At 73.1% G+C, this 104,314-nt stretch carries 102 protein-coding genes and 2 pseudogenes; 70 read left to right on the plus strand and 34 right to left on the minus strand.

Annotation, left to right across the window (positions count from 1 at the left end):
- The 4 genes and pseudogenes from AB0H37_RS29500 to AB0H37_RS29515 form a co-directional block, all read right to left on the minus strand.
- A pseudogene (locus AB0H37_RS29500) lies at window positions 1-314 on the minus strand (deaminase); the annotation flags it as partial.
- Between the two features lie 293 nt (window positions 315-607).
- Window positions 608-769: pseudogene (locus tag AB0H37_RS29505) on the minus strand (ISL3 family transposase); the annotation flags it as partial.
- Between the two features lie 337 nt (window positions 770-1,106).
- Window positions 1,107-1,613, minus strand: coding sequence for a tetratricopeptide repeat protein (locus AB0H37_RS29510; protein WP_360616439.1), 507 nt, complete (start codon window positions 1,611-1,613; stop codon window positions 1,107-1,109).
- Window positions 1,614-1,627: 14 nt separating this feature from the next.
- Window positions 1,628-2,884, minus strand: coding sequence for a cytochrome P450 (locus tag AB0H37_RS29515; protein ID WP_360616440.1), 1,257 nt, complete (start codon window positions 2,882-2,884; stop codon window positions 1,628-1,630).
- A 513-nt stretch (window positions 2,885-3,397) separates the two neighbouring features.
- On the opposite strand from AB0H37_RS29515, the gene AB0H37_RS29520 reads away from it, so the two are divergent.
- The 3 genes from AB0H37_RS29520 (at window position 3,398) to murA (ending at window position 6,489) form a co-directional block, all read left to right on the plus strand.
- The gene (locus AB0H37_RS29520; protein ID WP_360616441.1) at window positions 3,398-4,423 is read left to right on the plus strand and encodes a M4 family metallopeptidase; all 1,026 of its coding nucleotides are present in this window, start codon (window positions 3,398-3,400) and stop codon (window positions 4,421-4,423) included.
- A 55-nt stretch (window positions 4,424-4,478) separates the two neighbouring features.
- On the plus strand, window positions 4,479-5,102 hold the full coding sequence (locus AB0H37_RS29525) for a LysE family translocator (protein ID WP_329091751.1): 624 nt from the start codon (window positions 4,479-4,481) through the stop codon (window positions 5,100-5,102).
- Window positions 5,103-5,187: 85 nt separating this feature from the next.
- Complete coding sequence (gene murA, locus AB0H37_RS29530) at window positions 5,188-6,489, plus strand: UDP-N-acetylglucosamine 1-carboxyvinyltransferase (RefSeq protein ID WP_360616442.1); 1,302 nt, start codon at window positions 5,188-5,190, stop codon at window positions 6,487-6,489.
- Here the strand turns inward: murA and AB0H37_RS29535 are convergent.
- Window positions 6,486-7,028 carry a hypothetical protein gene (locus AB0H37_RS29535; protein ID WP_360616443.1) on the minus strand — a complete coding sequence of 181 codons (543 nt, stop codon included), beginning with the start codon at window positions 7,026-7,028 and terminating at the stop codon, window positions 6,486-6,488. The genes murA and AB0H37_RS29535 overlap by 4 nt on opposite strands.
- Window positions 7,029-7,106: 78 nt before the next feature.
- On the opposite strand from AB0H37_RS29535, the gene AB0H37_RS29540 reads away from it, so the two are divergent.
- The 3 genes from AB0H37_RS29540 (at window position 7,107) to AB0H37_RS29550 (ending at window position 10,853) form a co-directional block, all read left to right on the plus strand.
- Window positions 7,107-8,261: a cytochrome P450 gene (locus tag AB0H37_RS29540; protein WP_360616444.1), complete on the plus strand. Its 1,155-nt coding sequence runs from the start codon at window positions 7,107-7,109 to the stop codon at window positions 8,259-8,261.
- Between the two features lie 49 nt (window positions 8,262-8,310).
- Window positions 8,311-9,174 carry a hypothetical protein gene (locus AB0H37_RS29545; RefSeq protein ID WP_329091746.1) on the plus strand — a complete coding sequence of 288 codons (864 nt, stop codon included), beginning with the start codon at window positions 8,311-8,313 and terminating at the stop codon, window positions 9,172-9,174.
- Between the two features lie 77 nt (window positions 9,175-9,251).
- Window positions 9,252-10,853 (plus strand): long-chain-fatty-acid--CoA ligase, encoded by a 1,602-nt coding sequence (locus tag AB0H37_RS29550; protein WP_360616445.1) that lies wholly within the window; start codon window positions 9,252-9,254, stop codon window positions 10,851-10,853.
- 23 nt (window positions 10,854-10,876) lie between these two features.
- Here AB0H37_RS29550 and AB0H37_RS29555 read toward each other — a convergent pair whose 3' ends face one another.
- Window positions 10,877-11,284 carry a DUF2795 domain-containing protein gene (locus tag AB0H37_RS29555; RefSeq protein ID WP_329091742.1) on the minus strand — a complete coding sequence of 136 codons (408 nt, stop codon included), beginning with the start codon at window positions 11,282-11,284 and terminating at the stop codon, window positions 10,877-10,879.
- A 97-nt stretch (window positions 11,285-11,381) separates the two neighbouring features.
- Between AB0H37_RS29555 and AB0H37_RS29560 the strand changes: the two genes are divergently transcribed.
- A complete protein-coding gene (locus tag AB0H37_RS29560; RefSeq protein ID WP_360616446.1) occupies window positions 11,382-11,741 on the plus strand; it encodes a hypothetical protein in 360 nt (119 codons plus the stop codon).
- A gap of 16 nt (window positions 11,742-11,757) precedes the next feature.
- On the opposite strand, the gene AB0H37_RS29565 is transcribed toward AB0H37_RS29560, so the two are convergent.
- Window positions 11,758-13,158: a cytochrome gene (locus AB0H37_RS29565; RefSeq protein WP_360616447.1), complete on the minus strand. Its 1,401-nt coding sequence runs from the start codon at window positions 13,156-13,158 to the stop codon at window positions 11,758-11,760.
- Window positions 13,159-13,297: 139 nt separating this feature from the next.
- Between AB0H37_RS29565 and AB0H37_RS29570 the strand changes: the two genes are divergently transcribed.
- A complete protein-coding gene (locus AB0H37_RS29570) occupies window positions 13,298-13,486 on the plus strand; it encodes a DUF5302 domain-containing protein (protein ID WP_179834432.1) in 189 nt (62 codons plus the stop codon).
- A gap of 114 nt (window positions 13,487-13,600) precedes the next feature.
- Here AB0H37_RS29570 and AB0H37_RS29575 read toward each other — a convergent pair whose 3' ends face one another.
- The 3 genes from AB0H37_RS29575 to AB0H37_RS29585 form a co-directional block, all read right to left on the minus strand.
- Window positions 13,601-14,239, minus strand: coding sequence for a pyridoxamine 5'-phosphate oxidase family protein (locus AB0H37_RS29575; RefSeq protein WP_179834433.1), 639 nt, complete (start codon window positions 14,237-14,239; stop codon window positions 13,601-13,603).
- A gap of 299 nt (window positions 14,240-14,538) precedes the next feature.
- Entirely contained in the window at window positions 14,539-15,561 is a 1,023-nt protein-coding gene (locus AB0H37_RS29580) for an MBL fold metallo-hydrolase (RefSeq protein WP_329091735.1), read from the minus strand.
- 53 nt (window positions 15,562-15,614) lie between these two features.
- On the minus strand, window positions 15,615-16,553 hold the full coding sequence (locus tag AB0H37_RS29585) for a hypothetical protein (RefSeq protein ID WP_360616448.1): 939 nt from the start codon (window positions 16,551-16,553) through the stop codon (window positions 15,615-15,617).
- Between the two features lie 101 nt (window positions 16,554-16,654).
- Between AB0H37_RS29585 and AB0H37_RS29590 the strand changes: the two genes are divergently transcribed.
- The 3 genes from AB0H37_RS29590 to AB0H37_RS29600 all read left to right on the plus strand — a co-directional run bounded on the left by AB0H37_RS29590 (window position 16,655) and on the right by AB0H37_RS29600 (window position 19,219).
- Window positions 16,655-17,299 carry a PadR family transcriptional regulator gene (locus tag AB0H37_RS29590; protein ID WP_360616449.1) on the plus strand — a complete coding sequence of 215 codons (645 nt, stop codon included), beginning with the start codon at window positions 16,655-16,657 and terminating at the stop codon, window positions 17,297-17,299.
- A 151-nt stretch (window positions 17,300-17,450) separates the two neighbouring features.
- Window positions 17,451-18,446: an ATP-binding cassette domain-containing protein gene (locus tag AB0H37_RS29595; protein WP_360616450.1), complete on the plus strand. Its 996-nt coding sequence runs from the start codon at window positions 17,451-17,453 to the stop codon at window positions 18,444-18,446.
- Entirely contained in the window at window positions 18,443-19,219 is a 777-nt protein-coding gene (locus AB0H37_RS29600) for an ABC transporter permease (protein WP_360616451.1), read from the plus strand. The genes AB0H37_RS29595 and AB0H37_RS29600 overlap by 4 nt, the downstream gene beginning before the upstream one ends.
- A gap of 60 nt (window positions 19,220-19,279) precedes the next feature.
- Here the strand turns inward: AB0H37_RS29600 and AB0H37_RS29605 are convergent, their stop codons facing one another.
- Window positions 19,280-20,638 (minus strand): M20/M25/M40 family metallo-hydrolase, encoded by a 1,359-nt coding sequence (locus tag AB0H37_RS29605; protein WP_360616452.1) that lies wholly within the window; start codon window positions 20,636-20,638, stop codon window positions 19,280-19,282.
- A 243-nt stretch (window positions 20,639-20,881) separates the two neighbouring features.
- On the opposite strand from AB0H37_RS29605, the gene AB0H37_RS29610 reads away from it, so the two are divergent.
- The 8 genes from AB0H37_RS29610 to AB0H37_RS29645 all read left to right on the plus strand — a co-directional run bounded on the left by AB0H37_RS29610 (window position 20,882) and on the right by AB0H37_RS29645 (window position 30,211).
- Window positions 20,882-22,465, plus strand: a complete 1,584-nt coding sequence (locus AB0H37_RS29610) for an ABC transporter substrate-binding protein (protein WP_360616453.1) — start codon at window positions 20,882-20,884, stop codon at window positions 22,463-22,465.
- 6 nt (window positions 22,466-22,471) lie between these two features.
- Window positions 22,472-23,398 carry an ABC transporter permease gene (locus tag AB0H37_RS29615; RefSeq protein ID WP_179834440.1) on the plus strand — a complete coding sequence of 309 codons (927 nt, stop codon included), beginning with the start codon at window positions 22,472-22,474 and terminating at the stop codon, window positions 23,396-23,398.
- A gap of 7 nt (window positions 23,399-23,405) precedes the next feature.
- Window positions 23,406-24,368, plus strand: coding sequence for an ABC transporter permease (locus tag AB0H37_RS29620; RefSeq protein ID WP_329091720.1), 963 nt, complete (start codon window positions 23,406-23,408; stop codon window positions 24,366-24,368).
- 8 nt (window positions 24,369-24,376) lie between these two features.
- Window positions 24,377-25,411 (plus strand): ABC transporter ATP-binding protein, encoded by a 1,035-nt coding sequence (locus tag AB0H37_RS29625; protein ID WP_179834442.1) that lies wholly within the window; start codon window positions 24,377-24,379, stop codon window positions 25,409-25,411.
- Window positions 25,395-26,423 (plus strand): dipeptide ABC transporter ATP-binding protein, encoded by a 1,029-nt coding sequence (locus AB0H37_RS29630; RefSeq protein ID WP_360616454.1) that lies wholly within the window; start codon window positions 25,395-25,397, stop codon window positions 26,421-26,423. The genes AB0H37_RS29625 and AB0H37_RS29630 overlap by 17 nt, the downstream gene beginning before the upstream one ends.
- 43 nt (window positions 26,424-26,466) lie before the next feature.
- Window positions 26,467-27,327 carry a fused MFS/spermidine synthase gene (locus tag AB0H37_RS29635; protein ID WP_179834444.1) on the plus strand — a complete coding sequence of 287 codons (861 nt, stop codon included), beginning with the start codon at window positions 26,467-26,469 and terminating at the stop codon, window positions 27,325-27,327.
- Window positions 27,328-27,376: 49 nt separating this feature from the next.
- Window positions 27,377-28,150: an NAD(P)H-binding protein gene (locus tag AB0H37_RS29640; protein ID WP_360616455.1), complete on the plus strand. Its 774-nt coding sequence runs from the start codon at window positions 27,377-27,379 to the stop codon at window positions 28,148-28,150.
- Between the two features lie 93 nt (window positions 28,151-28,243).
- Window positions 28,244-30,211 carry an ATP-binding SpoIIE family protein phosphatase gene (locus AB0H37_RS29645; RefSeq protein ID WP_329091711.1) on the plus strand — a complete coding sequence of 656 codons (1,968 nt, stop codon included), beginning with the start codon at window positions 28,244-28,246 and terminating at the stop codon, window positions 30,209-30,211.
- A gap of 7 nt (window positions 30,212-30,218) precedes the next feature.
- Here AB0H37_RS29645 and AB0H37_RS29650 read toward each other — a convergent pair whose 3' ends face one another.
- The 5 genes from AB0H37_RS29650 to AB0H37_RS29670 form a co-directional block, all read right to left on the minus strand.
- On the minus strand, window positions 30,219-31,358 hold the full coding sequence (locus AB0H37_RS29650) for a hypothetical protein (RefSeq protein ID WP_360616456.1): 1,140 nt from the start codon (window positions 31,356-31,358) through the stop codon (window positions 30,219-30,221).
- A gap of 28 nt (window positions 31,359-31,386) precedes the next feature.
- Window positions 31,387-32,226 (minus strand): DUF4253 domain-containing protein, encoded by an 840-nt coding sequence (locus tag AB0H37_RS29655; protein WP_360616457.1) that lies wholly within the window; start codon window positions 32,224-32,226, stop codon window positions 31,387-31,389.
- Between the two features lie 110 nt (window positions 32,227-32,336).
- The gene (locus tag AB0H37_RS29660) at window positions 32,337-32,507 is read right to left on the minus strand and encodes a hypothetical protein (protein ID WP_179834449.1); all 171 of its coding nucleotides are present in this window, start codon (window positions 32,505-32,507) and stop codon (window positions 32,337-32,339) included.
- 11 nt (window positions 32,508-32,518) lie between these two features.
- Window positions 32,519-34,945 carry an ABC transporter permease gene (locus AB0H37_RS29665; RefSeq protein WP_360616458.1) on the minus strand — a complete coding sequence of 809 codons (2,427 nt, stop codon included), beginning with the start codon at window positions 34,943-34,945 and terminating at the stop codon, window positions 32,519-32,521.
- The gene (locus tag AB0H37_RS29670; RefSeq protein ID WP_360616459.1) at window positions 34,942-35,673 is read right to left on the minus strand and encodes an ABC transporter ATP-binding protein; all 732 of its coding nucleotides are present in this window, start codon (window positions 35,671-35,673) and stop codon (window positions 34,942-34,944) included. Before AB0H37_RS29670 ends, AB0H37_RS29665 begins: the two co-directional genes overlap by 4 nt.
- 173 nt (window positions 35,674-35,846) lie before the next feature.
- Here AB0H37_RS29670 and AB0H37_RS29675 point away from each other — a divergent pair, with 173 nt between their 5' ends.
- Genes AB0H37_RS29675 through AB0H37_RS29685 form a run of 3 tightly spaced genes read left to right on the plus strand, consistent with a single transcriptional unit; the run spans window position 35,847 to window position 38,133 of the window.
- Window positions 35,847-37,067 carry a sensor domain-containing protein gene (locus AB0H37_RS29675; RefSeq protein ID WP_360616460.1) on the plus strand — a complete coding sequence of 407 codons (1,221 nt, stop codon included), beginning with the start codon at window positions 35,847-35,849 and terminating at the stop codon, window positions 37,065-37,067.
- On the plus strand, window positions 37,055-37,693 hold the full coding sequence (locus AB0H37_RS29680) for a response regulator transcription factor (protein ID WP_360616461.1): 639 nt from the start codon (window positions 37,055-37,057) through the stop codon (window positions 37,691-37,693). Before AB0H37_RS29675 ends, AB0H37_RS29680 begins: the two co-directional genes overlap by 13 nt.
- Complete coding sequence (locus tag AB0H37_RS29685; protein ID WP_329091699.1) at window positions 37,690-38,133, plus strand: NUDIX hydrolase; 444 nt, start codon at window positions 37,690-37,692, stop codon at window positions 38,131-38,133. The genes AB0H37_RS29680 and AB0H37_RS29685 overlap by 4 nt, the downstream gene beginning before the upstream one ends.
- Here the strand turns inward: AB0H37_RS29685 and AB0H37_RS29690 are convergent.
- On the minus strand, window positions 38,130-39,464 hold the full coding sequence (locus AB0H37_RS29690) for an aminotransferase class I/II-fold pyridoxal phosphate-dependent enzyme (RefSeq protein WP_329091697.1): 1,335 nt from the start codon (window positions 39,462-39,464) through the stop codon (window positions 38,130-38,132). The two genes, AB0H37_RS29685 and AB0H37_RS29690, sit on opposite strands and share 4 nt — an antisense overlap.
- Window positions 39,465-39,593: 129 nt before the next feature.
- On the opposite strand from AB0H37_RS29690, the gene AB0H37_RS29695 reads away from it, so the two are divergent.
- From AB0H37_RS29695 to AB0H37_RS29720, 6 genes are all read left to right on the plus strand, one after another.
- Complete coding sequence (locus tag AB0H37_RS29695) at window positions 39,594-40,532, plus strand: hypothetical protein (RefSeq protein ID WP_179834455.1); 939 nt, start codon at window positions 39,594-39,596, stop codon at window positions 40,530-40,532.
- A complete protein-coding gene (locus tag AB0H37_RS29700) occupies window positions 40,529-41,338 on the plus strand; it encodes a deaminated glutathione amidase (RefSeq protein WP_329091696.1) in 810 nt (269 codons plus the stop codon). The genes AB0H37_RS29695 and AB0H37_RS29700 overlap by 4 nt, the downstream gene beginning before the upstream one ends.
- Complete coding sequence (locus AB0H37_RS29705; protein WP_179834457.1) at window positions 41,335-42,276, plus strand: ABC transporter substrate-binding protein; 942 nt, start codon at window positions 41,335-41,337, stop codon at window positions 42,274-42,276. Before AB0H37_RS29700 ends, AB0H37_RS29705 begins: the two co-directional genes overlap by 4 nt.
- Window positions 42,277-42,289: 13 nt before the next feature.
- A complete protein-coding gene (locus tag AB0H37_RS29710; protein ID WP_179838639.1) occupies window positions 42,290-43,222 on the plus strand; it encodes an amino acid ABC transporter permease in 933 nt (310 codons plus the stop codon).
- Between the two features lie 38 nt (window positions 43,223-43,260).
- Complete coding sequence (locus tag AB0H37_RS29715) at window positions 43,261-44,013, plus strand: amino acid ABC transporter ATP-binding protein (protein WP_179838640.1); 753 nt, start codon at window positions 43,261-43,263, stop codon at window positions 44,011-44,013.
- Between the two features lie 135 nt (window positions 44,014-44,148).
- Window positions 44,149-45,018 (plus strand): alpha/beta hydrolase, encoded by an 870-nt coding sequence (locus AB0H37_RS29720; RefSeq protein ID WP_360616462.1) that lies wholly within the window; start codon window positions 44,149-44,151, stop codon window positions 45,016-45,018.
- Here the strand turns inward: AB0H37_RS29720 and AB0H37_RS29725 are convergent, their stop codons facing one another.
- The gene (locus tag AB0H37_RS29725; RefSeq protein ID WP_179834458.1) at window positions 45,019-45,948 is read right to left on the minus strand and encodes a LysR substrate-binding domain-containing protein; all 930 of its coding nucleotides are present in this window, start codon (window positions 45,946-45,948) and stop codon (window positions 45,019-45,021) included.
- Window positions 45,949-45,992: 44 nt separating this feature from the next.
- On the minus strand, window positions 45,993-46,187 hold the full coding sequence (locus AB0H37_RS29730) for a hypothetical protein (RefSeq protein WP_360616463.1): 195 nt from the start codon (window positions 46,185-46,187) through the stop codon (window positions 45,993-45,995).
- Window positions 46,188-46,285: 98 nt separating this feature from the next.
- On the opposite strand from AB0H37_RS29730, the gene AB0H37_RS29735 reads away from it, so the two are divergent.
- From AB0H37_RS29735 to AB0H37_RS29770, 8 genes are all read left to right on the plus strand, one after another.
- Complete coding sequence (locus tag AB0H37_RS29735; protein WP_360616464.1) at window positions 46,286-47,722, plus strand: 2-hydroxymuconic semialdehyde dehydrogenase; 1,437 nt, start codon at window positions 46,286-46,288, stop codon at window positions 47,720-47,722.
- An 11-nt stretch (window positions 47,723-47,733) separates the two neighbouring features.
- A complete protein-coding gene (locus tag AB0H37_RS29740) occupies window positions 47,734-48,519 on the plus strand; it encodes a fumarylacetoacetate hydrolase family protein (RefSeq protein WP_276530294.1) in 786 nt (261 codons plus the stop codon).
- Window positions 48,519-49,262 (plus strand): fumarylacetoacetate hydrolase family protein, encoded by a 744-nt coding sequence (locus tag AB0H37_RS29745; protein WP_179834460.1) that lies wholly within the window; start codon window positions 48,519-48,521, stop codon window positions 49,260-49,262. The genes AB0H37_RS29740 and AB0H37_RS29745 overlap by 1 nt, the downstream gene beginning before the upstream one ends.
- A complete protein-coding gene (locus AB0H37_RS29750; RefSeq protein ID WP_329091686.1) occupies window positions 49,262-49,705 on the plus strand; it encodes a RidA family protein in 444 nt (147 codons plus the stop codon). The genes AB0H37_RS29745 and AB0H37_RS29750 overlap by 1 nt, the downstream gene beginning before the upstream one ends.
- Window positions 49,702-50,274 carry a 3-hydroxyanthranilate 3,4-dioxygenase gene (locus tag AB0H37_RS29755; protein WP_179834462.1) on the plus strand — a complete coding sequence of 191 codons (573 nt, stop codon included), beginning with the start codon at window positions 49,702-49,704 and terminating at the stop codon, window positions 50,272-50,274. Before AB0H37_RS29750 ends, AB0H37_RS29755 begins: the two co-directional genes overlap by 4 nt.
- Window positions 50,267-51,313 (plus strand): amidohydrolase family protein, encoded by a 1,047-nt coding sequence (locus AB0H37_RS29760; protein WP_360616465.1) that lies wholly within the window; start codon window positions 50,267-50,269, stop codon window positions 51,311-51,313. Before AB0H37_RS29755 ends, AB0H37_RS29760 begins: the two co-directional genes overlap by 8 nt.
- Entirely contained in the window at window positions 51,310-52,560 is a 1,251-nt protein-coding gene (gene kynU / locus AB0H37_RS29765) for a kynureninase (protein ID WP_360616466.1), read from the plus strand. The genes AB0H37_RS29760 and kynU overlap by 4 nt, the downstream gene beginning before the upstream one ends.
- Window positions 52,561-52,753: 193 nt before the next feature.
- Window positions 52,754-52,957, plus strand: a complete 204-nt coding sequence (locus AB0H37_RS29770; RefSeq protein ID WP_067639228.1) for a cold-shock protein — start codon at window positions 52,754-52,756, stop codon at window positions 52,955-52,957.
- 85 nt (window positions 52,958-53,042) lie between these two features.
- Here the strand turns inward: AB0H37_RS29770 and AB0H37_RS29775 are convergent, their stop codons facing one another.
- Complete coding sequence (locus AB0H37_RS29775; protein ID WP_360616467.1) at window positions 53,043-54,230, minus strand: MFS transporter; 1,188 nt, start codon at window positions 54,228-54,230, stop codon at window positions 53,043-53,045.
- Between the two features lie 75 nt (window positions 54,231-54,305).
- Between AB0H37_RS29775 and AB0H37_RS29780 the strand changes: the two genes are divergently transcribed.
- Window positions 54,306-55,325: an ROK family transcriptional regulator gene (locus tag AB0H37_RS29780; RefSeq protein WP_360616468.1), complete on the plus strand. Its 1,020-nt coding sequence runs from the start codon at window positions 54,306-54,308 to the stop codon at window positions 55,323-55,325.
- 37 nt (window positions 55,326-55,362) lie between these two features.
- Here the strand turns inward: AB0H37_RS29780 and AB0H37_RS29785 are convergent, their stop codons facing one another.
- Window positions 55,363-56,028, minus strand: a complete 666-nt coding sequence (locus AB0H37_RS29785; protein WP_360616469.1) for a helix-turn-helix domain-containing protein — start codon at window positions 56,026-56,028, stop codon at window positions 55,363-55,365.
- Window positions 56,025-57,248, minus strand: coding sequence for an acyl-CoA dehydrogenase family protein (locus AB0H37_RS29790; protein WP_360616470.1), 1,224 nt, complete (start codon window positions 57,246-57,248; stop codon window positions 56,025-56,027). Before AB0H37_RS29790 ends, AB0H37_RS29785 begins: the two co-directional genes overlap by 4 nt.
- A gap of 45 nt (window positions 57,249-57,293) precedes the next feature.
- Between AB0H37_RS29790 and AB0H37_RS29795 the strand changes: the two genes are divergently transcribed.
- Both AB0H37_RS29795 and AB0H37_RS29800 read left to right on the plus strand, forming a co-directional pair.
- Complete coding sequence (locus AB0H37_RS29795; protein ID WP_360616471.1) at window positions 57,294-58,040, plus strand: SDR family NAD(P)-dependent oxidoreductase; 747 nt, start codon at window positions 57,294-57,296, stop codon at window positions 58,038-58,040.
- A gap of 26 nt (window positions 58,041-58,066) precedes the next feature.
- A complete protein-coding gene (locus AB0H37_RS29800; RefSeq protein ID WP_360616472.1) occupies window positions 58,067-59,023 on the plus strand; it encodes an NADPH:quinone oxidoreductase family protein in 957 nt (318 codons plus the stop codon).
- Between the two features lie 15 nt (window positions 59,024-59,038).
- Here the strand turns inward: AB0H37_RS29800 and AB0H37_RS29805 are convergent, their stop codons facing one another.
- Complete coding sequence (locus AB0H37_RS29805) at window positions 59,039-59,713, minus strand: response regulator transcription factor (RefSeq protein WP_179834470.1); 675 nt, start codon at window positions 59,711-59,713, stop codon at window positions 59,039-59,041.
- A gap of 38 nt (window positions 59,714-59,751) precedes the next feature.
- Window positions 59,752-61,005: a sensor histidine kinase gene (locus tag AB0H37_RS29810; protein ID WP_329091665.1), complete on the minus strand. Its 1,254-nt coding sequence runs from the start codon at window positions 61,003-61,005 to the stop codon at window positions 59,752-59,754.
- A 168-nt stretch (window positions 61,006-61,173) separates the two neighbouring features.
- On the opposite strand from AB0H37_RS29810, the gene AB0H37_RS29815 reads away from it, so the two are divergent.
- From AB0H37_RS29815 to AB0H37_RS29840, 6 genes are all read left to right on the plus strand, one after another.
- Window positions 61,174-61,260: a putative leader peptide gene (locus AB0H37_RS29815; protein ID WP_360616493.1), complete on the plus strand. Its 87-nt coding sequence runs from the start codon at window positions 61,174-61,176 to the stop codon at window positions 61,258-61,260.
- Between the two features lie 42 nt (window positions 61,261-61,302).
- The gene (locus AB0H37_RS29820; protein WP_329091662.1) at window positions 61,303-61,806 is read left to right on the plus strand and encodes a cysteine dioxygenase family protein; all 504 of its coding nucleotides are present in this window, start codon (window positions 61,303-61,305) and stop codon (window positions 61,804-61,806) included.
- Window positions 61,807-61,867: 61 nt separating this feature from the next.
- Window positions 61,868-62,500 (plus strand): class I SAM-dependent methyltransferase, encoded by a 633-nt coding sequence (locus AB0H37_RS29825; RefSeq protein ID WP_179834473.1) that lies wholly within the window; start codon window positions 61,868-61,870, stop codon window positions 62,498-62,500.
- 48 nt (window positions 62,501-62,548) lie between these two features.
- On the plus strand, window positions 62,549-64,012 hold the full coding sequence (locus tag AB0H37_RS29830) for a sugar porter family MFS transporter (protein ID WP_360616473.1): 1,464 nt from the start codon (window positions 62,549-62,551) through the stop codon (window positions 64,010-64,012).
- A 284-nt stretch (window positions 64,013-64,296) separates the two neighbouring features.
- Window positions 64,297-66,276, plus strand: coding sequence for a threonine--tRNA ligase (gene thrS / locus AB0H37_RS29835; RefSeq protein ID WP_179834475.1), 1,980 nt, complete (start codon window positions 64,297-64,299; stop codon window positions 66,274-66,276).
- A 107-nt stretch (window positions 66,277-66,383) separates the two neighbouring features.
- Window positions 66,384-66,983 (plus strand): hypothetical protein, encoded by a 600-nt coding sequence (locus AB0H37_RS29840; protein ID WP_329091654.1) that lies wholly within the window; start codon window positions 66,384-66,386, stop codon window positions 66,981-66,983.
- On the opposite strand, the gene AB0H37_RS29845 is transcribed toward AB0H37_RS29840, so the two are convergent.
- Complete coding sequence (locus tag AB0H37_RS29845) at window positions 66,965-67,606, minus strand: Asp23/Gls24 family envelope stress response protein (RefSeq protein WP_329091652.1); 642 nt, start codon at window positions 67,604-67,606, stop codon at window positions 66,965-66,967. The genes AB0H37_RS29840 and AB0H37_RS29845 overlap by 19 nt on opposite strands.
- A 188-nt stretch (window positions 67,607-67,794) precedes the next feature.
- Here AB0H37_RS29845 and AB0H37_RS29850 point away from each other — a divergent pair, with 188 nt between their 5' ends.
- Window positions 67,795-68,424 carry an HIT domain-containing protein gene (locus AB0H37_RS29850; RefSeq protein ID WP_329091650.1) on the plus strand — a complete coding sequence of 210 codons (630 nt, stop codon included), beginning with the start codon at window positions 67,795-67,797 and terminating at the stop codon, window positions 68,422-68,424.
- A gap of 26 nt (window positions 68,425-68,450) precedes the next feature.
- Here the strand turns inward: AB0H37_RS29850 and AB0H37_RS29855 are convergent, their stop codons facing one another.
- Window positions 68,451-69,308 (minus strand): polysaccharide deacetylase family protein, encoded by an 858-nt coding sequence (locus AB0H37_RS29855; protein WP_329091648.1) that lies wholly within the window; start codon window positions 69,306-69,308, stop codon window positions 68,451-68,453.
- 188 nt (window positions 69,309-69,496) lie between these two features.
- Entirely contained in the window at window positions 69,497-71,662 is a 2,166-nt protein-coding gene (locus AB0H37_RS29860) for an elongation factor G-like protein EF-G2 (RefSeq protein ID WP_179834479.1), read from the minus strand.
- A 354-nt stretch (window positions 71,663-72,016) separates the two neighbouring features.
- Between AB0H37_RS29860 and pgsA the strand changes: the two genes are divergently transcribed.
- From pgsA to AB0H37_RS29950, 18 genes are all read left to right on the plus strand, one after another.
- Entirely contained in the window at window positions 72,017-72,679 is a 663-nt protein-coding gene (gene pgsA, locus AB0H37_RS29865) for a phosphatidylinositol phosphate synthase (protein ID WP_179834480.1), read from the plus strand.
- Complete coding sequence (locus tag AB0H37_RS29870; protein WP_360616474.1) at window positions 72,676-73,605, plus strand: phosphatidylinositol mannoside acyltransferase; 930 nt, start codon at window positions 72,676-72,678, stop codon at window positions 73,603-73,605. The genes pgsA and AB0H37_RS29870 overlap by 4 nt, the downstream gene beginning before the upstream one ends.
- A 10-nt stretch (window positions 73,606-73,615) precedes the next feature.
- Window positions 73,616-74,776 (plus strand): glycosyltransferase family 4 protein, encoded by a 1,161-nt coding sequence (locus tag AB0H37_RS29875; RefSeq protein ID WP_329091642.1) that lies wholly within the window; start codon window positions 73,616-73,618, stop codon window positions 74,774-74,776.
- An 8-nt stretch (window positions 74,777-74,784) separates the two neighbouring features.
- Window positions 74,785-75,327 (plus strand): hypothetical protein, encoded by a 543-nt coding sequence (locus AB0H37_RS29880; protein ID WP_179834483.1) that lies wholly within the window; start codon window positions 74,785-74,787, stop codon window positions 75,325-75,327.
- A gap of 122 nt (window positions 75,328-75,449) precedes the next feature.
- The gene (locus tag AB0H37_RS29885; protein WP_360616475.1) at window positions 75,450-76,487 is read left to right on the plus strand and encodes a DUF3048 domain-containing protein; all 1,038 of its coding nucleotides are present in this window, start codon (window positions 75,450-75,452) and stop codon (window positions 76,485-76,487) included.
- Window positions 76,488-76,620: 133 nt separating this feature from the next.
- Window positions 76,621-77,544 (plus strand): pyridoxal 5'-phosphate synthase lyase subunit PdxS, encoded by a 924-nt coding sequence (gene pdxS, locus AB0H37_RS29890; RefSeq protein ID WP_179834484.1) that lies wholly within the window; start codon window positions 76,621-76,623, stop codon window positions 77,542-77,544.
- A 141-nt stretch (window positions 77,545-77,685) separates the two neighbouring features.
- Entirely contained in the window at window positions 77,686-78,300 is a 615-nt protein-coding gene (locus AB0H37_RS29895) for a hypothetical protein (RefSeq protein WP_360616476.1), read from the plus strand.
- A gap of 228 nt (window positions 78,301-78,528) precedes the next feature.
- Window positions 78,529-79,146 carry a pyridoxal 5'-phosphate synthase glutaminase subunit PdxT gene (gene pdxT / locus AB0H37_RS29900; RefSeq protein ID WP_360616477.1) on the plus strand — a complete coding sequence of 206 codons (618 nt, stop codon included), beginning with the start codon at window positions 78,529-78,531 and terminating at the stop codon, window positions 79,144-79,146.
- Between the two features lie 3 nt (window positions 79,147-79,149).
- On the plus strand, window positions 79,150-79,905 hold the full coding sequence (locus tag AB0H37_RS29905) for a YebC/PmpR family DNA-binding transcriptional regulator (RefSeq protein WP_089316293.1): 756 nt from the start codon (window positions 79,150-79,152) through the stop codon (window positions 79,903-79,905).
- A gap of 80 nt (window positions 79,906-79,985) precedes the next feature.
- A complete protein-coding gene (locus tag AB0H37_RS29910; protein WP_360616478.1) occupies window positions 79,986-81,137 on the plus strand; it encodes a GNAT family N-acetyltransferase in 1,152 nt (383 codons plus the stop codon).
- A 55-nt stretch (window positions 81,138-81,192) separates the two neighbouring features.
- Window positions 81,193-81,768 carry a crossover junction endodeoxyribonuclease RuvC gene (ruvC, locus tag AB0H37_RS29915; RefSeq protein ID WP_179838647.1) on the plus strand — a complete coding sequence of 192 codons (576 nt, stop codon included), beginning with the start codon at window positions 81,193-81,195 and terminating at the stop codon, window positions 81,766-81,768.
- Window positions 81,765-82,373 (plus strand): Holliday junction branch migration protein RuvA, encoded by a 609-nt coding sequence (gene ruvA / locus AB0H37_RS29920; RefSeq protein ID WP_179834487.1) that lies wholly within the window; start codon window positions 81,765-81,767, stop codon window positions 82,371-82,373. Before ruvC ends, ruvA begins: the two co-directional genes overlap by 4 nt.
- Window positions 82,374-82,569: 196 nt before the next feature.
- Window positions 82,570-83,643 (plus strand): Holliday junction branch migration DNA helicase RuvB, encoded by a 1,074-nt coding sequence (ruvB, locus tag AB0H37_RS29925; protein WP_360616479.1) that lies wholly within the window; start codon window positions 82,570-82,572, stop codon window positions 83,641-83,643.
- Between the two features lie 178 nt (window positions 83,644-83,821).
- Window positions 83,822-84,349, plus strand: a complete 528-nt coding sequence (yajC, locus tag AB0H37_RS29930) for a preprotein translocase subunit YajC (RefSeq protein WP_179834488.1) — start codon at window positions 83,822-83,824, stop codon at window positions 84,347-84,349.
- Window positions 84,350-84,390: 41 nt separating this feature from the next.
- On the plus strand, window positions 84,391-86,199 hold the full coding sequence (gene secD, locus AB0H37_RS29935; RefSeq protein ID WP_329091627.1) for a protein translocase subunit SecD: 1,809 nt from the start codon (window positions 84,391-84,393) through the stop codon (window positions 86,197-86,199).
- A 2-nt stretch (window positions 86,200-86,201) separates the two neighbouring features.
- Window positions 86,202-87,371, plus strand: a complete 1,170-nt coding sequence (secF, locus tag AB0H37_RS29940) for a protein translocase subunit SecF (protein ID WP_360616480.1) — start codon at window positions 86,202-86,204, stop codon at window positions 87,369-87,371.
- A gap of 12 nt (window positions 87,372-87,383) precedes the next feature.
- Window positions 87,384-87,908 (plus strand): adenine phosphoribosyltransferase, encoded by a 525-nt coding sequence (locus AB0H37_RS29945; RefSeq protein WP_179834490.1) that lies wholly within the window; start codon window positions 87,384-87,386, stop codon window positions 87,906-87,908.
- A 413-nt stretch (window positions 87,909-88,321) separates the two neighbouring features.
- The gene (locus AB0H37_RS29950) at window positions 88,322-90,496 is read left to right on the plus strand and encodes a bifunctional (p)ppGpp synthetase/guanosine-3',5'-bis(diphosphate) 3'-pyrophosphohydrolase (RefSeq protein ID WP_218935919.1); all 2,175 of its coding nucleotides are present in this window, start codon (window positions 88,322-88,324) and stop codon (window positions 90,494-90,496) included.
- A 53-nt stretch (window positions 90,497-90,549) separates the two neighbouring features.
- On the opposite strand, the gene aspS is transcribed toward AB0H37_RS29950, so the two are convergent.
- Genes aspS through AB0H37_RS29965 form a run of 3 tightly spaced genes read right to left on the minus strand, consistent with a single transcriptional unit; the run spans window position 90,550 to window position 94,294 of the window.
- On the minus strand, window positions 90,550-92,310 hold the full coding sequence (aspS, locus tag AB0H37_RS29955) for an aspartate--tRNA ligase (RefSeq protein ID WP_360616481.1): 1,761 nt from the start codon (window positions 92,308-92,310) through the stop codon (window positions 90,550-90,552).
- Complete coding sequence (gene hisS, locus AB0H37_RS29960; protein WP_360616482.1) at window positions 92,307-93,587, minus strand: histidine--tRNA ligase; 1,281 nt, start codon at window positions 93,585-93,587, stop codon at window positions 92,307-92,309. Before hisS ends, aspS begins: the two co-directional genes overlap by 4 nt.
- A gap of 11 nt (window positions 93,588-93,598) precedes the next feature.
- Window positions 93,599-94,294 (minus strand): MBL fold metallo-hydrolase, encoded by a 696-nt coding sequence (locus AB0H37_RS29965; RefSeq protein ID WP_179834494.1) that lies wholly within the window; start codon window positions 94,292-94,294, stop codon window positions 93,599-93,601.
- 221 nt (window positions 94,295-94,515) lie between these two features.
- Here AB0H37_RS29965 and AB0H37_RS29970 point away from each other — a divergent pair, with 221 nt between their 5' ends.
- Together AB0H37_RS29970 and AB0H37_RS29975 are read left to right on the plus strand one after the other, a co-directional pair.
- Entirely contained in the window at window positions 94,516-95,265 is a 750-nt protein-coding gene (locus AB0H37_RS29970) for a peptidylprolyl isomerase (RefSeq protein ID WP_329091616.1), read from the plus strand.
- A 72-nt stretch (window positions 95,266-95,337) separates the two neighbouring features.
- Window positions 95,338-96,573, plus strand: coding sequence for a DUF349 domain-containing protein (locus AB0H37_RS29975; protein WP_329091613.1), 1,236 nt, complete (start codon window positions 95,338-95,340; stop codon window positions 96,571-96,573).
- 17 nt (window positions 96,574-96,590) lie between these two features.
- Here AB0H37_RS29975 and AB0H37_RS29980 read toward each other — a convergent pair whose 3' ends face one another.
- The 4 genes from AB0H37_RS29980 to AB0H37_RS29995 form a co-directional block, all read right to left on the minus strand.
- A complete protein-coding gene (locus AB0H37_RS29980; RefSeq protein WP_329091611.1) occupies window positions 96,591-97,154 on the minus strand; it encodes a TIGR03086 family metal-binding protein in 564 nt (187 codons plus the stop codon).
- 65 nt (window positions 97,155-97,219) lie between these two features.
- On the minus strand, window positions 97,220-97,846 hold the full coding sequence (locus AB0H37_RS29985) for a DUF305 domain-containing protein (protein ID WP_360616483.1): 627 nt from the start codon (window positions 97,844-97,846) through the stop codon (window positions 97,220-97,222).
- The gene (locus AB0H37_RS29990) at window positions 97,843-98,538 is read right to left on the minus strand and encodes a DUF3105 domain-containing protein (protein WP_360616484.1); all 696 of its coding nucleotides are present in this window, start codon (window positions 98,536-98,538) and stop codon (window positions 97,843-97,845) included. The genes AB0H37_RS29985 and AB0H37_RS29990 overlap by 4 nt, the downstream gene beginning before the upstream one ends.
- Window positions 98,539-98,642: 104 nt before the next feature.
- Entirely contained in the window at window positions 98,643-99,092 is a 450-nt protein-coding gene (locus AB0H37_RS29995) for a hypothetical protein (protein WP_360616485.1), read from the minus strand.
- A 309-nt stretch (window positions 99,093-99,401) separates the two neighbouring features.
- Between AB0H37_RS29995 and AB0H37_RS30000 the strand changes: the two genes are divergently transcribed.
- The 4 genes from AB0H37_RS30000 (at window position 99,402) to alaS (ending at window position 104,174) form a co-directional block, all read left to right on the plus strand.
- Window positions 99,402-100,664, plus strand: a complete 1,263-nt coding sequence (locus AB0H37_RS30000; protein ID WP_218935921.1) for a replication-associated recombination protein A — start codon at window positions 99,402-99,404, stop codon at window positions 100,662-100,664.
- Window positions 100,665-100,769: 105 nt separating this feature from the next.
- Window positions 100,770-101,186 (plus strand): DUF948 domain-containing protein, encoded by a 417-nt coding sequence (locus AB0H37_RS30005; RefSeq protein ID WP_179834501.1) that lies wholly within the window; start codon window positions 100,770-100,772, stop codon window positions 101,184-101,186.
- Window positions 101,183-101,503 (plus strand): hypothetical protein, encoded by a 321-nt coding sequence (locus AB0H37_RS30010; protein ID WP_360616486.1) that lies wholly within the window; start codon window positions 101,183-101,185, stop codon window positions 101,501-101,503. The genes AB0H37_RS30005 and AB0H37_RS30010 overlap by 4 nt, the downstream gene beginning before the upstream one ends.
- Before the next feature lies 1 nt (window position 101,504).
- Window positions 101,505-104,174 carry an alanine--tRNA ligase gene (gene alaS / locus AB0H37_RS30015; protein ID WP_329091598.1) on the plus strand — a complete coding sequence of 890 codons (2,670 nt, stop codon included), beginning with the start codon at window positions 101,505-101,507 and terminating at the stop codon, window positions 104,172-104,174.
- Window positions 104,175-104,314: the final 140 nt, after the last annotated feature.

Below are 104,314 nucleotides of genomic sequence, written 5' to 3' on the forward strand. Positions count from 1 at the left end.
TCGCCGGACTCGATGGTGGTGTCCGGCCAGTCGAGCGGCTCGGTCAGCCGGCTGGACAGCACCGTGACCGGGGACTCGAACATCCGCGTGATCCACCCGTCGAACAGGCCGCGGTCAAAGCCCGGGGCCAGGAACGGCGCGTTGGAGGTGTAGGTATTGGCCCCCAGCACCATGCGCAGCGGGTCGCGGAAGGCGGCGGCGCGGTGCTCGAGGAACTCGGGGCCCTGTTTGCCCCAGTAACCGCCCCAGTCGCCGGAGTGGTTGGCGAAACCGTCCAGCGTGGAGAAGACGTCGAAGGTGTAGGTGGCAGTCACGGTGACTCCTCAGGAGAAAACTGGTCGCGCCGCGCCCTGCGGCGGCCTCACCCCTGCTACGAACACCACCACCCCAACCCGACACACCTCCCGAACTTCATTAGAAAACTTTCCAGGCCCATCCGATTTGAGGGAGCGGTTGTGGTCCGAGCCCGCCTGCCTCAGGTGATCTTGCGATGTCGTTGGCGAGGTTTGCGGAAGCCCGGTGCGGAGCCGCGTAGGTGTTCGAGGCGGCCGTTGATCGCTTCGGTCGGTCCGCAGTAAGCGGCGGACGCGGTGTCGAGACGGTGCGAGTCGCTGATCAGCACGGGGCGACCCTCGGCCGGCACCGCGTCGTTCGCGGTGTCCCACGACACGGCCGGCGCCTCGGCGACTCGGGCGATCGTGAGGTGCCGGCACACGATGGCCTCGAAAGCCCGGCGCAGAGCAGGCCACGGCAGCAGGGCTCGCGGTTCGGTCACCCGGCTCGTGTTCCAGAAGAGCGCCGACCAGGGGATCAGCAGCCCGAGCCTGTCGGCTCGCGGCTCGTCCGCCTCGCTTCGCGGCGCTTCGCTGGATCGGGCGCACGTGACCGCGACGTAATCGGTGGCTGACAGCCGAACGCCCCGACCCATTGGTACCCGGGAGCTTCAGCGGGGTGTTCTGCTAGTCCGGTGACCACGACCGGCCCGGCGCCATCTCGGTCGCACCAGTACCCCGACCGCGCGCGGGGCTACGCACGCGACGTCGACCTGCTGCTCTCGGGGGCCCGGCGGGTTCGCGCGAAGCGCGACGAGGGTTGCGCGGAGACCGCTAGTCGGCGGGGCCGTCCTGCGTCAGGGCTTTCGCGTAGTTGGAGAGCGAGCGGTTGTAGCGGGGGAGATGGCGGGACAGGGCGCCCAGTGCGAGGCCGGTCGCCTCGCGTTCGCGTCCGACGTCGGTGAGCGCGAGCGCGAGGAACGCGGTGACGGCGTCGTCGAGTTCGTCCGAGCCTGCCTCACGTTCCGCGGTCAGGAGGGCGACGCTCTCCTCGGCGCGGCCGAGGTTCCGGAGCGTGCTGGCGTACTGGATCGTGGCCTGCCTGCGCCGCGTTTCGGGGAGTCCCGCGGCGAAGGCCCGCCGGTAGTGGTCGGCGGCCTCGGCCTCGTTGCCGATCGAGTCGTGCGCGGACGCCAGCTCGTACTCGCCGACGGCGTCGCCGGGCGGAAGCTCGGCGGTCAGGGCTTCCACCTTCCTGAGGAAGTCCCCGGGGTCGTGGTCGTCGAAAGCGCCCCAGAGGTCGGCCATTCGCTGTTCCCAGTCGGGCGCGGGGTTGATCATGATCGTCAGCATAGTCACCGGGCCCGTTCCGAGGAGGCGAGGTCGAGCCAGAGCGCGGCCGGGTGCCGGATCGAAGTGACGGTGTTCCAGACGACGTCGTGCGGCGCATGATGCAGCCGCGTGTCCGGGAAGCGACGGGTGAGCTCCCGCAGGACGACGGCCAGCTCCAGCCGGGCCAGCGGGGCGCCCAGGCAGGCATGGGGGCCGCTTCCGAAGGCGAGGTGGGAGTTCCGGGTGCGCTGGAAGTCGACGTGCTCGGGTTCCTCGAACACGTCCGGGTCGCGGTTGGCGCGGTCGATCGCCGGAATCACCAGGTCGCCCTCCCGCAGCCGAACGCCTCCGAGTTCCACCGCACGTACGGCCCGGCGCGGCTGCGCGGATTCGAAGGCGGTGCCGGGAGTGGTGCGCAGCAGCTCCTCGACTGCACGGGGAATGTGGTGGGGATGTGCCACGAGAAGCCGGTAGAGGGTCTCGCCGCCGTCTTTTCTGGTGGTGAGCAGCCGGAACAGGAAGCCCGCGATCGCGGCGGCGGTGGTCTCCCATCCCGCGATGACGAGACTGGCGGCCAGGAGCGCCGTCTCCTCCAGGCTGGTCCGCCGGCGGACGGCGTTCCCGGCGATCACGGAGAGCAGGCCGCCTTCCTCAGGGCGGGGTTCCGCGTCCACCATGAGTCCGCCGAGGCGTCCGGCCATGTAGGCGCTCATCTCCAGCATCGCGCGCTCGTTCTCGGCGGCGCGGTCGGCGCCCGTGGACAGGAACATGTCGCCCCACGTCCTGAACAGCGGCAGGTCGTCGTCCGGTAAGCCCATGGCGCCGCCGATGACGCCTAGGGTGAGGGGCAGGGCGAGTTGCTCGTTGACCTCGACCGGATCGCCCGCCTGGACGAGCGCGTCGAGCAGCCGGGAGGTGAGACGCTCGACCGCCGGCCGGTACCGGTCGATGCGGGCGGGCGCGAAGGCGTTGCCGACCAGGTCGCGGTGGACGCGATGCTCCCGGCCGTCCCGCGCCAGCATCGTCGGGGACGTGCGCGGATAGGGCGGGATCGCGTCGGCCTCCGCGCGTCGGAACGTGTCGTGTTCGCGCAGGACGCGCAGGCATTGCGCGTGCCCGGTGACCAGGAACGCCTCGTGCCCTTCCGGAAGGCGGACACGGGTGACGGGCGCGAGCCCGTCGTAGAGGGCGGACAGCCCCATCGGGTCGGCGGGCCGGTGCCCGTCGGCCGGGACGTCCTGACAAGGGAACGGGTAGCGCGGATGATCGGTCGCCGTCACGTCGGCTCCTCGCGGGCTCTGGACGTTCATCTGTCTGCCTCGAAAGTCGGCGGCACCCCCGCGCGTGTCAACCCGGGACGAGGTTGATGTGGCGCCGGCGACACATGGGGCCGGTGCAACCCGTGTGCAACGTGGGATGCGGCAGGATTGGACCACCCGGCCACGGTCGGGATCGCGGTCGCGCCGGTGCCAACCCACACATCTCGCACCGGCGCGGCCACCGAATCGCAGATCGGACGTCGGGGCCGCCCTCCTGCCGGTGCCGAGTCCGTTTGTCGGAGCGCACGCCCGGCAGTTCGGATCGTCCCCGACGCACGAAGTGCGCAGGTCACCGCGGGGGCTGGAATAGGCCGGGTCTGGATTGCCGGTGGCCGTGCTTCTCCTGCCACCGGCGCGGGCGCCAGCGCAAACGTCGCCAGCGTTCGGCGGTGCGAACGGGCGATGCCAGACAGACTTGGACTAGGCGCGGATTGGACCTGTTCCCTGGTGAGGACCTGGTCATATCGTCCGCCCATGCGTAACACACGACGTTTCGCCCTGGCGGCCGTGGCGGTGTTCCCGTTGATGGCCGCGCTGCCGACGGCGTCCGCCGCGGACTCCGGCGCGACCGCCGCCGGGACCGTCTTCTACCCCAATCCCGTCCAGCAGCTCGGCGACCAGTCCCTCACCGACGCGAAGGACGCCGACTACCCTGCCCTCGCGCCCGCCTACCGGCAGGTGACGCTCACCGACCTCGACGGGTCGGGCTCGCTCACCGGGCGGTACGTGCGGGTGAAGAGCGAGACCGGCAAGGCCGCCCGGATCGATGCCGGCGCGCTGCCCGCCTACCATCGCGACTCCGACCAGTTCGAGCAGGTGATGGGCTACTACTGGGTGACGACCGCGCAGCGGTACCTGCAGCACCTCGGGTTCGGGTCCGGTCTGCGCCCGGTGAACCAGCGGCAGATCGAGGTGCGGATCAACCAGTACGGCGGCGACAACTCCTTCTTCCGAGGAGACAAGGCGAACATCACGCTCGGCAAGGGCGGGGTGGACGACGCCGAGGACGCCGAGGTGATCGTCCACGAGTACGGCCACTCCGTGCAGGACGGCCAGGTCGCCGGGTTCGGGACGAACCTGGAGTCGGGCGCGATCGGGGAGGCGTTCGGCGACTACCTGGCGGTGGCGGTCACCGGTTGGGCGACCGGCACGCCGTCCAGGACCCCGGAGCCGTGCGTCGCCGACTGGGACTCGGTGTCCTACACGTCCGGGCCCACGCACTGCCTGCGGAGACTGGACGGGACGAAGCACTACCCCGAGGACATGGCCGGTGAGGTCCACGCCGACGGCGAGATCTGGTCGCGGGCCCTGGGGGACATCCGGCAGGCGCTCGGCGACGCCCGGGCGAGCACGCTGATCGTCGAGGCGCAGTTCGCGTTCGCGCCGGACACCTCGTTCAAGGCCGCAGCCGAGGCGACCGTCGCCGCGGCGCAGCGCCTCTACGGCGCGACGGCCGCGCGGGCCGCACGGGAGGCGTTCGCCGCACGGGGCATCCTGTGACCGCGTGATCGTCGGGGTCGTGGTGCGGTCGTAAGGGGTGTCGTAGCATTCGCTCATGATCACGGCCGCACTCGCCTTCGCCCTCGCGGCGATGATCGTCAACGTGGCGCCGGGGCTCGACACGTTTCTGGTGCTGCGGACCTCGGTCACACAGGGACGCCGCTGCGGGCTGGCCGCGGCGCTCGGCGTCATGGCCGGATGCGCGGTGTGGGGGCTCGCCACGGCGGCCGGCCTGACCGCTCTGCTGACCGCCTCGCACGTCGCGTACACCGCGGTGCGCGTCTGCGGTGCCGCCTACCTGGTGTGGCTCGGGGCGACGGCGCTCTGGCGCGTCAGGAGGAAGGCCGAGGCCGGACCTCCGGAGCCCGTCGTGGCCGCAGGGCGGCGTGCGGCCTTCCGCGCCGGGATCGGGACCAACCTGCTGAACCCCAAGGCGGGCGTCTTCTACATGAGCCTCGTCCCGCAGTTCCTGCCGCAAGGGGCGCCGGTGTTCGGCACGACGGTCCTGTTCACCGCGATCGACGTGGCCGAGCTGGCTCTCTGGTTCTGGGTCGTGTCGGGCGCGGCCGCCGCCATGGGGGAGCGGCTGCGGCGCCCGTCCTTCCGGCGGCGGATGGAGCAGCTCAGCGGGGTGGCCTTCCTCGGCTTCGCCGCGAACCTGCTGGCCGACCGGCCCTGACCGGGTGATCGTCGTCACCGGGCCGGGGCGCCGGGGTTGGGGCGAAATCGGCGGGCCGCCGTCCCGGACGCCGTAGGCTGCTCAGGTGACTGAGAAGCTGTGGCACATCGAGCCGTCGGGGCCGCTTCGCGGAGACGTCACCGTGCGCGGGGCGAAGAACGCGGTCAGCAAGCACATGGTCGCGGCGATGCTCGGGGACGGGCCGAGCACGATCGGCAACGCGCCGGACGTCGGTGAGGTCGGCATCACGGCGGGGATGCTGGAGCACGTCGGGATGACCGTGGAGCGGTCCGGCGGCGAGGTGACGGTCGTGCCGGGACCGGTGTCGGACCCGAGCGTCGGCAAGGCGTTCACCGGCCTGAACCGCATCCCGATCCTGATGCTGGGCCCGCTGCTGCACCTGGCCGGTGAGGCGTTCGTGCCGCTGGTCGGGGGCGACCCGATCGGGCGGCGGCCGGTCGACTTCCATGTGGAGGCGCTGCGGGCGTTCGGGGCCGAGGTGTCGCACGCCTCCGACGGGATCCACGCGCACGCCACGCGCCTGGTCGGGACGCGCATCGAACTGCCGTACCCGAGCGTCGGCGCCACCGAGACGGTGCTGCTGGCGGCGGTGCGGGCCGAGGGGAAGACCGTCATCCGCAACGCGGCGACCGAGCCGGAGATCACCGAGTTGGCGCTGTTCCTGCAGCGGATGGGCGCGCGGATCTCCTTCGCCCCCGACCGGCGCATCGTCGTGGAAGGCGTCGAGCGGCTGAGCGGAGCGCAGACGCGGCTGGGCGGCGACCGGATCGAGGCGTTCTCCTACCTGGTCGCGGGCCTGGTGACGGGGGGCGAGGTGCGGGTGCACGGGATCCAGCAGGACCGGCTCGTCACCGCCATCACGACGCTGACCAGGATGGGCGCCGAGTTCGAGATCACCGATGACTGGATCATGGCTTCCGCGCCCGGCGGCCTGCGACCCTCGGCGGTGCAGACCGACACCCACCCCGGGTTCGCGACCGACTGGCAGACGCCGCTGATGGTGCTGTTCACCCAGGCGGACGGCATGTCGGTGCTGCACGAGACCGTGTACGAGAACCGGCTCGCCTACGTCCCGGCGCTGCAGAGCATGGGCGCGGAGATCGAGGTCTACGACACGTGCCTGGGCGGTCCCGCCTGCCGGTACCACGACACGGCTGCGCTGCACTCGGCGGTGGTGCGCGGGGTGTCCAAGCTCCGGGGCGGCGACGTGACCATGCCCGACATCCGGGCCGGGTTCTCGGCGGTCCTGGCCGCGGCGGTCGCGGAGGGGCCGTCCACGCTGCGGGGCGTGCACCACATCGAGCGCGGCTACCACCGTCCGGTCGAGCAGTTCCGGACGCTGGGCCTGTCCCTGCGGGCGGGCTAGGACGGACGGCCTGGGGCCGGGGTCGTCCGGGGCCAGGTGAAGGTGAGCGACCCGCCGACGGGCAGGTCGTGCCAGAGCGGAGCCATGTCGTCCAGCCGGGCCAGGACGCGGTCCACCGCGGGCCCTTCCTCGGGCGGGATCGGCCGGGGCTCGGCCCACGCGGGGGTCTGCGCCCCGGCGCGGCGGCGCCAGGCGAGATCGCACAGGCCCGCCAGGTGCTCCGACCTTCCCATGTCGCCGGGATCGGACCGGTTGAGGAAGGCCTCCCGCCTCTTCAACCGACGCTGCTCCCTGGCCCGCCGCCGCGGGTCGCCGGGCTCCTCAACCGTCTCGTTGAAGCCGCCGCCGCCCCCTGCCGCGGCACGTCCGAACACGCCGGACGTGAGGCCCAGCTCCGCCTCGACCAGGTAGTGGACGAGATCATGCGGGATGTGGTCGTCGTAACCGGGGGCCGGATCCATCCGGCGCGGGTGCCGGCCCGGGAGGCTGACGACGGTGGCGTACCGGCGTTCACCCGTCCGCTCGAAACTCACGTCCATCCGGCCAGGCTAGGCCGATGCCCTCCCGCGCCGCATTCCCTTTTCCTACGGTGGTGATCAGACCTTCGAGGGGGCGCCGTGGAGTTCGATCGCACCGATCCGTATCCGTTCTACGCCCGGGCGCGCGAGGCCGCGGGGCTGACCTTCGTCCCCGAGCTGGACGCGTGGCTCGTCGCCCGGCACGCCGACGCGCGGGCGGTGCTGCGCGACCCGGAGACGTTCTCCTCGGCGAACGCGCTGCGGCCGGACGTGATGCCGGGGCCCGAGGCCGTCGCCGTGCTGCGGTCGCTGCCGCAGGGCCGCCCCGTCGTGCTCACGGCGGACGGCGACGACCACCGGCGGGTGCGCGAGCCGCTGACGCGGGGGCTGTCGCCGAAGCGGGTCGCCGCGGCCCTCCCGTTCATCACCCGCCGGGCCCGGGAACTGGTCGCGTCCTTCGCCGGCGACCACCGCGTCGAGCTGATGGAACGGTACGCGCGGATCCTGCCGGGCGAGGTGATCGGGCACATGCTCGGCATCGACCCGGCCGAGGTGCCCGCGCTCATCGAGGGCGGCTACCGGGCGGAGGACCTCGTCTTCCGGCCGATGGACACGGACGAGCAGGTCGCCGCCGCCGAGCAGGTCGCGGGCATGAAGCGGGTGCTGGACGCCCACGTGAGGAACCGGGAGCCGGGGCGGGACCTGTGCGGCGAGATGGCGCGCGCGATCGAGCCGCACGGCACGCTCATCTCCAACCTGCAGAACATCCTGCTGGCCGGGCACCTGACGACGACGGCGCTCATCGGGACGGCGGTGCTGCACCTGCTGCGGAACCGGGAGCAGTGGGAGCTGCTGTGCGCCCGGCCCGAGCTGATCCCGGCGGCCGTCGAGGAGGCCGCGCGCTTCGACACGGCCATCCAGGGGTTCCGCCGGGTCACGACCAGGCCGGTGCGGGTGGCGGGCACCGACCTGCCCGCGGGCGCCGAGGTCTTCGTCGCCTTCGCGGCCGCCGGGCGCGACCCGGCGGCCCATGACCGTCCCGACGAGTTCGACATCACCCGCGAGCCGGCGCGGCACCTGGCGTTCGGGCACGGCGTCCATGCGTGCCCGGGCTCGCAGCTGGCCCGCGAGCAGGTCCGCGTCACGCTGGAGGAGCTGACCGCGCGGCTGCCGGGCCTGCGCGTCGAGGAGCCGGTGGACATGCTGCCGAGCCTGATCCACCGCTCGCCCCGGGAGCTGATCCTTACCTGGTGATGGCCGAAACCTACAAGACGGGCGCGCCCGCGGCGGCCACGCTGGAGGCATGGACCTGACCAAGGCATCCGATTTCATGGCCACGCACGCGCGTCCCCTGGACCGCCGCCGCTTCGAACTGCTGACCGGGGAAGGCGACCGGGCCGCGATGCTCGCCGCGCTCAACGCCTACCGGAACCCTGACGGCGGGTACGGCCACGGCCTTGAGCCCGACCTGCGGTCGCGGACGAGCCAGCCGGGCCCCGCGCTGCACGCGTTCGAGGTCTTCGAGGAGCTCGCGCCGGTGACCGCTCCGGAGGCGGTCGCGCTCTGCGACTGGCTGGACTCGGTGACGCTGCCCGACGGCGGCCTGCCGTTCGCCCTGCACGTCCCCGATCCCGCCGGCTGCGCGCCGTTCTGGGCGGGGGCCGACCCCGGGACGTCCTCGCTGCAGATCACCGCCGTGGTCGCGGCCACGGCGCGGCGCGTCGCCGTCCACGACTCGGCGGTCGCGGGCCATCCCTGGCTCGACCGCGCCACCCGCTACTGCCTCGACGCCCTCCGCGCCAAGGACACGATGCACGCCCTGGAGGTGGAGTTCGCCATGTGGCTGGCCGACGCCGTCGACGACACCGAGGCCGTCGCCCTGCTCGGTGAGCACATCCCGGATGACGGCCTCCTCCGCGTGGAGGGCGGCCTGGAGGACGAGATGCTGCGCCCGCTCGACTTCGCGCCCTTCCCGGACCGCCCGGCCCGGTCCCTCTTCAAGCAGGACGTCGTGGCGGCCGAGCTTCGACGGCTCGACGGCATGCAGGAGGACGACGGCGGATGGCGCGTGGACTTCGCGTCCTACTCGCCCGCCGCCGAACTGGAGTGGCGCGGGTACGCCACCGTCAGGGCAGTCTCCATCCTGACCCGCAACGCCGACGGCTAGCGGCCGTCCGGGGCGGGGCGGGTGCGCGTGGGATCCTGGGGGCGCAGGCCACATCCGACCGGCACCGGAGGCTCCCGATGGACAACGGCCCGGGTCACACGGCGCTTACCCCGCTGGTGTTCCTCGAACGGTCGGCGCAGGTGTTCCCCGGCAAGACCGCCTACGCCTACGGGGACCGGCGCGCCGCCTACGCCGAGTTCGCCGCCGAGACGACCCGGCTGGCGAACGCACTGCGCGCCCTGGGGGTCGAGCCCGGAGACCGGGTCGCCTACCTGGCGCCCAACATCCCCGAGCTCCTCGTCGCGCACTTCGCCGTGCCGCTCGCCGGGGCCGTGCTCGTCGCGATCAACACGCGGCTGGCGCCGGACGAGATCCGCTACATCCTCGACCATTCGGGCGCGAAGGCGCTGGTCGTGGAGGCCGGGCTGCATCCGTCCGTGGCGCCGCTCGCGGACGGCCTGCCCCTGACGGTCACCATTCCCGCGTCCGGCGCCGAGCCCGACCCGGCGGTCGGCGGAATCGGCTACGAGGAGCTGATGGCGCGCGGCTCGGACGACCCGCTGCCCTGGGCCGTCCGGGACGAGAACGCCGCCATCTCGATCAACTACACGTCCGGTACCACGGGACGCCCGAAGGGCGTCGTCTACACGCACCGGGGCGCCTACCTCAACGCGCTCGGCGAGGTCGTGCACTCGCGGCACACGCCCGAGAGCGTCTACCTGTGGACGCTGCCGATGTTCCACTGCAACGGCTGGTGCACGCCGTGGGCGCTCACCGCGATCGGCGCGACGCAGGTGTGCCTGCGCGCCGTCGTCGCCGCGGAGATCTGGCGGCTCATCGACACCGAGGGCGTCACCCACCTCAACGGCGCCCCGACCGTCCTCGTGACGATCGTGAACGCGGCGGAGGCGCACCCGCTGGAGCGGCCGCTGACCGTCACGACGGCGGGCGCGCCGCCGAGCCCGACGATCATCGGGCAGACGGAGGGGCTCGGGGCGGACATCGTGCACGTGTACGGGCTGACGGAGACCTACGGCCCGTACTCGGTGTGCGAGCCGCAGCCCGGCTGGGCGGCGCTGCCCACCGGGGACCGGGCCCGGCTGCTGGCCAGGCAGGGCGTCGGCATGATCCAGACCGACGGGCTGCGGGTCGTCGACGGCGACATGAACGACGTCCCGGCCGACGGGACGACGCTCGGCGAGATCGTCATGCGCGGCAACAACGTCATGAAGGGCTACCACCGGGACGAGGAGGCCACCGCGCACGCGTTCCGCGGCGGCTGGTTCCACTCCGGCGACCTCGGCGTCCGGCACCCCGACGGCTACGTCGAGCTGCGCGACCGGTCCAAGGACATCATCGTCTCCGGCGGGGAGAACATCTCCACGGTCGAGGTCGAGCGGGCGATCGACTCGCACCCGGCCGTGCTGGAGGTCGCGGTCGTCGCGGTGCCGGACGACAGGTGGGGCGAACGCCCCAAGGCGTTCGTGGTCCTGCGCGACGGGCGCACCGCCACCGAGGCCGAGCTGGTCGAGCACGTCCGGGCGAGCCTCGCCCGGTACAAGGCGCCCGACGCGGTGGAGTTCGTCGCCGAGCTGCCCAAGACCTCCACCGGGAAGATCCAGAAGTTCCAGCTCCGCGAGCGGGAGTGGGCGGGCCACGACCGCCGCGTCCAGGGCTGAGGACGCCGCCGGCGCGGCGCCGATCAGTAGCGCCGCTCCTCGCGCCCGTAGCCGAGCTGTTCGGCCACGTCGGCGACGTTCTCGTACTCGCGCTTCGGCAGCGTCCGCAGCTGGTCGAGCGCCCCGTCCGGGGCGCCGCCCTCGGCCGCGTGCCGGACCAGCTCGTTCGGGCGGGCCGGGTAGCGGACACCGCTGAGCATCCGGGCCAGGGCGCTGCGGCCCTCCACGTCCTGCGCGCTCATCCCGGGCGGGGAGCCCTCCCGGTCACCGGCGACGGCCGCCGCCGGGTCGGCGGGGTAGTCGTTGGAGAACGGCTCGGTCTCCTTGAACTCCTCGGCGTGCGTGGGATGGCCCCCGCTGACCATGCCCTGGGTCTCGCGGCCGATCTCCTCGTCCAGCCTCGCGCCGTGCTTGTCGCTCTTGTCTGGCATTTCGTCCTCCCTTCGCACCTACCGGATGGAACGTTCCCAGGCGCGCGTGTCCCAACACGCGGGGATCTCGCGGCGGCGGCGCGGTACGGTGTGGCGCATGCTGCCGGAAGAGGGCGTGAACGCGGTCCGGGTCGTGGTCGGGCTGCTGGTCCGCGGCGACTACGAGGAGCTGGAGACCCTCACCGAGGGCCGCAGGCTGAGCGCCGTGGAGATGGCCGGCGCGGTGACCGCCTCCGGGCGCGACCTGATCAGTCCGCCCGACGACGCCTTCTCCGACCTGGAGGTGGCCGAGATCGAGCAGGTCCCGGGCGGGGAGCGCGCCTTCCGGGTGGCGCTCCCGCTGTGGACCGCGCAGGAAGGACTCTCCGCGCTGGCGCTGCGGCTCACCCTGACCGAGGTCATGGACGGCGTGTGGACCGTCGAGGTGGACGGCATCGAAGAGGCGGCCGCCGGGTGAGCCGGATGGCCGCCGGTCAGGACTGCGAGAGACGCATCATCCGCAGGACGCGCCGCACCAGCGAGTCATGCCCGTCCTCGCCCGGTTCCTCCTGCTCGGCCGCCTCCTCGGCGGCGGCGGAGGACTGCGGCTCCGGCGGGTCCCCGGCCAGTTCGTAGGTGACCGGCAGCGACCGCAGGCCGCGCATCAGCGGGGACGAGCGCCACGGAAGCCGGTCGGCCGGCACCGCGAGCCGCAGCCCGGAGAACCGGTCGAACAGCCGCTCCACCGCGATCGTGGTGATGGTGGTGGCGAGGTCGCGGCCGAGGCAGGCGTGCGGACCGGCGCTCCACGCCAGGTGGGCGCGCGAGCTGTAGATCGAGTCGGGCCCGCCGCCAGCCGCGAAGGCCGGGTCCTGGTGCGCCGCGGCGGGTGAGACCATGACCGGGTCGCCCGCCGCGATCTGGAACCGGCCGAGGCGCACGTCGGTCTTGGCCCACCGGAACGCCAGGTTCGCCATCGGCGGGTTGGCGGCCGCGGCCCGGTTGATCGCCTCCTGCAGCATCCCGGCCGACAGGCTGTCGCGGGCGCCGGTCTCGCCGATGAGCACCTCGGTGACGGTGTTGCTGATCAGCGTTCCGGTCACGTCGCCGACGAGGCCGGTCATCATCGCCATCTCGGCGGTCAGTTCCTCGGCGGTCAGGTCGGGCACGGCGGCGAGCATGAAGGACGGCAGGTCCTCGCCGGGGGCCGCGACCCGCGCCGCGCACAGGTCCGCGACCCGTGCGATCAGCCGGGCGGACGCCTCCTGGGCGTCCGGGCCCGCGTCCATCACCCGCCACAGGTCGCTGATCAGCTCGTCGCCGTCGTCGGCCCCGGAACCGAGCAGCCGACCGATCACCATCAACGGCAGCGGCCGCGCGTACTGCGCCGACAGGTCCGCCGACCCGGACCGGCCGCCGCCCTCGCAGATCACTGTGAGCAGTTCGTCGGCGTACCGCCGGACGGCCTGCTCCAGCGCCTTCGCCTCCGGTCGGCTCCGGTCCTGGAACGGCCGCAGGCCCTCGCTCCAGGCGCCGCGCAGCCGGGTGGAGTCGGCGCCGTCGCGGAACCCGCTGTTGTCCGACTCGACCACCGGCAGCATCGGCCAGTCGGCCGGGACCTCGCCCTCCCGGTACGCGCGCCAGGTGCCGACCCTCCGGCTCCAGTTCCCGCGCGCGTCGCGCAGGATGTCGAGCGTCTGGGCGTAGCCGATGACGAGCCAGGCCGGCACCCCGAGGACGTCCACCGGCGCGACGGGGCCGTACTCGGCCCGCAGCCGCTCGTAGAACGCCGCGGGACGGGTCTCGTGGTCGCGGTTCAGCAGCGGCTGGACGGCGAGCGCCTCCAGCGGCAGATGGGCGGGGACGGGCTCGGCCTGCGGCGTCTGGGGCTCCACGTGCACAAACCCTAGGAGAGAACGTTTGCCGACGGCCGGTTTATGCTGGAATCTCCCACGGCGATCTTTCGGCGTGCACGAGCCCGCCATCGCGGGTTGTGTGACGCTAGGGGTGCCCATACACGAGCTGGAGGTCCGCATGGCCGACTCCGCAGGAGCGCCCGAAGACGGCGAGGACGAGGTGAAGCGCAGGTTCCGGGAGGCCCTGGAGCGCAAGCGCGGCGCGGAGGGAAAGAACGGAGGCGCCGGCGGCCGGAGCGGCTCGAAGGTGCGCGGCACCCACGAGCGCGCCGACCACCAGCGGCAGTTCCGCCGCAAGAGCGGCTGACCGGGCCGCACCGGTAGGCAGACCCCCGCGCGGAAAGGCGCGGGGGTCGCTCCGTTCCTCCGGCGCCGCCCACGGCGATCGCGAGCGGGCGCCCAGGTCCGGCCGCCGGCCGGATCAGCCCTGGTAGAGCTTCTTGCTGTAGTTCGCCTCGCTGTAGTACTCCCGGAGCTCCTCCACGCTCTCCTCGGTGTACTGGACGTCCTTGACGATCCGGGCGTGCGGCGGCAGAGCCTCCGGATTCCACGACTCCGGCTTCCACAGCTTCGAGCGCATGAGCGCCTTCGCGCAGTGGAAGAAGATCTGCTCGATGTCCACGACGAGCGCGAGGGCCGGCCGGTGCCCCTTGACGACCATCTCGTCGAAGAACGGGGCGTCCCGGACCAGCGTGGCCCGGCCGTTGATCCGCAGCGTCTCGGTGCGCCCCGGCACGAGGAAGATCAGGCCGACGTGCGGGTTGCTCAGCACGTTCATGAACCCGTCCACGCGGCGGTTGCCGGGACGGTCCGGGACGGCGATCGTCGTGCCGTCGATGACGTGCACGAACCCCGGAGGGTCGCCCTTGGGGGAGACGTCGCAGTTTCCGGCGGCGTCACTGGTGGCGATCAGGCAGAACGGGGACCGGGCGAGCCACTCGCGGTCCCAGTCGTGCAGCGCGACCCGCTCCTTGTCGATCGCCCGCCGCATCGGCGTGCCGAGAAGCTCGCGCAGCTCCGCCGGAGAGGTGATCGCAGTGAACTCGGGGGCGACCGTCATCGCCGCTCCTTCCGCCGGGGAGAATCCGAAGATCAGCGTAACCCGGGCTGTTCCGGGCGCCCGGCGGCAGGGTCGTCCCTACCGGCGGGGTCGTCCCTACCGGCGGCCGTGTCGCGGCCCACTCGTCCGGGGCCGCGACACGGTCGACCGGCCGCCGCTCCGGGCGCCGGGCCGAGGGCCGCGGCGCCCGTGGGAAGGGGCGGCGTTTCTCAGTGGGAGTACTCCGCACGGGTTTCTCATACAGACTCGGGGGCGCACCGAAACTCATCGCCCGCACCGGACCTGATCGCCCGTGCGCGTCAGCGCCGCGCGGCGTAGCGGCGGACGCCGCCCTCGTCGTGGGCGTCCAGGACGCCCCGGTCGGCGAGGACGTCCAGGTGCGCCTCGATCTCCAGCACGGCCAGCATCCGGCTGAACGCGTCCAGGTCGTCGAGGCTGCGCCTGCGGCGCGTCCACGGCATCGCGCCCGCCACCTCGAACGCCGTGCCGCGCCCGGCGCGAACCTGCGCGGCGGCGGCGTCCAGCCGCTCGGCGTGGTGCTCCAGCAGCTCGTCGATCCGGATGTGCACGCTCGGCCGCACGGGACCGTGCGCGGGCAGCAGCACGGTGTCCGGCATGTCGCGGACCAGCCGCAGCGACTCCAGGTAGCTGCGCAGCGGCTTGGGCTCAGGCTCGGTCTCCAGACCGATGGACGGCGAGATGTGCGGGAGGATGTGGTCGCCCGCGAACAGCAGCCCGGCCGCCGCGTCGCGCAGGACGATGTGGCCGCGGGTGTGCCCCGGTGTGGCGAACACGTCCAGGCCGCGTTCCGTGAGGGCGACGCGCTCCCCGTCGTCCAGCCACGCGTCCGGCATCGTGTGCGGCACGTCCTGCTCGGAACGCTCCAGGGGCCGGCCCGCGATCTCGTCGGCCACCTCGTCCGCGCCGCACCGGCGCAGCAGTTCCACCTGCCGGGGGTGCAGCCCCCGGCGAGCGTCGAACGCCTCGATCGACGGCCGCTCGCCCCGCCCGATCCGCACTCGCGTCCCGAACGAGTCGCGCAGCGCCAGGGCCTGCGAGTAGTGGTCCCAGTGGGCGTGGGTGACGAGGAACTGCGCCACGTCGTCCAGCCGGTGGCCGAGGGTGGCGAGCGCGCCTTCGAGCGAGGCCTTCGTGTCGGGCATGGCCCAGCCGGAGTCAACGACGACGAGGCCTTCGGCGTCCTCGATGACGTACACGTTGACGGCGTGCAGCGACGGGATCGGCAGCGCGAGGGGGACCCGGTGCACCCCCGGCGCCACCGGATGAGCGCCCGGCTCGGTCCAGTCAGTCGGCTGCTCCACGACCGGTGCCCCCACCGCGCCCCCTTGATTGTCGAATCACGTTCGGGACGAACCTACTTCATCCCGGACATCCCCTTTGATCCCCGCCCCGCTCCGGTCGAGGGTCGACCAGGGTCGCGGGCGGCGGCGCGGCGGGCTTCGGCGGCGGCCTTGCGGGCCTCGCGCACGGCCTCCTCGGCGCGGGCGCGGTTCTGCTCGGCGCGGTCCGCTCTTCGGGACGCGGCGTCCCGCTCGGCGATCGCCCGTTCCAGTTCGTGCCGGAGCTGCCCCACCTTGGCGGACACTTCCTGCATCTCGCGTTGGGCCGCGTCGGCGCGCTCCTCGCGTTCGGCCAGTTTGTCCTCTGCCTGCTCGGCGCGCCTGCGCAGTGTCTCCGCCCGCTTGGCGCGGGCGGCGCTCGTGCGCGTGACGTTCGATCTCGCCGGTTCCGCCTTCCTCTCAGGCGGTTGCTCCTGCTCGGCGGGCTTCTCCTCGGGCTTCGGCCTCGCGCGTTCTTCCCGGTCCGCGGGCGCCGTCGCGAACCCGGCGGGGACGAAGCCGGAATGGCTGCGGGGCTGCGACAGCCGTCCTTCGCGGACCTCCTCGGCGATGCCGGCGTCCACCGTGGCGGCCTGGAGGGTGTCCTCCACCTCGCGGACGGCCTGCTCGCGCAGCGCGCCGCCCGCGTCCGCGGCGAGTTCGCCGGCGGTCCGCACGAGCGACCCGACGAGCCTGGCGCGGCGCTGCTCCAGGTCCCCGAGGCCGCGGCCCGAGCCCCAGGCCGCCCGCATCTCCTCCCCGGCGTCCAGCAGCCCGGCGAGGTCGTCCGCGGCCGAGCGCGCCAGGAGGTTCACCGCCCACGCCGAGAGCGTGGGGCGCCGCAGCGCCCCGATCCGCTTCGCGAGCGCGGCGTCGCCCGCCCTCCTGGCCTCCTGGGCCAGGCGCTTCCGGGTCTCCACGAAGTCGGCGGGCAGGACGCCGTACAGGTCGTCGGCCGCACTGGAGAAGTCCACGTCCGATCTCTACCCGCACTGGAAGCGCGTGCATCGGGGTGGACGGGGGTGGTCATGGCTGTCATACTCGTCCGCGAATACTCGTTCACGAGGAGGCCGAGATGGCCAAGCGGCGCAAAGTGAGCAACCTGCTGGGGCTCGCCGTGTTGTCGACCGTCTCCGCCAAGCCGATGCATCCGTACGAGATGGCGTCGCTGATGCGTGCCCGCGGCAAGGACCGCGACATGGACATCAAGTGGGGCTCGCTCTACACCGTGGTCGGCAACCTGGAGAAGCACGGGTTCCTGGCCGTCGAGGGAAGCGCCCGGGACGGGGCTCGGCCCGAGCGCACCGTCTACGGCATCACCGACGCGGGACGGGACGAGCTGGCCGACTGGGTCCGGGAGTTGGTCGGGGTGCCCGAGCGGGAGCGGCCGCGGTTCGAGGCGGGGCTCTCGGTCCTCGGCGCGCTCGGCCCCGACGAGGTGGCGGCGCTGCTGCGCGGCCGCCTCGACGCGATGGAGCGGGAGATCGCCGCCGACCGGGCCGCGCTGGAGGCCGAGACGGAGGTGCCGCGCCTCTTCCTGCTGGAGGCCGAGTACGACCTCGCCATGCGGCGCGCCGAGCTCGCATGGGTGCGCGGCCTCCTCACCGAGATCGAGGACGGCACGCTGCCGCACCTCGACCTGTGGCGCTCCTTCCACGCGACCGGCGAGATGCCGCCCGAGATCGCCGAGCTGGCGGAGAGGGGAGCCCCGGAGGACTAGCGAGCGGAAGGCCCGGCGGCGGTGCTGCAACACCGCCCCCGGGCCGGGACCCACCACCGAGAACCCGCGCGAGGCGGGCCCTGGCGGCGTGACGCGACACCAGCCTATCCGGGGCCCTTCGTGCGGCACGTTTCCTGGCACGGAGGAGAACATGGCGCATGCCATCGAGGCCGAGGGCCTCGTGAAGAACTACCCCGGCGACGTCCGGGCCCTGGACGGCCTGTCGGTCACGGTCGGCCGGGGCGAGATCCTCGGGCTGCTCGGCCCCAACGGGGCGGGCAAGTCCACCACCGTCAAGATCCTCACCACGCTGATCCGGCCGGACGCGGGCGCCGCGACCGTGGCCGGGCACGACGTGCTCCGCAGGCCCGACCGGGTCCGCCGCGTCATCGGCGTGGTGTCGCAGCGGTCCGGCGCCGCCCCCGAGGCGAGCGGCCGCGACAACCTCGTCCTGCAAGGCCGCCTCTACGGGATGGGCGGGGCGCGGGCGCGGAGCCGGGCCGCCGAGCTGCTCGCCCGGTTCGGGCTGGAGGACGCGGCGGGCAGGCCGGTGAAGACCTACTCCGGCGGGATGCGGCGGCGGCTCGACGTCGCGCTCGGCCTCGTCCACCGGCCGCAGGTGCTGTTCCTGGACGAGCCCACCACCGGGCTCGACCCGGAGGCCCGCGCGTCGATGTGGGCCGAGATCGCGCGGCTGGCGGGCGACGACGCGCTCGCGATCCTGCTGACCACCCACTACCTGGAGGAGGCCGACCGGCTGGCGCGGCGGCTGGCGATCGTCGACCGGGGACGCGTCGTGGTGGAGGGCACCCCCGACTCCCTCAAGGGGGAGCTGCGCGGCGACGCCGTCCACGTGGAATGGCGGGAGGCGCCGCCCGAGCCGCCGGTGCGGGAGGCGCTCGGCCGGCTGCCCGGCGTGCGCGAGATCGTCCTGGACGGGCCGCGCCTCAGCGCCCGCGCCGACGACGGCGCGTCGGCCGTGCCCGCCGTCCTCGCCGCCCTCGACCAGGCGGGCGTCCCCGCCTCGGCGGCGACCGTCGCGCGGCCGTCCCTGGACGATGTGTACCTGCGCTACGCCGGACGCCGGTTCGCGCGGGCCGACGCCCCCGACCACGCCGAGACCGCCGCCGCCGGAGGTGCCCGATGACCGCGCTCGCGACCGGGACCTGGTGGATGACCCACCGGCGGCTGACCGCGCTGGTGCGCAACCCCGCCGTCGTCGTCATGACGCTGGCGCAGCCGATGATCTGGCTGTTCCTGTTCGGCGAGCTGTTCAGGAAGGTGGTCGAGCTGCCGGGGTTCGGCGCGCAGTCCTACCTCGACTACATCGTCCCCGGCGTGGTCGTCATGAACGCGGTGTCGCTGAACTCCTTCGCCGGGATGGCGACCATGGACGAGATCGAGCGCGGCACCCTCGACCGGTTCCTCGTCACGCCGGTGCGGCGCGGCGCGATCGCGAACGCCGGCGTCGTGGAGCAGGCCCTCAGCACGGCGTTCCAGTCGATCGTGATCATCGCGCTGGGCCGGGCGGCGGGCGCGCACTACCCGGGTGCCCCCGCGGGCCTGGCGGTGCTGGTCGCCGCGGCGGTGCTGATCGGCGTCGTCCTCGCGGCGCTGTCCAACACGCTCGCGCTGCTCGTGCGCGACCGCAACACGATCATCGGCCTGAACGTGATGCTGCTGCTGCCGCTGACGTTCCTGTCGTCGGCGTTCATGGCCAAGGGCCTGATGCCGTCCTGGATGCGGCACGTGGCGGCCGGCAACCCGGTGAGCTGGGCCCTGGACGCGTCGCGCGGCGCGCTCGCCGATGCCCCCGACTGGGGGACGGTCGCGACGCACGGGGGATGGCTCCTCGTGCTGACCGCGGCCGCGGTCGGGCTCGCGGTCCACTCGCTCCGGAGCTATCAGAATTCGCAGTGACCGGGGAGAGAGGCCCGAGGGGGTTCCGGTGGCCGGACGCACCGGAACCCCCTGCCCGGCCTAGCGGGTGTCGAGGAAGCGGTCCAGCACGCGGGTCCCGAAGGCGAGGCCGTCCAGCGGGACCCGCTCGTCCACGCCGTGGAACATCCCGAAGTAGTCGAGATCGGGGCCGAGCAGCAGCGGCGCGAAGCCGAAACTCGTGATGCCGATCCGGTGGAACGACTTCGCGTCGGTCCCGCCCGCCATCACGTACGGGACGGGACGCGCGAGCGGGTCCTCGGCTCGCAGCGCGCCCGCCAGCGCGGCGAACGTCGGGCCCGCCGGGTCGGCTGCGGGGGCCTCCTCGAAGTTGATGAACTCACGGGTCACCTTCGGGCCGAGCAGCCGGTCGATCGTGGCGAGGAACTCCTCGCCCGTGCCGGGCAGATAGCGGCCGTCGACCTGCGCGGTCGCCGTGCCCGGCACGACGTTGACCTTGTAGCCGGCGTCCAGCCGGGTCGGGTTCGCCGAGTTGCGGATCGTCCCGGCGAACAGGTGCCCGGCGCGGCCGAGCCGGGCGGCCTCCGCGTCGAGGCGGTCGTGGTCGATGGACGTGCCGAGGGCGTCCGCGAGCCCGTCCAGCAGCGCCCGCACGCCCGGCGTCAGCCGGACCGGCCACGCGTGGGCGGCCAGCCGGGAGACCGCGTGCGCGATCTCGGCGACCGCGTTGTCGGGCGCCGGCTTGGACCCGTGCCCCGCGGTCCCGCGCGCCGTCAGCCGCATCCAGGTCGTGCCGCGCTCGCCGGTCGCGATCGGGTAGATCCGCGCCCCGCCGGCGTCCACGCTGAACCCGCCGGACTCGCTGATCGCCTCCGTGCACCCCTCGAAGAACCCGCGGTGCTCGCGCGCCACGTACCGGGAGCCGTAGTCGCCGGTGCACTCCTCGTCGGCCAGGAACGCCAGCACCAGGTCGCCTCGGGTGCGCCGTCCCTCGCGCAGCCGCGCCCGCACGGTCGCGAGCGTCATCGCGAGGCTGCCCTTCATGTCGACGGCGCCGCGCCCCCACACGCACCCGTCCCGCACCTCGCCGGAGAACGGCGGGACCGTCCAGTCCGCCGGGTCCGCGGGCACCACGTCCAGGTGCCCGTGGACCAGGAACGCCGGATGGGACGGGTCGGTACCGGGGACGCGGGCGAGCACGCTCGCGCGGCCCGGCGCCGCCTCCACGACCGTCGCCTCGACGCCCACCTCGTCGAGCAGGCCGGCGACGTGCTCGGCGGCCGGACGTTCCGGCTCGGCCACCCCCTCGCCCCGGTTCACCGTGGCGAACCTGATGAGGTCGGCGCAGATCGCCGCCGCCTCCGCGCCGGCCCGTCCGCCGTCCGGCCCGTCCGCCGTCTCGTCCGGCGTTCCGCCGACCGTCTCCTGATCGAAGCGCACCACAGCCCCCTTGCTCCCCTTCCGCAACGAGGCTTCATTTTGCTCCCTCGCTGACCAGTGTCAACGAATGATCAAATACGTCTCGATCCGGTTTCGACTCCGTCAGCGCCGTACCCAAACTGCCACGCTGAGTACGACGCTGCGAGCGTTCCAGGGACGGCGGGCGGCCAAGCGCCCGTGCGCCGAACGACAGGGCCGAGGAGGAGCATGACCAGCCTGAGGGATGCCGGAAGGGGTCTCCGCTTGAACGCCGCGGGTCTCGCGGCGGTGGCGCTGGCCGCGTCGCTCGGCCTTTCGGCCTGCGGCGGGGACGACGCCAAGGCGAGCGACGGCACGTTCACCGTGGGCCACTCCGAGCCGGACCACCTGCTGCCCGCCAACACGACCGGCAGCTACGCCTTCGACGTGATCACCGAGCTGTTCGACAACCTGATGGACCTGACCAAGGACGGCAAGGCCGTCCCGCTGGCGGCCGAGTCGGTCACCTCCGACGACCAGAAGGTGTGGACGATCAAGGTCAGGGCCGGCCAGAAGTTCCACAACGGGGAGCCGGTGACGGCGCAGAGCTTCGCCGACGCGTGGAACAACGCCGCCTACGGGCCGAACGCGATGGGCGCCAACTCCTACTTCTCGTACATCAAGGGGTACGAGGACATGAATCCCGAGGACGAGAAGGCCGAACCGAAGGCCGACAAGCTCTCCGGGATCGAGGTCGTCGACCAGAACACACTCAAGGTCACGCTGAACGACCCGTTCAGCCAGTTCCCGCTGCTGCTGACCTACCCGGCGTACGCGCCGATGCCGAAGGCCGGGCTCAAGGACCCCAAGGCGTTCGACGACCACCCGATCGGCAACGGCCCGTACATGATGGACGGGAACTGGGAGCGCAACAAGCAGATCAAGCTCGTCGCGTTCCCCGGCTACACCGGGACGCGCAAGCCGAAGAACAAGGGCGTGACCTGGAAGAGCTACTCCAGCGCGGACACCTCCTACACCGACCTGCGGGCAGGCCGGATCGACGTCCTGCAGACCATCCCGTCCGCCAAGGTCCCCGAGGCCAAGCGGCTCCTCGGCGACCGGTTCCTGGCCCGCAAGATGAGCACGACCGACTACCTCGGCCTCCCGGTGTTCGACAAGCGGTTCGCCAACCCCGACCTGCGCAAGGCCATCTCCATGGCCATCGACCGCCAGGGCATCAACAAGGCGGTCTTCAACGGCGACTACTTCCCCGCCGACTCGCTGATCCCGTCGATCATTCCCGGCCACCGCGCCAACGCCTGCGGCGAGCTGTGCACCTACGACCCCGCCAAGGCCAGGCAGCTGTTCGACAAGGCCGGCGGGTTCTCCGGGACCCTGGAGCTGTACTTCTCCAACGCGCAGCCGACCTACGCCCAGTGGATGCGGATCGTCGCCAACTCCCTGCGCGACAACCTCGGCATCAAGGACATCCAGTTCCGGCAGGTCCCCGCGTCCGACTACTTCTCCCTGCTGAGCGACCGCAAGGAGAAGGGCCCCTACCGGCAGAACTGGGAGGCCGACTACCCGAGCCCGCAGAACTACCTGGAGAACATGTGGGGCTCGGCGGGCAACCGCATGGGTTGGGAAAGCAAGGAGTTCGACGACCTCATCGCCAAGGCCAACAAGACGTCGGACCAGCAGCAGGCCAACGCGCTCTACAACCAGGCCGAGGACGTCGCCGTCCGTGAGATGCCGATGATCCCGCTGTGGACGTGGGCGGGCGAGGGCGGGCGGTCGAAGCGGGTGGACAACGTCACGATCACCCCGTTCTCGACGGGCCTGATCGCCACCGAAGTGACGGTGAAGTAGCCGGCGATGTGGCGCTACGTCCTCCGGCGGCTCCTGCAGGCGATCCCCGTCTTCATCGGCACCACGCTGCTCATCTACGCGATGGTGTTCGCTCTGCCGGGCGATCCGATCCAGGCGCTCGCCGGGGACAAGCCGGTCCCCGACAACGTCCTGGAGACGCTCCGGGACCGGTACAACCTGAACGACCCTCTGCTGGTGCAGTACGCGAAGTACATGTGGGGCCTCCTCCAGGGCGACCTCGGCGAGAACTACACCGGCCAGAGCGTGTCGGAGATGCTCAGCGGGCGCTGGGTGGTGACGGCGCAGCTCGCCGTCACCGCCTGGGTCTTCGAGCTGGTCATCGGGATCCTGCTCGGCATCTGGGCGGGGCTGCGCCGCGGGCGGTTCGCCGACACCCTCGTCCTGAGCGGGACCACGCTGGTGATCGCGGTGCCGGTGTTCGTGCTCGGCTACACCGCGCAGCTCCTGTTCGGACTGCACTGGCAGATCTTCCCCACGGCCGGGACGGACGACGGCTGGCCGATGTCCTACCTGCTCCCCGGGATGGTGCTCGGCTCCCTCGGCCTGTCGTACGTGGCGCGGCTGACCCGGACGAGCCTGTCGGAGAACCTCCGGGCCGACTACGTGCGGACGGCGAACGCCAAGGGGCTGTCGCGGACGCGGGTGGTCGGCCGGCACGCCCTGCGCAACTCGCTGATCCCGGTGGTGACCTATCTCGGCGTCGACTTCGGGAACATGATGGCCGGCGCGATCGTGACGGAGGGCATCTTCAACCTGCCGGGCATCGGGGAGCAGGTGTTCCAGTCGATCCAGCTGAAGGAGGGCCCGGTCGTGGTCGGCGCGGTCACCCTGCTGGTGCTGATCTTCCTGCTGGTCAACCTGGTCGTGGACCTGCTGTACGGGGTGCTCGACCCGCGGATCAGGTACGAGTGAGGAGCGCATGACCATCAAGCAGCCGGACGCGGGGCCGCCGGGCACGGAGCCGGAGCCGGCGCCCGGCCCCGGGGCCCCGGGGACGAGCGCCGCCGCGGTCGCCGTCGCCGGCGGGTCGATCGGCCGGGCCTCGCTGTGGGACGACGCGTGGCACGAACTGCGGCGCCGCTGGGTCTTCTGGGGGTCGGTGGCGGTCCTCGCGCTCGTGACGGTCATGGCCGTGGTGCCGCGGCTGTTCACCGCCAAGGGCGTCAACGAGGGCTGCGACCCCAACGACGCCAAGCTCGGGCCGTCCGGCGACCACTGGTTCGGCACCGACCTCGCGGGCTGCGACTACTACGCGCACGTCGTGCACGGCGCCCGCCCGACGCTGCTGATCGGCGTCTCCGTCACCGTGTTCGCGCTGCTGATCGCGCTGCTGTTCGGGCTGCTCGCCGGATACTACGGCGGGATCGTCGACGCGCTGATCGCGCGGCTGACCGACGTCTTCTTCGGGCTGCCGTTCGTGCTCGGCGCCACCGTGATCCTGGTCGCGTTCCCCTCGCACGGCGTGTGGGCGATGACGCTGGTGCTCGTCCTGCTCGGCTGGACGACGATGATCCGCATCATGCGGGGGCAGGTCATCTCCGTCCGGGACGCCGACTACGTGCAGGCGGCGCGGCTGCTCGGCGCGTCCGACCGGCGGATCATGATCCGGCACATCCTGCCGAACGCGATCGCCCCGGTCATCGTGGTGGCGACCCTCAACGTGGGGCACGTGATCGTGGGCGAGGCGACCCTGGACTTCCTCGGCGTCGGCCTGCAGTACCCGGAGATCTCCTGGGGGCTCCAGCTCAACCAGGCGAAGGACTCCTTCGTCGACCACCCGCACCTGCTGATCTTCCCCGCGGTGTTCCTGTCGGCGACGGTGCTGAGCTTCCTGATGCTCGGCGACGCCGTCCGCGACGCCCTCGACCCCAAGCTGCGGTGAGCCGAGACATGACCACGGACCTGAAGGACGACCCGGTACCCGCCCCGGAACCGGAGGCGCCGCTCCTGAGCGTCGAGGACCTGCACGTCCGGTTCCGCGTGCGGAACCAGGACGTGCACGCGGTGAACGGGCTGTCGTACACGCTCGCCGAGGGCGAGACGCTCGCGATCCTCGGCGAGTCGGGATCGGGCAAGAGCGTCGCGGCGCAGGCCGTGATGGGCATCCTGGACGTCCCGCCCGCCCGCGTCGAGCGCGGGTCGGTGCGGCTGCGCGGCGAGGAACTGCTCGGCCTGTCCGAGCGGCGGCGCCGCGCCTACCGCGGCGACCGCATCTCGATGATCTTCCAGGACGCGCTGTCCGCGCTGAACCCGGTCTTCACGGTCGGCGACCAGCTCCGCGAGATGTTCCGGGTGCACCGGGGGCTCGGCCGCCGGGAGGCCACGGCGAGGACCGTCGAGCTGATGGAGCGGGTGCGGATCCCCTCCGCCGCCAAGCGGCTGGGCGACTACCCGCACCAGTTCTCCGGCGGCATGCGGCAGCGCATCATGATCGCGATGGCGCTGGCGCTGGAGCCGGACGTGCTGATCGCCGACGAGCCGACCACCGCGCTCGACGTCACCGTGCAGGCGCAGATCATGCGGCTGCTGGCGGGGCTGCAGGACGAGCTGCGCATGGGCATGGTGCTGATCACCCACGACCTCGGCGTCGTCGCCGGCGTCGCCGACCGGATCGTGGTCATGTACGCGGGGTCGGTCGCCGAGCAGGCGCCCGCCCGGGAGCTGTACGCGCGGCCCGCCCACCCCTACACCCGGGGCCTGCTGGCCTCGGTGCCGCGGCTCGACCGGCGGGGCGGCCCGCTCGTCCCGATCAAGGGGGCGCCGCCGAACCCGGCCGCGCTCCCGCCGGGCTGCCCGTTCCAGCCGCGCTGCCCCCGTGCCGAGGCCCTCTGCGCGGCGGAGCGGCCGCCGCTGGTCACCGTCGCCCCCGGGCACGAGGCCGCCTGCCACTTCGCCGAGGAGGTGCACCGTGCCGGAGCCGAGTGAGGACCCGATCCTGCGGGTGGAGGGGCTCGTCAAGCACTACCCGGTGACCCGCGGCGTCGTGGTCAAGCGCGCGGTCGGGCAGATCAAGGCCGTGGACGGGGTGGACCTGGAGCTGCGGCGCGGCGAGACCCTCGGGGTGGTCGGCGAGTCGGGGTGCGGGAAGTCGACGCTGGCCAAGCTGCTGCTCGCCGCCGAGCGTCCCACCGCCGGGACGGTCCGCTTCGACGGCCGCGACATCTTCGCGCTGCCGAAGCCGGAGCTGCGGGCGCTGCGCCGCCGCGTGCAGATGGTGATGCAGGACCCCTACTCCTCGCTCAACCCGCGTATGACGGTCGGCGACATCGTGGGGGAGCCGTTCGCCGTCCATCCCGAGGTCGCGCCGAAGGGCGAGCGGCGCGGGCGCGTGCAGGAGCTGCTGGAGCTCGTCGGCCTCGACCCCGCGCACGTCAACCGCTACCCGCACCAGTTCTCCGGCGGGCAGCGCCAGCGCGTCGGCATCGCCCGCGCGCTGGCGCTGCGGCCCGACGTCATCGTGTGCGACGAGCCGGTGTCGGCGCTGGACGTGTCCGTCCAGGCGCAGGTGATGAACCTGCTCGCCGAGCTGCAGCGCGAGCTCGGCCTGGCGTACGTGTTCATCGCGCACGACCTGGCCGCCGTCCGCCACATCTCCGACCGGATCGCCGTGATGTACCTGGGCAAGGTCGTCGAGACCGGCGACGAGGACCAGATCTACGAGCACCCCACCCACCCGTACACGCAGGCGCTGCTGTCGGCCGTCCCGGTGCCCGATCCGGACGCGCCCGGCTGGGCGGAGCAGATCCGGCTGGAGGGCGAGCCGCCGTCGCCACTGGACCCGCCGTCCGGCTGCCGGTTCCGGACCCGCTGCTGGAAGGCGCGCGACATCTGCGCGGAGCAGGTGCCCGCCCTGGAGGAGCGGGACGGCTCCGCCCACCCGAGCGCCTGCCACTTCGCGGCGGAGGCCGCCCTGACGGACCTGTCGGAGCAGACCTGAGGCGTCGCGGGCGTCGCTGGTCGCGATCCGTAGGGTGGGAGCCATGGCACGCAAGGGCAGGCACGGCCCCCGTCCGCGAACCTTCGAGATCGCCGGCGGGGAGGCCGAGCTGCTGCGCGACGCCGACCGCGACGGCGGCTGGATGCTGCTCGTCGACGGCGTCCCCCAGTCGTACGTGGACCTGTCCGACCCCACCTACCTGGACTTCGAGTACATGCGCCTGATGGGCGACGTGGTCGACTCCCTCGGCCTGGCCGGGGAGGCGTTCGACGCCGTGCACGTCGGCGGCGCCGGGTGCACGCTGCCCCGCTACATCGCCGCGACCCGGCCGGGCTCGCGGCAGGTCGTCCTGGAACCGGACGCGGAGCTGGTGCAGGTCGTCCGGGAGCAGCTGCCGGTCAAGGGCGTCTCCGGCCTGCGGATCCGGATCACCGACGGGCGCTCGGGGATCGCGGCCCTGGCGGACGAGGCCGACGACCTGGTCGTGATGGACGCCTTCGCCGGGGCGTCGATGCCGCCGGAGCTCGCGACCCGCGAGTTCGTGCTGGACGCCGCGCGGGTGCTCCGGCCCGGAGGGGTCTACCTGGCCAACGTCGCCGACGGCTTCCGGCTGCCGTTCGCCCGCCGGGTGACCGCGACGGTCCGGTCGGTGTTCCGGCACACGCTGGTGATGGGCGATCCGGGCGTGCTGCGGGGCCGCCGCTTCGGGAACCTGATCGTGGCCGCGTCCCGGGAACCGCTCCCCGCGGCCGAGCTGACGCGCCGCGCCGCGGGCGGCGCCGCGCGCGCCCGCCTGCTGGAGGGGGGCGACCTCGCGGCGTTCTGCGCCGGCGCCGCGTCGCTGCGCGACGGCGAGGAGATCGCCGCGCCCGTCCCGCCGCCGCAGGTGTTCGGGAGGTCCTGACCGAGGGACCCGGCCTTCCGCATCCGACGACGAACGACAAGGAGTTCCCATGATTCTCGTGACCGGGGCGAGCGGCACGCTCGGCAGGCCCGTCACCCGCCTGCTGGCCGAGGCCGGCGCGGACGTGCGCGCGCTCAGCCGCCGCGTCAGGGAACCGGAGTCAGGGGTGACCTGGTGCAAGGGCGACCTGGTCACCGGCGAAGGGGTCGAGGACGCCCTCGCCGGCGTCGAGACGATCGTGCACTGCGCCAGTGACGCGTTCCACGCCAAGCGGGACCTGCAGGCCGCGCGGACGCTGATCGAGGCCGCGCGCCGGCAGGGCGCGCCGCACCTGCTCTATATCTCGATCGTCGGCGTCGACAAGATCCCTTACAGATATTACAAGATCAAGTACGCGGTGGAGCGGGCGATCGAGGATTCCGGCCTGCCGTACACGATCTTGCGGGCCACTCAGTTCCACACCCTGCCGGACGCGGTCTTCGCGGCGCTCACCAAAGTCCCGGGCCTGATGCTGCTGCCGAGAGGGCTGCGCGACCAGCCCATCGAGGTCGGCGAGGTCGCCGGGCGGCTCGCCGAACTGGCCCTGGCCGCCGGGCCCGCGCGGCGGGTCGACGACCTGGGCGGCCCGGAGGTGCTCACGGTCGAGGAGATGATGCGGGACTACCTGAAGGCGCGCGGGTTGCGGCGTCCCGTCCGGGTGCCGGTGCCGCTTCCCGGACGCGCCGCGCGGGCCTTCCGCGAAGGCCATCACCTGGCGCCGGACCACGCCGTGGGGAACCGGACCTGGCGTCAGTTCCTGGCCGAGACCCATACGCATCGGTAAGGGACGGATTCCCCGCCCGTATCGGTCTCATCGGGCCCCGCCATGTCCCATAATCGAGCGATGGAGTCGTCCACCCGAATTCTCATTCTCGGCATGGATTCGTCGGGGAGAATTCTTCAGTTCGACCGCAACGCCGCGGCGGTTCTGTGCCCGAATGCGGACGGCCTGCTGGGCGCCCGGCTGGACGAGGTGATCCCCGGCGCGCACAGGCCCTTGATGGATGCGCTGAGGGCCGGGCGGGAGCGCACCGCCATGCTCGCCGTGGAGACTCCCGTCGGCGGCTTGCTCGACGCGGTCGTGACCGTCCACCCGATGAGCGGCGGCGCTCCCGAGATCGCGGCGCTGGCGGTGGTGAAGGTGCCCGTGCCGCTCGCGGACCGGTTCGTCGACCCGGCCGTCATCCGCCGCGCCCTGCTGGACGACGCGCTCCCGCGGATCGGTTCCACGCTCGACCTGGAATTGCTGGCGCGCGGACTGATGGACGTGCTCGTCCCGCACTTCTGCAATTCCGGCGCGCTGATGCTGCTGGAGAGCCACATCGACGCCGACGAGGGGCCGCAGGGCCCCGACGGCCCGCAGCTGCGCCGGATGGCGATCGGCTTCGACGACCGTGACCCGGCCTGGGACGCGACGTTCCCGACCGGGGAGTCCCTGGTCTACCCGGAGGGGACCCCGCACGCGCTGTGCCTGGCGTCCGGCGAGCCGGTGCTGCGGGCGCTCGGCGGAGAGGGCGCGGCGAGGCTCGCCTCCTCCTGGCGCCGCCCGCCGGTCGCCGAACTGCTCAAGGGCGCGTCGATACTGCTGCTGCCGATCACCTCGGCGGTCGGCGTCCTCGGCTTCTTCGTCTGCACGCGCAACGTCGCGCACCGCCCCTTCGACGCCTACGACGTCGAGATCGGGATGGAGTTCGCCAGCCGGGCGGCCATCTTCGTCGAGAGCGCCCGGCAGTACTCGCGGGAGCGGGCGACCGCGCTGACCCTGCAGCGCAGCCTCCTGCCGACCGGGCTGTCGGCGCCGTCGCCGGTGGAGGTGCACCACCGGTACCTGCCGGGCAGCCGGCTCATCGAGGTCGGCGGCGACTGGTACGAGTCGATCGCGCTGCCGGGGGCGCGGGTCGCGCTGGTCGTCGGGGACGTGGCCGGGCACGGCGTGAAGGCGGCCGTCACCATGGGGCGGCTCCGCACCGCCATCCACACCCTCGCCGGGCTGGAGCTGCCGCCCGCCGAGGCGCTGGAGCGGCTCGACTCCCTGATGCGGACGCTCGGCGAGCGCGAACCCCACTTCGCCACCTGCGCGTACGTCGTGTACGACGCGGTCAGCGGCCGGTGCGAGGTGGCCAGCGCCGGGCACCTGCCGCCGCTGCTGGTCCCGCCCGGCACGGCCTCGGAGTACCTGCCGGTGCCGCCCGCGCCGCCGCTCGGCGTCGGCGGCCAGGGCCCCATCGTCAGCCGCGAGTTCACCGTCGAGGACGGGACGCTGCTGTTCCTGTACACCGACGGCCTGGTGGAGAACCGGGCCCGCGACATCGACGACGGACTGGCCCGGCTGCGCGCCACCTTCGGGCCCGGCGCCGCCGCCCGCCCCCTGGAGGACCTGTGCCAGGCGGCCCTCGACGGCGTCTACGACGACCAGCACCGCGACGACATCGCCATGCTCGTGGCGCGGCTGGCGCGGATCCCGGCCGACCGGCACGCCTCCTGGGAGCTGCCCGCCGAGCCGGCCGCCGTGCGCCGGGCGCGTGGCCTCATCCGCGACCGGCTCGCCCACTGGGGCCTGGAGGACATGGCCTACACCACCACCCTGCTGGCCTCCGAGTTGGTCACCAACGCCATCCGGCACGCGGGCGGCCGCATCGTGTTGCGGCTGGTGCGGGAGGGCGGGCTGGTCTGCGAGGTGTTCGACTCCTCCGACGGGCGCCCCCGGATCCGCCACCACGACGACGAGGACGAGGCGAGCGAGTCGGGCCGGGGCCTCCACGTCGTGGGGCGGCTGGCGCAGCGTTGGGGCGTGCGCCGCACCAAGAACGGCAAGGTGGTGTGGTGCGAGCAGCCGCTTCCCTGAAGGGCGGCTAGCGCAGCACCGAGATGTGGACGTGGTCGTAGTGGTTCTGGGTGATGCTTCCCCGGTCCTCCATCGGCCGCCAACCGCCGCCGCGCACGTTCCAGATGTGCTGCTTCCAGATGACGTAGGAGATCCCGAGCCGCCGCGCGTTCGCGACGGCGTACCGGGCGACCTCGTCGCCGTGCCGCTGGGCGCCGGCGCTCGGCGTCCGGCCGCCGGTGCTTTCCATGAAGTCGCAGGCGCGGCCGTCGCCGTGGTCCTGCGGGTCGCCGGTGGAGCGGTGGCAGCCGATCACGGGGAAGGGGCCGAACATCCCGGCGATCTCCAGCAGGGCGGTCCGCATCGTGGGCGTCATCGCGTTGCCGGTGATGGGGGAGCGGTCGCCGGACGCCCCGTCCGGCCGCCCGGTCACCCGCGGGACGCTCCTGCGCGGCGTGCCGCCAGTGCGCTTCGGCGCCGCCAGCGCCGCCACCTTCGTGCCGCGCGGGAGAATCCTCTTCAGGTGTTTCACCAGCGCCGCGGTGTCGGCCTTCGGGGCGCTGATGACGAGGCCGTTCCCGTCCGGCAGCCCCAGCGCGCGGGCCTGAACGCGGGACACGATGGCGTCGACGTCGCCGATGCCCATCGAGGCGTAGGCGCCGACGCGGACCTGCGCCGGATTCGTGCTGCGGCCCGCCGGGACCACCGCTCCGAGAGGCAGCGCCCCGTCGCGGCCCTGCTCGAACGACACCGCCAGGCCGCCGGACGCGACCGTCTGCCACAGCTGGTCGGAACCGGCGGTGGGCTCGGGCGCGAACGCGCGGAACCCCGAGGGGTCCACCCCGAGCAGGCCCATGCGGCGGCCGCCGACCCTGGCCCGCGCGGCGTCCACGACCGTGACCCCGGCGACGCCCTTGAGCCGCCTCGCCCGCTCGACGGCCCGGGGCGGCAGCGAGGACGTCCCCGCGACCAGCAGGTGCGGGGTGTAGCGGCGGGTCAGCGGCGCGACGGTCGGCGTCCGCGGCGCCTCGGCGACCGACACGAGGTTCCCCGCCCGGCGGGGCCCGCCGCCCTTCCGGTCCCGCGCGAGCACGGTGACGTCGGCCGCGAGGGTGAGGACGATCCCGGCCGCGATGACCGCGGAGAGTGCCCTGCCACTGCGTCGCATCCGTGCCCGCCCCCGTCTCCGTCGCCGGTCAGTCCCACCAGAACGACCAGTTGGTCTTGCCGCGGATCTCCTCGGCGTACCCGGCGAGGGTGCCGGGCCCCTGGAAAAGGATGTCGGGGCAGAACGCCCAGTGCTCGGCCGCGACGTGCACGGCGTGCCGGGTGCTCACGGGCGGCGCGGCGACGCTGAGCTCCAGGGTGTTGAAGCCGAGCGCGACGACGCGGGCGCCGAAGCGGTCCTCCCAGCTGCGCAGGACGGCCGCGAGCGGCGCCGTCCACTCGTTGTGGTTCAGCGCGCCCTGCCAGCCGACGGCGGCGAGGGCGTCTGCGCCGCGGTCCACCGCGACCAGGCCGAGCGACAGGCCGCGGGCGGCCAGGGCGCGGGCGTGCCGGTCGGCCATGGCATCGGGGTCGTCGAGCGGGACGCCGGCGGGCGCGGGTCCGGGGCAGTGCCGCCCGTACGGGGCGAGGTCGTCGTGGTCGTCGTCGGCGGCCTGCTCGGCCCAGTCCGCCCACACCTCGTACATGAACGCGTGGGGGTGGTAGTTGCCGATCTCGGCGACCGGCTCGGGGGCGATCTGGCCCGCCGCCCACGGCTGGTCGGACTCGTCCATGAGCAGCGGCCACAGCCCCGACCTCGCGTGCTCGGCGCGGAACCGGGCCCACAGCTCGCCGCCGGCGGGCTCGTCGCTCAGCCAGAACGCGGGCCGCAGGAGGAGCTGCCGTTGCGGGTACCCGGGGTCCGGCCAGACCAGATCCCCGTCGGGCAGCGGAACCGACAGCGTCCGGCCGGGCGCGCCGTCCCCGGCGCCGCCGTCGAACAGCTGCGGCAGGTCGCCCGGCAGGTGCCGGACCTCCACATCATCCATTTCACGCCGTTCCGGTACAGAGCATGCCAGTGGCGATCGTAACGGCGGTAGGGGCCGTCCGGGGGACGAGCCTTGCGGTTCGCTCGTCCGGCCGGGCGGCCCCGCCGGGCTCAGGGCTCGCGGCGGCCGCGGAGCAGCAGGTCGATCAGGACTGCGGCGGCGGCGAGGCCGGTGACGGCGCTGACGGCGATCTGGATCCAGCCGTCCCCGAGGACCGCGTTCGACAGGACGTTCACGCCGATGAGGATGCAGACCAGGGTCCAGCGGGTGGAGTTGCTCATGGAGGTGCCTTTCAGGAGAGGGAGGGAGGGGTGCGCCGGCGCAGCACGGCACGCGCCGGGAGGAGGATCGCGGCGGCGCCGGATCCGGCCACGCCGAGGAGGATCACCGCGCACGCCAGAGGCGGGACGGAGGGCAGGGGGAGGCCGGTCACGCGGGCCGCGAACGCCGTCAGGGTCACCGCCGCGATGAGGGCGCCGACCGCGATGCCGGTGCCGAGCACGATCGCGGCCTCAAGGCGCAGCATCCGCAGGACCTGCCGGCGGGTGGCGCCCACCAGCCGCAGCAGCGCGAACTCGCGGCGGCGCGCCGCCGTCGCCACCGCCAGCGTCGTGACGAGGCCGATGAGGATGAATCCCGTGATCGCGGCGACCACCAGCAGGCTGACGAACCCCTGGAGCCTGATCTCCTGCGAGAGTCCCGCCTGGAAGGCGTCCGGGGTGACCACCCTGGCCCCGGCGTAGGCGGCGGTGACCGCGCTCAGGTCCGCCCGTCCGCGGACGAGGACGCGGTCGTCGAGCGGCGAGGCGGAGTGCGCGGCCACGAGGTCGTGGGGGAGCAGCACGTCGCCGAAGCCGAGGCCCCGGTCGTAGACGGCCACGACGCGCGCCCGGATCCGCGTCCCGTCCGCGAGCCACAGCGACGCCGTCGAGCCGACGTGCAGGCCGCCGGCGACGTCCCGGCTGAGCGCGACGGCGTCGCCGCGCAGATCGCCGAGCCGGCCGGACGACACTCCCGGGTCCATCGTGGCGGCGGCGTCCGAGCCGATGCCGCTGCCGTCCAGCGAGCGCAGGTTCTTCTCGCCCAGTTCCTTGACCGCCATGACGACGCCGGTGCGCTTGACCGGCGTCGCGGCCGTCACGCCGGGGACGCGGCGTACCGATCCGGCGGCGCCGCGCGGGAGCCCGGGGCCCGCCGCCACGACGATCCGGTCGGCGCGGTTCCCCTCCTCCGCCTGCGTCCGCGCGGCGTGGGCGACGGTGGACTGCGCGAAGAGCTGGACGCCCGCGAACGCGACGGCCAGGGCGACCGGAGTGATCAGTGACCCGGCGCGCAGGGCGGCGGTGCCGGCGGCGTGCTGGGCCATCCGCCCGGCCACCGGCGAGGCGGCCCGGGCGGCGCGGCCCAGCACCCGGTTCCCGGCCAGCGCCACCAGCGGCCCGAGGAAGGCCGTGGCGACGATCAGCGAGATGACCAGGCCGCCGATCGAGGCGTTCGCGGCGGCGCCCGTGGCGCCCGCCGAGAACCCGAGCGCGTTCAGCCCGGCGAGGAGGAAGGCGGCGCCGGTGACGAGGCGCCAGCGGGGCAGGCGCGGGTTCTCGGCGGCGGCCTCGCCGAGCGCCTCCACGGGCCGGATCCGCGACGGCCGCAGGGAGGCGAGGAACGCGGTCGCGGTGGCGGCGAGCAGCGTGGTCGCGACCGCCGCGAGGACGGGCAGTGGACCGAGCGCCAGCCCGAAGCCGTCCGGCAGAACGCCCTTGCGGACCATCGCGGCGTGCAGTGCGGCGCCCGCCCCGAGGGACAGGGCGCCACCGGCCAGCGCGCCCGGCGCCCCGACCCGCAGCGTCTCGCGCAGGAGGCGTCCCCGCACCTGCCCCGGCGTCGCGCCGACCGCCCGCAGCAGCGCGAACTCGCGTGCCCGCTCCCGCACCGACAGCACGATCAGGCCGCCGACGACCACGAGCGCCGTCATCACCGCGACCCCGCCGAGCGAGGCGGACAGCTCCACGATGTCGGGACGCGCGGCGGCGACGGCCGGGTCCTCGGCGTCACCGCGCTGCGTGCCGAAGGAGACGGCGAGCCCGGGAACGGCCCTGCGGAGGGCGTCCTCGTCGGGGTCGCCGAGCACCGCGAGAGCGTCGGCGAGGCCCGGGCGCCCGTCGAGGGCCGCGGCCGTCGCCGCGGTGAAGAACGCCGCGGCGGGGCCCTCGGCGACGAGCCCGGAAACCCGGTAGCGCCGGGGCGGCCCGTCGGCCTGGATGCGGACCACCGCCCCGGGCGCCACGTCCGACGACCGGCTCAGCACGACCTCGTCCGGCGCCAGCGGAGCACGGCCGGCGCTCAACCGGTAGGGCCGGAGCGCCGCCGACTCCCAGCCGTGCCCCGTCACCGGCCGCCCCGAGGAGAGCAGGGCGGGGAAGGACACGTCCGCGACCACGTCCCGCACGCCCGGAACGCCCCGAAGTCCCGCCGCGGCCGCGACCGGGACGGGGCCCGGCTCGGTCAGCGGCCGGCTCTGCTCCTCCGGCTCGTCCGCGAACCTCCCCATCCGGTCCGTGACGCTCCGCGGGCCGGTGACGACCGCGGCTGCGGCGCCGAACCTGTCGACCGGCGCGTGCGCCCGCAGCGCCGACTCCAGCAGCACCCCGCACGCCCCCACGAGCGTCGCCGCGAACGCCAGCGCGACGAAGATCCCGGCGAACGCCCCTCTTCCCCTCACAGCGTCTCCCAGCGGGACAGGACGGCGGACGCGGTCGGGGAGGCCAGCTCGTCGACGATGCGGCCGCGACTGAGGAACAGCACCGAGTCGGCCCACACGGCGGCCATCGGGTCATGGGTGACCAGGACGACCGTCTGGCCGGTCAGGTCGACCGCCTCGCGCAGCATCCGCAGGACCTCGCGGGCCGTGCGCGGGTCGAGGGCGCCGGTCGGCTCGTCGGCGAAGACGACCTCGGGGCGGGTGATCAGCGCACGGGCGAGCGCGGCGCGCTGCTGCTGCCCGCCGGACAGCTCGGACGGGCGGTGCCGCAGCCGGTCCGCGAGGCCCACCCGCCGGACGATCTCCTCCAGCCGGGCGGGGTCGGGCTCGGCGCCGCCCAGCCGCAGCGGGAGCGTGATGTTCTGCTCGACGTCCATGGACGGGATCAGGTTGAACGCCTGGAACACGAACCCGATCCGCTCCCGGCGCAGCCGCGTCCGTTTCGCCTCGCTGAGCCCGCCGATGTCCACGCCGCCGATCCGGACCGTGCCGCCGCTCGTGCGGTCGAGTCCGGACGCGCAGTGCAGGAACGTGCTCTTGCCCGACCCGGACGGCCCCATCACCGCGGTGAACCCGCCGCGGCGGAACGTCCAGGTGACGCCGTCCAGGGCCCGCACGGCCCCGTAGGTCTTGGTGACCGCGTCCAGGCCCACCGCCTCCGCGGTCGCCTCGGCCGTCATCGTGGTCATGGTTCCCCTCCGTGGGATGCCGCCTCTCACCTGGACGAACCTAGGTTCCGCGGGGGTGCGGGCACATGGGCGCGCACTCCCGAAACGGTGGTGTAGCGGGCTACACCACCGGCCTGGGGGCACGCCCGGGTGCGCGGGTCGCCGGCGTCGCTTACGGTGTGCTGCGAGGTGAGATGAACAGAGCCCTGAGACGCAGCGCGGAGGCGACCGGCGAGCTGGTCGGCGCCCTGCGCACGGGCCTGCCCGCGATGGCCGGGCTCGCTCCGCTCGTGGCGGCGCTGGCCCTGTCGTTGCTCGTGCTGCCGTGGCTGCCGTCGGCCGTGAAGCCCCTGCGGGCGCTCGCGAACGCCGAGCGGCGACGGGCCGGACGCGTCCTCGGCCGCGAGATCCCCGAGCCGTATCGGCCGTCCTCGGGCGAGGGGCTCGGTGAGGCGCGCCGCCTGCTGCGGTCGCCCTCCACCTGGCGGGACGCGGCCTGGATGGCGGCGCACGGGCTCACCGCCCTGGCGGCGGCCGCGATCGCGGTCGCGGTGTGGCCCGCCATCCCGTTCACGCTTTCGCTGCCGCTGTGGTGGTGGGCGGCGCCCGAGGGCTCCCAGGCGGCGTTCATCACCCTGGACAGCTGGCCGAAGGCACTGACGATGCCGTTCCTGCAGGGGGCCTTCGACCTGGCCGTCCTGCTGTGGCTGGTGCCGAGGCTCCGGCGGTGGCAGGCCGGGCTCGCCGAGGTCCTGCTGTCGCCCACCCGGCGCACCAGCCTCGCCGAGCGGGTCGAGGAGCTGACCGAGACCCGCGCCGAGGCCCTGGAGGCGCACGGCGCCGAGCTGCGCCGCATCGAGCGCGACCTGCACGACGGGACGCAGGCCCAGCTCGTCGCCGCCGCCCTGCGGCTCGGCCTCGCCGACCGCCGCTTCGACGCCGAGCCGGACGCGGCCCGGACGCTGTTCCTGGAGGCCAGGGAGGGCGTCGAGGAGGCCCTCACGCAGCTGCGGACGGTGATCCGCGGCATCTACCCGCCGATCCTGTCCGACCGCGGGCTGGCCGGGGCGCTGCGGGCCCTCGCCGCCGGGCAGCCGATCCCCGTCGAGCTGCACGTCGAGGACGCCAGGGCGCCCGCCGCCGTCGAGGCCGCCGCCTACTTCGTCGTGGCCGAGGCCCTCACCAACATCGCCAGGCACAGCGGCGCCCGGCACGGGTGGGTCGCCCTCCGCCGCGAACCCGCCCGCCTCACGATCACCGTGCGGGATGATGGCAAGGGCGGGGCCGACCCCGACCGGGGCAGCGGCCTGGCGGGCATCCGCCGCCGGGTGGCGGCGCTCGACGGGGCGACCCGCCTGGACAGCCCCGACGGGGAAGGGACGACGCTTCAGGTGGAGCTGCCGTGCGGATCGTGATCGCGGAGGACAGCGTCCTGCTGCGCGAGGGCCTCGCCATGCTGCTGGACGCGGGCGGCCACAAGGTGGTCGCCGCCGCCGGCAGCGGCCCGGACGTGCTGCCCGCCCTGCTGGAGCATCGCCCGGACGCCGCCGTCCTCGACGTGCGGCTGCCGCCGGGGTTCCGCGACGAGGGGCTCCGCGCGGCGATCGAGGCGCGCAGGCGGCTGCCGGGCCTGCCGGTGTTGGTCCTCTCGCAGTACGTGGAGCAGACCTACGCCGCCGAGCTGCTCGCCGGCGGCGCCGGGGGCGTCGGCTACCTGCTCAAGGACCGGGTCGGCCGCGTCGACGAGTTCCTCGACGCCCTGGACCGCGTCGCCGCCGGGGGCACCGCCCTGGACCCCGAGGTCGTGTCCCAGCTGATGACGTCCCGGCACGACCCGCTCCAGGAGCTCACGCCCCGCGAGCGGGAGGTCCTCGGACTGATGGCGCAGGGCCTCGACAACGCCACGATCGCCGCGACCCTCGTCATCACCGAGCGGTCGGTGAGCAAGCACATCGGCGCCGTGTTCGCCAAGCTCGGCCTCCCGCCCACCGACAGCGGGCACCGCCGCGTGCTCGCCGTCCTGGCCTACCTGAACTCGTGAGGGTCCGCCGAGCCGCCCGCGCCCTCCTGCTGGACGGTGACGCGCTCGTCCTGCTGCGCCGCACGGTGCCCGGCCGCGCCGTCTACTGGACGACCCCGGGCGGCAAGATCGAGCCCACCGACGCCTCCCGCGAGGCCGCGCTGCGCCGGGAGTTGGACGAGGAGCTCGGCGCGACCGTCGGGCCCGTCAGGCAGGTCTTCGCGTGCGCCGAGCAGGGCCCCGAGCTGCACCGCATCAACACCTTCTACGTCTGCCGCCTGGTGACGATGGACCTCTCGCGCCGGCACGGTCCCGAGTTCGACGACCCCGCGAAGGGGCGTTACGACGTGGACCTCGTCCCGTGCACGCCCGCCGGCCTGGAGCCCCTGGACCTCGTCCCCGGGATGCTCTCCACCTACCTGCGCGACCACGCCGGCGACCTCCCCGGGCTCGTTCCCTAGCGGGGCCGCGCGGCCAGCGCGATCAGGTCGGCCAGCTCCGGGAGGGGGAACGGCGCGTCGTGCAGGCGGCTCGTCGCGATCCGCAGGTGCGGGCCGGACGGGACGATCTGGTAGCGGCTGCCGGGCGCGGCGGCGACGCCATGCGCGGCCAGCGTGACCAGGGCGCCGGACTCGTCGGCGACCGGAACCCACAGCATCAGGCCGTCGCGGTTGCCCGTCGGCACGCCCCGCTCGGCGAGCGCGGCGGCCAGCCCGTCACGGCGCTCTGCGTAGGTCAGGCGTGCCCGTGCCACGAGGTCGCGGGTCGCGGGGTCCGTCAGCAGGTGCGCCAGGGCGTCCTGCAGGACGCGGCTCGTCCAGCCGGTGCCGAAGCTGCGCAGGACCCGGACCCTCTCCACCGGCTCGGCCGCACCGCCGATCACCGCGATGCGCAGATCGGGGCCGTGCGACTTGGAGTAGGAGCGCACCAGGACGGTGCGGTCCGGCAGATGGGTCCCGACGCTGACGGCCGGTGAGGCGGACACCTCGCCGGTGCCGTCGTCCTCGATCACGAGCGTGCCGACCGGCGCGAGGAGCGCGGCGAGCGCGGCGGCGCGCGCGGGGGTGAGCGCGTGCCCGCGTGGCGTGTGGGCGCGCGGCTGGTACACGAACGCGGCCGGCCCGGCCGCGAGGGCCTCGGCGAGGGAGTCCGGCTCCGGGCCCTCGGCGTCGCACGACACCGGGACGATCTCCGCGCCCTGCGCCTCCAGGATGTCCAGCAGCCGGGCGCCGGTCGGATCCTCCACGGCGATGCGGTCGCCGGGGACGGCGACGGTCTGGCAGACGAGCTGGACGCCCTCGTAGCCGCCGCCCGTGGTGAGCATGCCGGCGGCGGGGAACGGCCAGCCCGGCTCGACGGCGGCGCGCAGGGCGGGCGTGATCGTCTCGCGGGTGTAGCCGTTCAGCTGCGGGGTCCGCGCGCCCGCCGCGAGCGCCGCGCCCAGGGGCGGCAGCAGCGCCGGGTCGGGCGCCGCGACGGCGAGGTCGACGGCGAGCCGGGTGCCGAACTCCCCGATCCGCTCGTACCGCGCCGGATGCGGGACGTTCGGCGGGCCGATCACCACGGTGCCGCGCCGGCGCTGGGCGCTGACGACGCGGTGCCGGCGCAGCGTCGTCCAGGCGTCGGCGACGGTGCCGGGGCTCACCCCGAGCTCCGCCGCGAGGCCCCGGACGGTCGGCAGCCGGGTGCCCGCGGGGATCTCCCCGCTGCGGATCAGGCTCGTCATCGCGGCGGCGATGCCCCGGGCCGTGCGGTCGCCGATGCGCTCGGCCAGCCACGCCGCGTCGATCACGTTACCTCCGGACAAGTTATGTGCAGTAACAAAACGCCCATTGTACTGGCTACAAACAGACCCTAAAGTCGGGTCCCATCGCGCCCGGTATGCGGGCAAACCCCCTTCTACATGCGGAAATGGAGTGCTGTGCCGATTCCACGGATTCGTCTGGCGGTGCGGGACTGGGACCATCTCGTCCCGCTGCTGACCGGCCGGGCCGGCGCCCGCGGGGCGGCCCTGGAGGTCGAGACCCGGGACACCACCCCCGACGTCCTCGCAGAGCCGGACCTGGACGGCGGCGAGACGTCCTTCAGCCGCTACGCCCTCGCGCGGGCGGGCGGCGACGACCGGCTCGTGGGCCTGCCGGTGTTCCTGATGCGCGGCTTCCGGCACCGCTGCGTGCTCGTCCGCTGGAGCGGCGGCCCCTCCTCGCCGCGGGACCTGGCGGGCGCCACGATCGGGCTCACCGGCTGGCCCGACTCCGGCAACACCTGGACGCGGGCGCTGCTGCGGGCCGAGGGCGTCGACCTGTCCGGCATCCAGTGGCGCGTCGGGTCCCTCGCGGCCGGCGAGACCGGCAAGGACCGCGTCGGCCCCCGCCCGCTGCCCGGCAACGTGCGGGTCACGGGCACGCCCCTCATCGAAGGGCTCGCCGACGGGAGCCTCGACGCGGTCTTCACCCCGTTCATGCCGCCGGAGATGTTCACCGCCCGCGGCCGCTTCCGCCACCTCTACGGCGACTACCGCGCCGCCGAGACCGCCTACTACGCCCGGACCGGGTTCGTCCCGGGCATCCACCTCCTCGCCCTCAAGCGCGAGGTCGTGGACGCCCATCCCTGGCTCCCCGAGGTCGTCCAGGACGCCTTCGAGGCGTCCAAGCGCCTCTGGCTGGAGCGCCGCCGGCTGCTCGCCGACACCACGCCCTGGCTGCTGGACGAGCTGGAGGCGCAGGCGCGGATCTTCGGACCCGACTGGATGCCCTACGGGACCGGGGCCAACGCCGCCATGACCGCCGCGTTCTGCGCGGAGCTGTACGAGCAGGGCATCGCGCCCCGCCCGATCAAGGCCGAGGAGCTCTTCGGATGAGGATCGCCGTGGGCCAGTTCGCCTCCACCGAGGACTGGCAGACCAACCTCAAGACCTGCACGACGCTGATCGACGAGGCCGTCGGGGGCGGCGCCGGCCTGCTGGTGCTGCCCGAGGACTCCCTCGCGCTGTTCATCGACGAGCCCGATCGGATCGCCGGGGCGGCGCAGCCGCTGGACGGCCCCTTCGTCACCGGCCTGCGCGCCCACAGCAGGGGCTCGCGCACCACGGTCGTCGCGGGCGTCCACGAACCGGCGGGCGACGGCAGGGTCCACAACACCCTCGTCGCCGTCCGCGACGGCGAGCTCGTCGCCGCCTACCGCAAGGTCCACCTCTACGACGCGTTCGGCGCCAGGGAGTCCGACCGGGTGACGCCCGGCGACGGCGAGCCCGTGGTCGTCGACTGCGACGGCTGGCGGGTCGGACTCATGACCTGCTACGACGTAAGATTCCCCGAAATGGCCAGGCTGCTGGTCGACGCGGGCGCCGACGTGCTCGCGGTGCCGGCCGCCTGGGTGCGCGGTCCCGCGAAGGAGCGGCACTGGGAGGTCATGGTGACCGCCCGCGCGCTGGAGAACACCTGCTACGTCGCGGCGTCGGGGGAGTGCGGCCGCCGCAACATCGGATCGAGCATGGTCGTCGACCCGCTCGGCACCGTCCGTGACCGGCTGGGCGGCCGGCCCGGTCTCCTGTGGGCCATCGCCGACCGCGAGGAACTGGCCGAGGCCCGCCGCGCGCTGCCCGTGCTCGCCAACCGCCGGTTCCGCGTCGACCCGTCCATCCGCCCTCTGAAGGAGACCGCATGAGACGCGCCATCGCCGCCCTGTCGGCGGCGGCCCTGCTCGCGGGGACCGCCGCGTGCGGGGCGAATCCGCCCGAGGCCGAGGGGATCCTCAACGGCAAGTCCTCGCAGGGCGTCGGCGCCGCCGACCTCCGCCAGACGCTCGACCACGGGCTGCACGACCGGCTGCCCGCCAAGAACAAGGCGTCCGGCAAGCTGATCTCGGTCAACAACGGCTCGTTCCCGCCCTACGAGATCGCGGGCTCGGACGGGCGGTCGCTGAGCGGCGCGTCCGCCGACCTGTCCACCGCGCTCAGCCAGCTGCTCGGCGTCAAGATCGAGCACGTCACCGTGGACGGGCTGCCCAGCCTGCTCACCGGCATCAAGGCCGACCGGTACGACTTCGCGATGGGACCGGTCGGCGACTTCCCCGAGCGCGAGGCCGCCAACGACTTCGTCGACTGGGTCCGCGAGTTCGTCGTCTTCGCCGTCCCCAAGGGCAACCCCAAGCACATCGGCTCCATCGCCGACACGTGCGGGACGAAGATCTCGGTGATGGCGGGCGGCTCCGCCGAGGACGTCGCCAAGACCCAGTCGGCCGCGTGCGTCCAGCAGGGCAAGCCCGCCGTGCAGGTGCAGTCGTACAAGGACCAGCCGACCGCGATCCTCGCCGTCCGGTCCCACCGGGCCGACGGCTTCTTCTCCTCGCAGGCGCCGCTCAGCTACTTCGTGAAGCAGTCGGGCGACGACCTGGAGCTCGCCGGGACGGGCAAGCCCAACGGGTTCGACGACCTCTACCAGGGCTCGGTCGTCGCCAAGGGCTCGCCGCTGCGGGACGTCCTGCTCGAAGGGTTCCGGAAGCTGATCGAGAACGGCACGTACAAGAAGGTCATGACCAAGTGGGACCTGACCGACAACATGCTCGACAAGCCGGGCGTGAACCTGGCGCCCAGGAAGGGGTGAGGCGGCGGTGACCATGACCAAGGAGCATCCGCGCGGCACCGTCGGCGACGTCGACGTGGCGGGCGCGGCGCACGTGCGGCACCCGCTGCGGTGGGTCGCCTCGCTCGTCGTGCTCGTGCTGGCCGCCCAGTTCGCCCACCTGCTCTGGACGAACGACAACTTCCGATGGGACGTCGTCGGCCGCTACATGAACGCCTCCATCATCGGAGACGGGATCGCCATCACGCTGGTCCTGACCGTCATCGCGATGGCGGTCGGCATCGCGGGCGGCATCATGCTGGCGGTGGGGCGGCTGTCGGACAACCCGCTGCTGCGCACCGCCTGCGGCCTGTACGTGTGGTTCTTCCGCGGCGTGCCCGTGCTGGTGCAGCTCGTGCTCTGGTACAACCTGTCGGCGCTGCTGCCGCGGCTGTCGGTCGGCGTCCCGTTCGGGCCGGAGTTCCTGCACGGCGACACCAACCAGCTCATCACCCCGCTGATCGCCGCCATCCTCGGCCTCGGCCTGAACGAGGCCGCCTACATGGCGGAGATCATCCGCGGCGGGCTGCTCGCCGTGGACCCCGGCCAGACCGAGGCCGCGCAGGCGCTCGGCATGGGCGGCGCCCGAACCTTCCGGCGGATCGTGCTGCCGCAGGCGATGCGGTTCATCGTCCCGCCGACCGGCAGCCAGGTCATCAACATGCTGAAGGCCACCTCGCTGGTCAGCGTGATCGCCCTCGCCGACCTGCTCTACACCGTCCAGTCCATCTACAACCGGACGTTCCAGACCATCCCGCTGCTGCTCGTCGCCTGCCTCTGGTACCTGGTGATCACCTCGGTCCTGTACGTCGGGCAGTCGTTCATCGAGCACCACTACTCGCGCGGCGCCACCCGCAACGCCCGGCAGGGCTTCTGGGACTTCGTCCTGATGCGGCGCCGCCGTCCCGTCCCGGAGGTGTCGCCGTGACCACGCTGGAGAAGGACGCGCCGCCGGCCGCCGTCCCGATGGTGCGGGCGCGCGGCGTCCGCAAGAGGTTCGGCCATCTGGAGGTGCTGAAGGGCGTCGACCTGGACGTGAGCCCCGGCGAGGTCGTCGTGGTGCTCGGGCCGTCCGGGTCGGGCAAGTCGACGTTCCTGCGGTGCGTGAACCATCTGGAGACGATCGACGGCGGCTCCGTCCACGTGGACGGTGACCTGATCGGCTTCACCGCGTCCGGCGGGAAGGTGCGGCACCTGCGCAAGCGCGAGATCACGCGGCAGCGCCGCGAGATCGGCATGGTGTTCCAGCAGTTCAACCTGTTCCCGCACCTCACCGTCCTGCAGAACGTCATCGAGGCGCCGACCGGCGTGCGCGGCGAGTCCCGCGCCGAGGCCCGGGCGCGGGCCGGCGAGCTGCTGGCCAAGGTCGGCCTCGCCGACAAGGCGGGCGGCTACCCCCGGCAGCTGTCCGGCGGGCAGCAGCAGCGCGTCGCGATCGCCCGCGCGCTGGCGATGCGGCCGAAGCTGATGCTGTTCGACGAGCCGACCTCCGCGCTGGACCCCGAGCTGGTCGGGGACGTGCTGGACACCATGAAGACCCTCGCCGAGGAGGGCCTCACCATGATCGTCGTCACGCACGAGATCGGCTTCGCGCGCGAGGTCGCCGACCGCGTCGTCTTCATGGACGGCGGCGTGATCGTGGAGTCCGGCAGCCCCTCGGCGGTCCTGGACCGCCCGAAGAACGAGCGCACGAAGGCCTTCCTCAGCAAGGTGCTCTGACGGCCCGCCTCCCGGCCGGCGTAGCGGGGGCCGCCGGCCGGGTATGGCGAAGGCGTGATACCGCGGGGCCGGGAAGGGTATTTGATCGGGCCCCCGGGCGAGCGCGAGGCTTGCCCAGGAGGGGAAGGTGCGCTCGTGGACGATCTGGACGACTGGCCTGGCAGTGAACTGAGCGACGAGGAGTTGGACGTCGCCTACAACGTGCGCAGGAAGGCAGGGCCCGAGCTGTTCGACCGGCACATGGCCCGGTACCGGGCCATGTCGGAGGCGGCCGTCGAGGGGCTGCCGGGGCACCCGGGGATCGTCTACGACGAGGCGAGCGGGGAGCGGCTCGACGTCTGGGGCACCGGCGAGGGGCTGCGGCCGGTGTTCGTCTTCCTGCACGGCGGCTACTGGATGGCGCTGTCGCGGGACGTGTCGTCGTTCATGGCGAGGATGCTGCACGAGCAGGGCGTCGCGACCGTGGTGCCCGACTACACCCTGGCGCCGAAGGCGACGCTGGAGGAGATCGTCCGGCAGACGCGGGCGGCCGTGGCCTGGGTGTACCGGCACGGGCGCGAGCACGGTCTCGACCCCGAGCGCATCGTGGTGGGGGGCAGTTCGGCGGGCGGGCACCTAGCCGGGATGACGATGGTCGGCGGCTGGCAGGAGCCGCTCGGGCTGCCCGCCGACGTCGTCAAGGCCGCGATGCCGTTCAGCGGGCTGTTCGACATCCGCCCGATCACCCGCGTCTACGTCAACGAGGCCGTGCGGCTGGACCTGGCGCGGGCGGCGGCGCTCAGCCCCGCGCTGCTGCCGGCGCGGTACCGCTGCCCCGCCGTCCTCGTCGCCGCGCAGGACGACGGGGCCGGCTTCCTCGCGCAGTCCCGGATGTTCCACCCGCGCTGGGACGCCGGGGACCTGGTGATCGTGCCGGACCGCGACCACTTCGACGTGGTCCTGGACCTGGCGGATCCGGACTCCCTGCCCGGCCGGGCGCTCGTCGACCTGGTCCGCGCGGTGTGATCAGCCGGCGGTGATCTCGGCGGCCGCGCGGCGGAGGTGGTCCAGCATCAGCCGGGCGGACGGGGTCGGGGCGCGGTGCGCGGGGAGCGTGACGCCCACCTGGCGGCGGACGGTCTCCAGCGGCACCGGGAGCGGCGCGATGTCGGCGTCGGTCCGCGCGACCAGCTCGGGAAGGGCGGCGATCATGTCGGTGTCGCGGACGAGGGTGCGGACGGTCAGCACCGACGTGCACTCGACCAGGTTGCCGGGCGGGTCCAGGCCGTCGGCGCGGAAGACCTGCTCCAGCTCCGACCGCAGCGCCGTCTGCTCCAGGGGCAGCACCCAGGGGTAGGCGAGCAGGTCGGCCAGGCCGAGGCCCGGCACCGAGCGCGCGGGATGGCCGCGGCGGGCGACGAGGCGGACGGGTTCGCCGTAGAGGGTGATCTGGCGCAGGCCGCGCAGGTCCTCGATCGGGTTGAGGCGGCCGAGGATCAGGTCGATCTCGCCGTCCAGCAGGCGGGGGACCTGCGCGTCGAAGGTGGCCTCCTGGACGATCACGGTGACCCCGGGGCGGTCCCGCTTCAGCGCCGCGATCGCGCGGGGGAGCAGGACGCTGGAGCCGGCGAGCAGGGTGCCGATCGTGACCGTGCCGACCTCGCCGTCGGCCAGGCCGCTGATGCGCTCGCCGGCGCGGCGGAGCTCGGCCAAGACCGCGCGGGCGTGCTCGACGAACGCGTCGCCGAACATGGTCGGGGTCATGCCGCGCGGGCCCCGGGTGAACAGCTCGACGCCGAGGAGGCCCTCCACCTCGCGCAGGCTGCGCGTCACCGCGGGCTGCGCGAGGCGCAGGTGCTCGGCGGCCCGCAGGACGCTGCCCTGGTCGGCGACGGCGACGACGAGCACCAGGTGCCGCAGCTTCAGCCGTCCGTTGAGCAGGTCGATCGCGCGCATGCCGACTTGGTATCACAGTTCGGTCATATCCGGTGGATCCGGGGTCACCGTCCGGGTATGGCGGCCGGATCGAGGTATCCCTCGGCCTGGAGGGCGAAGAGCTCGGCGTAGCGCCCGCCGGCGGCCATCAGCGACCCGTGGGTGCCGTGCTCGGCGCGGGCGTCGAGGGCGGCGGTCGGCTCGTCCAGGATGACGAACGGCGCGTCGCGGAAGGCCGCCCGGGCGGGTGCGCCCGGCATAGCCGTTCCGGCATAGCCGCCGGGGAGTTTGGTATTTGCCAGGCATAGCTTCGCGGGCGGAGTATCGGGGGAATGTCGAGCCACGCGGGAGGGGACGGATGAAGGCTGAGCACTACGTCGGCGGGGTGTTCCGTTCGGACGGTCCGGCCTTCCCCCTCGTCGCGCCCGCGGACGGCACCGAGCTGGGCGCCGTCCCCGAGGCCACCCGGGAGGTCGTCGACGACGCCGTGGCCGCGGCGCGTGCCGCGCTGAAGGGCCCCTGGGGCGCGACGGGCGCCGAGGAGCGGGCCGCCGCGCTGCGGCGCGTCGCCGACAGCATCCAGGCGCGGTTCGAGGAGTTCGTGGACGCCGAGGTCGCCGACACCGGCAGGCCCCGCGCGTTCGCCGAGACCGTCGACGTGCCGCGCGCCGTCGGCAACTTCCGCGCCTACGCCGACCTGCTGTACGGGCGCCCGGAACGCGCCTACACCACGCGGGTCCCGGGGTGGAGCTCCGGGACGGGCGAGGCGCTCAACTACACGGTGCGCCGGCCGCTCGGGGTGGTGGCGGTCGTCTCGCCGTGGAACCTCCCGCTGCTGCTGTCGACCTGGAAGATCGCGCCCGCGCTCGCGTGCGGGAACACCGTGGTGGCCAAGCCGTCGGAGGAGACGCCCTCCACCGCGACGCTGCTCGCCCGGGTGATCGACGACGCGGGACTTCCCGGCGGCGTGTTCAACCTGGTGCACGGGCACGGCCCCGGCGCGGCGGGGGAGTTCCTCACCGGGCACCCCGGGGTGGACGCGATCGCCTTCACCGGCGAGTCGGCCACCGGCGCCGCGATCATGCGCAACGCCGCCGACCACGTCACCCCCGTCTCGTTCGAACTGGGCGGCAAGAACCCCGCGCTCGTCTTCGCCGACGCCGACCTGGACGCCGCCGTGGACGGGACGGTCCGCTCCTCCTTCACCCACTCCGGGCAGATCTGCCTGTGCACCGAGCGCGTCTACGTGGAGCGCCCCGTCTTCGAGGAGTTCGTCGCGAGGCTCGGCGAGCGGGCCCGCGCGCTGGACGGCTACGGGCCGATGATCTCGGCAGGGCACCGCGACAAGGTCCTGTCGTACTTGCGGCTCGCCCGCGAGGAGGGCGCCACGGTCGTCGCCGGCGGCGGCGCCCCGCGGTTCGGGGACGCGCGGGACGGCGGCTTCCACGTCGAGCCGACCGTCCTCACCGGGCTCCCCGAGAGCGCCCGGGCCGTCCGGGAGGAGATCTTCGGGCCGGTCTGCCACGTCGCGCCGTTCGACACCGAGGACGAGGCCCTCGCGCTCGCCAACGACAGCCCCTACGGGCTCGCCGCCGCGGTGTGGACGCGGGACCTGTCGCGCGCGCACCGGGTCGCGCCGCGCGTCGAGACCGGGATCGTCTGGGTGAACTGCTGGAACCTGCGCGACCTGCGCACCCCGTTCGGCGGCGTCAAGGCGTCCGGGATCGGCAGGGAGGGGGGAGAGTACTCCCTGGACTTCTTCTCCGAACCCGTCAACGTCTGCGTCCAGATCTGAGAGCGAGCCCAGTGACCACGAACATCGAGGCCGCCGCCGAGAGGCTCCTCGGCGCCCACGCCGGCGGCACGCCGTGCGCGCCCGTCCGCGACCTGATCACCACGGCGGACGACGCCTACGCCGTCCAGGACCGGCTGACCGACCGCTGGCTGGGGGAGGGGCGCCGCCTCGCCGGCCGCAAGATCGGCCTGACGTCGCGCGCCGTCCAGGCACAGATCGGGGTGGACAGCCCCGACTTCGGGATGCTGTTCGCCGACATGGCCGTCCCGGACGGGGAGGAGATCCCCGCCGGCGCCGTCCTGCAGCCCCGCGCCGAGGCGGAGGTCGCCCTCGTGCTGGAGCACGACCTGACCCACGAGCGGCACACCGCCGCCGACGTGATCCGCGCGACGGCGTTCGCGCTGCCCGCCATCGAGGTGGTCGGCAGCCGCGTCCGCGACTGGGACATCACGCTCGCCGACACGGTCGCCGACAACGCCTCCTCCGGCATGTACGCGCTGGGCAACCGCCCCGTCCCGCTCGCCGGCGTCGACCTGCGCCTGTGCGGGATGGTGATGGAGCGGCGCGGCGAGCAGGTCTCGACCGGCAACGGCGCCGCCTGCCTCGGGCACCCGCTGAACGCCGCGCTCTGGCTCGCCGACACCCTCGTCCGCGTCGGCCGCCCGCTGCGCGCCGGCGACACCGTCCTGACCGGCGCGCTCGGCCCGGTGGTCCCGGCCGGCCCGGGCGACGTGTTCGAGGCGCGCATCGACGGACTCGGCGACGTCCGCGTCGCGTTCGGCAAGGAGGAGTCCTGATGGCGGACGTGCACGCGCTCGCGGCGGCGCTCGACGAGGCCGCCCGGGACGTTCGGGCGATCCCCAAGCTGACCGGCCGGGCGCCGCTGGACGTCGCGACGGCGTACGCGGTGCAGCGCGCCGGGATCGAGCGGCGGCGCCGCAGGGGCGAGCGGCTCGCCGGGGTGAAGATGGGGTTCACCAGCCGGGCCAAGATGGTCCAGATGGGCGTGGACGACGTCATCTGGGGCCTGCTGACCGACGGCATGGCGGCCGAGTCGGCGGTGGACGTGTCCCGCCTCATCCACCCGCGGATCGAGCCCGAGATCGCCTACCTGATCGGGCGGGAGGTCCGCTCCGCCGCCGAGGTCGAGTCCGCCGTGGCGGGCGTCGCCGTCGGGTTCGAGGTGCTGGACTCCCGCTACGAGGACTTCGCGTTCACGCTCCCGGACGTCATCGCCGACAACGCCTCGGCGGCCCGGTTCGGCGTCGGCGCCTGGCACGCGCCCCGCGACCTGTCGAACGCCGGGCTCCTGCTGGAGATCGACGGACGCCCGGTGCAGACGGGCTCGTCCGCCGCGATCCTCGGTGACCCGGCGCGGTCGCTGCGGGCGGCGGCCCGGCTCGCGCTCGGCGCCGGGATGACGCTGGAGCCGGGCTGGATCGTCCTCGCCGGCGCCGCGACGGCCGCGGTCCCGCTGCCGAAGGACGCCCACGTCCGGGTCGTCGGCGCGGGCCTCGGCGCCGTGGAGGTGACGACCTGATGGACGACGCGATCCTCGTCGAGGGCAAGGCCCGGCCGCGCGGCCGGTTCCCGCACCTGCGGCGGGCCGGCGACCTGGTCTTCGTGTCCGGGACGAGTTCGCGCCGCCCGGACGGCACGTTCGCCGGGGCGAGCGCCGACGCGATGGGCGTCACCGACCTCGACATCCGGGAGCAGACCCGCGCCGTCGTCGAGAACATCCGCGACCTGCTGGAGGCGGCCGGCGGCGGGCTGGCCGACGTCGTCAGCGTCACCACCTACCTGGTGAGCATGAACGACTTCGGCGGCTACAACGAGGTCTACGGCGAGTACTTCGACGAGACCGGGCCCGCCCGCACGACCGTCGCCGTCCACCAGCTCCCGCACCCGCACCTGCTCATCGAGATCTCGTGCGTCGCGCACATCCCCCAGGCGACGCGGACCGGAAAGGAGGGCGGAACATGACCCTGCCCCAGCTGTCGTTCGGACGGCCGTTCAACTTCGACGCCTGGATCGAGGAGCACCGGGACCTGCTGAAGCCGCCGGTCGGCAACGTCCAGGTCTTCGACGACGCCGGGCTGATCATCATGGTGGTCGGCGGCCCCAACCAGCGCACCGACTTCCACGACGACCCGACCGAGGAGTTCTTCTACCAGCTCAAGGGCAACATGGTGCTGCGCGTCATGGAGGAGGAGGGCCGCCCGCCCACCGACCTGCAGATCAACGAGGGCGACGTCTTCCTGCTGCCGCCGCACGTCCGGCACTCGCCGCAGCGGCCCGAGCCCGGGTCGATCGGCCTCGTCGTGGAGATCCCGCGCCCCGAGGGCCTCACGGAGGCGTTCGAGTGGTACTGCACCGAGTGCCACCACCTCGTCCACCGCGCCGAGCTCCAGGTCCGCTCGATCGTGGACGACCTGCCGCCCGCCTTCGAGGGCTTCTACGGCAGCGACCGGAAATGCCCGAACTGCGGCGCGGTGCACCCGGGCCGGCAGTGGCCGCGGTCCATGACCCCGACGACGGCGCCCCGTGTCTGACGGGACCTCGGTGACGGTCTTCGACGTCCACACGCACGTCTTCCCGCGGATCGGCCGCGACGAGGGCCTGATGCTCGCCGACGAGGGCCAGCCGTGGCTGCGCGTCGACCACGGTGGCGCGGGCATGATGATGTGCGGCGACGCCGAGTACCGGCCCGTCGGGGATGCGCTCTGGGACGCCGCGCGCCGCGTCGCCGACATGGACGCCGCCGGCGTCGACCGGCAGGCCGTCTCGTCCACGCCGCTGATGTTCGGGTACGCGGCCGAGCCGTCCCGCGCCGCCGACTGGTGCGACTTCGTGAACGACCGCATCCTGGCGTTCTGCTCGGACGTCCCCGACCGGCTCCTGCCGCTCTGCCAGGTGCCTCTCCAGGATCCGGAGCTCGCCTGCGCGGTCGCCGAGCGGGCCGCGGCCGCGGGGCACCGCGGGGTCCACATCGGCAACCATGTCGGCGACCGCAACCTCGACGACGAGGGGATCACGGCGTTCCTCGCCCACTGCGCGGAACTCGGCCTGCCGGTCCTGGCGCACCCGTGGGACATGCTCGGCGCCGACCGGATGCGCGGCCACATGCTGCCGTGGCTGTCGGGCATGCCCGCCGAGACGCAGCTGAGCATCCTCGGGCTGATGCTGTCGGGCGCGTTCGAGCGGCTCCCGGAGTCCCTGCGGCTGTGCTTCTGCCACGGCGGCGGCAGCTTCGCGTTCCTGCTCGGGCGGGCCGACAACGCCTGGCACCGCCGCGACATCGTGCGCGCCGACTCGCCTCGGCCCCCGTCGGAGTACGTCGGCCGGTTCCACGTCGACTCCGCCGTGTTCGATCCCCGCGCGCTCCGCCTGCTCGTGGACGTGATGGGCCCCGACCGGGTCATGCTCGGCACCGACTACCCGTTCCCGCTCGGCGAGAAGGACCCGGGCGCGACGATCCGGGCGTGCCCCGGCCTGGACGACGCCGGGCGCGCCCTGCTGCTCGGCGGCAACGCGGAGGCGTTCTTCGCGCCCGCCCACGACCTGGTGACCACCGAAGGAATGACGCAGTGAGCCTGGAGGACGAGGCGCGGCGCCTCGACGAGACCGATCCGCTGCCCACGCTGCGGGGGGAGTTCCTCGTCCCGCCCGCGCCCGGCGGGCCCTGCGCGGAGGCCGCCTACTTCGCGGGCAACTCCCTCGGGCTCCAGCCGAGGAGCGTGGCCGGGCTGCTCCGCGAGGAGCTGGACGACTGGGCGCGGCTCGCCGTCGAGGCCCACACGCGGGGCCGCCGCCCCTGGGTGAACTACCACGAGCTGCTCCGCGAGCCCGCCGCCCGCCTCGTGGGCGCGCTGCCGCACGAGGTCGTCGCGATGAACTCGCTGACGGTCGACCTGCACCTGATGATGGCGAGCTTCTACCGTCCCGCCGGGACGCGCACCCGCATCGTCATCGAGGACGCGGCGTTCCCGTCCGACTCCTACGCGGTCGCCAGCCAGGCCGTCCACCACGGGCTCGACCCGGCCGGGACGGTCGTGCGGCTCAGGCCCCGCGACGGCGAGGACACCCTGCGCACCGAGGACGTCCTGGCGTTCCTCGACCGCGAGGGCGGCACGGTCGCGCTCGTCCTGCTCGGCGGGGTCAACTACCTGACCGGCCAGCTCATGGACATGGCGGCGATCACCAAGGCGGGCCGGGCCGCCGGCGCCGTCGTCGGGTGGGACCTCGCCCACGCCGCCGGGAACGTCCCTTTGCGCCTGCACGACTGGGACGTGGACTTCGCCGCCTGGTGCACCTACAAGTACCTCAACGGCGGACCGGGCGCCGTCGCGGGATGCTTCGTCCACGAGCGGCACGTCCGGGACGCCTCCGTGCCGAAGCTGGCGGGCTGGTGGGGCACCGACCCCGCCGTCCGGTTCCGGATGGACGCCGACATGGCGCCGCCCGCCTCCGCCGACGCCTGGCAGCTGTCCAACCCGCCGATCATGGCGCTCGCCCCGGTGCTGGCCTCCCTGGAGATCTTCGACCGGGTGGGGATGGACGCGCTGCGCGCCAAGAGCGAGCGCCTCACCGGCTACCTGGCGGACCGGCTCGCCGCGATCGGCGCCGTGGTCGTCACGCCGCCCGACCCGGCGGCGCGCGGCGCCCAGCTGTCGGTGCGGGTGGCGGACGCCGGCGTGCTCGTCCGGCGGCTCGCCGAGGAGCACGGCGTCATCGCCGACGCGCGTGAGCCCGATGTCGTCCGGCTCGCGCCCGTCCCGCTGTACTGCACGTTCCACGACTGCCACCGAGCCGCCGCGGCCCTCGCGGATCTTCTTTAGGTGTGTCGGTGCATGGGCCCGCCCGGCATCGGGTAAGTTCGTCTGCGTTGCACGATGGCGTCGGCCCGGCCGGCCGGCGCCAAGCAGTCTCGAAGCGTTTTCTCCGGGTGACCGGCGGGCGTGAGTGAGTCCGCTTGCAGCCCGGCCCCGCCGACCGGCGGGCCGGAGACGTTTTACCCGGAAGGGAAAGACCATGGCCGAAGGCACCGTGAAGTGGTTCAACGCTGAGAAGGGCTTCGGGTTCATCGCGCCCGACGGCGGCGGCCCCGACGTGTTCGTCCACTACTCGGCGATCACCACCAACGGCTACCGCAGCCTCGACGAGAACCAGCGCGTCGGGTTCGAGATCACTCAGGGCCAGAAGGGCCCGCAGGCCGAGGGCGTCTACCCGCTCTAAGGTCCTGCCGGATCTCAGCTGAGGCCGGGGGCGCTCGCGCGTTCCCGGCCTTTCGCATGCCCACCGGCCGCGCGCCGGGTCCGCCCTAGGGGACCGCCTTCTCGGCACGGCCGGCGGGTTCGGCCGCGGGCCGCGCGGTCGCACCGCCGCCCCGCGCGTCCAGTGCCCCGGCCGTCACGGTCATCACCGCGACCACGCACGTGATGAGCGCGAACGCGGCCGGGTAGGACAGCGCCCCGGCCGTCCAGCCGGTGATGGCGGGCGCGGTCAGCCCGGACAGGTAGGTGATCGTCGCCACGCCCGCCACGCCCTCGCCCGGGGTGGCGCCGGCGGCGCCCGCCGCCGCGAACACCAGCGGCACGACCGTCGCCACGCCGACGCCGAGCAGCGCGAACCCGGCGATGGCCGGCCAGGGCGCGCGGGACGCCACGACCAGCGCTCCGCCGAGGACCGCCACCACGCCCCCGCACCGGACCACCCGGGCCGGGCCGAGCCGCCGCACCAGCCGGTCGCCGAGCAGCCGGGTCCCCGCCATGCACGACATGAAGACCGTGTAGGCGGCGGCGGCCAGTCCGGGGCCCGCGTCCGCCACCTCGGTCAGGTAGACGGCCGTCCAGTCGGCGCTGGCGCCCTCGGCGAACGTGGCGCAGAAGCCGACGACGCCGATGGCCAGGACGGCCCGGTTCGGCAGCGCGAAGCGCCGGGGCGCCGGGGCGCCGGGCGAAGGGCGGACGTGCAGCAGCCCGCGGCCCGCCGGGACGCCCACCGCCAGCAGCACGGCCGCGACCAGACCGAGGTGCAGGCGGGCGTCGATCCCCGCGTGCGCGGCCAGGATTCCGGCGCCGCCCGCGACGAGGCTGCCCACGCACCACAGGCCGTGCAGGCCGGACATGACCGGCCGGCCCAGATGCCGCCCCACCGACACCGCGTGCGCGTTCATCACCACGTCGGACATGCCGGCGGTGGCCCCGAACAGCAGCATCGCCGCGAACAGGAAGACGGGCGCCGGGGCGAGCGCGGGCAGCGCCCCGGCGGCGCACCAGGCCGCGATCAGCAGGCGGGTGGCCCGGCGCTCGCCGATCCGGTGCGCGATGCGGCTCGCGGTCGGCATGCCGATGAACGCGCCGACGGACGGGCAGAGCAGCGCCGCGCCGAGCACGGTGGGGGACAGGTCGAGCCGGTCCTGGATCCAGGGGATGCGGGTGGCGAGGGTGCCGGCGACGGCGCCGTGCAGAGCGAACACGACCGCGATGGCGCGGTGGGGGGAGTTCATGGTCCGAAAAACTAACAGGCAGGCTTCCTGATGGAAAGTGTTTCAGGCAGGTTCCCTGCCTACTACCATGGGGGCGTGAAGACCGCCGACCCGACGATGGCCCGCGCGATCAACGACCGGCTGGCCCTCGACCTGCTGCTGGAGCGCGGGCCGCTGACCGCGCCGCAGCTGCGGACGCTGACCGGGCTGTCGCGGCCGACGGTGTCCGATCTGATCGAGCGGCTGCGGGCCGGCGGGCTGATCGAGGCGGCGGGGGAGACCGGTGCCGACCGGCGGGGGCCGAACGCCCGCCTCTACGCGCTGGTCGCTGACCGCGCCCATGTCGCCGGGGTCGATCTGCGCCGCGACGCCGTGCACGTCAGCGTCGCCGACATCGCGGGGAACCCGGTGGGGTCGGCGTCCCGGCCGCTGCCCCCGTCCCCCGACCTCTGCGCCCTCGTCGCCGATGCGGTGACCGAGGCGGCGGGCGGCCGCGCCCTGCACACGGTGGTGCTCGGTACCCCCGGGCTGATCGACCCGCGCACCGGGCGCGCGACCGCCAGCGGCGTTCCCGGCGGCCAGCCCGACCTCGGCGCGGCCCTGCGCGACCGGCTGGGCGCGCCGGTGCGGGTGGAGAACGAGGTCAACCTCGGCGCCATCGCCGAGCACCGGGAAGGCGCGGCGGCGGGCCGCGACGACTTCGCGCTGCTCTGGCTGGACGACGGCGTCGGCGGGGCGCTCGTCCTGGACGGTCGGTTGCGGCGCGGCGCGTCGGGCGGCGCGGGCGAGGTGGGCCTGCTGAAGGTCGGCGGCACGGACTTCTGCGCCCTGCTCGACGGGGCGGCCGTCGCGGGCCTCGGCGACGAGGTGATCGCCGGGCGCATCGCCGAGGCGGTGTTCGTGCTCGTCGCCGTCCTGGACCCCGGGCTCGTCGTGCTCGGCGGGGCGCTCGGCCGCGCGGGCGGCGACCGGCTCGCGGGCCTGGTCGCCGCGCACCTCGGGCTCCTCAGCCCGGCCGCCACCGAGGTGCGACCCGGCCGCGTCGAGGGCGACGCCGTGCTGCGCGGCGCGGTGCTGACCGCCCTCGACCTGGTCCGCGACGACGTCTTCGGCTAGCGGTCCCTCGGCCGGAACCCGCCCGGCCGCGGGTTCCTCACGCCTTCGGCAGGCGCTCGCCCGCGCGCAGCCGGTCCAGGCCGAGCCAGATGAACTCCACGGCCATCTGCTCGGCGCGCTCGCGCGGCGTGTCGGGATGCTCCAGCCACCACGACACCATCGACAGCATCGACCCGTACATCAGCGGGACGAGCAGCCGCGCCCGCCGCTCGTTCACCGCGAGCGCCGCCGGCGACAGCGCCGGGTCGGCGCGGCGGCGGCGCAGCAGCAGGTCCGCGAACGCGGTGCCGAGCCGGTCGCGCAGCTCCCGCAGCTCCAGGCCGACCTCGGGCTTGTCGAGATGCCGGACCACGAGGGCCCAGGCGTCCGGCTCCTCGGTGGCGTAGTCGAACAGCACCCGGATCATCGCCCGGATGCCGTCCGCCGAGCCGTGCGCGGCGAGCACGGCCCGGTTCAGCCTGCCGGTGATCTCGGCCACGATCGCCTCGGTGACCTCGGCGAACAGCTCCTCCTTGGAGGTGAAGTGCTGGTACAGCAGCGCCTTGGACACCTGCGCCCCCGACGCCACGTGCTCCATCTGGGTCAAGTGGTAGCCGCGCCGGCCGAACTCCGCCAGCGCCGCCTGGAGCAGCTGCTCGCGCCGCCGGGCGTGCGGCATGCGCCGCCGCGCGCCCGGCGCCGCCTCCCCCGTGCCGCTCGTCATGTGCCGAGGTACCTGCCGAGCTCGGCGCGGGCCACGCTCCGCACGTGGACCTCGTCCGGGCCGTCCGCGAGGCGCAGGGTGCGGAGTCCGGCCCACATCGCGGCGAGCGGGGTGTCGTCGCTGACGCCGGCGCCGCCGTGCACCTGGATCGCCCGGTCGACCACCTCCAGCGCGACGCGCGGGGCGATCACCTTGATCGCCGCGACCTCGGACCGGGCGGCCTGCACCCCCTGCTTGTCGATCAGCCAGGCGGTCTTGAGGGTGAGCAGCCGGGCCTGCTCGATCGCCATCCGCGACTCGGCGATCTGCTGGCGCACCACGCCCTGCTTGGCCAGCGGCCCGCCGAAGGCGACGCGCGACACCGCGCGCTCGCACATCAGCTCCAGCGCCCGCTCGGCCATCCCGATCGCGCGCATGCAGTGGTGGATGCGGCCGGGGCCGAGGCGGGCCTGCGCGATGGCGAAGCCGCCGCCCTCCTCGCCGACCAGGTTCTCGACGGGGACGCGGACGTCGGTGAAGGTGATCTCGCAGTGGCCGTGCTGGTCCTGGTAGCCGAACACGGGCAGCGGCCGGACGACCTCCACCCCCGGGGCGTCGAGCGGCACGAGCACCATCGACTGCTGCCGGTACGGGTGCCCCTCGGGGTCCGTCTTGCCCATCACGATCATGATCTTGCAGCGCGGGTCGGCGGAGCCGCTGATCCACCACTTGCGGCCGTTGACGACGTAGTGGTCGCCGTCCCGCTCGATGCGGGTGGAGATGTTGGTGGCGTCCGAGCTCGCCACCTCCGGCTCGGTCATCGCGAACGCGCTGCGGATCTCGCCGTTCAGCAGCGGCGCGAGCCAGCGCTCCTTCTGCTCGGGCGTCCCGAACAGGTGCAGGACCTCCATGTTGCCGGTGTCGGGCGCCGCGCAGTTGATGGCCTCGGGCGCCAGGGCGGGGGAGCGGCCCGTCACCTCGGCGAGGGAGGCGTAGTCGGTGACCGAGAGGCCGTGTGCGGGGTCCTCGCAGTCGGGAAGGAACAGGTTCCAGAGGCCGCGCTTGCGCGCCTCCACCTTGACGTCCTCGACGACCTGGGGGACGTGGTGCTCGCGGCCCGCCGCGCGCAGCTCGGCCCGCTGGGCCGCGTAGACCGGCTCGGCCGGGTAGACGTGGGCGTCCATGAAGTCCTGGAGGCGGCCGAGGTGGTCCCGGGCCCGCTCGCTCAAACCGAAGTCCATTCCGCTAGAGTAACTGACGAGTCAGTTACTTCGGGAGGAGTCCCCATGGCACCCTTCGACGGCACCGGCAAGGTCGCGCTGATCACGGGCGGATCCAACGGCATCGGGGCCGCGGTGGCGCGCCGCCTCGCCGGCGAGGGCGCGCGCGTCGTGCTCGCCGACGTCGACGTGGCTGCCGGGGACGCGCTCGCGAAGGAACTGGACGGCGCGTTCGTCCGCTGCGACGTGCGCGACCCCGCCGACAGCGCGGCCGCCGTCGCGGCCGCCGTCGACCGCTTCGGGGGCCTGGACGTGGCGTTCCTCAACGCCGGGGTGGCCGGGGGCGGTGGGGTCGGCGACGACTTCGATCTCGCCGCGTACCGGCGGGCCATGGGGATCAACCTCGACGGCGTCGTGTTCGGCGCGCACGCCGCGCTGCCCGCGCTGCGCGCCCGGGGCGGCGGCGACATCGTCGCCACCGCGAGCATGGCCGCGCTCACCGCGACGCCGTTCGACCCGGTCTACGGCGCCAACAAGGCGGCCGTGGTCGGGCTCGTCCGAGCCCTCGGTCCCACGTTCGCCGGGGAGGGCGTCCGCGTGAACGCGCTGTGCCCCTCCTTCGCCGACACCGACATCCTGACCCCGATGAAGGGGCACCTCCAGGAGACCGGTTTCCCGATCCTGGAGGTGGGGGACGTCGTGGAGGCGTTCATGCGAATCCTGGACGCCGACGGCGCCGGCGAGGCCTGGTACGTGGTGCCGGGCCGCCCGTCCGAGCCGTTCCGCTTCCGCGGCGTCCCCGGGCCCCGCTGAGCATCCGAGAGCTTCTGAGGAGAGTCATGCGCGCGATACAGATCACCGAGTTCGGCGGGCCGGAGGTCCTGACCGTCGCCGAGCTTCCCGAGCCGGCCGCCGGGCCGGGGCACCTGCTCATCGACGTCTCGCGGGCCGGCGTCAACTACGCCGACACCCACCAGGCCGAGAACAGCTACCTCTCGGAGTCCACGCTGCCGATGGTGCCGGGCGGCGAGGTCGTGGGCACCACACCCGACGGCCGCCGCGTCGTCGCGCTCGTCGGCACCGGCGGCTACGCGGAGAAGGCCGTCGCGCCCGAGGCGCTGGCCTGGGACGTCCCGGACGCGATCGACGACGTCACCGCCCTCGGCATGATCGTTCAGGGGGCGTCGGCGTGGGTGCTCCTGCGCCGCAGCGTCCACCTGGAGCCCGGCGAGTCCGTCGTCGTGCACGCCGCCGCGGGCGGGGTCGGGACGATCGCCGTGCAGCTCGCCAAGGCCTGGGGCGCCGGGCGGGTCATCGCCACCGCCTCGTCGGAGCGCAAGCGGCAGCTCGCCCTCGACCTCGGGGCCGACGTCGCGATCGACCCGGGCGTGCCCGACCTCACCCGGGCGCTGATCGACGCCAACGAGGGCAGGCGCGTCGACACCGTCCTGGAGATGACCGGCGGGACGGTGACCGACCAGAGCCTGCGCGCCCTGGCCCCGTTCGGCCGCCTCGCCTTCTACGGCATGGCGTCGCGCACGGAGCCCTCGCCCGTCCGGCCCGCCACCCTCATGTCGCACTCCACCACGATCTCCGGCATGTGGCTGGCGCACGTCTTCCAGCTCCCCGGCAACGTGATGCGCCGGGCGCTGGACGAGCTCTTCGCCCTCGCCGCGGACGGCGGGATCCGCGTCGTCGCGGGCGGCGAGTACGGGCTCAAGGAGGTACGGCAGGCCCACGAGGACCTGCGCGCCCGCCGCACCACCGGCAAACTCGTCCTCGACCCGTCGCGCTGAGCCGCGGCCCGGCCGTCAGCCGACGAGGCCGTTCTCGTAGGCGTAGACGACGGCCTGGGTGCGGTCGCGCAGCCCGAGCTTGGTCAGCACGTGCCCGACGTGCGTCTTGACCGTCTGCTCGGCCAGCACCAGTTCGGCGGCGATCTCGGCGTTGGACAGGCCGCGCGCCATGAGCCGCAGCACGTCCAGCTCGCGCGGCGTCAGGCCCGCGGTCGCCTTCGGGCTCGGCCGCTGGTGCCGGCGCCTGCGCGCGAAGTCGCCGATCAGCCGGCGGGTGATGGACGGGGCGAGCAGCGCGTCGCCCGCCGCCACGACCCGCACGCCGTTCACCAGGTCCGCCGCCGAGGCGTCCTTCAGCAGGAACCCGCTGGCCCCCGCGCCGAGCGCCTCGTAGACGTACTCGTCGAGGTCGAAGGTCGTGAGCATGAGCACCTTGGGCCGCGCGCCGGCAGGGTCCGCGTCCGGGTCGGGGGAGCCGGCCAGCTCGGCGGTGGCGGCCAGGCCGTCCATCTCCGGCATCCGGATGTCCATCACGACCACGTCCGGGTCCAGCCTGCGGGCCATCTCCACGGCCTCGCGGCCGTTGCCCGCCTGCCCGATCACCTCGATCCCGGGATCGGAGGACAGCAGCGCCGCGAGCCCGTCGCGGATCATCACCTGGTCGTCGGCGATCAGCACCCGAATCGTCACGGCACAACCCTACGGGCCGGGTGGTCGGCTCGCCCGGACTAGTCCGGATCGCCGTAGGGCAGTTCGGCGACGACCGACCAGCCGGCGCCCTCGCGCGGACCGGCGTCGAGGCTGCCGTCGAGCATCGCGACGCGCTCGCGCATGCCGACCAGGCCGTGGCCGCCGCCGTGCGACTCCTCCGGGGTGCTGCGGGCGCCGTCGTCGGTGACCGACACGGTCAGAATGTCGGCGCTGTACCGCACCTCGACGTGCACCCGGGAGCCCGGCGCGTACCGGGCCGCGTTGCTCAGCGACTCCTGCACGATCCGGTACGCCGACAGGTCGACCCCGGCGTGCAGGGGGCGCGGCATCCCGACGACGGCGCTCGCGACCGCCAGCCCCGAGCGGCGCGCCGCGCCGACCAGGTCGTCCAGCCGTTCCAGGCCGGGCTGCGGGGCGCGCTCGGCGCCCTCGTCGTCGGCGCGCAGCAGCCCGACGACCCGGCGCGTCTCGGTGAGGGCCTCGCGGGCCGCGTCCCGGACGACCTCGAACGTCTGCCGCGCCGCGTCCGGCAGCTCAGGGATCTTGTAGGGGGCGGCCTCCGCCTGCATCGCGATCACCGACATGTGGTGGGCGACGACGTCGTGCAGCTCGCGGGCGATGCGGGCCCGCTCCTCCAGCACCGCCTGCCGGGCGAGGTCGCGCCGGTGCTGCTCCTCGCGCCGGCGCAGCTCCTCCACGGCCGAGTGCCGCCCGCCGACCGCGTCGCCGAAGGTCAGCGTGACCGCCGCGATCGCCGCGAGGATCATGCCGAACCAGCCGGGCATCCCGAACAGCACGGCGGGCACCAGCACGCCGGCGATGGTCACCGCGCCCACGCCGACGGTGGTCTGCCGGGCGGCGCCGATGCCGACGAAGAACAGGATGACGATCAGGGCGAGGATCGCCGTCACCGGCCACGGCATGAAGCCCTCGCCGTGCCGCACGAAGACCGTCAGCAGCAGGCCCGTCGCCGCGAACCGCCAGGCGGCCAGCGGCCAGCGGGCCGCGAACAGCAGGGGCATCGCCTGCAGCGCGCCGAGAGGCCAGGCCAGCTGGGCGTTGACCCGGTACTGCGTGATGGAGATGGCGATGGCCCCGGCGGTGAAGCCGAGGGCCAGCATCGTCAGGATGAGCAGGATCGGCAAGCGCAGCGCGGGGTGGGCGGGCAGAAGGGTGACGGCCGGCTCGTCACGGCCCGGCACGAGGGCGGCGCGGACGCCGGCGGCCAGCCGGGTGCGGCCCGGGGGCGCGGGGCGGTCTGGATCGTTCATTTGGCTGTGAGCCTAGAACCCCCGGCGCCCAGGCGGCCTGACCCCGGGGAGGGAGATCCGATCCAGCCCCTGGGTATCAGCCCTGGGCAGTGCCCTCCTCGGTGCGGAGGGGCGGTAAACGGCTATTTCCGATTGACTTTATAGGGAATCTGCGCCACCCTGGTCCTCGTGCCGATCTCCGGACTTCGCTACGAGCGCCTGCATGTCGACCTGCGCCGCCAGGCCAGCGCGCTGTGTCGCCGCCCGTCCCGCTGAGCGCGACGAGGAATGGCAGCACACCGCTAGGAGAGCGACCGCATGACCGTCACCACGACCGGCCTCACCGTGCCCGCGCCCGAAGGCGCCCCCTTCACGCCCCGGCGCCTCGCCGAGCGGGCGCGCGGCCTCGCCACCGACCCGGGGGAGTGGCTGCTCCGGGTCCGGCTCGACCCGCGAGGGCGCTGGTACGAGCGCGTCCACCAGGACGCCGACCACGAGATATGGCTGATCAGCTGGCTGCCCGGCCAGTCCACCGGCTTCCACGACCACGGCGACTCCGCGGGCGCGTTCGCGGTCGCCCTCGGGACCCTGGAGGAGCAGCGCGCCAACGCCGCGCGCCGGCTCGGGACCGCGCACGGCGTCGGCGCCGGGCAGGCCCGCTCCTTCGGGCCCGGCTACGTCCACGACGTGCGCAACACCTCGGACGCGCCCGCCGTGAGCGTCCACGTCTACTCGCCGCCGCTCAGCACGATGCGCCGATACGACGTGGACGCGGGCGGCGGCCTGGTCCGGCTCGTCGACGAGTCCGCCGCCGACTGGTGAGGCCCGGCCGCCCGGGAGCGCTGATCTTGCGGTGATCGCCGGGGCGGCGGACACTGCGGGAATGACCGACCTGAGCCATCCGATCTTCGCCCGCCTCTATCCGCGGCTGGACGCCGGCTGCGCCAAGGCGGGCGGCGACGCGTGCCGCGCGGAGCTGCTGGCCGGAGCGTCCGGCCGCGTGGTGGAGGTGGGCGCCGGATACGGGGCCAACTTCCGCCACTACCCGCCCGAGGTCACCGAGGTCGTCGCCGTCGAACCCGAGCCGCGGCTGCGTGCGAAGGCCGCCCACGCCGCGGACCGCGCGCCGGTCCCGATCACGGTGCGCCCCGGGCTGGCCGAGGACCTCGACCTCGACGACGCGTCGTTCGACGTGGCGGTGGCGTCGCTCGTGCTGTGCTCGGTCCGGGACCCCATCCGGGCCCTGGCCGAGCTGCGGCGCGTCCTCAAGCCGGGCGGCGAGCTGCGCTACTACGAGCACGTGCGGGGCAGCACCCCCGGGAAGGTGCGCTTCCAGCGCTACGCGGACGTGCTGTGGCCGTTCTTCGCCGCAGGCTGCCACGTCACACGCCCGACGAGCGAGTGGATCGCCGGCAGCGGGTTCACGGTGCGCGGCGAGCGGCGGTTCGAGTTCCCGGAGCCGAGCCGGGCCAACCCGGCCTCGCCGCACGTGCTCGGAATCGCCGTCCGCGACTGACCGGACGGCGCCCGCATAAGGTCCGGCTCCCGGGGAAGATCGGGCTCCATGACGGGAGTGGGCAGCGGACCGGGGCAGGCGGACGAGCACCTCGAGGACGGGACGTCGCACTCCGCGGCGGTGGCGGCCCTGCTGGCGGGAGCCGCCGCCCTCGGCGGGTTCCTGTTCGGCTACGACTCCTCGGTGATCAACGGGACGGTCGACGCGCTCAAGAAGGAGTTCGGCCTCGGCGGCTTCGCGGTCGGCTTCGTGGTCTCCGCCGCGCTGCTCGGCTGCGCCGCCGGCGCCTGGTTCGCGGGGCCGTTGAGCGACCGGATCGGCCGGGTGCGGGTGATGCTCATCGCCGCCGGGCTGTTCGTGATCAGCTCGCTCGGCTCCGCGCTGGCCTTCAGCGCGGTCGACCTGACCGCCTGGCGGCTGGTCGGCGGCCTCGCCATCGGCGCCGCGTCGGTGATCGCCCCCGCCTACATCGCCGAGATCGCCCCGGCCGAGCTGCGCGGCCGGCTCGGCTCGCTGCAGCAGATGGCGATCGTGCTCGGCATCTTCGCCGCCCTCGTGGTCGACTACGTCATCGCGCGGGTGTCCGACGGCGGCGCGACCGGAACGTTCCCCTGGGGCGGCGGCGCGTGGCGGTGGATGTTCGCCAGCGCCGTCGTCCCGGCCGTGATGTACGGCGTGATCGCCACCACGATCCCCGAGTCGCCCCGCTACCTGGTCAAGAAGCACGAGACGGCCCGCGCGCGGCAGGTGCTGCGGCGCGTGATGGGCCGTGGCGACGTGGACGTGAAGATCACCGAGATCGGGCGGTCCATCGCCGTGGACCGGCCCGTCCGGCTCGGGGACCTGCGCGGCGACCGGCTCGGCCTGATGCCGATCGTGTGGGCCGGGATCCTGCTGTCGGTGTTCCAGCAGTTCGTCGGCATCAACGTGATCTTCTACTACTCCTCCTCGCTGTGGCAGGCCGTCGGCTTCTCCGAGAACGACGCGATGCTCACCTCGGTGATCAATTCGATCGTCAACGTGGCGTTCACGCTGGTCGCGATCGCGCTCGTCGACCGGATCGGGCGGCGTCCGCTGCTGCTGGCCGGTGCCGCCGGCATGGCGGTCGCCCTCGGCACCCTCACGGTCTGCTTCGCGACCGCCCCCGTGGTGGACGGCAAGCCGGACCTCGGCGGCGTCGCCGGTCCCGTGGCGCTCGTCGCCGCCAACGTGTTCGTCGCCTCCTTCGCCGCGACGTGGGGGCCCGTCGTGTGGGTGATGCTCGGCGAGATGTTCAACAACTTCATCCGGGCGTCCGCCCTGGCCGTCGCCGCCGCCGCGCAGTGGCTCGCCAACTGGGTGATCACCACGACGTTCCCCGGCATCTCCGGCTTCTCCCTCGGCCTGGCCTACGGCCTCTACACGCTGTTCTCGATCCTGGCGTTCCTGTTCGTGCTGCGCGCCGTCCCCGAGACCAGGGGACGCGAACTGGAGGACATGGACGGCCTCGCCTCCCCGCGGTCCCGCGCGTGAAAGGCCGGGCCGCGCGCCCGCCCATCGGTTACAGTGGACGCATGCCGCACGCGCTCGCAGAGACGACGACGCCGGGTCACTCCCGGCGCGACTGCGGCATGTCCTGACATTGCACGCGGAAGGGCCCCGGGAGCGATCCCCGGGGCCCTTCCGCCGTCCGGGGACGCCGCGGGCCCTCCACTGACCGAGAGGAGCGGCGGATGGAACCGGATGCGTCCGGGGGACACCCCGAGTCGATAGCATCGGACCCCGTTGACCCCGACCCATCATCGCGAGGAGTACCCGTGTCCACCGTGTCTGAGCTGCGCATCACCCTCGACGGGAGCGAGCGGGCGGTGCCGGCGGGCACCACCGCGGGCCAGGCACTGGAGGCCGACGGCCGCACCGTGATCGCCGCCCGCGTCAACGGCGAGCTGCGCGACCTCGCCGGCGAGCTGCGCGACGGCGACGCGGTCGAGCCGGTCGAGATCGGCTCGGGCGACGGCCGGGCCATCATGCGGCACTCCGCCGCGCACGTGATGGCGCAGGCCGTCCAGGAGCTGTTCCCCGAGGCGAGGCTGGGCATCGGCCCGCCGGTGGAGAACGGTTTCTACTACGACTTCGACGTCCCCGAGCCCTTCACCCCCGACGACCTCAAGCGCATCGAGAAGCGGATGCGCGAGATCGTCAAGCAGGGGCAGCGGTTCTCCCGCCGTCCCATTTCCGACGTGGACGCGCGCGCCGAGCTCGCCGACGAGCCCTACAAGCTGGAGCTGATCGGGCTGAAGGGGGCCGGCCCGGACGCGGCCGACGGCGCCGAGGTCGAGGTGGGCGGCGGTGAGCTGACCATCTACGACAACCTGGACGCCAAGTCCGGCGAGCTGCGCTGGAAGGACCTGTGCCGCGGCCCGCACCTGCCGTCCACCCGGGTCATCCCCGCCTTCAAGCTGATGCGCTCGGGCGGCGCCTACTGGCGCGGCAGCGAGAAGAACCCGCAGCTGCAGCGGATCTACGGCACCGCCTGGGAGTCCCGCGAGAAGCAGGACGAGTACCTGCGGTTCCTGGAGGAGGCCGAGAAGCGCGACCACCGCCGCCTCGGCGCCGAGCTCGACCTGTTCTCCTTCCCGAACGAGATCGGCAGCGGCCTCGCCGTCTTCCACCCGAAGGGCGGAGCCGTCCGCAAGGTGATGGAGGACTACTCGCGCCGCCGGCACGAGGAGGAGGGGTACGAGTTCGTCAACACCCCGCACATCACCAAGGGCCACCTGTTCGAGACCTCCGGGCACCTCGGCTGGTACAAGGACGACATGTTCCCCGCCATGGAGGTCGACGGCGGCGACTACTACCTCAAGCCGATGAACTGCCCGATGCACAACCTGATCTTCCGGGCGCGCGGCCGGTCCTACCGGGAGCTGCCGATGCGGCTGTTCGAGTTCGGGTCGGTGTACCGGTACGAGAAGTCGGGCGTCGTGCACGGCCTCACCCGCGTGCGGGGCATGACCCAGGACGACGCGCACATCTACTGCACCGAGGACCAGATGGGCGAGGAGATCAAGCGGCTCCTCGACTTCGTCCTCGGCCTCCTGCGCGACTACGGCCTGAACGAGTTCTACCTGGAGCTGTCCACCCGCGACGAGTCCGACAAGTTCATCGGCTCGGACGCGATGTGGGAGAAGGCCACCGCCGCCCTCCGCGACGCCGCCGAGGCCACCGGGCTCGACCTCGTCCCCGACCCGGGCGGCGCGGCGTTCTACGGCCCCAAGATCTCCGTGCAGGCCAAGGACGCGATCGGGCGCACCTGGCAGCTGTCGACCATCCAGGTCGACCCCAACCAGCCCGAGCGGTTCGGCCTGGAGTACCAGGCGGCCGACGGCACCCGGCAGCGGCCCATGATGCTGCACCGGGCGCTGTTCGGGTCGATCGAGCGGTTCTTCGGCGTGCTGCTGGAGCACTACGCGGGCGCGATGCCGCCGTGGCTGGCGCCGGTGCAGGCGGTCGGCATCCCGATCGGCGACGCCCACGCCCCGCACCTGGAGAAGGTCGCCGCGCGGCTGCGCGAGCACGGCCTGCGCGTCGAGGTCGACGCCTCCTCCGACCGGATGCAGAAGAAGATCCGCAACGCGCAGAAGCAGAAGGTCCCGTACATGCTGATCGCGGGCGACGACGACGTCGCCAAGGACGCGGTGTCGTTCCGGTACCGCAGCGGCGAGCAGAAGAACGGCGTCCCGATCGACGCCGCGGTCGAGGAGATCGTCGAGGCCGTGCGGACCCGCGTGCAGATCTGAGCCCCGCCGGGTCGTGCCCGCCCCGCGCGAGCGCGGCCCGGAAGTGGCGCGCGCCCGGAGTTGGTAGCCTCATCGATCACGTTCGAGGGACCGGGGAGACAGCGGAGATGAAGTCCAGGAGGCCGGGGCGGCGGGGGCGGTCGCTCTGGCTCCGGATCGCCGGTTACACCGGCACCCTGGCGCTCGTCGCAGCCGCCGTCATCGTGCTCCTCATGCCCCTGATGGACGACGGCACGAAGGGCGCCGCCGGCGGGACGGCGAGCCCGTCCGCGCCGGGCGCGCAGACGGGCCTTCCCGGAGGCGGGGGCCTGCCCGTGACCCCCACCGACCCCGCCCCGCAGCAGAACGGGAGCGGCCAGCCCTATCCGGGCGGTGGAGGCGGCGGGTCCGGCGGCCAGGGCGGCGGACCGCAGATCCCTCCCCAGAACGGCTCGGGCGGCGTCGCCGCCTGCCCGAAGGGGACGGCGTACTACCGGGCCACCGCCACGGGCGTGGACGTCGTCATCGCGGTCTCCGCCAGCGGAGCGATCCGGGCGGAGCTGTCGCTGCGGGGGCAGGAGCCCAAGGCCCAGCAGACCACCGTGCGCAGCGGCGGGCCGCAGACGTTCCACTTCACGGGAGTCGCGCCGCAACTGGTCGAGCGCGTCAAGGTCACCACGATCTCGGTGGGGGGCGGCATGCAGAACTGCTACGCCCGCGCCGCCTGACGGACGTCCTCGACGGACACGTTGACGGCGGCGACCCGCGTCCCCAGCATCATGCCCGCCACCCGCGCCACGTTCGCCTTCACCTTCGTCGCCACGTCCTTGATCACCAGGCCGTACTCGACGGCGATGGCGACGTCCAGCGTGACCTCGTCGTCGTTCTGGACGACGCGCACGCCCGTCGCGGCAGGCTCGTCCTGGACGGTGAGGCCGGCGACGCCCTCCACCTCCAGCGCGGCGAACGCGGCGATCTTCCCGATCACCGCGTTGCCGATCGTGATGCGGCCGTCCACCGGCGCGCTGAGGTCGCCGGATGAGCCGTGCATCGTCATCGGCACCGCGTTCGGCCCCGACGACAGCACGCCCCGCGGGGGCGGGACCGACTGCGGTGCCGCGGTCGCGGGAGGCGCGGAAAGCGGCGCCCCCTGCGGCATCCCCGGGATCGGCGCGCCCTGCGACGGCATGCTCGGGGACGGCGTGCCCGGGGAGACCGTGCCGTGCGACGGCATGCCGGGGGGAGGGTCCGTCTCCGGGCGGCCGGCGGGCGCCCCGGGGAACCGCGGTCCGGGTCCGGCCCCCGGTCCCTGCTCGGCGTTCCCGGTCTGGCGCTTGTCGAGCCCGGTCATGATCGCTCCCTGTGGTTCGGTCGGGTGACCATGGTGTCGGAGCGACGCGCGGAACGTCACGCAGGCACCGGATCGCGGGCGCGTCCGAAGACCCGCCGACGGGCCATGCTAAGGGATCCCGGCTACAGGCCCGAGGGCGTCTCTCTCTATGCTGCTGGTCAGGCCGTGAACAAAAGGAGACCGCCGCCTTGAGCGCAGAGCCGGAGGAGTCCGTGGTGCAGCAGGGGCGCGAGGACGCGCCCGGGGCCGGTGCCGGGAACGAGCGCACGCCCCGCTTCGAGGAGCAGAGGGGCGGCGCGGGCACGCCCGACAACTTCCAGCGGCTCTGGACCCCGCACCGTATGGCCTACATCAAGGGCGAGAACAAGCCCACGGGCGGGGGATCGGGCGACGGCTGCCCGTTCTGCGAGATCCCGAAGATGACCGACGAGGAGGGGCTCGTCGTGGCCCGCGGGGAGTCGGTGTTCACGGTGCTGAACCTCTACCCCTACAACTCCGGGCACCTGATGGTCGTCCCGTACCGGCACGTCGCCGACTACGCCGACCTCGAAGAGCCGGAGTACGTGGAGCTGGCGACGTTCACGCAGCGGTCTCTGACGGCGCTGCGCAAGGCGAGCGGCGCGCAGGGCTTCAACGTCGGCATGAACCTCGGTCTCGTCGCCGGCGCCGGCATCGCGTCCCACCTGCACCAGCACGTCGTCCCGCGCTGGGGAGGCGACACGAACTTCATGCCGGTCGTCGGGCACACCAAGGTGCTGCCGCAGCTCCTGCGCGACACCCGCCAGATGCTCGCCGACGCCTGGCCGCACGACGCCTGACCGTCCGCCCGGGCGGGCCGGCGGGCCTAGGCAGGGGGCGCGGCGCGCCGCAGTCCCACGTCGCCCGGCGGGCTTGGCGGGGCCTGCGAGGCGCTCATCAGCTCCGAGACCGTGACGAACTCGAAGCCCTTGGCGCGCAGGCCCCGGATCATCGGGACGAGGTTGCGCAGCGCGACCAGGCGGTCGTGGTGGCCGGTGTCGTGCGCGAGCAGGATCGTGCCGGGCCCGGTGTTGCCGACGATGTAGTCCACCAGGGCCGGCGGGTCGTCCTCGTAGGTCTTCTCCAGCATCTTGATCGACCACAGCGCGATGTCGTACTCGAACCGGCACGCGGCGCTCAGCGTGGTCCCGCCCAGATGGCCGAACGGGGGCCGCAGGAGCCGGGGCTCCTTGCCGACGATCCGCCCGATGGCGTTGTGGGCGCGCCGCAGCTGCTCCAGGGCCCGCTCGTCGGAGAGGCGCGACAGGTCCTGGTGCTGCCAGGTGTGGTTGCCGGCCTCGTGCCGGTCCATCCGCCCGTGCACGAGCCGGGCGTGCCGGACGAGCCGCTCCCCGACGAGGAAGAACGTGGCCTTGACCCGCTCGGCGTCCAGGATGTCGTGCACCATGGGCGTCCAGTTGTGCATCGGCCCGTCGTCGAAGGTGAGGGCGACGAGCTTCTGGGCGGTGTCGACGCCCCAGACCACGTCGACGTGCGCGCTCCCGGGCCGCCACGGACCGGCGATGGGGACCGCCATCGCCGACGAGGGCGGGTTCCCTGACCCGACCACGGCGCCGACCGCCTCCGCCCCCGCGCCCAGCGTGACCGCTCCGGCGGCCGCCAGACCGAACCCCTTGATGAACGCCCGGCGTCCGGGGGCGGCCGGACTCCGGGGGTCGTCCACGTTTTCCATTGTGCGTCCACGATGCCACCGCGGACCCGCCCTGATCATCGGCCCTGCGGCCGAATCGAGGGTCACCCTGCGGGATGAGCCCGGCTCCCCCCGAGGTCGCGTCCGCGGGCGCCGGGCGTCACCGTGGCGGAGGGGACGGGGCCCGGCCCGCGCCGGGCCCCGTCCGCGGGCGCGGGCGGTCAGCCGTCCTTGGAGTCGGCGGCGACCTTGTCGGCGAGATGCGACGGGAGCGGCTCGTACCGCAGGAAGCCGCGGTTGAACGTGCCGGTCCCCTGCGACATCGACCGCAGGTCGATCGCGTACCGGACGATCTCCAACTGCGGCACCTCGGCCTTGATCATCGTGCGTCCGCCGGGCACCGCCTGGGAGCCGAGCACCCGGCCGCGCCGCGAGGTGAGGTCGGACATGATCGGGCCCACGTACTCGTCGGCGATCAGAACCTCCACCTCGTCGACGGGCTCCAGCAGCAGGATCGGCACCTGACCCGCCGCGTCCTTCAGCGCGAGCGCCCCGGCGGCCTGGAACGCCATGTCGGAGGAGTCGACCGAGTGCGCCTTGCCGTCGTGCAGCGTGACCTTGACGTCGACCATCGGGTAGCCGGCGGACACGCCGCGCTCCATCTGCTGCCGGACGCCCTTCTCGACCGAGGGGATGAACTGGCGCGGGACGACCCCGCCGACGATCTTGTCGACGAACTCGAAGCCCTCGCCGGACGGCAGCGGCTCGACGTCGATGTGGCAGATGCCGTACTGGCCGTGCCCGCCGCTCTGCTTGACGTGCCGGCCGAGGCCCTTCGCCGTCCCGCCGAAGGTCTCCCGCAGCGGGACGCGCAGGTCCACCCGCTCGACCTCGACGCCGTACCGGGCGCGCAGCCGGTCGATCAGCACGTCGGCGTGGGCCTCGCCCATGCACCACAGCACCAGCTGCCGGGTCTCGGCGTTGTTCTCCAGCCGCAGCGTCGGGTCCTCCGCGACGAGCCGGCCGAGCGCCTGGCTCAGCTTGTCCTCGTCGGCCTTGGACTTCGCGCGGATCGCGACCGGCAGCAGCGGGTCCGGCATGGACCAGGGGGCCATCACCACGGGAGCGCCCGGATCCGACAGCGTGTCGCCGGTCTCGGCGCGGCCGAGCTTCGCCACCGCGCAGATGTCGCCCGCCCCGCAGGACGCCGCGGTGCGCTGCGTCTTGCCCAGCGGCGAGGTGAGCGCGCCGACGCGCTCGTCGACGTCGTGGTCCTCGTGGCCGCGGTCCTCCATGCCGTGCCCGGAGACGTGCACGGTCGTGTCGGGGCGCAGCGTCCCGGAGAACACGCGGACCAGCGAGATCCGCCCGACATAGGGGTCGGACGTGGTCTTGACGACCTCGGCGACCAGCGGCCCTTCCGGATCGCAGGAGATCTCCTTCGGGGGCCCGCCCGCCACCGGGGTCACGGGCGGGATGCCGTGTTCGAGGGGGGACGGGAACGCCTGGGTGACGACCTCCAGCAGCTCCATCATCCCGACGACCGGGCCGGGGTGGTCGCCGTGCGGGACCGACGTCGCGAGGACGGGGTAGAAGCTGCCGCGCGCCACCGCGGTCTCCAGGTCCTCGATGAGCGCCTTGACGTCGATCTCCTCACCGGACAGGTAGCGGTCCATGAGGGTCTCGTCCTCGCTCTCCTGGATGATCCCCTCGATGAGCGAGGCGCGCTGCTCGGAGATCTGGTCCAGGTACCGGGGATCGGGGTCGCACTCGGTGCGCCGGCCGGTCGAGTAGTCGAGGCAGCGCTGCGACAAGAGCCCGATCAGGCCCTGGAGACCGTCGTCGCCCCGGGCCGGGAAGTACAGCGGCGCGACGCCCTCACCGAAGGCGTCCTGGCAGGCCATGACCACGTCGTCGTAGTCGCCGCGCTGCTGGTCGACCTTGGTGATGACGACCGCGCGCGGCATCTGCACCGCCGCGCACTCCTCCCAGATCATCCGGGTGAGGCCGTCGATGCCGTCCACCGCCGAGATCACGAACAGCGCCGCGTCGGCGGCGCGCAGCCCGGCCCGCAGATCGCCGACGAAGTCGGCGTAGCCGGGGGTGTCGATGAGATTGACCTTGATGTCGCCGTGCGTCAGCGGTGCGAGCGCGAGGTTGACCGAGCGCTGCTGGCGCACCTCCACCTCGTCGAAGTCGCTGACGGTGGTGCCGTCCTCGACCTTCCCCGCTCGCTGCAGCGTGCCCGTGGCGGCGAGCAGCGCCTCGACGAGCGTGGTCTTGCCGGCCCCTGAATGGCCGACCAGCGCGACATTGCGCACCTTGTCGCACCCGCCGGCCTCCGGTGCCCTGCCGGGGGCTCCCGGGTGGCCTCCCTTGTCCGCCATGACTACCTCCTCGGACGGGCCTCTCGCGGAGGCCCGCGTGCGGCTGGGGCCCGGCCCGGCGGGCCCGGCCCTGACGTCCGAGTGCGGCGTCCGACCTTGTCCATCGCGCGTGACCGACGTCACACCCGTGCCAACAGCCTTTCCCGTGATGGCCGGGATCACAAGGGGTGGACGGCAAACAACCGTGATCCGTGCGGGCCGCCGGGGCGCGGGTCCCGGGACCGGCCGCGGGCCCGCGGCGTGCGCACTACGATGGGCGCGCCGCGCGAGCGCCGGTCGCCCGCGGCGGGGCCGGTCCCGGTGAGCGCGACTCCCGGTGGCCGCGACTCCCGATGATCACGAGAACGGACGTCGATGCTCAACAAGATCAGGCCCGCGCTGGGGCGAGTCCTCACCCCCGTCGGACAGGCGGTCGCGCGGACCGGGGTCTCGCCCAACGCCATCACCGTCATCGGGACGGTCGGCGTCGCCGCCGGCGCGCTCGTGCTGTTCCCCCGCGGGGAGTTCTTCTGGGGGACGATGGTCATCACCGCGTTCGTCCTGTTCGACATGCTCGACGGCGCGGTCGCCCGGGTCACCGGGAAGATCTCCGCGTTCGGGGCGTTCCTGGACTCCACCATGGACCGCGTCGCCGACGCCGCGATCTTCGCCGGGCTGATGATCGGGCTGTACCGGGGCGACCAGGAGACCCTCGCCGGGGTCGCCCTGTACTGCCTGGTCTCCGGGGTCGTGGTGTCCTACGCCAAGGCCCGCGCCGAGGGCCTCGGCTACACCTGCAACGTCGGCATCGCCGAGCGCGCCGAGCGCCTCATCGTCGTCCTCGTCGCGGCCGGGTTCGACGGGCTCGGCGTCCCCTACATCCTCGCGGTCGCCCTGTGGGGCCTCGCCGTGCTCAGCACCGTCACGGTCGGGCAGCGGTTCGCCACGGTGTACGCCCAGGCGCGGCCGGGCGCGGAGGCCGGGGCCGGGAACGGTGCGCAGAACGGGGCCGCGAAGACGCCGGAGCCGCGTCCATGACCACGCCCCGCCGCGGAGAGGCGCCGCCGTCGCTTCGCGACGAGGTGTCCGACGCCGCCTACGCCCTGGGCTGGACGGTCGTCCGCAAGATGCCGGAGAGCGTGGCGCGCCTGGTGTTCACCGCGCTCTCCGACCGCACGTGGCACCGCTACGGCGGCGGCGTGCGGCAGCTGGAGAGGAATCTGTGCCGCGTCCTCGGCAAGGACGCCGTCGACGACGAGGTCCGCATCCTCAGCAAGAAGGTGCTCCGCTCCTACTTCCGCTACTGGCTGGAGGTCTTCCGGCTGCCGGAGTACGACCGGGCGCGGATCGTCGGCCGGATGCGGGTCACCGGCGAGAAGAAGATCTTCACCAACCTCGACTCCGGGCGCGGCGTCATCCTGGCGCTGCCCCACATGGGCAACTACGAGCACGCGGGCGCGTGGCTGGTGCACTGCGGCTACCCCTTCACCACGGTCGCCGAGCGGCTCGAACCCGCCTCGCTGTTCGACCGGTTCGTCGAGTTCCGCGAGGGCCTCGGGATGGAGGTGCTCGCGCACAAGGGCGCCTCCGCCTACGGGCGGATGGCGCAGCGGCTGCGCGCCGGGCGGCCGGTGTGCCTGGTCGTCGACCGCGACCTGACCGAGAGCGGCATCGACGTGCAGTTCTTCGGCGCCACCGCCCGGATGCCCGCCGTGTCGGCCGCGCTGGCCGTCCAGACCGGCGCCGCCCTCATTCCCGTGACACTCTGGTATGAGGGCGAGTACTGGGCGGCGCGGGTCCACGAGGAGATCCCCGTGCCGGACGAGGGCGGCAGACAGGAGAAGATCCGGGCCATGACCCAGGACCTCGCGCGCGCCTTCGAGGAGGGCATCGCCGCCCACCCCGAGGACTGGCACATGCTGCAGAAGGTCTGGGTGGACGACCTCGAGGACGACCGAGGATGAGGGCCGGCCGATGAAGGTGGGACTCGTCTGCCCCTACACCTGGGACGTGCCGGGCGGCGTCCAGCAGCACATCGGCGATCTCGCCGAGGCGCTGATCGCGCTCGGCCACGAGGTGTCGGTCATCACGCCCGCCGACGACGACGCCGACCTGCCGCCCTACGTCGCGTCGGCCGGGCGCGCCGTCCCCGTCCCCTACAACGGCTCGGTCGCGCGGCTGGCGTTCGGGTTCCTGTCGGCCGGCCGGGTCCGGCGCTGGATCCGCGAGGGCGGGTTCGACGTCCTGCACGTCCACGAGCCCGCCGCGCCCTCGCTCGGGCTGCTCGCCTGCTGGGCGGCCGACGGGCCCATCGTGGGCACGTTCCACGCGTCCTACCAGCGGTCGCGGGCGCTGTCGGTCACCGCGCCGATCCTGCAGAGCGCCCTGGAGAAGATCACCGGCCGGATCGCGGTGTCGGAGGCCGCCCGCACCACCCTCGTCGAGCACCTCGGCGGCGGCGCCGTGCTGATCCCGAACGGCGTCGCGACCGAGCGCTACGCGATGGCGGAGCCGCTGCCCGGCTGGCGCGGCCGCGCGGACACGCCGCCCGTCGGCGACGGGGGAGCGCTGGGGTTCCTCGGCCGGATGGACGAGTCGCGCAAGGGCCTGCAGGTGCTGCTGCGCGCCTTCGAGATCCTCGGCCGCCTGCGCCCCGGGCTGCGGCTGCTGATCGCCGGGCCCGGCGACGCCGACGACGTGCTGGCCCGGGTCCCGGCCGACCTCCGCGACCGCGTCGCCGTGCTCGGCATGGTGAGCGAGGACGACAAGGTCCGCGCCTACCACTCGGTGGACGTGTTCGTCGCGCCCAACCTCGGCGGCGAGAGCTTCGGCATCGTCCTCGCCGAGGCCATGGCCGCGGGCGCGCCCATCCTCGCCAGCGACATCGAGGCGTTCGACCGCGTCCTGCGCGGGGGCCGGGCCGGGATGCTGTTCCCGGTCGGCGACCACGAGGCGCTCGCCGCGGCGGCCGGGGAGCTGCTCGACGACCCGGCCCGCCGCAAGCAGCTGTCGGCGGAGGCCCGCGCGGCCGTGCGGGCCTACGACTGGTCGTCGGTGGCCCGCGACGTGCTGCGGGTGTACGAGACCGTCACCGGCGGCCGCGCCGGCGTGGTCGAGTCCGGGCTCGGCGCGTAGGGGGCGGCGTGTCCTACGACTGGGTCATCGACGTCCTGTTCTGGGTCGCCGTCGTCTTCCTGATCGTGGTGTACGTGTCGTGGCGCGCCACCAGGCTCGACCGCCTGCACGTGCGGGTCGAGACGGCCCGCGCCGCGCTCGACGCCGCGCTGGTCCGGCGGGCCGCCGCCACGCTGGAGCTGGCCGCCTCCCGGGTCCTGGACCCCGCCACCAGCCTGGTGCTGGCCACCGCCGCCCACGAGGCCCGCACCGCCGACGCCGAGGGCCGCGAGTTCGCCGAGAGCGACCTGTCGCGGGCGCTGCGCGCCGCCGTCGACCAGCCCGGGTTCGTCGACACCCTCGACGCCCGCGGCGGCGGCGACGGCAGGGCGGTCCTGGACGAGCTGTCGTCCGCCGCCGCGAAGGTCGCCTACGCCCGCAGCTTCTACAACGACGCCGTCTCCCAGGCCCGGGTCGCGCGCCGCAAGCTGCTCATCCGCGTCCTGCCGCTCGCCGGGAGGGCCCCGCTCCCGGACTTCTTCGAGATCGACGACGACCCGCCCGGGATCTGACGGCCCGCGATCCGCCGGGCCGCGTTGATCGGGGGAGCCCCGCGCGGCCGTACCACCGCACGGCGAGCGCATCAGACCACGTTCGCTACTCTCGGGCAGATCGTCCAAAGGAGGGGTAGATCGTGCGATCTGTCTGGGGCACCACCGTCCGGGGGCGTACGTCCGCGGGGATGGGCGTCCTCGTCCTCGGTGCCGCGCTGTCGGCCTGCTCGGGCTCGGACGGCGCGAAGTCGGCGCCGCCACCGCCGAGCAGCACGGGTACGCCCCAGCCCAGCGGGACGCCGACTCCCGCGACGCATCCCTTCACCGGCGGCGCCAAGGGGCTGACCAACCCCGTCCTCGCGGTCAAGATCGAGAACACGCGGCCGGCGTTCCCGCAGAGCGGCGTCTCGGCCGCCGACATCGTCTACGTCGAGCAGGTCGAGGGCGGCGAGACCCGCCTGATGGCGGTCTACTCCTCCAAGCTGCCGAAGAAGGTCGGGCCCGTCCGCAGCGCCCGCATCTCCGACCTGCACATCCTGCCGCAGTTCGGCCGTCCCGCCTTCGCGTTCTCCGGCGTCCAGAGCAAGATGAAGAAGTACATCCGCAAGGCACCGCTGTACGACATCTCCCAGGAGAACGCGGGGGGCGCGTACTTCCGCTCCGGCGACAGGCGGATCCCCTACAACCTCTACGCCGATCCCAAGAACCTGCTGAAGCGGGCGCCGAAGGCCGCGAAGCCGCGCGACATCGGCTTCCGTTTCGGAGACGCCCCGGACGGCGGCAAGCCCACCAGGTCGTTCACCGCCCGGTGGCCCGCCGCGACCATGGGGTTCACGTGGTCGGCCAAGCAGAAGCGGTGGCTCGCCAGCTGGGGCGGCAGCCCCGACCGCGCCGCCGAGGGCGGGCTCCTCGGCGGCAGGACCGTCGTCGTCCAGTACGCCAAGACGACCCGCTCGAAGTTCCACGACTTCCTCGGCAGCTACACGCCGCTGATCCACACCACCGGGAACGGGCGCGCGGTCGTCCTGCGCGACGGCAAGGCCTACGGTGCCAAGTGGTCGCGCTCGTCCGAGAGCGAGGGCACCACCTACACCACCGCCGACGGCAAGCCGATGAACTTCGCCCGCGGCCAGGTCTGGGTCGTGCTCGTCAACGACGGCAAGCCCTACACGCCCTAGCGACGGCCCGGCGGCCGGCGCCGCCCGTCACTGCGTAAGCGGCCGGTGTCCCTCGCTGACACTCTGCCGGGTCGAGAGGTCGTACGAGCAGGCAATATCATGGGAAAAGACTTGTTGTCCGTCCACGTGAGGAATGCCCGTGTCCACTTCCACTCCCGCCCCTGACAACGCCGCGCCCGAGACCGGGACCGCCCGCGTCAAGCGCGGCATGGCGGAGATGCTCAAGGGCGGCGTGATCATGGACGTCGTCACGCCCGATCAGGCGAAGATCGCCGAAGACGCGGGCGCGGTCGCCGTCATGGCCCTGGAGCGGGTGCCCGCCGACATCCGCGTCGAGGGCGGCATCTCCCGGATGAGTGACCCCGACATGATCGACGGGATCATCGCCGCGGTCTCCATCCCCGTCATGGCCAAGGCCCGTATCGGCCACTTCGTCGAGGCGCAGGTGCTGCAGGCCCTCGGCGTCGACTACGTCGACGAGTCCGAGGTGCTCACGCCCGCCGACTACGACAACCACATCGACAAGTGGGCGTTCACCGTCCCGTTCGTCTGCGGGGCCACCAGCCTGGGCGAGGCGCTGCGCCGCATCACCGAGGGCGCGGCGATGATCCGCTCCAAGGGCGAGGCCGGCACCGGCGACGTCTCCAACGCCACGACGCACATGCGCAAGATCCGGCAGGAGATCCGCCGCCTGCAGTCCCTGCCCGAGGACGAGCTGTACGTCGCGGCCAAGGAGCTCCAGGCCCCCTACGAGCTGGTCAAGGAGGTCGCCCGGGCGGGCAAGCTGCCCGTCGTGCTGTTCACCGCGGGCGGCATCGCGACCCCCGCCGACGCCGCGATGATGATGCAGCTCGGCGCCGAGGGCGTCTTCGTCGGCTCCGGCATCTTCAAGTCCGGCAACCCCGCCCAGCGCGCCGAGGCGATCGTGAAGGCCACCACCTTCCACGACGACCCCGACGTGATCGCCAAGGTGTCCCGCGGCCTCGGCGAGGCCATGGTCGGCATCAACGCCGCCACCCTCGGCGAGGACCAGAAGTTCGCCGGCCGCGGCTGGTAGCGGAGGTGCGTCCGCCCGGCCCCGGGTGGCCGGGCGGATCGGTGGGTACCCCCTCCACACGGGCCGCCGAGAGGGTTTACGCTGACGGCGCGGCCGGAGGGGGCGAGCCCTGGCCGGCGCCCGGCCGCGGGAGGGAAGAGCATGGCTTGGTCGGTCGCGCTGGCGTGCGCGAGCGCGGGTGAACCCGCCGACGTGTTCCAATCGGGCCTGGTGCCCGATCCGGACGCCGCCGCGAAGATCGCGCGCCGCCTGTATCCGGCGGCCGCCCTCACCGAGACCGGCGACACCGTCCTGGACTTCGCGCTCTGGCCGTACGAGGACGAGCTGTTCGTCGGGGCCTTCGGCCGGGCGCTGCTCCTGTGCGACCGGCGGCTGTTCTGCCTCGACGACGACGCCCGCCGCATCGCCGACACCGCCGCGGCGGCGCTCCCCGGCTCCCACTGCGGCGTCCTCGTCCTGCACAACGTGATCCGCAGCTGCTGGTTCCGCTGGTACGAGTCGGGCGTGCTGCTCCGCGACGTGTACGTCACCGCCGAGGACGGCGTGGTCGTCGACCAGGGTGAGCGGCTGCCCGCCGAGCGCCCGTTCTGGCGCGCCGTCGACGAGGGCGCCCCGGACGTGCCGCTCCCGTTCGACCCCGAGGAGTTCGGCCTCGCCCTCGCCCAGGAGCACATGTTCGGCCGCGGCATCGCCGACCGCGGCAAGGACGGCTTCCTTCCCCTGGAGCTCCCGGTCCGCCGCTTCCGGCACGCCTGACCGACGCCTGGAGCGGAGCTTGCGGAGTGGAAGGTGTCGGTCGGGCTGCTCTTTTCGGGGGTGTGGGGGTGGTTCCCCACAGTGGTGTGTCCGACGCCTGGAGTGGAGCTTGCGGAGCGGAAGGCGTCGGTCGGCACCCGGTATCGCTGGGAAGATCGGCCAGGTCGTGGGGCGTTGTAAGGAACGTCTAGGGTTGAGACGTCTCCTGTGTCCCCGGAAGGTTTCCACGTGACTGCTGTGCCCACGATCGGTGTCCTCGCCCTGCAGGGCGACGTGCGCGAGCATGCGCGCGCGCTGGAGGAGGCCGGGGCGCGCACCGTGACGGTGCGCCGTCCTGACGAGCTGGAACGGGTCGACGGGCTGGTCCTGCCCGGCGGGGAGTCCACCACCATGTGGAGGCTGGCGCGCTCGTTCGAGATGCTCGACCCGCTGCGCAAGCGGATCGAGGCGGGCATGCCCGCCTACGGCTCCTGCGCCGGCATGATCATGCTGGCGGACCGGATCCGGGGCGGCGTGGCGGGTCAGGAGACCATCGGCGGGATCGACATGACCGTGCGGCGCAACGCGTTCGGCCGGCAGGTCGACTCGTTCGAGGCCGCCGTCCCGCTGACCGGTATGGGTGACACGCCGTACCACGCCGTTTTCATCCGCGCACCCTGGGTGGAATCCGTCGGCGACTCCGTCGAGATCCTCGGACGCGCGGAGAGCGGCCCGAACGCCGGTAGGATCGTCGCCGTCCGCCAGGGGCGCCTCATGGCGACCGCGTTCCATCCGGAGTTGACAGGCGATTTCCGCGTGCACCACTACTTCGCCGATCTGGTGCGCCGGACGACTGAGGAGGATTGACAGATGTCCGGCCATTCCAAGTGGGCGACGACCAAGCACAAGAAGGCGGCCCTCGACGCCAAGCGGGGCAAGCTCTTCGCCAAGCTGATCAAGAACATCGAGGTGGCGGCCCGCACGGGCGGCGGCGACGCCGACGCGAACCCCACCCTCTACGACGCCATCTACAAGGCGAAGAAGAACTCGGTCCCGAACGACAACATCGAGCGGGCCCGCAAGCGGGGCGCCGGCGAGGAGGCCGGGGGCGCCGACTGGCAGAACATCACCTACGAGGGCTACGCCCCCGGTGGTGTCGCCGTGCTCATCGAGTGCCTGACCGACAACCGCAACCGGGCCGCCTCCGAGGTCCGCGTCGCCCTGACCCGCAACGGCGGCTCCCTCGCCGACCCGGGCTCGGTCTCCTACATGTTCAACCGCAAGGGCGTCGTGATCGTCCCCAAGGCGGGCACCAGCGAGGACGATGTGATGATGGCCGTCCTGGACGCCGGGGCCGAGGAGGTCAACGACCTCGACGACGAGAACTTCGAGGTCGTGAGCGAGGCCGGCGACCTGGTCGCGGTCCGCTCGGCCCTGGTGGACGCCGGGATCGACTACGAGTCGGCGGAGAGCAAGTTCCTGCCGAGCGTCACCGTCCCGCTCGACGAGGACAACGCCAAGAAGGTGTTCCGGCTCCTGGACGCCCTGGAGGACTCCGACGACGTCCAAGAGGTCTACGCCAACTTCGACGTGAGCGACGAGGTCATGGCCTCCATCGACGCCTGACGCGCCGTCGCCTCCCGAACGCCGCCGCCCGCCCGGGTCCGGCGGCGTTCGCGTCGGCGCCGTCGCATACGGTCTGGATCATGGAGATTCGCGCTCTCGCACCCGACGAGGCGGACGCCGTCCGCGACATCCGGGCCCGCGCCTTCGGGCCGCTGCCCGACGAGGTGTGGGCGAGGCGGTCCCGCATGGTCCGGCAGGCGGCGGAGGCGGGGCGGCAGTTCGCCGGTCTCGACGGCGGCACGGTCGTCGCCACGGGAGCCCTGCTCGACATGACGCAGTGGTGGCACGGGCGGGCGGTGTCCGCGGCCGGCGTCAGCGCGATCACCGTCGCCCCCGAGGAACGCGGGCGGGGTCTCGGCCGCCGCCTGATGGCCGACCTGCTGGAGCGGTGCGCCGATCTCGGTCACCCGCTCGCCATGCTCTATCCGGCCACGACGCGGCTCTACCGGTCGCTCGGCTGGGAGCACGCGGGGGCCTGGCACCACGTCGACCTGTCCACCGAGGCCCTGCGCACGATCGCGGCCGAGTGGGTCCCCGTCCGCAGGGCCGGGCCCGGCGACGCCGCCGAGGTGGCCGCCGTGGTCGGCCGCGCGCACCGGACGGCGCGCGACTGCGGTCCGGTCGGCTGGCCGGAGGCGAGGTGGCGCGTGTACCTGGACGGCCCCGACGCCTACCACTACCTGGCCGAGGACGGGTTCCTCTCCTACCAGTGGGCGGAGGGCAACACCGGTCTGGAGGTCGCCCGGCTCGTCGCCTCATCCGAGCGGACGCTGAGGGCGCTGTGGGCGATCGTCGGGTCCGGCTCGTCGACGGCCGAGTCCGTGCGGGCCTGCGTCTCGCCGATGGACCCGGTGCTCTGGCTGCCGCGCGAGCGCGAGAGCGAGGCCGTGCAGCGCTCCCAGTGGATGCTGCGGGTCGTCAACGCGCCCGCCGCGATCGCGGCACGCGGCTACCCGGACGGGGTCGCCGCCGGCGTCCCGATGGAGATCGACGATCCGCAGCGTCCGGCGAACTCGGGCCACTGGCGCCTGGAGATCAAGGACGGGGAGGGGCGGCTGGAACGCTCCGCCCCCGACGCCGGCGCCGTGCGCCTCGGCCCGCGCGGCCTGTCGGCCCTCTACTGCGGGATCCCGGTGTCGACGCTCCGCCGCGTCGGCCTGGTCCAGGGCGCGGACGCCGATGCGCTCACGGCCGTGTTCGCGGCCACGCCGTTCTCGCTGGATTACTTCTGACCGGCCACGCGGATTGATAGCGTTGGCGGCCGAACAGATGATCGAAGGAGCGGCCGTGCGGGTGATGGGGGTGGACCCCGGGCTCACCCGGTGCGGGGTCGGGGTCGTCGAGGGCGCCCCGGGCAAGCGGCTGCACCTGGTGCACGTGTCGGTCGTGCGGACCGCCCCCGACGAGGACCACGCCCTGCGCCTGCTGGGCGTCGAGACGGGCATCGCGGCGGTCATGGACGAGCTGCGCCCCGACGCCGTCGCCGTCGAGCGCGTGTTCTCCCAGCACAACGTGCGGACCGTGATGGGCACGGCCCAGGCCGCCGGGATCGCCATGCTGCTGGCCGCCCGGCGCGGCCTGCCCGTCGCGCTGCACACCCCCAGCGAGGCCAAGGCCGCCGTCACCGGGAACGGCCGCGCCGACAAGGCGCAGGTGACCAGGATGGTGACCCGGCTCCTGTCCCTGGAGACGGCGCCGAAGCCGGCGGACGCCGCGGACGCGCTCGCCCTGGCCATCTGCCACGTGTGGCGCGGGGGAGCGCAGCGGCGGCTCGCGCACGCGCACCGGTCGCGGATCGAGGAGGCGGCCAGGGCCGAACGGGAGCGGCTCGCCGCCCGGAACAGAGGAGGAAGCGTCCAGTGATCGCCTTCGTCAGCGGCCGGGTGGCCGCCGCGGGCCCCGACGGGGCGGTGATCGACGTGCACGGCGTCGGCCTCTCGGTGCAGTGCACCCCCACCACGCTGGCCGGCCTGCGGGTCGGGGAGCAGGCGCAGGTGCCGACCTCCCTCGTCGTCCGCGAGGACTCCCTCACGCTGTTCGGGTTCGCCGACGACGACGAGCGCACCGTCTTCGAGCTGCTCCAGACCGCCAGCGGCGTCGGGCCCCGCCTCGCCCTGGCGATGCTGGCGGTCCACTCGCCGAACGCGCTGCGCCGCGCCGTGTCCACCGAGGACCTGACGGCGCTCACCAAGGTGCCCGGCATCGGCAAGAAGGGCGCGCAGCGCATCGTCCTGGAACTGCGGGACCGCCTCGGCGGCCCGGTCGGCGACGACGGCGGCGACCTGCGCGCGCCGGCCCGCGCCGAGCCGTGGCGCGACCAGGTGCAGATGGGCCTGGTCAACCTCGGCTGGTCGGCCAGGGACGCCGACGCCGCCGTGGACGCGGTCGCGGCCGACCTCGACGGCGGGGAGACGCCCCCGGTCGCGGCCCTGCTGAGGTCGGCCTTGAAGAAGCTCAGCAAGCCATGAGCGGTAGCGAACCTGGGGGTGTGGGGGGTCGCCTCCCACGGGAGACACGGATGAGTGGCAGCGAACCTGGGGGTGTGGGGGGTCGCCTCCCACGGGAGACACGGATGAGCGGTAGCGAACCGGGGGGTGTGGGAGTCGCCTCCCACAGGAGACACGGATGAATGGCAGTGGACCGGGGGAGGCGCAGGGGGCGGGGATGAGCGGAGCCGACGAGGCCGAGCGGCTGGTGTCCGCGGACGCCGGCGGGGCCGAGGAGCAGCAGATCGAGGCCGCGCTGCGGCCGAAGAAGCTGGCCGACTTCGTCGGGCAGGAGCGGGTCCGTGAGCAGCTCTCGCTGGTGCTGCACGGCGCCCTGGGGCGTGGCAGGACCCCCGACCACGTGCTGCTGTCGGGCGGGCCCGGACTCGGCAAGACCACCCTCGCCATGATCATCGCTGCGGAGCTGGGGCAGCCGCTGCGGATCTCCTCGGGGCCGGCGATCGAGCGGGCCGGCGACCTCGCGGCCGTGCTGTCGACCCTCGCCGAGGGCGAGGTGCTGTTCCTGGACGAGATCCACCGGCTGGCGCGGCCCGCCGAGGAGATGCTCTACATGGCGATGGAGGACTTCCGCGTCGACGTCGTCGTCGGCAAGGGCCCCGGGGCGACGGCGATCCCGCTGGACATCGCCCCCTTCACCCTGGTGGGGGCCACCACGCGCGCCGGCATGCTGCCCGGTCCGCTGCGCGACCGGTTCGGCTTCGTCGCGCACATGGACTTCTACGAGCCCGCCGAGTTGGAGATCATCGTCCACCGGTCCGCCCGGCTGCTGGACGTGGAGATCGCCGAAGAGGCCGCCGCCGAGGTCGCCGGGCGCTCGCGCGGCACGCCCCGCATCGCCAACCGGCTGCTGCGCCGCGTCCGCGACTACGCCGAGGTGCGCGCCGACGGCGTGGTCACGCGGGAATCGGCCCGCGCGGCCCTGGCGTTGTACGAGGTGGACGAGCGGGGCCTGGACCGGCTCGACCGCTCCGTGTTGGAGTCGCTGATGCGCAAGTTCGGCGGCGGGCCGGTGGGCCTGTCGACGCTGGCCGTGTCGGTGGGGGAGGAACCCGAGACCGTCGAGGTCGTCGCGGAACCGTTCCTCGTCCGGCAGGGGCTGCTCGCCAGGACGCCGCGCGGAAGGGTCGCCACGGCCGCCGCGTGGGCGCACCTGGGGCTTCCCCAGCCGCCGACGGCTCCGATGGCGGGCGCCCTGTTCGACCTGGACGGGGACACGGGCCGGGCCGAATAGTGATCATCTGATAACGGGTTGGGAACTTCCCGGCGTCGCCGATCGTCGCCTCGTTGCCGGGGTCTCGCGTACTCTCTAGACTCCGGGACTTGGTTCACCGTCTCCAGCCGGCGGTCCCGTGGCACGTGACCGATCCGGTCACAGGCTGGGCAATCAACTTCGGAAGGATGCCCCAGTAATGGGCAGCGACATTATTCTTGCGGCGGGCTCGGGCGGTAGCGGGTCCTTCAACCTGCTCCTGCTCCTCGCCGTGCCACTGGTCTTCTACTTCCTGCTCATCCGGCCGCAGAGCAAGCGCCGGAAAGAGCAGATGCAGATGCAGAACGCCATGGAACCGGGCGCTCGCGTCCTGACGACCAGCGGTATGCGCGCGACCGTCGTGTCGGTCGACGACGACGGCATCGTGCTGGAGATCGCCGACGGCGTCGAGGTCCGCTTCGTCAAGCAGGCCGTCATGCAGGTCCTCAAGGACGACGAGCCCGAGGAGCTCGACGACGAGCACGACGAGGACATCGAGGACGAGGAGCGCGACGAGGACGGCGACCGCGTCGACCTGTCCAAGGACGGCTCCGAGGTCGACCTGTCCAAGGACGGGGACGGCGAGGCCGCGGAAGCCGCGGGCGAGGACACCGCGGGCGAGGACGGCGAGCCCGAGTCCAAGCCGAAGGGGAAGGCGAAGGTCGAGGCGGGCGACAAGCCCGCCTGACCCCTCTCACGGCGACGATACGACGGGAAGTACGACGACAAGTGGCTCCGCCCAAAAATGCTCCCAAGCCCGGGCGCACGCTCCTCGCGCTCTTCGCGATCATGGTGGTCCTGGCCGGTCTGGCGGTCTGGCAGGGGCAGACGAAGCCCAAGCTGGGCCTGGACCTCGCCGGCGGGACGACCGTGACGCTCACGGCCAAGACCGCGAACGGCAAGAATCCCCCGGCCGACCAGATGAACCAGGCCGTCAAGATCATGACGAAGCGCGTCAACGGTCTGGGGGTGTCCGACGCCGAGGTCGCCAAGCAGGGCAGCAACAACATCGTGGTGAACGTCCCCGGTGAGGGGCAGGGCCGCGTCGTCAACCTGATCGGGACGACGGCCAAGCTGCAGTTCCGCCAGGTGTTCGCGGTGGCCGACGGCAAGCCGTCGAGCGGGGCGGTGCCCGCCCCGTCCCCCAGCCCGTCCAAGGGCACGGGGGAGAAGAAGGACGGGGGCAAGAGCCCGTCGCCGTCCGCGTCGGCCTCGCCCTCGGGGAGCGCGTCGCCGTCGGCGTCGTCCACCCCGCGCGGCCGGGCCCTGTCGGGGGCGCTGACGGCCCCGACGCCCAAGCCGTCCGGGTCCGCCGCCCCGTCGTCGACGCCGTCGGCGTCCTCGCCGCTGGGCCAGCCGTCCGGGCAGCCCACGGCTCCCACGCAGGACTACCCGGGCGTCACCGACAAGGCCGTGATCAGCCAGTTCGAGGCGCTGAACTGCTACGGCGGCGACCGGCGGGCCCCGGGGTCCAACGACCCGAACCGCAAGTTCGTCGCCGCCTGCGACCAGGACGAGGAGAGCGGCCAGGCCGCCAAGTACATCCTCGGCCCGGTCCGGGTGCTGGGCGAGAACGTCTCCTCGGCGACCGCGATGCCGCCGAACGCCCAGCAGGGCCAGGCCAGCTGGTCGGTCTCGCTGAAGTTCGACGGCACGGGCGCCCGCCAGTTCGGCGAGGTCACCACCGCCGCGTCCCAGGCCTACCAGCAGAACCCGTCCTCCCCGCAGGCGCAGGTCGCGATCGTCCTGGACGGGCAGGTCGTCTCGGCGCCCAGCATCCGCGAGGGCGCCATCACCGGCGGCACCGCCAGCATCGACGGCCCGCCCGACAGCTTCGACCAGCAGTACGCCACCGACCTCGCCAACGTGCTCAAGTACGGGGCGCTGCCGCTGGAGTTCAAGCAGAGCTCCATCGACGAGGTGTCGTCCACGCTGGGCTCCGACCAGCTGACCGGCGGGCTGATCGCCGGCGCGATCGGGCTCGGCCTGGTGGTGCTCTACTGCCTGTTCTACTACCGGGGCCTCGGCCTGGTGGCGGTGTCCAGCCTGGTCGTGGCGTCGGTCATCACCTACGAGGCGGTGGTGATCCTCGGTGAGGGGATGGGCTTCCGGCTCTCCCTGCCGCACATCATCGGCCTGATCGTGTCCATCGGCATCACCGCCGACTCGTTCATCGTCTACTTCGAGCGGCTGAGGGACGAGCTGCGGGCGGGGCGCAAGCTGCGCTCGTCGGTGGAGAACGCCTGGAAGCGGGCGCGGCGCACCATCCTCGTCGCCGACGCCGTCACCTTCCTCGCGGCGCTGGTGCTGTACTTCCTCGCGGTCGGCGGCGTGGCCGGGTTCGCGTTCGCGATGGGTCTCACGACGCTCATCGACGTCATCGTGGTGTTCTTCTTCACCAAGCCGATGGTCGCGCTGCTGGCGCGCACGAACTTCTTCGGACGCGGGCATCCGATGTCCGGTCTCGATCCGAGGCGCCTGCACAAGGCGCAGGACACCTCCGCCCCAGCCGCCCGCACGACGAGCCAGGAGGCCTGAGCATGGGAACGCGTGCGGCCATCTCCCGGATCTACCGGGGCGAGATCAGCGCGGACATCGTCGGCCGGCCGAAGATCTGGTACACGATCTCCGGTCTGCTGCTGGCGCTGTCGATCGCGGGCCTGCTGGTGCAGGGCCTCAACTTCGGCGTGGAGTTCAAGGGCGGCTCGGTCTTCACCTTCAAGGCGCCGAGCGCGTCGATCGAGCAGGTGCGCGGCGCCGTCGGCGACGGCGGCGCCCACCAGGTGATCGTGCAGAAGGCGGGCGGCGACTGGCGGGTCACGACCGAGAGCCTGTCCTCCGACCAGGTCACCGAGGTCAAGACGAGCGTCGCCAAGGAGCTGACCGTTCCCGCCGACAAGGTCAGCACGCAGGTCGTCGGCGCCTCGTGGGGCGGTGAGATCCAGAAGAAGGCCTGGCAGGCGCTGCTCGTCTTCATGATCTTGATCATCGCCTACCTGTCGGTGGCGTTCGAGTGGCGGATGGCCGTGGCCGCGGTGGTCGCGCTCGTCCACGACCTGGTGATCACGGCGGGCATCTACGCCTGGTCGGGCTTCGAGGTGACCCCGGCCACGCTGCTCGGCTTCCTGACGATCCTCGGCTACTCGCTGTACGACGCGGTCGTCGTCTTCGACATGATCAAGGAGGTCACCAAGCCGCTCGGCCCGACCTCCAAGATGACCTACAGCGAGGCCGCCAACCAGGCGCTCAGCAGCACCCTGGTCCGCTCGCTGAACACCTCTCTGGTGGCGATCCTGCCGGTCGGCGCGATCCTGTTCATCGGAACGACGCTGTTCGGCGCGGGCACGCTGAAGGACCTCTCGCTCGCCCTGTTCGTCGGCATGATCGTCGGCACGTACTCCTCGATCTGCGTGGCGACGCCGCTGCTCGTCCAGTTCAAGGAGCGCGAGCCGAAGTTCAAGCAGCTCCGGCAGAACATCGCCCGGCGCGAGCAGAGCGCCAAGCGGGCGTCGAAGGCCAAGGTCAGGGCCGGTGCCGGCGCCTCCGCCGCCTCGGCCGAGGACGACCCGTCCGACGACGACGCCGGCGAGGACGCCGAGCACGACACCCCGGAGATCCGCAGCACGGTCACCGTGCGGAAGGTCGTGCAGAGCGGGTCGCGGCAGCAGCCGAAGCGCGGGTCGCGGCAGCAGCGCCGCGGCGGCAAGTAGGGCGGGGACGGAGTGGACCTCGGCAAGCTGATCCAGGAGCGGATCCGCGACATCCCCGACTATCCCAAGCAGGGGGTGATGTTCAAGGACATCACCCCTCTGCTGGCCGACCATGTGGCGTTCGCCGGGGTGGTCGACGCCGTGGTGAACCACTACGGCCGCGGCACCATCGACAAGATCGTCGGTATCGAGGCCCGCGGGTTCATCCTCGCCGCGCCCGTCGCCTACCACTTCGGGGCGGGCTTCGTCCCGGTGCGAAAGAAGGGGAAACTGCCCTCGGCGACGGACGCGGAGACCTATGATCTCGAGTACGGGAGCGAGACGATCGAGATCCATCTCGACGCCTTCGAACCGGGCGACCGGGTGCTGATCGTCGACGACGTCCTGGCCACCGGAGGGACGGCCAGGGCCACCGCCGAGCTCGTGCGGCGGGGCGGTGGCGAGGTCGTCGGGTTGTCGGTCCTCCTCGAGCTGTCGTTCCTGCACGGACGCGACAAGCTGGGGAATCTGGACGTTCACTCCCTGGTTACGGTCTAGTACGAAATAGGGGCCGGATACACTGACGCCATCAGGGTCCGGTCGGAACGGGCGCGGCCCGCGCGACGGCGGGTGCGGCGCCCGGGATGGACTAGGGAGGCTGGGTGCCAGGTGAGGTGGTATCGACCGACGCGGTGAACACCGCCGCCGAGGAGCGGCGCGCGCCCCCACCGCCCGACGTCCGGCCGCCCGAGCCCGACGAGCCCGCCGCGCGGACGCCCGCGTCCGCCCCGCCCGCCCAGCCCTCGTCGAGATCCGATGTTCCCCCAGCTCCAGACCCTGGCGCCGCCCCGGACGACGATGAAGCGTCCGGGCCCGCCGTCCCGTCCAGGCCCACGCCGGCCACGATCCCGCCGTCCGCCGCCCGGGTGCGCCGTAGGCTCGCCAGGTTGGGCGCCCAGCGCGGCCCCGCTATGAACCCGGTACTCGAACCACTGATCAAGACGGTCCGCAACACGCACCCGAAGGCGGACCTCCGGCTCATCGAGCGCGCCTACGACGTGGCCGCGCACTACCACCGGCATCAGAAGCGCAAGAGCGGCGACCCGTACATCACCCATCCGCTCGCGGTCACCACCATCCTCGCCGAGCTCGGCATGAACACCGAGACGCTCTGCGCGGCGCTTCTGCACGACACCGTCGAGGACACCCCGTACACCCTCGACCAGCTGAGCGCCGAGTTCGGTGACGAGATCGCCGCCCTGGTCGACGGTGTCACCAAGCTCGACAAGGTCAAGTACGGGGAGGCCGCCGAGGCCGAGACCGTGCGCAAGATGGTCGTGGCGATGTCCCGCGACATCCGCGTCCTGGTGATCAAGCTCGGCGACCGGCTGCACAACATGCGCACGCTGCGCTACATGCCGCGGCACAAGCAGGAGAAGAAGGCCCGCGAGACCCTGGAGGTGTTCGCGCCGCTCGCGCACCGCCTCGGGATGAACACGCTGAAGTGGGAGCTGGAGGACCTCGCGTTCGCCACGCTGTACCCCAAGCGGTTCGACGAGATCGCCCGCCTGGTGTCCGAGCGCGCCCCGCGCCGCGACGTCTACCTGCAGGAAGTGATCGAGAACGTTTCCACCGACCTGCGCGAGGCCCGGATCAAGGCCACCGTGACGGGCCGGCCGAAGCACTACTACTCGATCTACCAGAAGATGATCGCGCGGGACGTCAGCTTCGACGACATCTACGACCTGGTCGGCATCCGGGTCCTCGTCGACAGCGTCCGCGACTGCTACGCCGCCCTCGGCTCGATCCACGCGCGGTGGAACCCGGTTCCCGGCCGGTTCAAGGACTACATCGCGATGCCGAAGTTCAACATGTACCAGTCGCTGCACACGACGGTGATCGGCCCGGAGGGCAAGCCCGTCGAGCTGCAGATCCGCACCTGGGGCATGCACCGCCGCGCCGAGTACGGCGTCGCCGCGCACTGGAAGTACAAGGAGGAGACGGTCGGCGGCCGCAAGGCCGGTGACATGCAGTGGCTGCGCCAGCTCCTCGACTGGCAGAAGGAGACCGCCGACCCGGCCGAGTTCCTGGAGTCACTGCGCTTCGACCTGTCGGTCTCCGAGGTGTTCGTCTTCACGCCGAAGGGCGACGTGATCGCGCTGCCGCAGGGCGCCACCCCCGTCGACTTCGCGTACGCGATCCACACCGAGGTCGGGCACCGATGTATCGGCGCCCGCGTCAACGGGCGCCTCGTCCCCCTCGAATCGACCCTCGACAACGGCGACACCGTCGAGGTCTTCACCTCCAAGTCGCAGGACGCGGGCCCGAGCCGCGACTGGCTCGGCTTCGTCAAGAGCGCCCGCGCCCGCAACAAGATCAAGCACTGGTTCTCCAAGGAGCGCCGCGACACCGCGATCGAGTCCGGCAAGGACGCCATCGCCCGCGCGATGCGCAAGCAGAACATGCCGCTGCAGCGGATGATGTCCGGCGAGGCCCTCCTCGCCCTCGCCCGCGACATGCGCTACCCGGACGTGTCGTCGCTGTACGCGGCGGTGGGCGAGAGCCAGGTCTCCGCGCAGCACGTCGTGCAGCGCCTGGTGGACGCCCTCGGCGGCGTGGAGAGCGCCGAAGAGGATCTCGCCGAGATCGCGCTGCCGACGCGCCGCAAGCGCAGCCGCCCCGCGGGCGACCCGGGCGTCGTCGTCGCCGACGACCCCGACGTGTGGATCCGGCTGTCGCGCTGCTGTACCCCGGTCCCCGGCGACGACATCGTCGGCTTCGTGACCCGCGGCCACGGCGTCTCCGTCCACCGCTCCGACTGCGCCAACGTCGAGAGCCTGAGGTCGCAGCCGGACCGGCTGATCGACGTCAAGTGGTCCCCGGGCGAGGACTCGGTGTTCCTCGTCGCGATCCAGGTGGAGGCGCTCGACCGGCCCCGCCTGCTCTCGGACGTGACCCGCGTCCTGTCCGACCAGCACGTCAACATCCTGTCGGCGTCGGTCACCACGACCCGCGACCGCGTCGCCGTCAGCCGCTTCACCTTCGAGATGGGCGACCCGAAGCATCTCGGCCACGTCCTGAAGGCCGTCCGCTCCATCGACGGCGTCTACGACGTCTACCGGGTGACGAGCGGCGCCACCAAGTAGGAGCACGTACGCGAGAGGGCGGCCGCGTCTGCGGCCGCCCTCTCGCGTACGGGTCAGTTCTCGGCGGGCTCGTCCTCGGGGACGAAGTCGACGCCGGCCTCCGCGCGCTGCTCCGGGGTGATGGGGGTCGGCGCGGCGGTCAGGGGGTCGTAGCCGGAGGCGGCCTTCGGGAAGGCGATCACATCGCGGATCGACTCCTGGCGGGCGAGGAGCATGACCACCCGGTCCCAGCCGAACGCGATCCCGCCGTGCGGCGGCGGGCCGAACTTGAACGCCTCCAGCAGGAAGCCGAACTTGGACTCCGCCTCCTGCTTGGACAGGCCCAGCACGTCGAAGACGCGCTGCTGCATCTCGGCCCGGTGGATACGGATGGAGCCGCCGCCGATCTCGTTGCCGTTCAGGACGAGGTCGTAGGCGTCGGCGAGGGCGGTGCCCGGGTCCTCCTGGAAGGTGTCGGCGTACTCGGGCTTGGGCGCGGTGAACGGGTGGTGCACCGACGTCCAGCCGACCTGCTCGCCCTTGTCGTCCTCGACGGGCTCGAAGATCGGCGCGTCCACGACCCAGACGAACTTCCAGGCGGACTCGTCGATCAGGTCGCGGCGGCGGCCGATCTCCAGGCGCGCGGCGCCGAGGAGCTCCTGGGTGGAGTGCCGCTTGCCGGCGCCGAAGAAGACCGCGTCGCCGGGGGAGGCGCCGGTCTTGGCGGCGAGGCCCTCCTTTTCGGCGTCGGAGAGGTTCTTGGCGACCGGGCCGCCGAGGGTGCCGTCCTCCTGGACGAGCACGTAGGCGAGGCCGCGGGCGCCGCGGGCCTTCGCCCAGTCCTGCCAGCCGTCCAGCTCCTTGCGGGTCTGGGACGCGCCGCCGGGCATGACGACCGCGCCGACGTAGGGGGCCTGGAACACGCGGAACGACGTGCCGGCGAAGTACTCGGTCATGTCGGTCAGCTCGTTGCCGAACCGCAGGTCGGGCTTGTCGGAGCCGTAGCGGGCCAGCGCGTCGGCGTAGGTGATGTGGGGGATCGGGCGGGGGATCTCGTACCCGGCGATCTCCTTCCACAGGCGCGCCACGAGGTCCTCGCCGACCGACAGGACGTCGTCCTGCTCGGCGAACGACATCTCGATGTCGATCTGGGTGAACTCGGGCTGCCGGTCGGCGCGGAAGTCCTCGTCGCGGTAGCAGCGGGCGATCTGGTAGTAGCGTTCGAGGCCGCCGACCATGAGGAGCTGCTTGAACAGCTGCGGCGACTGCGGGAGCGCGTACCAGTGGCCCGGCTTGAGCCGGACGGGGACGAGGAAGTCGCGGGCGCCCTCCGGGGTGGACCGGGTGAGGGTGGGCGTCTCGACGTTCACGAAGCCGTGCGCGCGCATCACCTCGTGCGTCAGGAACGAGGCCTCCGAGCGGACCTTCATCGCCCGCGCGACGCTCTCGCGGCGCAGGTCGAGGTAGCGGTACTTGAGGCGGATCTCCTCGTTGACGTTGACGTCGCCCTCGATGGGGAACGGCAGCGGCGCCGCGTCGGAGAGCACCTCGATGCGGGCGGCGGCGACCTCGACCCCGCCGGTGGGCAGTTCGGGGTTCTCGTTGCCCTCAGGCCGGACGCGGACCTCGCCGACGACCTTGACGCAGTACTCGGCGCGCAGGTCGTGCGCGGTGTCCTCCTCGCGGAAGACGACCTGCGCGGTTCCGGAGGCGTCGCGCAGGTCGATGAACGTGACGCCGCCGTGGTCGCGGCGGCGCCCGACCCAGCCGGCCAGCGTTACCTGCTGCCCGGCGTGCTCCTTGCGGAGCGTCCCCGCCTCGTGGGTGCGGATCATTTCGAGAGCCTTTCCTTCAACGTCGTGGTGAGGTCGGTGAGCGGGACGGCGGTCTGCTCGCCCTCGGCCAGGTCCTTGACCTGGGCGACGCCGTCCGCGATATCTCGCTCCCCGAGGATCACGGCGTACCGGGCGCCCGAGCGGTCCGCGTCCTTCATGGCGCCCTTCAGCCTCTTGCCGCCGAACGCCATGTCGGCGGCGATCCCGGCGCTGCGCAGCTCGGCGACGAGCGCGAAAAGGCGCCGCTCGGCGGTGTCGCCGAGCGCCACGCCGAACGCCTCGCAGCGCGGCTTGGCGGCGAACGCGGGGCCCGCCTCGTCCGACGACTCGGCCTCCAGGGCGAGGATCGTGCGGTCCAGGCCGAGCCCGAACCCGATGCCGGGCAGCGGGGGGCCGCCGATGTCCTCCGACAGCCCGTCGTAGCGGCCGCCGCCGCCGATGCCGGACTGGGCGCCGAGCAGCGGGTGGTCGAACTCGTAGGTGGTGCGGGTGTAGTAGTCCAGGCCGCGGACGAGGGTGGGGGTGTCCTCCCACGCGATGCCGAGGTCGGCGAGCAGTTCCCGGACGCGGTCGTGGTGCGCCTTGCACGCCGGGCACAGGTGGTCGGCCATCAGCGGGGCGCCCGCGAGCTGCTCGCGGACCTTGGGACGCTTGTCGTCCAGCACCCGCAGCGGGTTGATCTCGACGCGGGCGCGGGTGTCCTCGTCAAGGTCCAGGCCGCGCAGGAAGTCCTGCAGGAGGGCCCGGTAGGCGGGGCGGCACTCCTTGCAGCCGAGCGAGTTCAGCAGCAGCCGCACCCGGGTCAGGCCGAGGGACCGGTACCAGTTCCACGCGATCGCGATCGTCTCGGCGTCGACCTGCGGGTCCTCGCTGCCGATCGCCTCCAGGTCGAGCTGGTAGAACTGCCGGTAGCGGCCCTGCTGCGGGCGCTCGGCCCGGAACGCGGCCCCGGTCGTCCACACCTTCACCGGCAGCGAGCCCTTGTGCAGGTTGTTCTCCAGGACGGAGCGCAGCACCGACGCGGTGAACTCGGGGCGCAGCGTCAGCGACCGGCCGCCCCTGTCCTCGAAGGTGTACATCTCCTTGGACACGACGTCGGTGGACTCGCCGACGCCGCGCCGGAACAGGTTGGTGTCCTCGAACACCGCCAGTTCCAGATACCCGTACCCGGCCAGCCTCGCCTGCTCGGCGAACGCCTCCCGGATGGCGTAGAAGAGATCCGCGCGCGGCGGGACGTACTCGCTGACCCCCTTTGGGGCCCGGAAACTCGAACTCATGGTGTTTTAGATCAGAATCCCTTGTCAGGTCCGTCCGCGGGGACCAACTCCGAGAGGAACGGGTTGGTCGCGCGCTCGCGGCCGATTGTGGTCTGGTCGCCGTGGCCGGGCAGGACGGCCGTCTCGTCGGGCATCGTGAGGCACACCCGGGACAGGCTGGCGAGGATCTGCTCGTACGATCCGCCCGGCAGGTCGGTGCGCCCGATGGAGCCGGCGAACAGCAGGTCGCCGGTGAACATCACGTCCGGGATCTGCTGCGCCTTCGGCGTCCGGAACGTCACCGACCCGGGCGTATGGCCCGGCGCATGGTCGACGGTGAAGCTCAGCCCGGCCAGCTCCAGCACCGACCCGTCGGCCAGCTCGCGCACGTCGTCCGGCTCGGACAGCTCCAGCCCGCCGAACAGCTGCTGCCCGGCGCCCAGGGACAGGCCCTTGGCCGGATCGGTCAGCAGGTCGCGGTCGTCGGGGTGGACGTAGGCCGGGACGTCCTTGGCGCCGCAGACCGGGGCCACCGACCAGACGTGATCGAGATGGCCGTGCGTCAGCAGCACCGCGACCGGCTTCAGCCGGTGCTCGCGCAGGATCTCCTCGATCCCGCCCTCGGCGTCCTGGCCGGGATCGATGATCACGCACTCCTCACCGGCGGCGGGCGCCACGACGTAGCAGTTCGCGGCGAACGATCCAGCGGGGAACCCGGCGACGAGCACGGTCGTCCTTCCTTTGAACCATCTCGGGTGGGCGTGTTCGAGGGTACCGGCGCGGCCACGGCCACCGCGAACGAGTTGGCGCGGCCGACGTGTCGCGGGGCGCGGCCCGCCGGGGCGCGGCCGGGCGGGAAAGCGCTCCCTGAACGCGGAGACGCTTTTACTCCCGGGTACCGCTACTATGCGCTGCACGTTCACCTGATCACACCGGAGAGGCGAGGTACGTGGCGGCGAAGGACCGCAAGAAGCAGCTCGCGCGGCAGCGCTACGAGCGCCAGCAGCAGCGGCAGGCGCAGGAGGCGGCGCGGGCGCGCCGACTCAAGATCATCACCGCCGCGGCGGTGGTGGCGGTCATCGTCGTCGGCGGCGCCGCGTTCATGGTGCTCACCAAGGACGACGAGTCCACCGCCGCCGGGCCCAAGTGCACCTACAAGGCGGCCCAGCAGGACGGCGCGCCCAAGGGCATCGGCACCCCGGCGGGCAAGCCCGCCTACACCGACATCGTCCAGACGACGATGAAGACCAACCAGGGCGACGTGGAGGTGCAGCTGTACGGCGGCAAGGCGCCGTGCACGGTCAACTCCTTCACGTACCTGGCGCAGAAGAACTTCTTCGACAAGACCTCGTGCCACCGGTTGACGAGCGGCGGGCTCAACGTCCTGCAGTGCGGCGACCCGACCGCGAAGGGCACCGGCGGGCCGGGCTACCAGTTCGCCAACGAGAACACCGAAGGCGCCATGTACACCGAGGGCACGCTCGCCATGGCGCACAGCAGCCTGCCGGACTCCAACGGCAGCCAGTTCTTCATGGTCTACAAGGACTCGCAGCTCCCGCCGGACTACACGGTGTTCGGGAAGATCACCAAGGGACTGGACGTGCTGAAGAAGATCGCTGACGCGGGCTCGGACCCGAAGGGCGACGGCAAGCCCAAGAAGAAGGTAGAGATCCAGGACGTCACGATCGCCGGGAAATAGGCGAACGGGATACTAAGGTGTGGAGGGTCCGGTCGCCGTGAGCGCGTCCGGGCCCGCGATTCAGGAGGCAAGGTGTCCAGCGCGACCGATCCCTGGGGCCGGGTGGACGAGGACGGCACCGTCTATGTCAGGACGGCCGACGGCGAGCGGATCGTCGGCTCCTGGCAGGCGGGCGCGCCCGAAGAGGCCCTGGCCTACTTCAAGCGCAAGTACGACGCGCTCGTCACCGAGATCGGCCTGCTCGAACAGCGGGTCCGCACCACCGACCTGCAGCCGGCCCAGGCCCAGCAGGGCATCGACCGGCTGCGCGAGGCCGTCGCCGAGGCGCACGCCGTCGGCGACCTCGGCGCCCTCCTGCGTCGCCTGGAGGGCCTGTCGGAGCAGGTCGGGCGCCGCCGCGAGGAGGTCAAGGCCCAGCGCGAGCAGCACCGGCACGAGGCCCGCGAGATCAAGGAGCGGATCGTCGCCGAGGCCGAGCGCATCGCCGTCGAGGAGACGCACTGGAAGAACGGCGGCGAGCGCCTGCGCCTCCTGGTCGAGGAGTGGAAGGCCGCCGACCGCATCGACCGCCCCACCGAGACCACGCTGTGGAAGCGCCTGTCGGCCGCCCGCAACGCCTTCACCAAGCGCCGCAAGGCCTACTTCGCCACCCTCGACGACCAGCGCGAGGAGGCCCGGCGGGACAAGGAGCGCCTCGTCGCCGAGGCCGAGGCGATGGCGGGCTCCACCGACTGGGGCGACACTGCCGCCGCCTACCGCGACCTGATGCGCCGCTGGAAGCTCGCCGGGCGCGCCTCCCGGGACGCCGAGGAGGACCTGTGGGCCCGCTTCAAGGGCGCCCAGGACACCTTCTTCCAGGCCCGCAGCGCGGCGTTCGCCGAGCGTGACGCCGAGTTCCGCGGCAACGCCGAGGAGAAGGAGAAGATCCTCGCCGAGGCCGAGCGGCTGCTGCCGGTGCGGGACGTCCGGCAGGCCCGCCAGTCCCTGCGCGCGATCCAGGAGCGCTGGGAGGCCGCCGGGATGGTGCCGCGCGACCAGCGCGACCGTCTCGAGGGGCGGCTCCGCAAGATCGAGGAGGCCGTCCGCTCCGCCGAGGAGAACGAGTGGCGCCGCACCAACCCCGAGGCCCGCGCCCGCGCCGAGGCCACGGTGGGCCAGCTGCGCAGCTCCATCGAGCAGTTGGAGAAGCGGCTCGGCAAGGCCCGTGAGGCCGGACGCCAGAAGGACGTCAAGGAGGCCGAGGAGGCCCTCAGCGCCCGTCGCGCCTGGCTCGAAGAGGCCGAGCGCACCCTCGCCGAGTTCTCCTGACCCTCTCGCCGCCGCCTTCAGGCCGTCCGGCCCAGGAAGGCGAGCATGCGCGTCTGCTCGTCCGCGCCGCGCGGCGCGGGCAGGGGCGGCGCCAGATGCCCCTCGGTCCGCAGTGAGGCGGCGACCACCTGGGCCGTCGCGAACGCGTGGTGGACGAGGTCGGGGTCGAGGCGCGCCGGCTGGCCCGTCGCCCGGGCCAGGTCCCAGGCGTGCGTCAGCGGCTCCAGGATGTAGGCCTCCAGGAAGTCGCCCAGCGGCAGCTCGCCCAGCCCGTCGAACGGGATGGGGCGGCGGAGCGCGTCGGGGGTGAGGGCCGCCGCGCACTCCTTGCGGGCCGTCCGCCAGCTCATCAGGACGTCGCCCGCGACGAACCGCGCGGGGTCGGTGTTGACGTCCGGCTCGGGCTGTCCCGTGGCCAGCGCCCGGACCAGGAACTGGCCGCCGGTCACGTGGCCGGCGACGTCCCGGGCGGTCCACCCCGAGCAGGGCGACGGCGCGTCCCACCCGTCGCGGGGGACGCCGGCCACCAGGCCCTCGAAGAGGTCGAGGGCCCGGTGGTAGCCGCTGAGGTTGTGAGCCATGGTGGTCAGTGACGCGCGATCCGGCGGCGCTGTCAAGCGCTATCGCGAACCTCGCGGGGACCGGGTCACACGGCGGGGGAGCCGCGCTGCCGGAGCATCGCGTTCATCTGCGTGATCTCCGCCTGCTGCCCTTCCACCATCGTGCGGGCCAGCCGCCGCACCCGGTCGTGCCCCGTGCGCTCCAGCGCCGCCCGCGCCATGCCCACGCCGCCGCGGTGGTGCGCGATCATCAGTTTCAGGAACAGCACCTCGGCGGTGCGGCCGGATGCCTTCTCCAGTTCGGCGAGCTGACCGCGCGTCGCCATGCCCGGCATCGCGGCCCCGCCGCCGCCGTGGCCGCCGTGGCCGGACATCCAGCGCATGCGGCCGGACGGGTCGGCCTTCGGCACGCCCCACTCGTCCAGCCAGGCCGTCATCATGCCGATCTGGGCGGACTGGGTGTTGATGACGTCGTAGGCCAGCAGCCTCGTCCCGGGATCGTCCGTGCGGTCCCTGATGATGAACGACATCTCCACCGCCTGGGCGTGGTGCGCGCTCATGTCGCGGGCGAACCCGGCCTCGGGGCCGTCCGTGCCGGGCCGTTCCGAGCCGGAGACGGCGAGCGCCACCAGGACGGCGCCGGCGAGCAGGACCAGGGCCGCGAGGACGACGGTGGCCCGCCGCCCCCGCGGCGCGGCGGCGCCCTCGCTCACGGGGTGTCCTTGCCGCCGGAGCAGGCCGCGCCCGGCTCGGGGGTCTGCGGGCCCTTCACGAAGGCCCGCAGGAACCGGTCCACCCGCGGATCGGTGGCCTGCTGGAGCTTCACCTGCCTGCCCCACGCGGTGAGCGTGACCGGCGAGTCCTGGTCCGGGTAGGGGCTGAGCAGCGTGTAGTCGGTCGCGGTGACCTTCCCCTTGAGCACGCCGAGCTGGTCCGCGGGAAGGCCGGGCCGGTAGGTGATCCAGACGGCGCCGTGTTCCAGCGAGTGGACGGCGTGCTCGTTCAGCAGCGGCGTCTCGTAGACGCGGCCGTCGCAGTTCTGCCAGACGGGGTAGTGGTCGCCGCCCATCGGCGGACCGGTGTCGTACTTGACGCTGCCGCCGACGTGGCCGCGGCCGAGGCCGTCCTTGGTCACCAGGCCGCGGATGGAGGAGGAGCCGTCGGCGGACGACGACCTGGTCTGCATGAACGTGAGGCCGACGGCGACGACCGCCACCAGGCCGATCACGGCGAAGAACGCGATGCCTCCCCACGGGACCTCGCGCTGTGTCAGCGCGTTCTTCTTGGCGGTGTTGCCGCGCGCGTTCTGGTTACGCGCGTTCTGGTTACGCGCGTTCTGGTTACGCGCGTTCTGGTTACGCGCGTTCTGGTTACGCGCGTTCTTGTTGCGGGCGCTCTTGGACATGCCGGCGGCCTCTCAGGGGTGCTGTGGATGTGAACGGACAGGGCAGCGCCGCATCGGGCACAGGCATGATGCGGGCGGTGCGAACGGCCGAAGGGCCGGTCCGTTTACAGCCGGAGAACCTGGAGGGAGGGCGCGGACGCGGGGACGAGCCGGGTACAGGGCGGCGGGGCGAACGTCCAGCCGAGGCGGGCGGGCAGGCGCGAGACGGGCCGGCGCAGCACGGCGGCCAGGCCCAGCAGGACGAGGGTGAACAGGACGGCCAGGCACAGGCACGCGTCCGAGGGGACGGGTGCGGGCACCTTCATCGGGGAGGCGGCCGGCGCGCCCTGTGCGGGGCCCTGAAAGCCGCGGAGCGGCGTTGCGTCGGTCCCCGGCTGCTCGTGGCCCGTGGACGCGAAGACGGCGCCGACGGGAACGCTCACGGCGTGCTGGGTGCACACGCGCGCCGGGGGCGCATGGCCCAGCCCGTAGCTGAACACCAGCCCGCCCACGACGAACAGCGCCACGAGCAGCCCTGCCAGCCCGTGGCGTCGACGGGGGGCCGTACCGGACACCGTCACGCTCCTGGTCGCGTCTTCCGGGCTGTTCCAACGCCGCAGCCGTCCTCCGGGTTCCCACCCGCCGGACGCGCGTGCGGAGACTGCGTGTGCGGGGAACTGCCAGCCGCCCGCGGGCCTGCGGGACCGTCCGGGACTGTCCGCGCCGCGAGATAGTGTCGGAGCGTGACCAGCAGGGCGGAATCGGGCGAGCCGGAGGGCCTTTTCGACGCTCCGGAGCGGGACGGGGCGGTCCCGGCGGAGGCGCGGGCGAAGCCGCCGGCGGCGCCCGCCCGTGGCGGCGCGGAGCAGCCCCTCGCCGTCCGGATGCGCCCCCGCGCCCTGGACGAGGTCGTCGGGCAGGGCCACCTGCTCGGCCCGGGCACGCCGATCCGGCAGCTCGTCGACCGTGACGTGCCGATGTCGCTCGTGCTGTGGGGCCCGCCGGGCACGGGCAAGACCACCCTCGCCACCGTCGTCAGCCACGTCACCTCGCGCCGCTTCGTGGAGGTCTCCGCGGTCAGCGACGGCGTCAAGCGCGTCCGCGCCGAGATCGACCTGGCGCGCCGGGAGCTCGGCATGACGGGACGGCAGACGGTCCTGTTCGTCGACGAGGTGCACCGCTTCAACAAGGCCCAGCAGGACGCCCTGCTGCCCGCCGTGGAGAACCGCTGGGTGTCCTTCATCGGCGCCACCACCGAGAACCCGTTCTTCTCCGTCATCAGCCCGCTGCTGTCGCGCTCGCTGCTGCTCACCCTGGAGCCGCTCGGCGAGGACGACCTGCGCGAGGTGATCCGCCGCGCCCTCACCGAGGAGCGCGGGCTGAACGGGGCGGTCACCCTCGACCCCGCCGCCGAGGACCACCTCGTCCGGCTGGCCGGCGGCGACGCCCGCCGCACCCTCACCTACCTGGAGGCCGCCGCGCTCGTCGTCGACGACGGCGGGGCGATCGACCCGGACGTGCTGGAGAAGGCCGTCGACCGGGCCGCCGTCCGCTACGACCGCGAGGGCGACCAGCACTACGACGTCATCAGCGCGTTCATCAAGAGCATCCGCGGCAGCGACGTCGACGCGGCGCTGCACTACCTCGCCCGCATGATCGAGGCCGGCGAGGACGCCCGGTTCATCGCCCGGCGGCTGATCGTGCACGCCAGCGAGGACGTCGGCATGGCCGACCCGACCGCGCTGCAGACCGCGGTCGCCGCCGCGCAGGCGGTGGAGTTCGTCGGCCTGCCCGAGGCCCGCATCAACCTGGCCCAGGCGGTGATCCACCTCTCCCTCGCGCCGAAGTCCAACGCGGTGATCACGGCGGTGGACGGCGCGCTCGGCGACGTCCGCAAGGGGCTCGCCGGCCCCGTCCCGGGGCACCTGCGCGACGCCCACTACAAGGGCGCCGCGAAGATCGGGCACGGGCAGGGCTACAAGTACGCGCACGAGCACCCCGGTGGCGTGGTCCGCCAGCAGTACGCGCCCGACGCGGTCGACGGACGGGAGTACTATCGCCCGACCAGGCACGGCGCGGAAGCCCGGTTCACCGAGGTGCTCGCGCGGATCCGCTCCGTGCTGCGCGGCGCCGGGGACCGGCGATGATCGTTCTCCGCCGCCCGGTGCTCCCGCCATGCGGCCTGGTGGACCGGTAAGGTCTGTCAGGCCATGCCCGGCCCCGTGCCGACCTCACGTGAACGGAAAGCCCTGATGCTTACTGGTGGACAGCTAGCAGGCCTCATCGTGGCCGTGTTCTGGGCGGTGCTCGTCTCGTTCGTCGCTCTCACCCTGCTGAAGCTCTCCAAGCTCCTCGGCGAGGCCAGCGAGCTCGTCCGCGACATCGGCGAGCAGGCCGGCCCGCTGATGGACGACATGACCCGGACGGTGAAGCGCGCCAACGAGCAGCTCGGCCGCACCGACGTCATCACCAGGCAGGTCGCCGGCGTCACCCAGAACGTCTCGGCCGTCACCACCGTGATGACCTCGGTGGTCGGCGGGCCGCTGGTGAAGGCCGCCGCCTTCTCCTACGGCGTCCGCAAGGCCCTCGGCAACCGCGACGGGGAGGAGCGCGCCGCGTCCGGACGTCCGGAGCTGCCGGCCCGCTCCCCGGGGAGGGGGCGCAAATGAGGCGGCTGTTCTGGCTCTCGGTCGGCGCCGGCGCCGGCGTCTACGCCTCGCACCGCGTCAAGCGGCGCGTGGAGCGCTTCGCGCGCGCCTGGTCGCCCGAGGGCGTGGCGGCGCGGGCGGTGTCGACCGGGCAGGGCGCCGGCGAGCGGCTGAGGCTTTTCGCCTCCGACGTCCGTACCGAGATGCGGGCCCGTGAGGAGGAGCTGCGCGAGGCCGTCCGCATGGACCAGGCCCCGCCGGACGGCGGGGGGCCGCAGGCCCGCCGCGTGCTCAAGGCGAGATACACGATCATCGAGAACGACAAGGATGGCCACTGATATGGAGTCGGCAGAGGTCGCGCGCCGCTTCCTCGGATTCTTCGAGGAGCGCGGGCACACGGTGGTGCCCTCGGCCAGCCTGGTCGCCGAGGACCCGACCCTGCTTCTGGTCAACGCCGGCATGGTCCCCTTCAAGCCGTACTTCCTCGGCCAGCGCACCCCTCCGTCCCAGCGGATGACGAGCGCCCAGAAGTGCGTGCGCACGCCCGACATCGAGGAGGTCGGCCGGACCACCCGGCACGCCACCTTCTTCCAGATGCTGGGCAACTTCTCCATCGGCGACTACTTCAAGGAGCAGGCGATCCCGTTCGCCTGGGAGCTGCTGACCCGGTCGCGGGTCGACGGCGGCTTCGGGTTTCCCGAGGAGAAGCTGTGGGTCACCGTCTTCAAGGACGACGACGAGGCCCAGAGCATCTGGCACGACAAGGTCGGCGTCCCCCTCGACCGCATCCAGCGGCGCGGCATGGAGGACAACTTCTGGTCGATGGGCGTGCCCGGCCCGTGCGGCCCCTGCTCGGAGATCTACTACGACCGAGGCCCCGAGTACGGCCGCGAGGGCGGCCCGGTCGCCGACGAGGACCGCTACCTGGAGGTATGGAACCTCGTCTTCATGCAGTTCGAGCGGGGCCCCGGGGAGAGCAAGACCGACTTCCCGATCCTCGGCGACCTGCCGGCCAAGAACATCGACACCGGCATGGGCCTGGAGCGCATGGCGGCGATCCTTCAGGGCGTCGACAACATCTATGAGACCGACACCCTCTGGCGGGTCCTCGACCGCGCCGCCGGGCTGACCGGCACCTCCTACGGGCGCGACCACCGCGCGGACGTGTCGCTGCGCGTCGTCGCCGACCACGTCCGCAGCGGCACGATGATGGTCGCCGACGGCATCCGCCCCGGCAACGAGGGCCGCGGCTACGTGCTGCGCCGCATCCTGCGCCGCTCCATCCGCAACCTGCGCCTGCTCGGCGGGCAGGACGCCGGGCTCATGCACGAGCTGACCGCCGTCGCGATCCAGGCGATGGGCGAGCAGTACCCGGAGCTGGTGCGCACCGCCGCCAACATCCACACCGTCATCGACGCCGAGGAGGACTCCTTCCTCCAGACGCTGCGCACCGGCACCGCGATCTTCGACACCGCCGTCGAGGACACCCGGCGCTCCGGCGGCGCGACCCTGGCGGGCGACCAGGCGTTCAAGCTGCACGACACCTACGGCTTCCCGATCGACCTCACCCTGGAGATGGCGTCCGAGCAGGGCCTCCAGGTGGACGAGGAGGGCTTCCGCCGGCTCATGAAGGAGCAGCGGGACCGCGCGAAGAAGGACGCCCGCGACAAGAAGACCGGCAACCTCGACGTGTCCGTCCTGGACGAGCTGCTCACCGGCGCCGGCGGCAGGGTCGACTTCACCGGCTACGGCAGCCTCGCCGGCGACGCCCGTCTCGTGGGGCTGCTGGTGAACGGCGCCAACGCGCCCGCCGCGGGGGAGGGCACCGAGGTCGAGGTCGTCCTCGACCGCACCCCGTTCTACGCCGAGGGCGGCGGCCAGCTCGCCGACCACGGCCTGATCCGGTTCGGCAACGGCGCCGTGGTCGAGGTGACCGACGTGCAGGCGCCCCTCGCCGGGCTCATCGTGCACCGCGGGCGGGTCCGCAGCGGCGAGGCGCAGGCCGGCGACTCGGCCTACGCCGAGGTCGACGTGGAGCGGCGCCGGGCGATCTCCCGGTCGCACACCGCCACCCACATGGTGCACGCCGGGTTCCGCCGCGCGCTCGGCGAGTCCGCCGCGCAGGCCGGCTCGGAGAACTCGCCCGGCCGGTTCCGGTTCGACTTCACCGCCTCCGGGGCCGTCCCCGCGAGCGTGCTGCGCGACGTCGAGGACGAGGTCAACGAGGTCCTGGTCGGCGACCTGGACGTGCGCGCCTTCCACACCTCGATCGACGAGGCCCGCGCGATGGGCGCGCTCGCGCTGTTCGGCGAGAAGTACGGCGACGAGGTCCGGGTCGTCGAGGTCGGCGACTACTCCCGCGAGCTGTGCGGCGGCACCCACGTCGCCCGGAGCGGGCAGCTCGGCCTGGTCAAGGTGCTGGGCGAGTCGTCCATCGGCGCCGGCGTCCGGCGCGTCGAGGCGCTCGTCGGCATCGACGCCTTCCGCTTCCTGGCCCGCGAGAGCGTCCTCGTGGCGCAGCTCGCCGAGCAGATGAAGACCCGCAAGGAGGAGCTGCCCGAACGCCTCTCCGGCGTGGTCTCCCGGCTGCGGGACGCCGAGAAGGAGCTGGAGAAGCTGCGCTCGCAGCAGGTCCTCGCGATCGCCGGGTCCCTCGCGGAGGGCGCCAAGGACGTGGGCGGCACCGCGTTCGTGGGGCACCGCGCCCCCGACGGCACCGGCGCCGACGACCTGCGCAAGCTCGCCGTCGACATCCGCGGCCGCCTCACCGCGCGCCCCGCGGTCGTGATGGTCGCCGGCGTGCCGAAGGACCGTCCCGTCGTGGTCATCGCCGTCACCCAGGGCGCACGCGACCGCGGCCTCAAGGCGGGCGCGCTCGTCGGCCTGGCCGCCAAGGCGCTCGGCGGAGGCGGCGGCGGCAAGGACGACCTGGCCCAGGGGGGCGGCGCCAACCCCGCCGCGATCGGCGATGCCCTCGCCGCCGTCGAGCAGGCAGCAGGGGCCGCGTGAGCCCGGCACGACGGGGCGGGAGAAGCGAGCCGCGCCACCGCCGGGCGGAGGCGAGGCGATGAGGCCCGCGAGGTGCGCGGCGTCGGCTGGACTGAGGAGCGCGCGGAGCGACGGAGGAGTGAGCACGCGACGAGGGAAGC

This window comes from Actinomadura sp. NPDC023710, from assembly GCF_040639875.1.
GTDB classification, from domain to species: Bacteria; Actinomycetota; Actinomycetes; order Streptosporangiales; family Streptosporangiaceae; genus Spirillospora; species Spirillospora citrea.

Coding starts and splice junctions, on each gene's coding strand:
- AB0H37_RS29510 (WP_360616439.1), bottom strand. CDS start 1,613: ATGATCAACCCCGCGCCCGACTGGGAACAGCGAATGGCCGACCTCTGG.
- AB0H37_RS29520 (WP_360616441.1), top strand. CDS start 3,398: ATGCGTAACACACGACGTTTCGCCCTGGCGGCCGTGGCGGTGTTCCCG.
- AB0H37_RS29525 (WP_329091751.1), top strand. CDS start 4,479: ATGATCACGGCCGCACTCGCCTTCGCCCTCGCGGCGATGATCGTCAAC.
- AB0H37_RS29535 (WP_360616443.1), bottom strand. CDS start 7,028: ATGGACGTGAGTTTCGAGCGGACGGGTGAACGCCGGTACGCCACCGTC.
- AB0H37_RS29545 (WP_329091746.1), top strand. CDS start 8,311: ATGGACCTGACCAAGGCATCCGATTTCATGGCCACGCACGCGCGTCCC.
- AB0H37_RS29550 (WP_360616445.1), top strand. CDS start 9,252: ATGGACAACGGCCCGGGTCACACGGCGCTTACCCCGCTGGTGTTCCTC.
- AB0H37_RS29555 (WP_329091742.1), bottom strand. CDS start 11,284: ATGCCAGACAAGAGCGACAAGCACGGCGCGAGGCTGGACGAGGAGATC.
- AB0H37_RS29560 (WP_360616446.1), top strand. CDS start 11,382: ATGCTGCCGGAAGAGGGCGTGAACGCGGTCCGGGTCGTGGTCGGGCTG.
- AB0H37_RS29570 (WP_179834432.1), top strand. CDS start 13,298: ATGGCCGACTCCGCAGGAGCGCCCGAAGACGGCGAGGACGAGGTGAAG.
- AB0H37_RS29575 (WP_179834433.1), bottom strand. CDS start 14,239: ATGACGGTCGCCCCCGAGTTCACTGCGATCACCTCTCCGGCGGAGCTG.
- AB0H37_RS29590 (WP_360616449.1), top strand. CDS start 16,655: ATGGCCAAGCGGCGCAAAGTGAGCAACCTGCTGGGGCTCGCCGTGTTG.
- AB0H37_RS29595 (WP_360616450.1), top strand. CDS start 17,451: ATGGCGCATGCCATCGAGGCCGAGGGCCTCGTGAAGAACTACCCCGGC.
- AB0H37_RS29600 (WP_360616451.1), top strand. CDS start 18,443: ATGACCGCGCTCGCGACCGGGACCTGGTGGATGACCCACCGGCGGCTG.
- AB0H37_RS29615 (WP_179834440.1), top strand. CDS start 22,472: ATGTGGCGCTACGTCCTCCGGCGGCTCCTGCAGGCGATCCCCGTCTTC.
- AB0H37_RS29620 (WP_329091720.1), top strand. CDS start 23,406: ATGACCATCAAGCAGCCGGACGCGGGGCCGCCGGGCACGGAGCCGGAG.
- AB0H37_RS29625 (WP_179834442.1), top strand. CDS start 24,377: ATGACCACGGACCTGAAGGACGACCCGGTACCCGCCCCGGAACCGGAG.
- AB0H37_RS29635 (WP_179834444.1), top strand. CDS start 26,467: ATGGCACGCAAGGGCAGGCACGGCCCCCGTCCGCGAACCTTCGAGATC.
- AB0H37_RS29640 (WP_360616455.1), top strand. CDS start 27,377: ATGATTCTCGTGACCGGGGCGAGCGGCACGCTCGGCAGGCCCGTCACC.
- AB0H37_RS29645 (WP_329091711.1), top strand. CDS start 28,244: ATGGATTCGTCGGGGAGAATTCTTCAGTTCGACCGCAACGCCGCGGCG.
- AB0H37_RS29650 (WP_360616456.1), bottom strand. CDS start 31,358: ATGCGACGCAGTGGCAGGGCACTCTCCGCGGTCATCGCGGCCGGGATC.
- AB0H37_RS29655 (WP_360616457.1), bottom strand. CDS start 32,226: ATGGATGATGTGGAGGTCCGGCACCTGCCGGGCGACCTGCCGCAGCTG.
- AB0H37_RS29660 (WP_179834449.1), bottom strand. CDS start 32,507: ATGAGCAACTCCACCCGCTGGACCCTGGTCTGCATCCTCATCGGCGTG.
- AB0H37_RS29670 (WP_360616459.1), bottom strand. CDS start 35,673: ATGACCACGATGACGGCCGAGGCGACCGCGGAGGCGGTGGGCCTGGAC.
- AB0H37_RS29675 (WP_360616460.1), top strand. CDS start 35,847: ATGAACAGAGCCCTGAGACGCAGCGCGGAGGCGACCGGCGAGCTGGTC.
- AB0H37_RS29700 (WP_329091696.1), top strand. CDS start 40,529: ATGAGGATCGCCGTGGGCCAGTTCGCCTCCACCGAGGACTGGCAGACC.
- AB0H37_RS29705 (WP_179834457.1), top strand. CDS start 41,335: ATGAGACGCGCCATCGCCGCCCTGTCGGCGGCGGCCCTGCTCGCGGGG.
- AB0H37_RS29710 (WP_179838639.1), top strand. CDS start 42,290: ATGACCAAGGAGCATCCGCGCGGCACCGTCGGCGACGTCGACGTGGCG.
- AB0H37_RS29715 (WP_179838640.1), top strand. CDS start 43,261: ATGGTGCGGGCGCGCGGCGTCCGCAAGAGGTTCGGCCATCTGGAGGTG.
- AB0H37_RS29725 (WP_179834458.1), bottom strand. CDS start 45,948: ATGCGCGCGATCGACCTGCTCAACGGACGGCTGAAGCTGCGGCACCTG.
- AB0H37_RS29730 (WP_360616463.1), bottom strand. CDS start 46,187: ATGCCGGGCGCACCCGCCCGGGCGGCCTTCCGCGACGCGCCGTTCGTC.
- AB0H37_RS29735 (WP_360616464.1), top strand. CDS start 46,286: ATGAAGGCTGAGCACTACGTCGGCGGGGTGTTCCGTTCGGACGGTCCG.
- AB0H37_RS29745 (WP_179834460.1), top strand. CDS start 48,519: ATGGCGGACGTGCACGCGCTCGCGGCGGCGCTCGACGAGGCCGCCCGG.
- AB0H37_RS29750 (WP_329091686.1), top strand. CDS start 49,262: ATGGACGACGCGATCCTCGTCGAGGGCAAGGCCCGGCCGCGCGGCCGG.
- AB0H37_RS29755 (WP_179834462.1), top strand. CDS start 49,702: ATGACCCTGCCCCAGCTGTCGTTCGGACGGCCGTTCAACTTCGACGCC.
- AB0H37_RS29770 (WP_067639228.1), top strand. CDS start 52,754: ATGGCCGAAGGCACCGTGAAGTGGTTCAACGCTGAGAAGGGCTTCGGG.
- AB0H37_RS29775 (WP_360616467.1), bottom strand. CDS start 54,230: ATGAACTCCCCCCACCGCGCCATCGCGGTCGTGTTCGCTCTGCACGGC.
- AB0H37_RS29785 (WP_360616469.1), bottom strand. CDS start 56,028: ATGACGAGCGGCACGGGGGAGGCGGCGCCGGGCGCGCGGCGGCGCATG.
- AB0H37_RS29790 (WP_360616470.1), bottom strand. CDS start 57,248: ATGGACTTCGGTTTGAGCGAGCGGGCCCGGGACCACCTCGGCCGCCTC.
- AB0H37_RS29795 (WP_360616471.1), top strand. CDS start 57,294: ATGGCACCCTTCGACGGCACCGGCAAGGTCGCGCTGATCACGGGCGGA.
- AB0H37_RS29800 (WP_360616472.1), top strand. CDS start 58,067: ATGCGCGCGATACAGATCACCGAGTTCGGCGGGCCGGAGGTCCTGACC.
- AB0H37_RS29810 (WP_329091665.1), bottom strand. CDS start 61,005: ATGAACGATCCAGACCGCCCCGCGCCCCCGGGCCGCACCCGGCTGGCC.
- AB0H37_RS29820 (WP_329091662.1), top strand. CDS start 61,303: ATGACCGTCACCACGACCGGCCTCACCGTGCCCGCGCCCGAAGGCGCC.
- AB0H37_RS29825 (WP_179834473.1), top strand. CDS start 61,868: ATGACCGACCTGAGCCATCCGATCTTCGCCCGCCTCTATCCGCGGCTG.
- AB0H37_RS29830 (WP_360616473.1), top strand. CDS start 62,549: ATGACGGGAGTGGGCAGCGGACCGGGGCAGGCGGACGAGCACCTCGAG.
- AB0H37_RS29840 (WP_329091654.1), top strand. CDS start 66,384: ATGAAGTCCAGGAGGCCGGGGCGGCGGGGGCGGTCGCTCTGGCTCCGG.
- AB0H37_RS29845 (WP_329091652.1), bottom strand. CDS start 67,606: ATGACCGGGCTCGACAAGCGCCAGACCGGGAACGCCGAGCAGGGACCG.
- AB0H37_RS29860 (WP_179834479.1), bottom strand. CDS start 71,662: ATGGCGGACAAGGGAGGCCACCCGGGAGCCCCCGGCAGGGCACCGGAG.
- pgsA (WP_179834480.1), top strand. CDS start 72,017: ATGCTCAACAAGATCAGGCCCGCGCTGGGGCGAGTCCTCACCCCCGTC.
- AB0H37_RS29870 (WP_360616474.1), top strand. CDS start 72,676: ATGACCACGCCCCGCCGCGGAGAGGCGCCGCCGTCGCTTCGCGACGAG.
- AB0H37_RS29875 (WP_329091642.1), top strand. CDS start 73,616: ATGAAGGTGGGACTCGTCTGCCCCTACACCTGGGACGTGCCGGGCGGC.
- pdxS (WP_179834484.1), top strand. CDS start 76,621: ATGCCCGTGTCCACTTCCACTCCCGCCCCTGACAACGCCGCGCCCGAG.
- AB0H37_RS29895 (WP_360616476.1), top strand. CDS start 77,686: ATGGCTTGGTCGGTCGCGCTGGCGTGCGCGAGCGCGGGTGAACCCGCC.
- AB0H37_RS29905 (WP_089316293.1), top strand. CDS start 79,150: ATGTCCGGCCATTCCAAGTGGGCGACGACCAAGCACAAGAAGGCGGCC.
- AB0H37_RS29910 (WP_360616478.1), top strand. CDS start 79,986: ATGGAGATTCGCGCTCTCGCACCCGACGAGGCGGACGCCGTCCGCGAC.
- ruvB (WP_360616479.1), top strand. CDS start 82,570: ATGAGCGGAGCCGACGAGGCCGAGCGGCTGGTGTCCGCGGACGCCGGC.
- yajC (WP_179834488.1), top strand. CDS start 83,822: ATGGGCAGCGACATTATTCTTGCGGCGGGCTCGGGCGGTAGCGGGTCC.
- secF (WP_360616480.1), top strand. CDS start 86,202: ATGGGAACGCGTGCGGCCATCTCCCGGATCTACCGGGGCGAGATCAGC.
- AB0H37_RS29950 (WP_218935919.1), top strand. CDS start 88,322: ATGAACCCGGTACTCGAACCACTGATCAAGACGGTCCGCAACACGCAC.
- aspS (WP_360616481.1), bottom strand. CDS start 92,310: ATGATCCGCACCCACGAGGCGGGGACGCTCCGCAAGGAGCACGCCGGG.
- hisS (WP_360616482.1), bottom strand. CDS start 93,587: ATGAGTTCGAGTTTCCGGGCCCCAAAGGGGGTCAGCGAGTACGTCCCG.
- AB0H37_RS29980 (WP_329091611.1), bottom strand. CDS start 97,154: ATGGCTCACAACCTCAGCGGCTACCACCGGGCCCTCGACCTCTTCGAG.
- AB0H37_RS29990 (WP_360616484.1), bottom strand. CDS start 98,538: ATGTCCAAGAGCGCCCGCAACAAGAACGCGCGTAACCAGAACGCGCGT.
- AB0H37_RS30000 (WP_218935921.1), top strand. CDS start 99,402: ATGCGCCCCCGCGCCCTGGACGAGGTCGTCGGGCAGGGCCACCTGCTC.
- AB0H37_RS30005 (WP_179834501.1), top strand. CDS start 100,770: ATGCTTACTGGTGGACAGCTAGCAGGCCTCATCGTGGCCGTGTTCTGG.
- AB0H37_RS30010 (WP_360616486.1), top strand. CDS start 101,183: ATGAGGCGGCTGTTCTGGCTCTCGGTCGGCGCCGGCGCCGGCGTCTAC.
- alaS (WP_329091598.1), top strand. CDS start 101,505: ATGGAGTCGGCAGAGGTCGCGCGCCGCTTCCTCGGATTCTTCGAGGAG.